The organism is Pseudophaeobacter sp. A-200-2 (assembly GCF_041008815.1).
Classification (GTDB): domain Bacteria; phylum Pseudomonadota; class Alphaproteobacteria; order Rhodobacterales; family Rhodobacteraceae; genus Phycobacter; species Phycobacter gallaeciensis_A.
The window spans coordinates 1-112159 of sequence record NZ_JAXGFU010000007.1; the positions used below are offsets into that span (position 1 = coordinate 1).

Sequence of the window (112159 nt, forward strand, 5' to 3'; positions counted from 1 at the left end):
CTCCAGCCGCATCAAAGGTCGAGGTCCGGAAGGAGATGACCTTCTTGGCGTCTTTAGACTTCACGGTCTGGATCGCGTTGCCCGCGTAGATCGGACGCTCGAAGGTGTCGGCGTCGACAACAGCGGTCACATCCGAGATCACCATCACGTCCAGCAGCGCCGCAACGCGCGGCAGCACGTTCTTGGCGTCGGTGGTCGCAGGCGCCACGATGTGGCTGTAGTCGCCAGCCAGCGATACGATCAGCGCTGCAGTCGGCTCGGCCAGGCGGTGACCCAGCGAGGCATCCTCGGCGACCAGCACCTTGGCCACGCCGTCGATCTTGGCAGCAGCGTCGCCTGCGGCAGCAGCCGATGCACCGGCACAAAGCACGGTCACATCGCCCAGGGCCTTGGAGGCGGAGACAGCCTTGGCGGTGGCGTCCATCGCCAGTTCGCCATTGTTCACTTCAGCAAGGAGAAGAACAGCCATTACACAGCCCCCGCTTCTTTGAGTTTCGCAACCAGTTCGTCAACCGAACCGACCATGATGCCAGCCGAGCGGGCCTGCGGTTCGGTGGTGGAGACGATCTCAAGACGCGGGGAGACGTCGACGCCGTAATCGGCAGCGGTTTTCTCGTCCAGCGGCTTTTTCTTGGCCTTCATGATGTTCGGCAGCGAGGCATAGCGCGGCTCGTTGAGGCGCAGGTCCACGGTGACGATGGCGGGCATCTTGACCGAGATGGTCTGCAGACCGCCGTCCACCTCGCGGGTGACCTTGGCGCTGTCGCCGTCGATGTCGACTTCGGAGGCAAAGGTGCCCTGCGACCAGCCCAGCAGTGCGGACAGCATCTGACCGGTGGCGTTCATGTCGTTGTCGATCGCCTGCTTGCCTGCGAGCACCAGACCGGGCTGCTCTTCCTCGACGACCTTGGCGAGGATCTTGGCCACGGCCAGCGGTTCGATATCGGTGTGCACGTCATCGGCGGCGACAACCAGGATGGCGCGGTCTGCGCCCATGGCCAGTGCGGTGCGCAGGGTTTCCTGTGCCTGTTTTACGCCGATCGAGACCGCAACGACCTCATCCGCCTTACCGGCTTCTTTCAGGCGAATGGCCTCTTCGACGGCGATTTCGTCAAAGGGGTTCATCGACATTTTGACGTTGGCGAGATCGACACCGCTTCCGTCCGCTTTGACGCGGACCTTCACGTTATAGTCAATCACGCGTTTGACAGGCACGAGTACCTTCATGTTCAGACTTCCTTTCGCTTTGGGCGGAGGGGTGGGATCAGGCAGTTGCGAGCGCCCCAAGAATGGCTCGCGCGCGCAGGCGGACGGGTTCATCGACCATGGCGCCATCGACGGTCGTCGCGCCGTCGCCAGAGGCAAGGACCCGTTTTGCCCAGTGGATTTCATTCGCCGAGGGGGCAAAGGCGCGCTGCACCTCACCGACCTGCCGCGGATGGATGCAGAGTTTACCAGACATGCCGAGGGCGCGCGCATGGGCGGCATCCGCCTGGGTTTCGGTCAGATCGTCCAGCCGCGCGGTAACCCCGTCGATGGGTGCGCAGATCCCGGCCAGACGGGCGGCAAGAACCAACTCGCTGCGGGCGGGCAGCAGCACCTCGCGCTGATGTGCAGCACCGATGTCGGCGCAGAAGTCGATCGAGCCGAACACCAGATGTGTCACGCCGGGCACCGCCGCGATGTCGCGGGCCGCCGCCAGCCCTGCGGCGCTTTCGATCAGGGCCAGCAGCGCCACATCAGGGCCGAGCGTTTCGGCCAGATCGGTAATCAAGGCGGGATCTTCGGATTTGGGCAGCATGAGACCAGCCACCGGCAAGGATGCGACGGCTGCGAGATCGGCCGCGTGCCAGGGGGTGCGGGGGGGATTGATGCGTACAATGACGGGCAGCTCGGTGAAATCGCATGTCAGAGCGGCACGGGCGGCCTCCTTGTTGTCGCGCGACACCGCATCTTCGAGATCGAGTATGATCGCGTCGGTTCCGGACCGGGGTGCCTTGGCGAAAATGTCCGGCCGGTCAGCCGGAACGAACAGCGGTGCGCGGATTGCGTCGGACATCACCATTGCGCCTGCGCCTCCATCGCGACAGGGCCACCGGGTGCGGCGGTCCACAGGCTGATCCCAGCCTCAGTCTCGGCGGCGCGCAGGCCAAGCCCTTGCGTGTCGTAGACAGGCGACAGGCTGCGGAAGCTGAAGCGGGCGGGCGCGGCGCCGCGCAGGTCGGCGGCGAATTGCGCCAGCAGGGTTGCCTGCATCGGGCCGTGTACTACCAGCCCGGGATAGCCTTCGTCCTCCTGGCAATAGGGGCGGTCGTAATGGATGCGATGGCCGTTGAAGGTCAGCGCCGAATAACGAAACAGCAATGTCGGCGTGGTGGCGATGTTGCGATTGTGGGGTGCTGCCGGGGCCGTCGCAGCGGGGGAGGGCGGCTTGGCTGTGCCGGTGGGGGCGCCGCGATAGACGATATCCTGTCGTTCCGTGATCAGATCGCCGCTATCGCTGTTGAAATGATGGCGCACGGTTACAAAGCACAGGTCTCCGCTGCGGCCTGTCTTCAAAGCAACATCTTCGATCACTGAACGGCGGGTGACAGTATCGCCGATGCAAAGTGGCGCGTGAAATGTCATCTCTCCGCCCGCCCACATGCGCCGGGGCAGGGGCACGGGTGGCAGAAAGCCGCCGCGTGCCGGATGCCCGTCGGGCCCGAGGGCTGCCGATGGGGCCACCGGCTGACACAGGCAGAGGTGGATCATAGGGGGGGCTTCGGCGCCTTCGTCAAGCGGTCCGTCGCGGTCAAAGGTGGCGTTGAAGCGTTCCACAAGGGTCGGCATCAGCACTTCGGAGCGGGTTTCCTCGTGGCCAATCCAACTGCGCAGGTGGTCAAGATCGATATTCATTTCAGGTCTCCTGTGGTCGGAGTGCGGGCACCGGACCATAATGCGGCGTCTCGCCATGCCAGATCGGGGCGGGCGCCGGGTAGGACACTACGCCGTTCGGAGTCTCGACCGAGATACGGCGCAGGTGCGGGTGGTTTGAGAGGCCTTCCATGTCGTTGACCGAAGCGAGGGCGACATCCGCCACGCGCAGGGCCTCGATGGCCTCGGCGCCAGTTCTGCGGGCGAATCCCCGGGCGACAAGGGCGTCGGTCTGATCCCGATTCGCCACCCGCGCCACATTGGTGGCAAAGCGGGGATCATCGGCCAGATCGGGCTGATCGAGAAAATCGATGCAGAGTTTCTTCCATTCCCGGTCGCTTTGGATCGAGAGCAGAATCTGCGCGCCGTCGCTGGCCGTGAAGACCCCGTAGGGCGCGATTGACGGATGCGCCATCCCGATCCGCTTGGGTGGTTTGCCGCCTTCGTGGTTCAGCAGCGGCACGGTCAGCCAATCAGCCATGACGTCGAACATCGACAGCGATATCCGTGCGCCCTTTCCGGTCTTGTAACGCCGCAAGACCGCTTCGAGAACGGCGGAATAGGCGGTTGCCCCGGTGGCAATATCGACGATGGAAATGCCGACACGGGAGGGAACTGATGGCCCGCCGGTGATCGAGCACAGCCCGGATTCCGCCTGGATCAGCAGATCGTAGGCCTTGCGCTCTGCCATCGGTCCAGCTTCCCCATAGCCGCTGATCGAACAGGTGATAAGACGCGGGAAGTCCTCGGCCAGCCGATCAGCGCCAAATCCCAGCCGCTCCAGCGCGCCTGTCTTGAGGTTCTGGATCAGCACATCGGCATCGATCAGCAACCGCTCCAGTTCCGCCTTGCCCTCGGGCGCGGCCAGATTCAGCGTTACCGAGGTCTTGCCGCGGTTGAGCCAGACAAAATAGCTCGATTGGCCCTTCGCGACATCGTCATAACCACGGGCGAAATCTCCCTCGGGGCGTTCGATCTTGATCACCTCGGCGCCCGCATCCGCAAGGCGCGCAGTGCAGAAGGGGGCGGCTACGGCCTGTTCGATGGCCACCACCTTCAATCCTTCCAACGGGCGGCTCATCAGAACGACCTCGGCAGGCCCAGCACGTGTTCTGCCACGTAGCTGAGGATGAGATTGGTCGAAATCGGCGCCACCTGATACAGGCGGGTTTCGCGGAATTTACGCTCGACATCGTATTCGCAGGCAAAGCCGAAACCACCGTGGAATTGCAGGCAGGCGTTCGCGGCCTCCCAGCTGGCCTTGGCGGCGAGGTATTTCGCCATGTTCGCTTCGGCGCCACAGGGCTGGCCTGCATCATAAAGCCGACATGCCTTCTGCCGCATCAGGTTGGCAGCTTCGATTTCGACATAAGCTTCGGCGATGGGGAATTGCACGCCCTGGTTCTGGCCGATGGGGCGGCCAAAGACCGTACGTTCAGAGACGTATTGCGTCACACGGTCGGTGAACCAGTAGCCGTCCCCGATGCATTCGGCGGCGATCAGCGTGCGTTCGGCATTGAGCCCGGTCAGGATGTATTTGAAGCCCTTGCCTTCTTCGCCGATCAGGTTCTCCTCGGGGATTTCCAGATTGTCGAAGAACAGCTCGTTGGTTTCGTGGTTGACCATGTTGGGGATCGGCCGGACGGTCATGCCCGACTGCATCGCTTCCTTGATGTCGACAAGAAAGATGGACAGGCCTTCGGATTTCTTCTTTACCTCGGACAGCGGCGTGGTGCGGGCAAGCAGGATCATCAGATCCGAATGCTGGACCCGGCTGATCCAGACCTTCTGGCCGTTCACAACGTATTTGTCGCCTTTCTTGACCGCGGTGGTCTTCAGCTGCGTCGTGTCGGTGCCGGTGGTGGGTTCGGTGACGCCCATGGATTGCAGACGCAATTCGCCGCTGGCCAGTTTTGGCAGGATGCGGCGCTTCTGATCCTCGGACCCATGCCGCACAAGGGTGTTCATATTATACATCTGCCCGTGGCAGGCGCCCGAATTGCCGCCGGCGCGGTTGATCTCTTCCATGATAATCGCCGCTTCGGTCAGGCCAAGGCCGGATCCGCCGTATTCTTCGGGGATGAGCGCCGCCATCCAGCCGGCACGGGTCAGGGCATCGACAAACTCTTCGGGGTAGGCGCGGGCCTCGTCGACTTTGCGGTGATATTCATCCGGGAACTCGGCGCATAGCGCGCGCACCGCATCGCGGATATCCTGAAATTCGTCGGTCTGCTGCTGGTACATTTGGGGTCTCCGGTTTGAGTCTTGCGAAGTCTTCGCCATTGCTCTGGATATGCCCGGCTTGCCCTGCATACATCAAATATCTATTAGTGCTTATAGGTATAACGTTTCTGTATATGGGGCGCGGATCGTGGATCTGAGACAGCTGCGATACTTTCTAGCCATCGTCGAAGAGGGTTCTTTTACTCGGGCAGCGCAGCGGGTGAATGTGGCGCAACCTGCCTTGTCCCTGCATGTGCGCAATATGGAAGAAGCCCTTGGAACGCCATTGTTGCTGCGCGCGCCACAGGGGGTTACCGCAACAGAGGCCGGAGAACTACTTGCCCGTCGCGCACGATCGCTTCTGATGGATCTGGAGCGCACCGAAGAAGATCTGCGCAGTCTGGGCCGGGAGCCGACAGGAACGGTACGTCTGGGGCTGCCGGGGACCATCAGCGGTATTCTGTCGGTGCCGCTGATCGCGCGGTGCCGCGCGCGCTATCCGAAGATTAAGATCGTCATCGCCGAAGCGATGAGCGGCTTTGTCCGCGAATGGCTGCTGGATGGCGGTGTCGATCTGGCGGTTCTATATGCTGAATTGCGGGAAGCCGGGGTGCGGTCCGAACCGCTGCTGGATGAAGAGCTGGTGATGCTGGCCCCGCCTGCGCAGGCCGGGGCAGGGCCGACCCCGCTTGACCACCTTGCGGATATTCCACTGATCCTGCCTAGCGGCGCGCATGGGCTGCGCGCCATGCTGGAGGAAAAGCTGCGCGTGAAAGGTATCTCGGTCGCACCCGATATCGAAGTCGACAGTTACAGCAATATCAAACGGTTGGTTGAGCAGGGCTATGGGTGTTCGGTGTTGCCGTTCCACGCGGTGGCGCAGGAGGCCTCCGCCGGGCGCTTGTCGGTTAGCCCGTTCGACGCACCGGGGCTGTGGCGCCGAACTTACCTAGCCCACACTACCGCGCGGCCGCTGACCCGCGCGGCATCGGCTGTCAGTGAAATCCTGACAACCGTTTCCGCAGAATTGATTGCTGATGGAACCTGGGCCGGGGCGCAACCAATTGCGACAAAGGCTGCGGATACCAATTCCTGACCGGGCAAGACCTTTTGGCAACTGGGGTGCGCTTCCTGCCTGATGGGGAGACCTGTGGGCATTCTTGAAGCTGATGAGAGATTGTCTTTCGAATTTCCCGGTTAATCTTCCGGGGGGATCTGCGGATTGTCTTGTCTTCCCTTAGAAACCGTCAGCGAGGCCCGCGATGTTCGCTTCTCCCCCTGCCATTTTACTCCTCCAATCGAACGGCAACCGCGCGCTGCCGCAGATCCGTCCGGACGCCGCTGATTGGCACATCGGGGGGATGTTCAAATGAGCAGGCCGATCAAGATCGAATTCTTCCACGACACGGTGTGCGCCTGGTGTTTCAATCTTTCATCCCGCCTGCGCACGGTAGCACAGGAAATCAAACTCGATATTCGTCACCGGACCTTCGTGCTGCAGGCCAGCCGCCAGGAAATGGCACAGCGTTGGGGCAGCCCTGAGGCGGCGCGGAGTACCATTCTGGATCATTGGCGCCATTGCCGTGCGGCCAGCGATCAGCCGGAACACATCAATATCAACGCGATGCGGGCGGCCCGTTTCGATTATCCCCATGGCATGAACGCGGCGCTCGCGTGCAAGGCGGCGGAAACTTTTGGTGGTCAGGCGCTGCACTGGGAGATGTTCGACCGGATCCAGCGGGCTCATCTGAGCGAAGCCCGCAATATCGCCGACCCGAAGGTGCTGGTGGATCTGGCGCAGGAACTGGGTCTGACCCCGGATCAGTTCAAGTGCCGCATGGAGGATCCGGCGGTGGCCCGGCAGGTCGACGCTGATCGGCATTTTGCCCGGGTGAACGGCGTGCAGGCAGTGCCGACCCTGATCATCGCTGCAACGGGCACGCGGTTGCTGACTGGTTCTGTCGATGAGTTGCGGTCGCATCTGCGTGTTGTCGCGCGGCAACTGGAACATCTCTGAGCAGGCTACGCCCGGAGTGGCACGCGGGCAAAGCGCTTTGCAGAGCTAGCGCATCGTGTTTTATTTCTGGGAAGCAACGGAGAGAGCCATGGACAAGTTTGGTGTCATGCGGGCCTTCTGCCGCATCGTCGACCGTGGCAGCATGGCGCGCGCGGCTGAGGATCTGGGCGTGTCGTCCAGCTTGCTCAGCCGCGATCTGAAGCTGCTAGAAGAAAGCCTCGGCTGCAGGCTGATCACGCGCACCACCCGCAGCATGTCCCTGACCGAACACGGTCGGCTATATTACGAGCAGGCCGACCGCATCCTGCAGGCCGTTGATCTGGCCGAGCAGCAGGTGCGGTCTGGGGCGCAGGTGATGCGGGGCGAGTTGCGGATCAATGCGCCGCATTCCTTTGGCACGACGGTTCTGGCGGATTTGTTGCCCCGGTTCGCCAGTCGCTATCCTGACGTGCAGCTGTCGCTTGTGTTTGACGACAACGTGCTGGATCTGGTTCAGGGCGGCTTTGATGTGGCGATCCGCATCCGTGCAAGCCTGCCGGATTCGGGGTTGATCGCGCGCAAAATTATGCCCGTGCATCAGGGTGTTTTCGCCAGCCCCGAATATCTTGCAGATTGCGGCCAGCCTGAGGCTCCGGAGGATCTGAAAAGACACAGAACACTGTCCTATAGCCTTGCTGAAACTCCGCTGACTTGGGAATTTAATGGGCCGCAAAGACGGGTTACGGTGCCGATTTCGCCCCAGCTGCGCCTTGGCAGCAGCATTGTCCTGCGTGACATGATCAAGGCCGACATGGGGATTGGCAGCTTGCCGAATTTCCTGTCAGCCCCGCTTGAGGCGACGGGCCGGATTGTCCGGGTTCTGCCAGACTGGCACCTGCCAGAACGCACGGTCTACACGCTTGCCGCGTCACGCCTAAGCGCGGATGCTAAGGTGATGGCTTTCAACGATTTCCTGGCTGCGGAATTGGCGGGTCGGCCCTGACAGCCAGCAAGGATGCAGTTGCGGCGCTCCTGGTCGGCGACCGGTCCAAATCCCGGGTTTCCGAATTGACCGTCACACTTCTCATCGTACCTAACGACAGGAGCGCCGCGTGACAGATAGCGGGGCCAAAGAGGGACTTGTGGCCCATAGAGTGACCTCTCGGCACATATTTCAAGTCCGATGCTCAACACCCAGCACCCTACATCCGAAGCGAGACGTTCCGGTCACAATTATCCCGGAAAAGGATGCGAGGGAGGCTTTGGAACGTCGCTGGCCGCCGGGATGCGCAGCCTGAGATTGCATCGATTGGCTGCAAATAGGCGATAATTCGCCGTATGCGCGAGTTATTTTGAACATTGGTCATCATTTGGCCGTAATCTCAACGTAGAGTTTTTCAGTTGCCCGTGGTCCGATGGGCGATTGAAGACCTTCGGCGTCCGTTAGCCATCACAAGGAACGAGGGAACGGGCAATGGAAGGAGGATGCGTATGTTTGCTTTGCCGCCAGACGTCAAAAGCGCCATAGCTACCCAGAACGATCTCGTCCGCGCGGATCTGCCATCCCGTTTCGCGTCGATTACGCTTGTCTCGCTCCTGTCCCTTTTCTTCGTGCCAATCCCAGTGGTGGCCACCATATATCTGGTCTATGGGCTGATCGAGATCATCGGTGTCTACGTCTACAAGAGGCTGAGCAAAGAGGTCACAATCGGCTCGGTCCTCCTGTTCGCCGGATCTGCCTTTGCCGGCGTCTGGGTCTTCAACGCGATCCCGCTGCTTCTGTTTCTTCAGTCAGAACCCTTTCCCAAGCTGATGGGCTCAATGCTGTTGATCATCGCGCTCAATCACAGTGTGGTGGCGCGCTCTGCCTGGATGTTCTTTGGTATCCTGACGGCGGTGCCGATCCTCTGTGTCTTTGGCTATATGATTGGTAGCTTCCTCTATAACTTCGCAAGCCCGGTAGAGATTGTGATCGCGACCATCGTGGTGGTTCTGGGGTCGGCCTATATGCTGCATGCCATGTGGGTGCAGCACCGGCTGACCGGCCGCCTGCGCGAGGCCTTGCGCGAAGCAGAGGCCGGAAGCCGGGCCAAGAGCCGGTTCCTTGCGGCGATGAGCCATGAGATCCGCACCCCTCTCAATGCAATTTGCGCCATGTCCGAATTGATCGAGGATGAACGCACCGACCGGCAGACGCTGCGTGAACGCACCCATCTGCTGCGTAAGTCTGCCCAGGCGCTGACCGGTATTCTGGACGATGTTCTGGATCATGCGAAAATTGAATCCGGACAGTTTGAGCTGAACCTGACAAATGCGGAGCCAAGGTCCGAAATCTCCAGCGCGGTTGAAATGTTCCGGGCGCCCGCCGATGAAAAGGGGCTGCAACTGATCGTCGATATCGAAGACAACGTGCCTGCCTATGCGGAATTCGACGCGCTGCGTGTCCGTCAGATCATCGGAAACTTGGTGTCCAATGCGGTCAAGTACACCGAGACTGGTCAGGTGCTGGTCGGGGCGCGCGGCGAACAGGTCGATGGTCAGACGGTTCTCACCGTTGAGGTGTCGGATACCGGACGCGGCATGACGCCGGATCAGACCGCACAGCTGTTCACGGAGTTCTACCGGGCAGAGGACAAGAACGCCCTCAGCGTGCCGGGCACGGGCCTTGGTCTGTCGATTGCGCGGCGCTTTGCGCATATGATGGAGGGTGAAATTACAGTCAGGAGCAGCCCTGGCCGCGGAAGCTGTTTCACCTTTACATGCCCGGTCAGGGTTCTTGAAAATTCGGAGATCGAGGCCCTGTCGCCGCAAACCCCGGATGAAGACCGAAGCGATCTTGGTGTTCGCTCGATCTTGCTGGTGGATGATACCGCGTCGAACCGGGTGGTGGTGCGTGCCTTCTTGAAAAACAGCGATGTTGAGATTGTCGAGGCAGGGAATGGTGTCGAAGCTCTGGCCTGTCTTGAGAAACGATCGGTGGATCTTGTGCTGCTCGACATGAAGATGCCGGTGATGGACGGGCGCGAAACCCTGGCGGAGCTGGCACGCCGTGGGGGTAGGATCGGCAATACGCCGGTGATCATGCTGACGGCCAACGCTGCGCCAGAGGACCAGGAGTTGTTCCTCAAGCTAGGGGCGGCTGGGTATCTGGCAAAACCGGTCAAGAAGTCCGTGCTGCTATCTGAAATCCGAAGGGTTGCAACCGAACGCTTCATCCGCGCCGCCTGATGGCGCCCCGCTGGCCATGGCGCGCCGGGCGTTGGTCAGAGGCTCCGATCCTGAACAATGTCATGGGGAATGATCTGGTTCCGGTACTGAGCGTGCCTGCTGCCTGATCGTTCCGCCACGGTATACAGGCCTGCTGGTAAAGTCTGCCCGCGTCCGACGGCGCTTTCATATTCTCTGAAATAGATCTGTCCGGTCGGACCTGTGCCGGTTTGTTACCTCGGCTTCGGCGGAACTGCGCCCATCCTTAAGCGGCCTTTAGAGAAAAGGCGCGTATAACGCGCACTTGCCCAAAAGTTGTGCGTGATGAGAGGGGTAACCCTCATCACGGTTAATTTAAAATTTACGATTTCTTGTGAAAGTTGATTCAAATTTGCTGAAAGTTTTCAGCACCACATTGAGATTATGGAAAAAGGCGGCGGGACAGCCCGATGCAGTCGACAGAAATATCGTTCGACAACTTAGGAGAGACCGGTGCTTTGTTCACCGAGCTCCTGCGCGCGCGTTATCATCATTTTATCGAGGCGCGCGGCTGGGACCTGCCCAACGTGCGCGGGCTTGAGTTTGATCAGTATGATACCCCGGAGAGCATCTATTGCGCGATTCATGATGGCATGACGATCCATGGCGGTTTCCGGGTGACGCCCACCACCGCAAAATGCGGCAGCGCCAGCTATATGCTGCGCGATGCGCAACTGGGCCTGTTGCCGGATCTTCCTGCGGACATTCTGGATGCGCCCGCGCCACAGGACCCGAAGATCTGGGAGGTCAGTAGGGTCTTCGTCGATGATACGCTCAGCAGCCGCGAACGCATGCGTGTGCGCGGACAGTTGGGGGTGAGCTTTGCCCGGCTGGCCAAGGACTGGAACATTGATGCGTTCCTTTGTCTGACCTCTGTTTCGGCTGCTTTGCTGACGCGTCAGGCGGGGATCAACATCACCCCGGCCGGATTGCGCTTCGAAATCGAAGGGGAAACCTGTCAGGCTTACCATCTCAAGGTCGATGCCAAGAGGCTGCGTCGCAGCCGAGCGGCGTGATCCACAGCGGCAGGACTATGCGTCAGGGGCAGGACACTCTGCGCTGACTGTCTGATAAAAGGTCCGCAGCGCAAACGAGACCGCAACGCAAAAGGGGGCCCTGATACGGGCTCCCTTTCCTTTTTTTCAAATGTGGGCGTTGTCTACGCCCGGGTTTCAGCGATCAGACCGCGCCAGATCGCCCAGCACATCAGGAGCAGCACCACGGTAAATGGCAGGCCTGTCGAGATGACCATCGCCTGCAGCGAAGCCAGTCCGCCGCCGATGAGCAGCGCAATCGCCACGGCGCCCTCGAAGACGCACCAGAACACACGCTGCGGGACCGGCGCATCGACCTTGCCGCCTGCGGTGATGGTATCGATCACCAGCGAACCGGAGTCCGAAGAGGTGACGAAGAACACGACCACCAGGATGATCCCAAGGAAGCTTGTGATCGAGGCCAGCGGCAGTTCGGCCAGCATCTTGAACAGTTTCAGCTCAAGCGGCGCTTCGGTCACGGTGGTGACGCCATCCTGAATGACCTGCTGGATGGCTGTGCCGCCAAAGACGCTCATCCACAGAACGCAGACCATCGAGGGGATCAGCAGTACGCAAATGATGAACTCACGCACGGTGCGGCCACGGCTGACGCGGGCGATGAACATGCCGACAAAGGGCGACCAGCTGATCCACCAGGCCCAGTAGAAGGCGGTCCAGCCTTGGCTGAAGTTGGTGTCTTCGCGGCCAATCGGGTTGGACAATGCGGGCAGATACTGGATGTAGGCAGCAAGGCTGTCCACGAAGCCGGTCAGGATCGCGATCGTGGGTCCGGCGATCAACACGAACAGCAAAAGCAGGGCCGCAAGCCCCATGTTGATTTCGGACAGCACTTTCACCCCGCCGTCGAGGCCGCGGATCACCGAGATCAGTGCGATTGCCGTAATGCCGGTGATCAAAACAACCTCGGTCGTCGATCCCACGGGGATGCCGAACAGCTCATTCAGACCTGCATTCGCCTGTGTCGCGCCAAAACCAAGCGAGGTTGCAAGGCCAAACAGGGTGGCGAAAACCGCCAGCACGTCGATGGTGTGCCCCGGCCAGCCCCAGACACGTTCGCCCAGGATCGGGTAGAAAGCCGAGCGAATGGTGAGCGGCAACCCCTTGTTGTAGGAAAACAGCGCCAGTGCCAGTGCGACAACCGCGTAGATCGCCCAGGGGTGCAGTCCCCAGTGGAAGATCGTTGCTGCCATGCCCAGGCGGACCGAGGCCGCCTGATCCCCGGCGGCTGCCCCCAGCGGTGCCCAATCGGTCCGCGCGCCATCCTCACCAGTGGCAATGCCACCCATTGAGGTCGAATAATGGCTCATCGGTTCGGAAACGCCATAGAACATCAGGCCGATGCCCATGCCGGCGGCGAACAGCATCGCGAACCAGCCGATATAGCTGTAATCGGGTGTCGCATCCGCACCGCCAAGCCGCACCTTGCCCAGAGGCAGCACGATCAGCAGCAGGCAGAATAGGACAAAAATGTTGGCAGCGCCCAGGAAGAACCAGTCAAAGGTGCTGGTCAGATAGGGGCGCAAGCTGCCGAAGATATCGGCGGATTGCTCTGGCAGGGCCAGCGCGTAGAAAACGAAGGCTACGATGGAAAGCCCGGAAATCAGGAAAACCGGGTTGTGAACATCGAGCCCGAACGGTCCAACTGTCGTTTCGATATTGTCCTGACCAATCGTGTAGTCGGTATCGATGATTTCTGCTGTCCCTTCGGGCTCGGGTATGCCCTGGTTGGTCGTTTCGTCGGCCATTTTGGAGGCCTCCCTTTATCAGATCTTACAAATGCTGTTCGCGGCTCTGTGGTCAGCCGCGCACGACAAACACCGAACATTTCGCATGCTCGGCAATTTTTCCGCCATTCGAGGGCCAGATATAGTCGAGCACATTGGGCAGATGGCTGGCCATCACTACCAGGTCTGCACCCGTGTCCTTGGTGGCTTTCAGCAGCGCATCGTCGACATCCGTGGTCGGATCGTGGCTGACCACCGGCACTGCCGATGCGGTGAACCCGTGCTCTGCCGCTTGTGCCTTGGCGAATTCATCGAGTTTGACGGCATATTCGGCCGGATTATGCGCAGTGGCGCTGGGCGTAGAGGCGGTCACCCCAACAAACACGACTTCTGCCCCGTAATGCTTTGCGAGATCTGACGTGCACTTTAGGGCCTTCTCAAGATGCCCTTGATGCGCCAAGTCCACCGGCGCCATGATTTTCTTGAACACTCGGTTGTCCTTTCTCTCAGTTTGAAAATTTCGGCGGCTCATGTGTCGCAGCCGACCCCGGCGGGGTTGAAAAACCGCCCATCACATATCGATCACTGGGGTGAAAGTGATTTTTGATCTGTCTCCTCCTTGAGGAGCGTAACATCAAATCTGAGCCGCAGACAAACGAGGCGTTGAACTTTTGGTAGGGAATGCGGACCTGACGCTTTGGAATTTGCGGACGTTTAACAAAAATATATTCTTGAAAAACAATGTTTTGTTCGAAGGTCACGGGCTGCTTCAGGGCAAGCCGGGCCGGTGAAACGATTTCCAGAGGCGCGCCATCAGGCGCCGCGATCTGACAAATGCAGCCCGTTCCAGTGGTCGAAATGAACGGGCTGCATTGGTTTTCTGCGGATGGGTTGGTCCGGAGTTCGGGGTGGCGAAGAGCGCCATCCCCATCCTGATCTGGCGCATCCGTGCCGCGGAGAGACCGCCGTCTCAGCCCATCGCGTCGAGCAGGCCCTCACCGGCAGAGAGTTCGCACTGGCCGGGGTTTTCCTCGCGGTTGAGGATCGTCACCTTGCCATCCTCGACCAGCATCGCATAGCGCAGCGAGCGACCGATCAGCCCGGCGGGCGGCGCATCAAAGCGCATGCCGATGGCATCGGTAAATTCGCTTTGGGCGTCGGCCAGCATGGTGATACCTGCTTTGTCCGCGCCGGTTGCTTCGCCCCAGGCCTTCATCACGAAGGGATCGTTTGCCGATATGCAGATGATCTCATCCACGCCCTTTGCATCGAACTGATCCTTGGTGCGGATAAAGCTGGGCACATGGGCGGAATGGCAGGTCGGGGTAAAGGCGCCCGGAACGGCAAAGATGGCAACCTTGCGGCCCTTGACCCTCTCGGCCATCTGCACCGGCTCGGGCCCTTCGGCCCCCATTTGCACCAGGGTGGCGTCCGGCAGGGTGTCTCCGACTGAAATCATCGCGCGTTCCTCTTCTGTCGTGATTGCGTTATCTATGGTCCCCCATATAGGGTCCGGTCAGACCGTGACCAGAACATGCGCAGGAGGCAAGAGGGGACATGAGCCACATCGTGGTAATCGGAGCAGGGCAGGCGGGATCGTCTCTTGTGGCCAAATTGCGCAAAGATGGATTTGACGGTGACATCACCCTGATCGGAGCCGAAACCGCGCTGCCCTATCAGCGGCCACCCCTGTCCAAGGCCTACCTGCTGGGTGAGATGGAGAAAGAGCGCCTGTTCCTGCGCCCCGAGAGTTTTTACGCCGACAATGACATCACCCTGAAACTGGGCGCCACCGTCACAGGGATTGATCCGGCGGCAAAGACGGTCAGCCTTGGGGATGAGGTGATCTTCTATGATCAGCTGGCCCTGACCACCGGTTCCGATCCGCGCCGCCTTCCGGCCGTCATCGGCGGCGATCTTGATGGGGTATTCGTTGTCCGTGGCTTGTCCGATGTGGACGCCATGGCGCCGCATGTGACGACAGGCAAGCGGGTGCTGATCGTGGGTGGTGGCTATATCGGGCTGGAGGCCGCAGCCGTCTGCGCCAAGCGTGGCTTGTCGGTGACCCTGGTCGAGATGGCAGATCGGATCCTGCAACGGGTGGCAGCGCCCGAGACCTCCGATTATTTCCGCGCCCTGCACAAGGGGCACGGTGTCGACATCCGCGAAGGCACGGGGCTGGAGCGGCTGGAAGGCGAAGACGGAAAGGTCGCGCGGGCGGTTCTGGGCGATGGTAGCACGCTGGACGTGGATTTCGTGGTGGTTGGTGTCGGTATCGCCCCGGCGACCACTCTGGCCGAGCAGGCCGGGCTGACGATTGAAAACGGCATCCGGGTCGATGCGCAGGGCCTCACCTCGGACCCTTCGGTCTGGGCGGCGGGCGATTGCGCCTCGTTCCCCTACAAGGGTGAACGTATCCGGCTGGAAAGCGTGCCCAATGCCATCGATCAGTCCGAAATCGTGGCGCAGAACATGCTGGGCGCAGGCAAGGATTACGTGGCACAGCCTTGGTTCTGGTCCGACCAATATGATGTGAAATTGCAGATTGCGGGCCTCAACAGCGGCTATGACAACGTGGTCACCCGTCAGGGCGAGGGGCAAAGCGTGTCCTTCTGGTATTACAAAGGTGATCAACTGGTGGCGGTCGACGCGATGAACGATCCGCGCGCCTACATGGTCGGAAAACGGCTGATCGATGCGGGTAAAACGGCGGACAAATCCGTGGTCGCCGATCCCGAAGCAGACCTGAAGCCGCTGCTGCGGGCATGAGGATCATCGCAGGTGAGTTTCGCGGCCGCGCGCTGGCGGCCGTGGGCAAGGGCGATGCGGGTGCGCATCTGCGCCCGACGACCGACCGGGTGCGCGAAAGCCTGTTCAACGTGCTGATGCACACCGGTGCCATCGACGGCGCCCGGGTGCTGGATCTCTTTGCCGGAACTGGCGCGCTGGGGCTTGAGGCGCTGTCGCGCGGCGCGGCTTTGGTCACATTTGTCGATGACGGACGCGTGGCGCAGGGGCTGATCCGCAAGAATGTCGGTATTTGCCGGGCCGAGGATCGCACGGCCCTGATCCGCCGCAGCGCCCTGAAGCTGGGGCAGAACCCCGATGCCCCCTATGACGTTATCTTCCTCGATCCGCCCTATGGCAAGGATCTGGGGCAAAAGGCGCTTGCCGTAGCCGATGCTGGCGGCTGGATCGCGCCTGGCGCCCTGATCGTGTGGGAGGAAAGTGCTCCGATGACGCCGCCCGAGGGGTATGAGGCGCAGGACAGCCGCAAATACGGCGATACCCATATCTCCCTGATGTGGCGAAGTGTTTCAGGTTGAAATGGGGTGGGCAGGAAATGGCCTGCGTTAGATTTGCTATGTGACGGTTCAGGCAGTAGCGCTTAGCGGTATTTGTTCAGGTTGCATTAAAGGAGCCTCAGATGCCCAAGACATTTCCCACGCCGCAATTGGTGATCTTTGACTGCGACGGGGTGCTGGTGGACAGCGAAACCGTGTCCAATCAGGCCATGGTGGACAATTTGGCGCGCCACGGCCTGTCGCTGACCCTGCCAGAGGCCATGGGGCATTTTGTCGGCGGCACCATGATGGGGGTGATGGACAAGGCGCGAAAGCTTGGCGCGGATCTGCCACAGGACTGGGTGGAGGAAATCTACGCCGAAACCTATGCGCGGCTGCGTGCAGGCGTCGGGCTGGTGCCGGGGATCCCGGATCTATTGGCGCGGCTCGATCAGCATAGCATTCCCACTTGCGTTGCCTCCAACGGCAGCGAAGAGAAGATGCGCATCACGCTCGGACAGAACGGGCTGTGGGAGCGGTTCCATCCGCAAGCGATGTTCTCGGCCCATGCGCTGGGCGTTGCGAAACCGGAACCGGGGTTGTTTCTGGCCGCGGCCAGCCATTTCGGGGTAGAGGCGCGCTCCTGTCTGGTGATCGAGGACAGTGCGACCGGTGCGCAGGCCGCATCCCGGGCCGGGATGCGCTGCCTTGGCTTTGCGCCGCACGGGCAGGGCGCGGCGCTGGCTGATCAGGGGGCAGAGGTGTTTACCGGTATGCAGGAGGTGCCAGCCCTGATTGGGCTAACCTGATCAGCCGTAGGTCGGGTGGAATTTGCCTGCAGGCGACAGGGTGAAGATATCGAACCCATCCGCGGTAACCCCGATCGAGTGTTCGAACTGTGCTGACAGCGATTTGTCGCGGGTGACGGCGGTCCATTCATCGGCGAGGATCTTAGTCTCGGCGCGGCCCAGGTTCACCATGGGTTCGATGGTGAAGAACATGCCTTCCTCTAGAACCGGACCGGTTCCGGGACGGCCATAGTGCAGCACGTTCGGCGGCGCGTGAAACACCTGTCCCAGACCGTGACCGCAGAAATCGCGCACCACGCTCATGCGCTGGGCTTCGACATAGGCCTGAATGGTGTGACCGATATCGCCAAAGGTGTTTCCGGGTTTCACCGCGTCGATCCCCTTCATCAGGGCGTCATGGGTGACCTGGATCAGCCGCTCGGCCTTGCGGGACAGCTTGCCTGCCACATACATGCGGCTGGTGTCGCCAAACCAGCCATCGACGATCACCGTCACATCGATGTTGAGGATATCGCCGTCCTTGAGCTTCTTGTCACCGGGAATGCCGTGGCAGACCACGTGGTTCACCGAAATGCAGCTGGCGTGCTGGTAGCCCTTGTAGCCGATGGTGGCGGATTTCGCGCCTGCATCCTCGACCATCTGGGTGATGATGCGGTCAATTTCGCCAGTGGTCTGGCCGGGAAAGACATGGGGGGCAATATCATCCAGAATGCGTGCGGCCAGAGCGCCTGCCGTGTGCATGCCCGCAAAATCGGCGGGTTCGTGAATGCGGATGCCGTCCTTGGTGGTGCGGCCGTCTTTCGATCTCATCGGGCGGAGCTCCCTCGGGTGTTGTTATCTTGCTATGTAAGCGGTCTTGGCCAAAAGGGCCAGAGGGGGCGGTGCAGTGACTAAAAGGCCGCTGCATCCCCTGCATATCAGGCAGGCAGGGGCGGACCTGCAGGTGCCGGTTTCGTGATTTGAAAACGCCATAGCTTTCCCCGAGCGTGCGACCGAATCTGAAATCAACGACAGGAAAACATAATGATCGGCTACGTCACGATTGGTGTCTCGGATATGGAGAACGCCAAAAATTTCTACACTGAACTCTTCGCGGCTGAAGGCGCCAAAGTCCTGATGGACGCAGGCCGGATCGCCTTTATCGGCAAGGACCGTACGGCGCCGATGCTGGCCGTCTGCACCCCGCATAACGGCGATGTCTGCACCAGCGGCAACGGCGGCATGCTGGCCTTTCCGGCCGGGGATAAGGACAACGTGCAGGTGATGTATGACAAGGCGATCAGCCTTGGCGCCACCGACGAAGGCGAACCGGGCGAGCGTGTGCCGGACTTCTTCTATGGTGCCTATGTGCGCGATCCGGACGGCAACAAGCTCTGCTTTTACGTCATGGGCTGAGCCCAGCCCTTTGCAATTTCTCAGGAGGGCAGCCTTTTGGCTGCCTCCACCCACACGCCATCGGGCGAAATCCGCGTGGTGCAGACCAGCCGTTCGACCCCGGTTGCCTGCGCGTCATCAAAGGCCGCGGCGTAGGCCGGGTCGATATCCGCTGCCAATTGGAAGTGGTCGCAATCGGTGCGCTGCACGAGGTAGAGCATCACCGCCCGGTGCCCTTCGGCCACCATATTGGCCAGCTCCCCCAGATGTTTGGTGCCGCGCGCGGTAACGCTGTCGGGAAATTCCGCCAGACCTGGCTGACGCGACAGCGTCACGCTTTTCACCTCGACATAGCAGTCGGGCAGACCTGGCTGGCTCAGCAGGAAATCGATACGGCTCTTCTCGCCGTATTTCACCTCGGCCCGCACGGTTTCATAGGCGGCAAGCTCGGCAATCTCGCGGGCCTCCAGCGCGGCTTTCAATGCGCGGTTCGGAACCGATGTGTCGACGCCCGTGAAATGGCCGTTTTCGTGATCGACCAGGCGCCAGCCATATTTCAGTTTCTTCTTCGGATCGTCGTTCGGCTCCAGCCAGATTTTCATCCCAGGTTCAGCCAGCCCCATCATCGATCCGGGGTTGGCGCAATGGGCAGTGATCTCGCGCCCATCCTCCAGCCGACAGTCGGCAAGGAAACGTTTGTAGCGGCGGATCAGCCGGGCGGGGATCAGAGGGGTTCCAAAGCGCATGTTCTTGGGCCTATACCTGCCTTAACACCGGATCAAGAGGAGAGGCGCCATGGGCAATCCAACCGCTGCAATGCTGGTTATCGGGGACGAAATCCTGTCGGGGCGCACGCGCGATTCGAACATGCATTTTCTGGCCGGAGAGTTGACCAAACACGGCATCGACCTGCGCGAAGTTCGCATGATCAGCGACGACGAGGTGGCGATCATCGCAGGTGTCACCGCGCTGTCAGAAACCCATGACCATGTCTTCACCAGTGGCGGTATCGGGCCAACCCATGATGACATCACCGCCGATTGCATCGCCAAGGCATTTGGCGCGCATCTGGATGTCCGGGATGACGCCCGCGCGATCCTGCAGGCCCATTACGACAAATCGGGAACCGAGCTGAATGAAGCACGCCTGCGCATGGCCCGCATTCCGGATGGCGCTGCGCTGATCGACAATCCGGTTTCGGCGGCGCCGGGCTTTACCCTCAACAACGTGCATGTGATGGCCGGGGTGCCATCGGTGTTCGAGGCGATGGTGGCCAGCGTCCTGCCCACCCTGACCGGCGGCAGCCCGCTGTTGTCACAGACCCTGCGCGTGATGCGCGGCGAGGGCGAGATCGCAGGCAATCTTTCGGCACTGGCAGCGGATTTCTCTGATTTGTCGATCGGCTGCTACCCGTTTCAGAAGGACGGGGCTTTTGGGGCCAATGTGGTTGTGCGCGGCGCCGATGGCGCCCGCGTCGATGCAGCGGTTACCCGACTTGCACGGGAGCTGGACCTGTGAGCACCGATCCCCTGTACTACGCTGTGGTCGATGGCACCTGGCCAGCAGCCTCCACGCGCGATCTTGGCCCGATCACCCTTCGTGAAGGCCAGGGCGGCGGCAGCCGGGTATCGGCGGCCACCACCAATGGTCCGGTCAATAAGGATCAGATTGCCGCTGCCGAAGAGGCCATGCGCGCCATGGGGCAGGAGCCCCTGTTCATGATCCGCGATGGCGATGATGTGCTGGATGCGCAGTTGGCGGCGCTGGAGTATGAGATCAAGGATCCGGTCAATATCTGGACCTGCCCACCGGCAAAGCTGACCGATGTGCCGATCCCGCGGGTCACCACCTTCTGCGTTTGGGAGCCGCTGGAAATCCAGCGCGAGATCTGGATCGCGGGTGGCATCGGGCCGGGGCGTATGGCGGTGATGGAGCGCGCACCGGGGCCGAAGACGGCGCTGCTTGGGCGGTTCAACGACAAACCCGCCGGGGCGGGGTTCGTGGCTATCCACGATGGGGTTGCCATGGTCCACGCGCTGGAAATCCTGCCGCATCAGCGGCGCAAGGGGATGGGCGCATGGATGGTGCGGCAGGCGGCCTTTTGGGCGGCTGAACAGGGCGCGCGCGAGTTGGCGCTGGTCTGTACCAGGGCGAACGCCGGGGCAAATGGTCTTTATGCCTCACTTGGAATGACCTGCAGCGGGCAGTACCACTACAGGCACAAACCTTGAGGGAGGAGAAAGAAGACCATGACCGATCAGCAAAACCCAACAGCGCTTGACCTGCCGCAGGTGGATCCGCTGCCGCCTGCGACGCAGAAGTATTTCGATATCTGTCAGGACAAACTGGGCATGGTGCCCAATGTGCTGCGGGCGCATGCCTTTGACATCGAAAAGCTGAACACATTCACCGCGCTTTATAACGATCTGATGCTGGGCGACAGCAACCTGAGTAAGCTGGAGCGGGAGATGATCGCGGTGGTGGTGTCTTCCTACAATCGCTGTTTCTACTGCCTTGCGGCACATGGCGCGGCGGTGCGTCAGTTGTCCGGGGATCCGAGGCTGGGTGAGATGCTGGTGATGAACTACCGGGTCGCGCCGCTGGACGCGCGGCAGCGGGCGATGCTTGATTTTGCCCTGCAACTGACCCGCGCCAGCGCCGAGGTCGAAGAGGCAGACCGGCAGGCCCTGCGTGATGTTGGTTTCAGCGATCGTGACATCTGGGACATTGCCAATGTGGCAGCCTTCTTCAACATGACAAACCGGGTGGCCAGCGGCACCGCTATGGTCCCGAACGACGATTACCACGCCCAGTACCGGTGATTGGGCGGTTTTTCATATCATTGGCGGCGGCCCTGTTTGTTGGGGCCGCGCTTTTTGTCTCGGCGCCTTTGGCCCGGGCTGAAATGTCCTTACCGGTCGGCGCCCAGGCGCTGGCACTGCGGGAAACCCCGCTGGGCACCTATGCCTTGCCAACCGGCCCTGTGGGCGCCGATGGGGTGCCGTCCCGCGCGATCGAAGGGCGGATTTTGCGCCGCACCTATCGGATCCGGGGCGAGGCGACCGTTTTGCAGGTTCTGGCGCCCTTGCGGGAGCAGTTGCTGGAGACAGGATACGAACTGCTCTTTCAATGCGAGGCGCGCCAGTGCGGCGGCTTTGATTTCCGATTCGGCATTGAGGTGGTTCCGGCCCCGGATATGGCCGTCAGCATTGGCGATTATCACTTCCTGTCCGCCGTGAAGGGGGAGAGCGCCGTGACTCTGCTGGCCTCGCGTAGTGGCACCTCGGCCTATCTTCAGATCATCGAGGTCTCACCGCCCGAAGCCGCGGCGCTGGAACTGGCCCCATCCATTCCGGCAGGGCAGGCCGAGACGGCAGAAGCTGTCGGAGCAGGCACCGAAAGCCTGCCAGATGCCGACCCTACCGATCTGGCGCAGGCATTGCTGGAGCAGGGCCGGGCGATCCTGCCGGGGCTTGATTTCGGGACCGGAGATGTGGCGCTGGGCCAGGAAAATTATGAAAGCCTGAAAGCACTTGCCGAGTTCCTAGCCGAATTTCCAGACTATTCCGTGGTTGTGGTTGGTCACACCGATACGGTTGGCGGGTTGCAGGACAATACCGACCTGTCGCGGCGCCGGGCCGAGGCCGTGAAGACCCATCTTGTGGAGAAGTCCGGGGTGGATGAAACCCGGATTGAGGTGGCCGGTGTCGGCTATCTGGTGCCGGTCGCAACGAACCTCACGGCCGAAGGGCGGGAGGCAAACCGCCGGGTCGAGGCGGTGTTGCTGCCACGGCCAAAACCCTGAGGCAGGGCCATCACTGGCCACCGGAAAAGGGCTTGACCGGCGCAAAAGCCTGCTCTACCCCAAGGGCAGGCCGCAGACGCCCGCCCCCCGCAGACGTGTACTCGTCGAGGTGAAGTTCTGTTTATTGCTATTGTTTCTGTCACCTTCTCCGCGTCTCGCGCGGGTGGTAACGCGGGTCCCATCCATTGAGCGAGATCGACGCATGAGGGCTTCAGAGCGATGCAAGATCCGACTCCCAATACATTTCTGACCGGGCGATTGCCGGTCATTTTCGCGAAAACCGCGATACCCATCATATTCGTCATGAGCATGAACGGCCTTCTGACGGTCGCCGATGCCCTGTTTCTGGGGCATTTCGTCGGCCCGCAGGCGCTGGCGGCGGTCACCGTGGTGTTCCCGTTCTACATGCTGATCGTGGCCTGCGCCACGCTGGTCTCCACCGGCATGTCGAGCCTTTTGGCCCGGCACCTTGGCGGCTCCCGCTTTGATGAGGCCGAGCGTATCTATGCCGCGGCGCATTGGCTGGCCCTTGTTGTGGGCGTCATCTTGATCCTGCTTTACCTCGGCTTTGGCGGGCAGCTGATCTGGCTGGTTACCGGCGGGGACAGTGCGCTTGCCGAATTGTCGGCCAGCTACCTGGGCATCCTGATCTTTGCCACGCCGTTGACCTTTGTGCTGGCGGTCAACTCCGATGCCCTGCGCAACGAAGGCCACGTGGGCATGATGGCGGCGATGAGCCTGTTGGTGTCGATAGGCAATATCGGTTTCAACTACCTGATGATCGCGGTGCTGGATCTTGGCGTTGCCGGTTCGGCCTACGGCACGGTCGAGGCGCAGCTGTTGGCGCTGGTCGTGATCACCGCCTATCGCCACAGCCGGGGCACCCTGCTGCATCCGGTCATGGTGCTGCGCAACGTGATCCTACAGGGCAGTGGCCGCATTCTGGCGCTGGGCGCTCCGCAAAGCCTTGGTTTTATTGGTATCGCGCTTGGCTCCTCGGCAATCCTGACGGCGCTGCAGATGGTCGGTAGCCCGGATTACGAGGTTACGGTCACAGCCTATGGGATCGTGACGCGGGTCGTCACCTTTGCCTTCCTGCCGCTCTTGGGCGTGTCGCAGGCGATGCAGACGATCACCGGCAACAACTTTGGCGCGGGGCTGTGGCGGCGCAGCGACAACAGTCTGCAAATCGCCATTTTCGTGGCACTGGGGTTCTGCCTGTCGGTGCAGGCGGTGTTTAGCCTTTTTGCCCCGCAGATCGCCGCGGCCTTTGTGACCGACCCTGCCGTGGTTGCAAAGGTGGCAGGGATCATGCCGGTAATGCTGGCCTTGTTTGTCCTGTCGGGACCTCTGATGATGCTGGCGGCCCATTTCCAGGCCATCGGAGACGCGCGCCGCGCCGCTGTGCTGAGCCTGTCAAAGCCATTCGCATTCGCCATTCCGCTGACCTTTGCCTTGCCGCTGTGGTTTGGTGAAATGGCGATATGGTGGGCGGGGCCAGCGGCTGAGGTTCTGCTGCTGCTGTTGGCGGTCTGGGTTCTGTGGACTCGGGCGCGCCGCACCCGGCTCAGCTGGGGCGTATTCACGACAACCGAGGAGGCGCGGTCATGAGCGCAACACTTCCGACACTGGTCGAGGCCAAAGCACAGGCCAAACGTCTGCGCACGGGGCTGGAGGCCGAAGGGCGCGAGATCAGCCACAGTCAGAGCCTTGAGCTGGTGGCACGTCAGCATGGGTTTCGCGACTGGAATACTTTCCACGCCGCGATGGGCAACCGGCCGCCAGAGGGATTTACCCCTGGCGGGCGGATTGAGGGGACCTATCTGTCGCAGCCCTTTGCGGCAACGGTTCTGGCCGTCGAAATGCTGCGGCCCGGCTGGTTTCGGCTGGAACTGGATCTGGACGAGGCGGTCGACGTGGTCACATTCGACAGTTTCTCGAACTTCCGTAAACGAATCCGGGGCACGGTCGGCCCCTCGGGCACCTCGCGGGAGCGGACCTCGGACGGGACGCCGCATCTGGTGATCGAGATCTGAGACCTTGTTCCCAAGACAAAAAAGCCCCCCGCAGTGTGCGGGGGGCAGTTTCACGAGGGAGGGTCGTGTGTTTCAGGGGCCAGTCACCACTTCACCGGGTCGCGGTCGGCAAAGGCATGGACAAGGAAATCAATGAAGGCGCGCACCTTGGGCTGGGTGAATTTCCCAGGCGGGTAGACGGCATAGATGCCCAGAGTTTCGACCGGCAGGTTGGGCATCACGTCTTCGATCAACCCTTCTGACATGGCTTCCGAGTAGAGGTAGCTGGGCAGGTAGGCGATGCCGAGGCCAGAGATGGCCGCATTCAGAAGCGATTGCCCGTCGTTCACCGACAGCCAGCCGGTCGTGCGAACCTGACGTTTCTCGCCAGAAGGGGCGGTGATCTTCCAGACATTGCCACTCGACTGGTTGGAATAATGCAGAAGCTTGTGGGTGTTCAGATCGTCGATCTTTTGCGGCCGCCCGTATTGCTCCAGGTAGGCGGGCGAGGCGATCATACGTTTGGTGGTTTCGGTCAGCTTGCGGGCTCTGAGAGAGCTGTCTTCCAGCTCGCCGATCCGCAGCGCCATATCAAAACCTTCCGAGATCAGTTCGACATAGCGGTTGTTCAGCACCATGTTGACGGTGATCTCGGGGAAATCGCGCAGGAATTCGGACAGGACCGGCGACAGGTGATTGACGCCGAAATCGGTGGCAACGGAGATCCGCAGCAGGCCCGAGGGCGCGGATTGCATCGAGGTCACCAGCGCATCGGCTTCGCCTGCGTCATTCAGGACGCGCCGCGCCCGGTCGTAATAGGCCAGCCCGATTTCGGTCGGCGATACCCGCCGGGTTGTGCGGTTCAGAAGACGTGCGCCAAGCCGGGCTTCGAGGCTGGAGACGTGTTTGGAGACAGCGGATTTGGAGATCCCCATCTTGCGCGCCGCATCGGTGAACCCGCCCTGGTCCACAACATTTGCGAAGGCCTCCATTTCGGTCAGTCGATCCATCGTTGCCCGTCCTCGTCCTGTTGTCTGACCTCAGGTTTTGACGGGCAATTCGGGCAAGAACGGGGCGAGCTTGGGATAATTGCGGGGTTTTTACTGCATCGTTTACGCTTGCGAAACGAAATCCTGAGGCGCGGGAGGGGCCGGGGGCTGGACAAGAGGCGATGCTTCGCTCCGCACCGAAGCCTTTGTCGGGCAGGGGGCGGTAAATCCCTGCCATCCAATCACGATCTCAAGAGGAGTTTCCCATGCTGACCTGCGTCATCCGTTATCACATCGATCCCACCCAGCACGATAATTTTGCGCAATACGCCCGCAATTGGGGGCAGGCGATCCCGCGCTGTGGCGCTGACCTGATCGGATATTTCGCACCGCACGAAGGGTCGTCAACGCTGGCCTACGGGATCTATAACGTGGACAGTCTTGCCGCCTATGAAGACTACCGCGCCCGTCTGGCAGAGGATCCTCTGGGGCGGGAGAACTACGCATTTGCCCAGCGGGAGAAATTCCTTGTCCGCGAGGACAGGACGTGGCTCAAACGGGTTTCTGAACCACATGGAGACAGCGCATGATCGCGGTAATTTTCGAAGTCACACCGGCAGCGGGTAAGAAGGAGCCTTATCTGCAGGTCGCAGCCCGGATGCGGGATCTGCTGGAGGATATGGAGGGGTTCATCTCGGTCGAACGGTTTCAGAGCCTGACAAACCCCGAAAAGCTGCTGTCGCTGTCCTTCTGGGAGGATGAAGAGGCGGTGGCGCGCTGGCGCGCACTGTCTGAACATCGGGGCGCACAGAAACAGGGACGCGACAATCTCTTTGCCGGGTATCGCCTGCGCGTGGCAGGGGTGATCCGGGACTATGGTATGGAAGAGCGCGATCAGGCGCCTGAAGACAGCCTCGAGGTGCACGGCTGAACAGGCCGTAGAATGCGCCTGTAGGACAGGATTTCCGATCCGCTTGAGGCTTGGGACAGGCGAACCATAGTAGCAACGAGAGGCGCGATTCTCCCGCCCGTCGTCTGATCTTTTGATAAAGACCAGCTCCCGTTGGACGTGGCACCGCGCATCGCGCGGTGCCACGTCCAAGGCCGCCAAGGGGGGGCCGTGCAATCGGGCTGCCTGCGGGCGCGGGAGAGCGCCGCTGCTGATCGCGGTCTGCCGGACCCGTCAGAGGGTGGCGGCGAGGCGGATGCCTTGATTGATCGCGCGTTTGGCATCCAGTTCCGCTGCGACATCGGCGCCACCGATCACGTGGGCGGTGATGCCTTTCGCCTCTAGCGCATCGGCCAGGGAGCGTTCCGAAAGCTGACCGGCGCAAAGCACGATGGTGTCGGCCGGGATCACAGTTGGGTTTTCCCGCGCCTCGCCAAAGCTGACGTGCAGGCCCGCATCATCGATCCGCTCATAGTTCACGCCACCGACGAATTCGACCTCCTTCATCTTCAGCGCGGCGCGGTGGATCCAGCCGGTGGTCTTGCCGAGCCTTTTGCCGTGACGCTCGGCCTTGCGTTGCAGCAGGGTGACGTGACGGGCCGGTGCCTCGGGCTGCGGCCCTTCGGGGGCGAGGCCTGAGCGATGCTCGGCCGGATCGGTGACGCCCCATTCCTTCATCCAGAGCGGCAGATCTTCGGTCGGGCTGGTGCCCTCGTGCAGCAGGTATTCGGAGACGTCAAAACCGATGCCGCCCGCGCCGATCACCGCGACGCGTTCGCCCACCGGGGCCTTGCCCCGCAGCACATCGATATAGCTCAGCACGTTGTCGCGGTCCTGCCCGGAAATGCCCGGATCGCGCGGGATGACGCCGGTTGCGATGACGACCTCGTCAAATCCGGTCAGATCCTCAGCTTGGACCTCGCGGCCCAGCTCCAGCGTGATGCCCGCGTCCGCCACCATGCTGCGGTACCAGTCCACCAGCCCCCAGAACTCTTCTTTTCCGGGCACCTGCTTGGCCATGTTGAGCTGGCCACCGATTTCATCCGCCTTGTCAAACAGCGTCACCTTGTGTCCGCGCTGGGCGGCGGTGAGGGCGGTAGACAGGCCCGCAGGACCAGCGCCAACGATGGCGACAGTTTTGGGCGTAGCGGCCTTTTCGATCACCAGTTCGGTCTCGTGACAGGCCTGCGGGTTCACCAGGCAGGAGGTCAGCTTGCCCCCGAACGTGTGATCCAGACAGGCCTGATTGCAGGCGATGCAGGGCGCGATATGGCTGGCTTGCCCGGCCTCGGCCTTGGCCACGAAATGCGCATCCGCCAGCAGCGGGCGGGCCATCGAGACCATATCGGCGCAGCCGGTTTCCAAGACGTCTTCGGCGACCTCGGGCGTGTTGATCCGGTTCGAGGTGATGACGGGGATGGAGACCTTGCCCATCAGTTTCTTGGTGACCCAGGCAAAGGCGGCGCGCGGCACCGATGTTGCGATGGTAGGGATGCGGGCCTCGTGCCAGCCGATGCCAGTGTTGATGATCGTAGCGCCCGCCTGCTCAATCTCCTGCGCCAGCTGCACCACTTCATCATGGGTCGAGCCATCGGGCACCAGATCGATCATCGACAGGCGGTAGATGATGATGAAATCGCTGCCGACGGCCGCGCGGGTGCGGCGCACCACCTCGATCGGCAGGCGCATGCGGTTTTCATAAGATCCGCCCCAGCGGTCGGTGCGTTTGTTGGTATGGGTGACCAGGAACTGGTTCAGAAAATACCCTTCGGAGCCCATGATCTCGACCCCGTCATAGCCAGCCTCTTTTGCCAGCCGGGCTGCATTCACGATGTCCGAGACCTGTTTCTCGATCCCGTCCTCGTCCAGCTCGGTCGGCGGGAAGGGGGAGATCGGCGATTTGATGGCGCTGGGCGCCACGCATTTTGGCCCATAGGCATAGCGCCCGGCGTGCAGGATTTGCATGGCGATCTTGCCGCCTGCGGTGTGCACGCGGTCCGTGACAATGCTGTGGTTCTTCACGTCCTCTTCGGTGGTCATCATCGCGGCCCCGGGCAGGACCGAGCCTTCGAGGTTGGGGCCGATGCCGCCGGTCACCATCAGGGCAACGCCGCCCCTTGCGCGTTCGGCGTAGAATTCCGCCACCCGGTTCCAGTCGCGGGTCTCCTCAAGGCCCGTATGCATGGACCCCATCAGCACGCGGTTTTTCAGCGTGGTAAAGCCAAGATCCAGCGGCGCCAGAAGGTTTGGGTACGCAGTCATGACACTCTCCCTATCGTTTGCCGGGCAGGATCGCGCCACGGCGGGCGTTTGTCACCTGTCAACGCGGCGTCACCCCCTTGCGTGCCCCGGCGGCAGCAGGTCTAATCGCCGGGAACAGACCCAGGGAATGCCTATGACACCGGAAGACATCGCCAAGCTGCCCTACCGCCGCAACGTCGGCGTTATGATGATAAACACCGAAGGGGCGGTCTTTGTCGGACAGCGCGCAGACCGCTACAAGGATGCCTGGCAGATGCCGCAGGGCGGGATCGACGAGGGTGAGGACCCGCGCACCGCGGCGCTGCGGGAGCTGGAGGAAGAAACCGGCGTTCTGCCCTCTCTGGTCGAGATCATCGCCGAATCGGAAGGCTGGCTGCCATATGATCTGCCACATGACGTGGTGCCCAGCTTCTGGGGTGGGCGTTATCGCGGGCAAGAGCAGAAATGGTACCTGATGCGGTTTCTGGGCAGTGACGATCAGGTCAGAATCGACACCGAACATCCGGAATTTTCCGCCTGGTGCTGGCAGCCGGTAGAGCATCTGGTGGAGAAGATCGTCCCCTTCAAGCGCGAGGTCTATGCGCGGGTGGTCGAGGAATTCGAAAGGTACTTATAGAATGGTACGACTTCCCAAGCTGGTTCGCCGGGCGGCGTCGTTGTTTGTATCCTGTGTGGCGCTCGGCGCTGCCACCTCTGCTTCCGCGCTCAGTTGTGTGCCCTGGGGCGTTCCGGACGCCTATCTTGCGGCGGCGAATTCCAACCGCTCCTACGCAATCCTGCAGGGGCGCCTGTCTTTTGATGAACGTCGCCTGCCACGACCGCCTGCCGGAAACCCCAATGCGGCCCCGCCGGTCACCCAGTTTCGCGGAAGTTTCAACGGGGACCTTCTGGGGGCACGGGATTTCGATCAAGCCGTGCGCGCCGATGTGGTGATCGAGGTGCAATGCATGGGGCCGTGGTGCGGCAAGGCCAAATCCGGTGTCGAGTATCTGATTTTTGCCGAACAGCGGGGCAGGGACCTGATCGTCCGTTTCGATCCCTGCGGCAGCTTTGCCTTTGGCGGCGATGTGCACAGCTTTCGCAAGCAGGTGCTGGACTGCCACCGCGGCAAGGCCTGTGTGCCTCTGGCGCCGCAGTAGCAGACGGGGTCACTCCGCAGGCGCGGGGCGCGGGCGTGCCGGTTTGGTTGCAGCCTGACCCAGCCAGACGCTGAACAGGGCGAAGATGGCGCCGGTCAGCTGGTAGATGCTGAGGGTTTCCTGCATCCAGAGCCAGCCCAGGATGACAGCCGTCAGCGGGCTGAGCACCCCCAGAAGCGATACGGCTGAGGGTTCGATGCGCGACAAGCCCCGGAACCACAGAATATAGGTCAGCGCGCCGCCGATCAGGCTCATATAGGCAAGGCCCAGGATGTTCTCTGCGGTGAAGACCGGCATCTCGGGCACTGCCCAAAGTGTGACGGGCATCAGTAGGATACCCCCTGCAGTCAGCTGCCAGGCGGTAAAGGTTAGGGGCGGCACCGGCGGCTGCCATTTGCGGGTCAGCACAACCCCGGCCGCCATCGACAGGGCGCCAGCAAGGCCTGCCAGAACTCCGACCATGTCCAGCTTTGCCGCGGGCGTCAGCACCAGCAGGGCAACCCCTGCGATGCTGAGCGCCGCCGCCAGGAGCGACGCAGGCCTGATGGGCGATTGCAGAACCAGCGCCGACAGGAAGACCACGACCAGCGGCTGTATCGCGCCCAGGGTCGCAGCCACCCCGCCGGGCAGGCGGTAGGCGGACAGGAACAGGAAGCTCCAGAACAGAGAGAAATTCAGCGCGCCAAGCACCATGAGCTTTGGCACCCAGTTGAGCGGTGGCAGCCTGCGCACGAAGAGGAGCAGCAACAGCCCCGCCGGCAAGGCGCGCAGTAGCGCCACGACAAAGGGCGAATGACCGGGCAAGAGGTTGGTCGTCACGATATAGCTGCTGCCCCAAATGGCAGGGGCCAGCGCGGTCAGAAAGAGGTCGCGGGACAGCATGGGGTCTTCTCCAAAATTATCTCGACATCGAAGTAATAATATTTAATCTTGACGTCAAGATGTCTCTCCGCAAAACAGGAAAGATGGATCATGTGGATTTTGTCACCCAGCAATGGGAACGGGAGCGGCCGGACCTTGATGTGTCCGCCATGGGAATAATCGGCCGGGTGGGACGCCTCTATTTGGCCTATCAGGCAGAGATGCAGAAGACGTTTCAACGTTTTGGTCTCAACGCCGCCAAATTCGACGTGCTGGCGACGCTGCGCCGGGCGGGCGCGCCACATGAATTGTCTCCGGGGGATCTCTTGAAGGCGACGATGGTGGCTTCGGGCACGATGACCAACCGGATTGACCGGCTGGAGGCAGACGGGCTGGTGCGCCGCAAGGTGAACCCGGCGGACAGCCGCAGTTTCCTGATTGCCTTGACCGAAAAGGGCGGTGCGCTGATCGACGAGGCCCTGGAGGCGCATGTGGCCACCCAGTCGGGGCTGCTTAAAGGTCTGAAGGCAGAGGAGCTGGACCAGTTCAAAGGCTTGCTGTCCAAGGCATTGATCTCGGCCGGAAGCGATTGAGGCCCTGCGCGGGCTAATGCCCTTGCGTTCTACGCCCGACGAAAGGGAGTGCCCCTTGGGGCATATTCGATGGGCGGGAGTTTTCCCGCCCACGGATTTGGCTCTGTGACTTAGAGCAGCCCTTCGGCCTGCAGCACCGCGCGCATGTCCTTTTCGGGACGCGGGCCGATATGGCTGATCACCTCGGCGGCGCAGATGTTGCCGATCTTGGCGCAGGTCTCCAGATCGCGGCCCGTTGCCAGACCGAAGAGGAACCCGGCCGCGAACTGATCGCCAGCACCGGTAGCATCGACGGGCACGACCTTGGTGACCGGAACATCGATGCGGGTCTCGCCCGCAATCACCGAAACCCCGTCGCCGGAGCGGGTGCAGACCACCAGCGGACAGATTGCGGCGGTCTTGGCCAGGGCCTCCTCCAGATCTTCGGTTTCAAACAGCGAGCGGATTTCGGCTTCGTTGCCGATCACGAATTCCAGTTCATTCTCGATCAGCGACAGGAAATCGGCGCGGTGGCGTTCGACGCAGAAGGGGTCTGAGATGGCGATGCCGGGCTTGCCGCCGCCTTTGCGGCAATCGCGCGCAGCTTCCATGAAGGCGGTCTTGCCCTTGTCCTTGTCAAAGAGATAGCCCTCAAGGAACATGATCTGGGTCTGACCGGCCACCTCGTTCGGCACATCTGCAGAGCTGAGTTCGGAGGAGATGCCAAGATAGGTGTTCATCGATCGCTCACCGTCCGGGGAGACAAAGATCATCGAGCGCGATGTCGGCAGCTCGCCACCCGGGACCGGCGGGTTGACGAAATCGACGCCATCTTCGTTCATCGCATCGGCGTAGAACCGGCCCAGAGCATCGTCATGCACGCGCCCGATAAAGGCCGCATCGATGCCAAGCGCACCTGCACCGGCAATGGTATTGGCGACCGAGCCACCGGGGGTTTGCACGCGGCCTTCCATCGCACCATAAAGCACTTCGCCGCGATCCCGTTCGATCAACTGCATGATGCCTTTCTCGATCCCCATGTGATCGAGAAAGCTGTCATCGCATTGGCTGATCACATCGACGACGGCATTGCCGATGCCGACAATCTGATAGGTCTTCATAGATTCTTGTCCTCATATTGGCACAGGTCGCGGATGATGCAGGTGCCGCACATCGGCTTGCGTGCCTTGCAGTGATAGCGGCCGTGCAGGATCAGCCAGTGATGGGCATGCTGCTGGAAATCGACCGGAATATTGTCTTCGATGGCGCGTTCGACCGCGTCCACATCCTTGCCCGGGCAGATGCCCGAGCGGTTGCCGACCCGAAAGATATGCGTATCCACTGCCTGTGCCGGGTAATGCCACCACATGTTCAGAACCACATTGGCGGTCTTACGGCCGACACCGGGCAGGGATTGCAATGCGGCGCGGGAATTGGGCACCTCGCCGCCGTAGTCGTCGACCAGAATGCGGGCCATCTTGATGACGTTCTTGGCCTTGTTGCGGTAAAGACCGATCGTCTTGATATGTTCGATCAGCCCCTCTTCGCCGAGGTCGAGCATCTTTTGCGGCGTATCGGCGATCTTGAACAGCTCATGCGTTGCCTTGTTGACGCCTGCATCCGTCGCCTGCGCCGACAGGGCGACGGCCACCACCAGCGTATAGGCGTTGACGTGATCCAGTTCGCCCTTGGGTTCCGGCTCGGCGGCCTGAAAACGCGAAAAGATTTCGCGCAGTGTATGATAGTCGAGTTGCTTGGCCATGCTGCTCCTTTTGCCGGTCTGCGGCGAAGGGCGCAAATGAAAAAACTCCAATGGTTTCATCGTGCCGCAGGCGCTGTTGTGCTTGCAACAGATCGCTCGGGCCCCCGCAATGCGCAAATTCCGGGTCGCCGGTCGCCGGTGTCCGCTCTACTGTGTTGCTGGACCCTTTGCAGGAGAACAGGGAAAGATGCGCGAAGCGGGTGAACAGAGCTATCACTATGGCGTCATTGGCCGGGCCATTGAGCTGATCGATGCAGGCGGAGAGGACCTGGGTCTTGCAGAGCTGGCCGCCCACATGAACATGAGCCCGGCGCATTTTCAGCGGGTGTTTTCGGCCTGGGTTGGTGTTTCGCCCAAACGCTATCAGCAGTATCTGCGGCTGGGCCACGCCAAGAGCCTGCTGCAAGAGCGGTTTTCAACCCTTGAAACGGCCCACGCGGTGGGGCTGTCCGGCTCCGGGCGGCTGCACGATCTGTTCCTGCGCTGGGAGGCGATGAGCCCCGGTGAATACGCCCGCAAAGGCGCGGGGCTGACAATCCGTTGGGGGTGGTTCGACAGTCCATTCGGTTTGGCGCTTGTCATGGGCACCGAGAAGGGGATCTGTGGTCTCGCTTTTGCGGCCGAAACCGGGGCTGAGCCGACCCTGGCCGATATGCGCGCGCGCTGGCCAAATGCCGATTATGTCGAAGACTCGATGATGCTGCGCCCCTTGGCCGAGGCGATCTTTGCCCAAAAAGGCGAGGCTGCGCTGCACATGATGGGCGCGCCGCTGCAGATCAAGGTCTGGGAGGCGCTACTGCGGATCCCGTCGGGCCATGTCACCACATACTCCGAACTCGCCCGTGCCATTGATAACCCACGCGCGGTGCGGGCCGTGGGGACGGCTGTGGGCAAGAACCCTATGAGCTGGCTCATTCCCTGCCACCGGGTCCTGCGCAAGGGCGGCGATATCGGTGGCTATCACTGGGGAGTGCCGGTAAAACGCGCGATGCTGGCTTTTGAGGCCGCGCGTGATGACAGCGCGCCGGAGAAAGAAGCGGACTTTCCGGCTGTGACAGGCGAAGCCGAAGAAACTGGGCGGCAAACCGCCTAGGTTTTGCACTCCGCGCTTGAGCAGCAGCGCCGCAGCGATGATATAATCAAATAAAATCAGCGGTGCGTGAGACCTCGCCGGGCAAGGACGAGCCAAGCCCGGACAGAGGCGCGCAAAACAGGCAAGAAGGTTGGCAAAATGACGATTTTGAAATTCTCGACGGTTGCGGCAGTGACGGTTGCGCTGGGCCTTGGCGCCTGCACCGATCCGGCGCTGCTGAACAGCGATGGTACGCCCAGCAAGGAAAAGCAGGGCCTGATTGCAGGCGGCATTCTGGGTGCGGGTATCGGTGCCCTCTCGAATTCCAGCAACAAGACAGGCGCCGTTCTGGGCGGCGCCGCGGTTGGGGCGATTGCGGGCGGGCTGATCGGCAGCCAACTGGACAAGCAGGAAGCCGAGTTGCGTCAGTCGATTTCGAGCGACGGCATCTCGATCGTTAACACCGGCGACAGGCTGGTGGTATCGCTGCCCAATGATCTGACCTTTGCCACCGACAGTTCCGCAATCAGCCCGTCGGTTCGTTCTGACCTGTTGAAAGTGGCGGACAGTCTGGTGCGCTATCCCAACAGTACCGTGCAGGTTATCGGCCATACTGACAGTGACGGCGATGCGGCCTATAATCAGGGCCTGTCCGAGCGTCGCGCCAATGCCGTGGCCGATCAGATCCAGGCGGGCGGTGTGCCCTACAACCGGATCCGCACCATCGGGCGCGGCGAAGAGCAGCCCGTGGCCAGCAATCTGACCGAAGCTGGCAAGGCGCAGAACCGGCGGGTGGAAATCGTCGTCATCCCCACCGGCGGTTGAACCTGGCAGGCCGGGTGATCTGCGCCAGGACGCGCGCTGGCTGTGCATTTCCGCGCCCCCGGGCGCGGGCTTTGCCAGTTGATGCACAACACTTGCGCGGTCATTCGGGTATGAGGCATCCCGGCCTTTGCTTAAGCTATTGGTAAGTCAGGCCTATGACAGGGCCTTGAGTGTCAATGTGTTAGTCAAGGAATGTTCTGATGTCCGATCCGCTACTTCTCACTCTCTCCGGATCCCTACGCGGGGCTGCAACCAATCGCATGCTGCTGAAAGAGGCGGTGCGTCTGTTCGGTGCCTGCTCCCACGTGGAGGGCGACCTGAACCTGCCGCTGTACGATGGCGATGACGAAGATCGCGATGGTGTGCCTGCCGGGGTGCAGCTCTTGGCTGATCAGATCGCTGCGGCGGATGCGGTGTTGATCTCGACCCCGGAGTATAACAAAGGCCCCTCTGGGGTTCTGAAGAACGCGCTGGATTGGGTCAGCCGTACCAAGGGCAAGCCCTGGGCGGGTAAACCCGTGGCCGTCATGTCGGCGGCGGGTGGCCGCTCGGGTGGTGAGCGGGCGCAGATGGTGCTGCGCGGTTTCATGGTGCCGTTTCAGCCGCGCCTTGTGTCCGGGCCCGAGGTGCATCTGGCCAATTCGTCGAAGGAGTTCGACGAGAGCGGCCAGCTGACAAGCGAGATCTACCGGGGCACGCTGGAAACGCTGATGCAGAACCTGCGCCGCGAAATCGAGCGCTGATCAAACCGCAAAGGGCAGGGGCGCGCCAGTGTTCCTCCCGGCCTTCGGCGGCTTGTCCTTTCCGAAGACGTGGCTAAGGTCACGGGATGAGCGAATTCAGTCCCACAAATCCCGCCCCCCGTACCGAACCTGGCCCCTATACCAGCTCTGAAATCCGGCAAACCGATGTCATGGACCCGGCCCGCGCCGCAGCCTTTCAGGTGGCGCTGGGGCAGGAAGCGGACATCACCGAGGGCAGCGTTCTGCCGCCGTTCTTTCATCAGCTGTACTTCTGGACCCCGCAGCCGCCCGAGGCGTTGGGCCGCGATGGTCATCCGCGGCTCGGCGGCACAGGCGGGCTGATCCCGGATCTGGGCCTGCCGCGGCGCATGTGGGCTGGCGGGCAGCTGCAGTTCGACGCGCCCCTGCGGGCGGGCAGTCCGGCAGAAAAACGCTCGGTTCTGGAAAAGGCCGAACATAAAAACGGGCGCAGCGGGCCGTTGGCATTCGTGACCCTGCGCCATGAGATCTGGCAGGAGGGACAACTGTGCCTCACCGAATGGCAGGATCTTGTTTATCGCGAGGATCCGGACCCACAGGGGCCAAAACCGGTGCCGCCCGAGGCGCGGACGGATGAGCATGATGCGCGGGAGGCGGCGTTTTCCTCGACGCTGCTGTTTCGTTATTCGGCGCTGACCTTCAACGGGCACCGGATCCACTATGATCTCGATTATGCACGCGATGTCGAAGGATATAACGGTCTGGTGGTGCATGGCCCGCTTTTGGCGCAGCATCTGATGTTTCTGGCCGAGGAGGTGGGGGGTGCCTTGCGCCGCTTTGCCTTCCGCGCGTCCTCGCCATTGATGCATTGTGAAACGGCTACGTTTTGCCGCAATGGCGCGGATCTGTGGGTCAGAGGCCCGGATGGACGACAATGCATGAGCGCCACGGCAGAGTTCGCATGAGGGAGAGGCTCCCGCCTGCCGGGCCATATTCTGCGAATAGGGCGCTGCCAGTTGGGCCCGGCGCCGCTGCGCGGCGTGAAAAAAACTGCTGAGAAGCTTTTTGAGGGGCAGATCTGCCCTCAAAAGCGCCTGTTCCAGTCTGGGATGTTCCGCCCCGCCTCAAGGGCAAGGCGCGCGATGCGCGCAGGCTGCGCCTCCCTTGACCCGGAGCGAAACTGCTGGGGATGACGGCGTCAGAGGTTGTCTTCGACGCGGAAGCCTGCAGGGATGGCATCGATCTGGTCCAGCAGCAGATCGGCCATGATTTCGGCGACCTTGGGGGCCATGCCGAAGCCGATCTTGAAGCCTCCGTTGGCGATGAAATGCCCGATGCGGCCCGGCCAGAGGCCGAGCATCGGCGCCCGGGATCTTGCGCGCGGGCGCACCCCGGCCCAGCGTTCGATGACCTCGGCGCCTTGGAGGATGGGTACCGCGGCGCGGGCGCGTGCAAGGATGTCGTCGAGCTGAGTGTCCGTCTCTGTGCCGTTTTCGAACTCCCGCTCGCTGGTGGAGCCGATGGCCACTGTGCCATCCGCATGCGGGATGATGTGCAGGCTGTCGGCATAAAGCTGGGGAACCTCTCCGGCATCATGGCGCAGCAGGGCGGCCTGTCCTTTGACACCGTTGCCGATGGTTTTGCCCACGGTTTTGCCGAGCGTTTGGTTCAGGTTCAGTAGCCCTGCATGGCCGGTGGCGTGAACAACCTGACCCTGATCGGTACCGTCTGCGCCTACAGCCACACCCTGTGCCTTCAACGCTGCGACGAGAGCACCACAGGCTCGGCGCGGATGCATGCGGGCGCTAAGCGTGTCGTGAATCACAAGGCCGGTGGCACTGGGTGGGGCCCACCCCCCAAACTCCTCTGCCGCGCAAACGCGCCATTCAGCCTGTTGCCCGGCATCGGTGCGCCAAAGCTGGGCAGCGGTGCTTTCGCGCTGGCGGGCCAAATCCAGCACTCGATCGTCATTGATGGGCTGCAGACGGCCGGTGCGGCCATAGCCGGGGGAGACGCCGCCCGCATGTTCCACATCGCGCCAGAAATCTTGTGCCATCAAAAGACTTTCGAACTGGAATTGTTTCTTGGCATTCCAGTTTTCCGGCACATGCGGGGCGAGGGCACCGACAAGGCCGCCGCTGGAACCGGCGCCGGGGCCGAAGGGGTCGATCACCTGAACCTTTGCGCCGCGCCGGGCGCAGATCCAGGCGATCGAAAGACCAAAAATGCCCGCGCCGCGCACCGTGATATCTGCCATTGCCATTCGCCCGCCCTTTCGCCAGTGTCGCGCCGTTCCGTGACATCACTTAGGGGAAAACAGCATGGCAGACCAGCAGGCCCGGCTCAGTTGGCGTGATGGCATCATTCCGGTGTCCGATCAGTTCGATGACCCCTATTTTTCGATTCACGACGGGCTGGCGGAGACGGGGCATGTGTTCCTGGCCGGGAATGATCTGCCTGCGCGGTTCCGCCCCGGTTTCCATATTGCCGAGCTGGGGTTCGGGACCGGTCTGAACCTGCTCGCCGCCTGGAAGCTCTGGGAGGAAAGCGGGCAGGTGGGCGCATTGCAATTCACCAGTTTCGAGGCCTTCCCAATGGTGCCTGCCGATATGGCCCGGGCGCTGGAGGCCTTTCCTGCGGTCGCGCCCTGGGCCGAAAGGTTCCTTGCGGTCTGGACGGGGCAGGGCAGCTGCGATCTGGGTACGCTTTGCTTCGAGATGATCACTGGCGACGCGCGCCTGTCGCTGCCAGAGTGGACGGGGCAGGCCGATGCCTGGTTTCTGGACGGGTTTTCCCCGGCCAAGAACCCGGAGCTGTGGGGTGAGGATCTGATGGCCGAAGTGGCCCGGCACACCGCTCCGGGAGGCAGCGCCGCGACCTATACGGCGGCGGGCTTCGTGCGCCGGGGACTGGAGGCGGCGGGCTTTGCCGTCACACGCATCCCCGGCTATGGGCGCAAACGGCATATGACAAAGGCGGAACTGGTATGAGCAGCGCAGAGGTCCACGAGGCAGGCAATAACACGCGGCTGGGCGTGATGCTGATGATTGGCGCCACCATCGTGTTTGCGCTTCAGGACGGGATCTCGCGACATCTGGCGGGGGAATACAACGTCTACATGGTGGTGATGATCCGCTATTGGTTCCTGTCTCTGTTTGTCGTCTCCATCGCTTTGCGGCAGCCGGGCGGTCTGAAAAAGGTGGCGCGGACCCGGCAGATCTGGCTACAGATTTTTCGCGGCTTTGTCTGCGCGGCGGAAATCTGCGTCATGGTTCTGGCCTTTACCCTCTTGGGGCTGGTGGAAAGCCACGCGGTCTTTGTCTCATACCCGCTGATGATCGCGGCTTTGTCCGGGCCGATCCTGGGGGAGAAGGTCGGGATCTGGCGGTGGAGCGCCATTCTTATCGGTTTCCTTGGGGTGTTGATCATCCTGGAGCCGGGGATCGGCGTGTTCCAGCCGGCTGCACTGGTACCGCTGCTGGCTGCACTGATGTTCGCTCTTTATGGGCTTCTGACGCGCTATGCCGCGCGCAAGGACAATTCGGCCACCAGTTTCTTTTACGTGGGCGTTGTCGGCGTTGTCTTTATGACGCCGATCGGCCTGTGGAACTGGGAGGCGATGAGCACGCCGGACTGGGGTTGGATGGGGCTATTGTGCCTGACCGGCGCTCTGGGGCACTACCTGCTGATCCGTTGCTATGAGGCGGCAGAGGCAAGCGCGGTTCAGCCCTTTGCCTATCTGCAGCTGCCCTGGGCGGCGATGCTGGGGCTTGTGATCTTTTCGGAAACCATCCGGTTCAACGTGGCGCTGGGCGCCGGGATCGTGGTGGCGGCGGGGCTGTTCACCCTATGGCGCGAACGCCGCCAGCGTTGATCCGGTCAACTCCCGCGAAAACGGCACCGGCAGCGGTGTCTGCCCCAGCCGTGCACGATAGACCGGCAGGCTTTCGGTGACGCGCATTACGTAGTTGCGGGTCTCGTTGAAGGGGATGTGCTCGATCCAGTCGATGATGTTCGGGGTGCCGTCGCGGGGGTCGCCATAGCGTTCCATCCAGGCCGCAGGGCGATGCGGGCCTGCGTTATAGCCAGCCGCCATCATCACCACGTTGCCACCGAACTCTTCGGCCAGACGGGCAAGATACTGCGCGCCAAGGGTTGCGTTATAGTCCCATTCAGCGGTCAGGCGGGCAGTCTCGTGCTCGGACAGGATGCCCAGTTCATTCGCCACCAGTTTTGCTGTGGCGGGCATCACCTGCATCAGCCCGCGTGCGCCTGCGTGGCTGATCACACCGGGGTCGAATTCGCTTTCGCGCCGGGCGATGGCCAGGGTCATCTCGGGCGCCATCGGCAGGTCCTTTTTCGCCACCGGGTGCAGCGGGTAATAGGCGCCCTTCAGCTCGATCCCGGATTGTGCCGCGCGTTTGCCGATCATCACTGCCAGGTGTGGCCGGTCCATTTCCACCGCCATCTGACCCAGCTGAAAGGCCTGCTCGGACGGCAGGCTTTCGGTCAGATGGGTGAGGAACCGTTCGGCCAGCACATCCTCTCCGGCGCGCAGCAGCAGCAGACCCGCTTCGGTGACCGAGGAATTGAGGTACGGGGCGCTGCGCCAGTCTGGCAGCGCAGGCGGATTGGCAAGATCCGGATCGAAGGGTCGACCAAGCGCCTCGGCGGCGAGGATCCCATAAAAGGAGGTTTGATAGGCGGCAGCCCGGGAATAGGCATCATGCGCCTTGTTCACTTCTCCCATCTCGGCATAGGCACGGCCCAACCAGTAGCCGCCGCGCCCGACCGAGATCGGGGTTTCGACCGAGGCGAGGAAGCGCTCGAAATGCTTTGCGGCCAGACCGGGATCGTTCAGCTTGCGCAGGGCGATATAGCCGGCCAGCCATTCGCAGTCAGAATAGCCATAGCCCGCCTCAGGGGGGGAAAAATGATGCGCGGCCAGTTGGTAGGCGCGTTCGTGGTTGCCGTCCCGCATGTCCTGCCGGGCCAGATCGCGGCGGCGGCGCAGCCATTTTTCTGGCACTCCCAGTTTGTCGGCGCTGGTGCTGCGATCCATCAGCATCTGGATGGCGTCCTCGCGGCGTCCTTTTTTGTCGCGCCAGTCGAACCGGTCGTAGGCCAGACCGGCATCATCCTGCAAATCCGCTGGGATCGCCGCGATCTTGGCATCGACGCCCGGGGCGCGCTGCTGCAGGGCCAGACGGGCCTCGGCCAGCTTGCGCGGACCGTCCGGCACCAGGTCCAGCATGCGCGGCGCGCTGACGTGGTGGCGGTCCCACAAGAGCCGGTTCAGCCGCGCCGTATGATGCGGTTTCAGCAGGGCGCTGAAATCGGCGAGATAGGCGTCCTGTACCTCGGACGTCATCGGCATGGTGCGCCAGGCCATGACGATTTCGGCCTCACCATCGCCCCGGCGCCCCGCCGCGATCAGCGCGCGGCCAAGGCTCAGCGCGCCTTCGGCTGTCTGGGGTCGGTTGCCAGAGTAGAATGACAGAATGGTCTTGCGGTCGGCCGTGGCCAGTGCCGCTTCGCTTTTTTCCCGCAGATAGGGCAGGCCGGGCCAGTCGGGGCGCCGCGCCAGAAAGGCCATGACATCGCGCGCCGAGCCTTCGCCCGCGCGCAGACGGTGCCATTCGATCACATCGCGGGCGACGGTGGCTTCGGGGCCGGCCATCTCTCCGGCGGCGTCCCATTGCTGCCCCCGGACCAGGTCCAGAGCGTCAGCAAGCCTGTCCGCCTGCGCTATCTGCGGGGTAAGCAGGGGCAGGAGTAGCAGAATGAAGGCCAGAATGCGTGTCATGTCTTGCATTTTCTCGTGAACCGGGGATAGAGGCTGTGACGATAATCCGTGACGTGCCGGTATCAACTCAAAACCCGGTCGTGTCCACCATTCCGGCGGCGCTTTGCCTGCCGACCATTCGCAACTAAGGGAGCGTGCCCATGTTCAAAGGCTCTATGCCAGCCCTCGTCACCCCGTTTCGCAACGGCGAGCTGGATCTGGATACGCTCAAACACTTGGTAGAATGGCATATCGAACAGGGGTCGACCGGTATCGTGCCCGTTGGCACCACCGGTGAAAGCCCGACGCTGAGCCATGAAGAACACGAAACCGTGATCGCCGAGGTGGTCAAGGCCGCAGCAGGCCGGGTCCCGGTCATCGCGGGCGCAGGGTCGAACAACACCGTCGAAGCGATTCGTTTTGTCGAGTTTGCGGCGCGTATCGGTGCCGATGCGGCGCTGGTTGTAACGCCCTATTACAACAAGCCGACCCAGCGCGGCATGGTGGCGCATTTCGAAGCCCTGCACGACTGCGCCGATATTCCGATCGTGATCTACAATATTCCGGGCCGCTCGGTCGTCGACATGACACCGGCGACCATGGGTGAGCTGTCCAAGCTGCCGCGTATCGTTGGCGTCAAGGATGCCACCGGCGATCTGGCCCGCGTTAGCCAGCAGCGAGGCTCCTGCGGTCCCGACTTCATCCAGCTGTCGGGTGAGGACGCAACCGCGCTTGGCTTCAATGCCCATGGCGGCGTTGGCTGCATCTCGGTCACCGCAAACGTGGCGCCGAAACTCTGCGCTGAGTTCCAGGCCGCGACCCTTGCAGGCGACTACAAGACCGCGCTGGACTATCAGGACCGCCTGATGCCCTTGCACGAGGCGATCTTTATTGAGCCGGGCCTTGTGGGCGCGAAATACGGCCTGTCCAAGCTGGGCCTGTGCAGCGAAGAGGTCCGCTGCCCGCTGACCACGCTGGAGGACAGCACCAAGGCAGCGATCGACGCGGCCATGAAGCACGCAGGTCTGATCTAAGGCCAACCGGTTTTCCGATTTAAGAAGGCGGCTCCTTTCGGGGCCGCCTTTTTCGTTGTTCAAATCAGATGCGTTCAGCGTTTGCCGTAGTAGAGGCCGACGACATGTTCAGCCTGGGCAAAGAACAGCCAGCGCAGGCAGGCAATCCCTGCGATATGCAGCAGCACCGCGACGCCTGCCATCAGGTGTTTCATCATCACGCTGTCAAACGGCATCACCATCAGGGCAATCGGCAATGCGAACCCCAGGCCAAAGCCGATGACGCGCAATCTCAAGGCGTGTTTGCGCCCCACCACATAAACGAACTCGCGCAGCAGGTAGTTGCTGCCGGTGTGGGGCGGCTCGAATGCGCGCACGCTGCCTTGATTGCCTAGCCCCGTGGCGGTGGCGATGTCGGTGCCGGAGTGCGCCAGCGCCTTGTCCGTCTTGGCCCAATAGGCCAGCTGGATCACGCCTGCGAGTGCTAGCAGCCATGGCGCAAGGCTCTCTTGTCCGGCCAGCAGCGCACCGCCCGCGATGGCGAAGCTGAGGAAGACCAGCGGCGTCAGCGGGCTGTGCCAGCGCGGGATTGTCTTTAGTTGCGTATAGATCATCGCGGTGGTGAAAACGGTGCCGATGCTGAGCGCAGCGCCCAGAAGGCCGAGGAGGCGCCAGTCAGCGTCCCAGAAAACAGCCCCAGCCGCATACAGCCCCATGACCAGCAGCGCGGCGACGGCAGTGCAGCCTTCGCGGCTGAGCCAGCTTGTGCGCCACTGGCTGAAGGCTTTCCAGGCGCGTTCGGGATGACCAAGGTGAAAGGTCGAGGCCAGAAGCCCGCCCACCGCCAGCGCATAGGCGATGAGGTAGAAGACAAAGGCGACCCAGCCGGTGACGGCGGGCATTCCGAGGCCAAGAAAGGCCAGCAGGCCAAAGCCGAGGCCGGAGAGGGTGGTGAAGATGATGACGGAAGGGGCCGGATGCATCAGCTGTCTCCTCCGGGCAGTTTATCAAGCGCCTTGTCGAGCCAGCCAAGGAAACCGCTGGGTTCCTCCGCGACCGGTGCCAGAAGCGGCGCCAGCACGTCGATCTGATCCTCGATCCGGTCCTTGGGGCGGGGCGGCAGGTATTTGTTCACAGGCTTCGTGCCCATTTCCGGCATCAGATCCATGCCGCCGCGCGCTGCGACCAGTTGCGACACTTCGCTGCCGGGATCGTTCAGATCGCCGAAATGCCGCGCACCGGCTGGGCAGGTGCGCACGCAGGACGGGACGCGGTCCTCTTCGGGCAGGTTGTCGTTATAGATACGGTCCACGCAAAGGGTGCATTTCTTCATGACGCCCTCGGCCAGATCCAATTCGCGCGCACCGTAAGGGCAGGACCATGCGCAAAGCCCGCAGCCGATACAGTCGCTTTCATTGACCAGCACAATGCCATCCTCGACCCGCTTGTAGCTGGCGCCGGTGGGGCAGACGGTGACGCAGGGTGCGTCTTCGCAATGCAGGCAGGATTTCGGGAAATGCACCAGCTGGGCATGTCCTTGCTCCGGCTGCACCTCATAGGAATGCACCCGATTGAGGAAGGTGCCCGAGGGATCGGCGCCATAGGGGTCCTGATCCGACAGCGGCGCGCCATAGTTTTCGGTGTTCCAGCCCTTGCAGGAAATCACGCAGGCATGGCAGCCGACGCAGGTGTCCAGATCGATCACCAGACCCATCTTGCGCATGGTCTGTGCAGGAAGCTCGGTCATTTCCCCACCTTCCATGTCAGTTTGCCCGGGCCGGTGCCCACCGGCGATGTGATCGGCTCGAACGCGGGCTGGCTTTCGGCGATGCCATCCGGCGGGGCGGCCTTTTCGATCTTCACCTTGAGGTCAAACCACGCGGCCTGTCCGGTGATCGGGTCCGAGTTTGCCCAGCGAAGACCATCGCCCTTGGGTGGCAAAAGCTCGTGGATCAGGTGATTGAGCAGGAAGCCCTTTGTCGCTTCCGGTGCGTTTTCATCCAGCGCCCAGGCGCCTTTGCGCTTGCCAATGGCGTTCCAGGTCCAGACGGTGTTTTCATTCAGCGCAGCCATCTCCATCACCGGCACGGTGATCTCTCCGTGCGGAGAAGTGACCCGCGCCCAGTCCCCATCCGACAAGCCGTTCTCACGCATCAGTTTCGTCGGCACGTAAAGGGGATTGCGCCCGTGCAATTGCCGCAGCCAGGCGTTCTGGCTGCCCCAGGAATGATACATCGCCATCGGGCGCTGGGTGAGGGCGTTGACGGTGAACCCTTCGTTGCCCTGCTGGTCTGTTTCGTACCAGATCGGCAGCGGATCCATGGTGGCCTTGATCCGCTTGCGCAGATGGTCTGGCGGCTGGCGCTCCCCATATCCTTCGGCGGCCAGCTGGAATTTCCGCATCTGCTCCACATACAGCTGGAACAGATAGGGTTCGGGCTTGTCATAGATCCCCATGCCCACGGCCCAGTCCTGATAGGCGCTGTTCCACGGTTTGTAATAGAGCGCCGCATCGGGGATATGACTGACGTGAAATCCGCCGTTCTCGATATAGCGGTCGAGTTGTTCGGGGTTCACAGCGCCGCGCCCAGACTGTTCGCCATCGCCGCGCCATCCCGCCAGCGGGCCGATGCCGGGCTTACGCTCGTGGTTGACGATATAGTCGGCGTAATCTTGATATTTCGCGCTGCCGTCCTCATTGGTGAAACCGGGCAGTTTCATCCGGTTCGCCAGCTGCACCAGCGCGGTCTGGAACCCGCGCACGTCCCGGTCCGGCTCCACCACCGGCCAGCGGATGGCATCGGCGGCGGCATCCGCCTCGCAGATCGGGCGGTCGAGCAGCGAGATACAATCGTGCCGCTCCAGATAGGTGGTGTCGGGCAGGATCAGGTCGGCATAGGCCACCATTTCGGATGAATAGGCGTCCGAGTAGATGATGCGCGGGATGACGTATTCGCCGTTGTCATCCCGGTCGGTCAGCATCTCGATCACCCCGCGGGTGTTCATCGAGGAGTTCCACGACATATTCGCCATATACATGAACAGCGTGTCGATCTTGTAAGGATCGCCTGCATGGGCGTTGGAGATCACCATATGCATCAACCCGTGGGCGCTCATCGGGTTTTCCCAGGTGAAGGCCTTGTCGATGCGGGCTGGGCTGCCGTCTTTGCAGAGGGCCAAGTCATCGGGGCCGTGCACAAACCCCAAGTGTGGGCCGTCCAGCGCGCAATCGGGTTTGACGCCGCAGTGCGGTTTGGGATGCGCGGTCGCGGGTTTGGGGTAGGGCGGTTTGAAGCGGAAACCACCGGGTACCTCGACCGTGCCCAGAAGGATCTGCAGGACGTGCAGCGCACGGCAGGTCTGGAACCCGTTGGCATGGGCCGAGACCCCGCGCATGGAGTGGAAGGATACCGGGCGCCCCAGCATCGTCTTGTGAGTCTCGCCGCGGAAATCGGTCCACTCCTGATCAAGCTCGAAGGCCTCGTCAAAGGCGACACGGGCAATTTCAGCGGCGATGGCGCGAATGCGACTGGCGGGGATACCGCATTGCTCGGCCACGGTTTCAGGGGCGTATTCGTCAGACAGGTATCGCTCGGCCATCAGGTGGAACACCGGCCTGTGGGTGACACCGGCATGGCGATAGGTGGCATGCAGGTCCGGGCGCACGCCTGGCTGGTCAAAGGGCGTCAGCTTGCCGGTATTGCGGTCGATCACCAACTCCTTGCCGGTCTCATCGCGCAGGAACAGGCCCTGTTCAGGTCCGTCGCTGGCGTTTACCAGCACCGGCGCATTGGTGTAGCGGCTGAGGTAATCTAGATCGATCTTACCGGCCTTTAGCAGCACGTGCACCATGGAGAGGATGAACAGCCCGTCGGTGCCCGGCGTGATGCCGACCCAGTCATCCGCCACCGCGTTATAGCCGGTGCGGATTGGGTTGACGCCGATCACCCGCGCGCCGCGCGCCTTGATCCGGCCAATGCCCATCTTGATCGGGTTGCTGTCGTGATCCTCGGCCACGCCGAACAGCATGAACAGTTTTGTATGATCCCAGTCGGGCTGACCGAATTCCCAGAAGGCGCCGCCCATGGTGTAGATGCCAGCCGTCGCCATATTGACCGAGCAGAAGCCGCCGTGCGCGGCATAGTTGGGGGTGCCGAAATTCTGCGCCCAGAAACTGGTGAAGCTCTGCGACTGATCGCGGCCGGTGAAAAACGCCAGCTTCTCTGGTGCATTCTTGCGCAGCGGCTCCATCCAGGAGGCCGCCAGATCCAGCGCTTCGTCCCAGGTGATTTCCTCGAACTGTCCTGACCCGCGCGGGCCGACCCGTTTCAGCGGCGCACGCAGCCGCGAGGGCGCGTTGTGCTGCATGATCCCGGCGCTGCCCTTGGCGCAAAGAACGCCCTTGTTCACCGGGTGATCGCGATTTCCCTCGATATAAGCGACCTGTTTCTTGCCATCGCTGCCGGTCTTCATATGAACGTTGATGCCGCAGCGGCAGGCGCACATGTAGCAGGTGGTCTGGCGGATCTCCTCGGAAACCGGGGGCGAGGTGTTGATCTGAGGCTGGTTGAAACCCATGGGTCATCCCTGTTCGTCGCGTCGGGGCAGGCTAGGTCGGATCAGTCTGCCGCGCGAGAGTTTTCTGTTTTTCCCGGCTTTTTCGGGAATCTGTTCTTTGAAATCGTATTGGTGGGGATCAGCGATCTGCAATCGGCACATAACCGCGCGGTTCCGGCCCGTTGTACAGCGTCAGCGGTCGGATAAGGATATTGCCGCGCTGTTGCTCGATGCATTGGATCACCCAGCCTGGCATGCGCCCAATGGCGAAGATCGGCACATAGAGGTCCATCGGGATGCCGTGCAGCTGGTAGATCACGCCGGAATAGAAATCGACGTTCACATTTAGCCCGTGGCGCGCATAGGGAGACATGGCCTCGACCACCGCCTGTAGGATTTCATACCACTCGGGGGCGCCCATTTCCTCGCCCAGCTTGCGCACGCCTTCGCGCATGTGGCGGGCGCGGGGGTCTTCCTTGCGGTAGACCCGGTGGCCAAAGCCGGTGACGGCTTCTTTCGCGGCACGCTTGGCCTTCACGTAGGCGGCGGCCTTGTCCGGGGTGCCGATCTCGTGGACCATTTTCATCACGTCCTCGGCGGCGCCGCCGTGGGCTGGACCTGCGAGGGTCGACAGCGCCGTGACGATGGCGCCATGAAGATTAGCCTCGGTACCCACTGTGACGCGGGCAGCAAAGCTGGAGGCGTTGGAGCCGTGTTCGGCGTGCAGAATGAAATCCACATCCGCCAGCCGCGCGGCATCCACGCTGGGTTTCTCTCCCTTCAGCATCCACAGCCAGTTGGCTGCATGACCCAGTGTCATGTCCGGCGCCACCGGATTGCGGCCGTTGCGGATTGCTTCATGCGCGGCGATGATCATCGGCACCTGGCTGGTCAGACGCACGCCATTGGCGAGGAAGGCCTCCTCGCCGACCTGCTGGCTGGCAGGCTCTAACGCTGCAAGGGCCGACACACAGGTGCGCAGCACATCCATCGGGTGGCCGTCCTTGCAGGCGCGGATGATTGCGTGGATCTCATCCGGCAGCACCCGTGCCGCTTTCAGATCGGCATCGAAATCCGCCAGTTGCCCTGCGGTTGGCAACTCGCCGTAGATCAGCAGGTAACAGACCTCTTCAAAGGTGGAATGGGTAGCCAGATCGTGGATGGAATAGCCGCGATAGCTCAACTCGCCCTTGGCCCCATCAATATCTGAAACGCCGGAGCGTTCAAAGTAGACGCCCTTCAGGCCGCGGTTGATCTTGACGTTTTCGCTCATTGCTGGCTCCTTCGTGTGGCAAGGGAGAATGATATGACTGTTCTGGAAAATGCATTTGAAGCGGCAAAGGCACGGCGGGCGCGGGTGGTTTTCCCGGAAATGGAAGACGCACGGGTGGCAGAGGCCACGCAGCGCCTGCGGGCCGAAGGCCTGTGCGAACCCTTGCCGCTGGCGGAGCCGTCCGAGGCCCATGTGGAGGCCTTGGTTACCGCGCGCGGTCTGAAAGAGGTGATCGCAAAACGCATGGTTTCCAAACCCTTGTACCGCGCCGCCGCGATGGTTGCGCTGGGCGAGGCAGATGCGATGGTCGCAGGCGCCGATGTTCCCACCCGCCGGGTGATCGAGGCCGCCAGCATCGGCATCGGGCTGGCCGACGGGGTGTCCTTGCCCTCGTCGTTCTTCCTGATGGTGTTCCCGGATGGGCGCGAACTGGTCTTTGCTGACTGCGCGGTAAATGTGGCACCCGATGCGGCGCAACTTGCCGATATCGCACGCGCTTCGGCGGCCTCCGCCAAGGCCCTGCTGGGCACGGCGCGGGTGGCGATGCTGTCCTTTTCCACCGGCACATCGGGTGACGGCGACAGCGTGGCGCGGGTGCGTGAAGCAGCCGAGCTTGCGGGTTTTGCTGGGCCGGTGCAGGCGGATGCGGCGCTGAACGATTCGATTGCCGCCAAGAAGGGGATCGAGGCGCTGGATGCAAATGTGCTGATCTTTCCCAGCTTGGATGCGGGCAATATCGGGTACAAGCTGTGCCAGGAACTGGCAGGTGCGCAGGCGCTGGGGCCGTTCCTGCAAGGCTTTGCCCGCCCGGTTTGCGATCTTAGCCGGGGCGCCAGCGTTGACGACATCGTCGCGGCAACGGTGCTGACCGCCGCGCAGGTCCGAGGGATATGCCGGACGCGGCTCATGTCTCCTCCGGCATCAGGGTAAGGGCGTCCATGGCCATCTGCCGCTCTTCATCGGCTGGGATCACCCAGATTTTCACCGCTGAAGACTGGCAATGCAGCGCCATCTGACGGGCCTCATTGGCATCGGGGTCCATACGCACACCAATCCATTCAAGGCCCCGCAGAACTCGCGCGCGGATGGCGGTGGCGTTCTCTCCGATGCCGCCGGTGAATGCGATGGCGTCGATGCCTTCGAGCGCGGCAATCAGACTGCCCGCATGACGCAGGGTCCAGTAGCAGAAGTGATCGATGGCAAAGGCGCTGTCGGCGCTGGGGTCCAGCATCAGTTTGCGCATGTCGGATTTGCCTCCCGAAAGACCCAGAAGCCCGCTTTCGTGGTTGAGGATCGCCTTGGTGCGCTCCAGCCCGTTGTCCTCCACGAGGCGCAGGACGGCATTCGCGTCGATGCCGCCCGACCGCGTACCCATGGTCAGCCCGTCCAGCGGTGAATAGCCCATGGTGGTGGCGATGGATTGCCCGCCCCGGATGGCACAAAGCGAGGCGCCATTGCCCAGATGAAAGGCCAGCAGCCGTGCGGGCAGTTTTTCCCCGGACAGGTCCGGCAGGCGCCGCACCAGTGCCGCGTAGGATAGCCCATGGAAGCCGTAGCGGCGGATGCCCTTGGTCTCGATCATGCGCGGGATGGCATAACGGGTCGCCACATCGGGATTGGTGGCGTGGAAGGAGGTGTCGAAACTGGCGAACTGCGGTAGGTCCGGGGCGAGTTCCCCCATGGTGTCGATGGCGGCCAGGCTGTGTGGATTGTGCAGCGGCGCCAGCGGGGTGCAATCGGCGATCTCGGCGCGGACCTCGGGCGTGATGCGGGTGGGGGCGGTCAGATTGCGCCCGCCATGCACCACCCGGTGGCCTATCGCCGTCAAGCTGCCTGCCGTGATGCCGCGATCCGCCAGCGCGTTCAGGATGGCCGAAAGCGCGGCCTTATGGTCGATAAAGGGGATTTCGGTCTCGACGCCGTCCACGATCAGCCGCGAGGCGCCGCCGATCCCGTCGGCAAGACCCTGCACCCGCTCTTCGAACGCGCTGTCGAAGACCGCGAATTTGATGGAAGAAGATCCGGCATTGAGGATCAGAACCCGTGCATCGGCCATCAGAGCACCCGCACGATGTTCAGCACCGAAAGAACGGTCAGCAACAGCACGATACCACGGCGGAAATTCTTCTGGTCGGCGCTGGCAAAGCGCTGGCTGCCGGTCCAGATCCCGGCGCCAAGGATGGGAAAGGCAAGCAGCACCCCGTAAAGCGTGTCGACCCCGGTCAGCCCGTTTGCCGCCATCACCGGCAGGGCCATCATGTCGATACCGGTCAGAAACACGATCATGGTGGCGCGGAATATGGCAGGGGGGATCGGCTGAGCGGTCAGAAACGCGGCAGCGGGCAGGCCGCCGACACCGGCGCTGTTGGCAATGCCGGCCACAAGACCGACGCCGAGGTTGCCTTTGCCCCCGATGGGGCGGCGCAGCTGCCAGCCGCTGAGCAGGATGAGGCTTAGCATCAGCACAAGTGCCGATATGGCAAGCCGGGCCTGATCTTCGCCCAGGCGGGACATGATGGCGATGGCGGGGACCGTGGCAATGGCGGCCCCGCCCAGCAGCAACAGTGCCCGCTGCCAGTCGATATGAGGCCGGATGCCGCGCGCCTGAAAGGCGGTCATCGTGATTTCACAAGCAAAGACCACCGGGATCAGCGGCAGTGGGTTGGTCACCAGCGCTGCTAGAATGATGAAGATCGCGGAAAACCCAAATCCCGAATAGCCACGGATAAAGGCCGCCACAAACAATGCGGCGGCCAGATAGGCGCCCTGACCTCCATTCAGATCAAATGGCAGATCAAAGGGCAGCATCATTGCGTTCAGCCGACCTGCTGCGGACGCATGTCGTCGGCAGAGATGCCGGCGACCTCGACCGGGTTCTTCATGGCGTCGCGGCGGAAGGGTTCACCCAGTTCCTGGTTGATCATCGCCTCGATGAGGGTGGTGATGCCGTTCTTCTGGTCCTCGACCGCCTGTGCCAACGCAGCGGTCAGCTCTTCCATGGTACGGGCGACGACGCCTTTCAGGCCGCAGGCATTGGCGATCCCGGCATAGGAGACCTGCTGATCCAGCTCGGTGCCGACAAAGTTGTCGTCGAACCACAGGGTCGAATTCCGTTTCTCCGCGCCCCACTGGTAGTTGCGGAACACCACCTGGGTGACTGCAGGCCATTCATCGCGGCCAATCGCGGTCAGCTCGTTCACGGCGATGCCAAAGGCACCGTCGCCGGAGAAGCCCACGACCGGCACGTCTGGGCAGCCGATCTTGGCGCCGACCACGGCAGGCAGGCCGTATCCGCAGGGGCCGAACAGGCCCGGCGCTAGATATTTTCGGCCCTCGTCAAAGGACGGATAAGCGTTGCCGATGGCGCAGTTGTTGCCGATGTCCGAGGAGATGATCGCCTCGCGGGGCAGCGCCGACTGGATCGCGCGCCAGGCCATGCGGGGGCTCATCCAGTCCGGTTTGTCGGCGCGGGCGCGTTCGTTCCAGGTGGTGCCGGGATCGTCATCCTCGTGATCCATCGAGCTGAGCTGCTGCGCCCAGCGGGATTTGGCTTCGGCGATCCGCGCCTTGCGATCCGCGCGGCCTTCGTCGCCAGCGCTGTCGCTCAACTGGTTCAGGATCGTCGTGGCCACCTTGGCCGCATCGCCAACGATGCCAACCGTCACCGGTTTGGTCAGGCCGATCCGGTCCGGGTTGATGTCGACCTGAATGATCTTGGCCTCGGTGGGCCAGTATTCCATGCCGTAGCCCGGCAGGGTCGAGAAGGGGTTGAGCCGGGTGCCAAGGCAGAGCACCACATCGGCGTCCTTTATCAGTTCCATACCGGCCTTGGAGCCGTTGTAGCCAAGCGGACCTGCGAACAGCGGATGCGATCCGGGGAAGGCGTCATTGTGCTGGTAGCCAACGCAAACGGGGGCATCCAGACGTTCGGCCAGCGCCTTGGAGGCGGCGATGCCACCCTTGGACAGCACCACACCGGCACCGTTCAGGATCACCGGGTTCTTGGCGTTCGACAGCAGCTCAGCCGCCTGCGTTAGTGCGGTTTCGCCCCCGGTGGGGCGTTCGAATTCGACGATGGCGGGCAGGGCCACATCGATGACCTGGGTCCACATATCGCGCGGGATGTTCAGCTGCGCCGGGGCCGAGGCGCGTTTGGCCTGCATGATCACCCGGTTCAGAACTTCGGCCACGCGGGAGGGATCGCGCACCTCTTCCTGATAGGCGACCATGTCCTCGAACAGTTTCATCTGCTCGACTTCCTGGAAACCGCCCTGACCGATGGTCTTGTTCGCTGCCTGCGGGGTGACCAGCAGCAGCGGGGTGTGGTTCCAGTAGGCGGTTTTGACGGCGGTGACAAAGTTGGTGATGCCAGGGCCGTTCTGGGCGATCATCATCGACATCTTGCCGGTGGCGCGGGTGTAGCCATCGGCCATCATGCCGGCGCTTCCTTCATGCGCGCAGTCCCAGAAGGTGATGCCTGCCTTGGGAAACAGGTCCGAAATCGGCATCATCGCCGAGCCGATAATCCCGAAAGCATGTTCAATCCCATGCATTTGCAGGGTTTTAACAAAGGCTTCCTCGGTGGTCATTTTCATGGTGTGTTCTCCTGATGAGACGCTGACAGGGCCGGGCCGGCGCCGGGCGTTACATCCGGTTTAGGCTGTCGGAAGGGGAGGGGTTAGGGCCAGATACCTGTCCGGATTAGGGCCAGATATGGCGCGGCCTGATGGGGGTGTATCACGGCTGCAGAAAACGCATGCGCGCCTGTGGCCGGGGCTGCCTCAGAACGGTTTCAGCGCCTCGGCCAGCAGCGCCAGCCCCGGTTCGATACGGCTTGCCGGGATCGAGGAATAGCCCAGCCGGTAATAGTTCTGCTTGCGGTGTTGGGGCGCAAAGAAGGGCGCGCCGGGTTCGATGATGACGCTCTTTTCCCTCAGGCGCTCTGCTGCGGCGGCGGTATCGACGCCCTCCGGCGCGCGCATCCAGAGGGATGAGCCACCGTAGACGCCAACACCCGAGATCGACAGCCCATGCGCGGCGATGGCCTCTTCGATGACCAGGCGGCGGTTGTGCAGTTCCTTGGCGGTGCGACGGATCTGGGAATCGTAGTGACCGAGGGAGAGGAAATAGGCGACAGTGCGCTGAATGTGCCCAGGCGGGTGGCGCAGCACGCTGGCGCGCAGGGCGCGGGCCTGACGGATGAAGCTTTCAGAGCCTACCAGATAGCCCAGTCGCAGCCCCGGAAACAGCGATTTGGAAAAGCTGCCGGCATAGACCACGCGCCCGTCGGTATCCAGGGATTTGAGCGCCGGGGAGGGGGCGCCGAGGAAGGACATCTCGAACTCGTAGTCGTCCTCGACAATCACCGCATCGATCTCGCGGGCGCGCTCCAGCAGTTGCTTGCGCCGGGCCATGGGCATGGTGGCGGTGGTCGGGCTTTGGTGGCTGGGGGTGCAAAAGATCACGTCGGTGTCTTCCGCGATCTGCTCCGGCGGCAGACCGTCGGCATCCACCGGAATACAATCCATCTGGCAGCGCACATGGGTCAGCTGATCGCGCAGGGTGTAATAGGTCGGATCCTCGATCGCCGCTTTACGCCCCCGGTTCAGCAAAAGCTGGATCACCAGCCACAGGGCATTCTGCGCCCCGAGGGTGATCAGGATCTGCTCGGGGCGGGCGGTGACACCACGGCGTGGCAGGGTGTGGCGGGCGATATATTCGATCAGCAGGGGATCATCCTGATCGAAATAGTCGTTGGTCAGCGCGGCAAAGTCTTTCTGCCCCAGCGCCCGCAGCGCGCAAAGCCGCCAGTTGGCATGATCAAACAGCGAGGCATCGGCCTGACCATAGATGAAAGGATAGCGGTAGTTGCGCCAGTCCCGCGGTTTGCGGGGCGTATCGCCACCGGTAAAGGTGCGGGCAATGGCCTGCGACCAGTCTACCGCGTCATCAGAGCGTTGCGGCGGCGTGTAACTGGGCGGCACCGGCGCGTTTTCCGAGACGTAATACCCAGACCGCCCGCGCGACGTCAGATAGTCATTGGCCAGAAGTTCCGTATAGGCCAGCGTCACGGTGATGCGGCTAATGCCAAGGTGGCTGGCCAGTTTGCGCGAGGATGGCAGCTTCTCTCCGACCCGGAAACGGCCCGACAGAACGCCTTCGGCGATCATCTCCTGGATCTGCGCCTGAAGCGTGCCCTGCGCATCCGGGTTGAGAAAGAATGTGTCGACGGAAATGGCCATTCCGGGACAGTAGGCTGGCCTTAGGGCGAGCGCAATCTGGACTTACCATCCCGGATGATTTTTTGAGCTTGATTTTGAGTGTCAAATCGAAGTAACTAGTTTTATGGTTTTATTGGAGCATGTCATGCAGTGGGAAGAAGCGGCAGGTGGTTTTGCGGCCATGGGGTCAGAGGCGCGTCTAAAGGTCCTGCGCTGTCTGGTCCGGGCAGGGCGCGATGGATTGCGGGTTCAGGACATTCAGACCCGCACGGGCATCGCGCCCTCGACGCTGGCGCATCATTTGAAATTTCTTTCGGGCGCCGGTGTCGTGGTGCAGGAGAAGGTGGGACGCGCGACGATTAGCCGGGCCGATTTCGACCGGCTGCGGGCGCTGGCGGACTTCATTCTCTGTGAATGCTGCTCGGATCAAATGCAGGAGGCTGCAAACGATGGCTGATCTCACTCAAAATCTCGGGGCCTCGCAGGCGCTGCTGCGCTGGCTCAAAACGCCCTGGGCCGTGATCGTGGCGCTGCTGGTTTCTGTTGCGGTGCTGGATATGGGAAATTTCCAGACCATTGTGATCTTTGCGCTGAATGCGCTGGCCCATACCGGTCGTTACATCCTGTTTGCTGTGCTGCTACTGGCGTATCTGAAGGCAACCGGCGCCGAAGCTCTGGTGGCGCGGGCCTTTGAGGGGCGCGAGGTGCGGATGATCTTTCTTGCGGCGGTGTTTGGCGGACTGGCGCCCTTCTGTTCCTGCGAGGTCATTCCCTTTATCGCCGGGCTGCTGGCTTTGGGCGCGCCGTTGTCGGCTGTCATGGCATTCTGGCTGTCCTCACCGCTGATCGATCCGCCGACGTTGTTGATCACCGCCGGGGCGCTGGGCTGGCCCTTTGCCATCGGCAAGGCGGTTGCTGCCGTGGCGCTGGGGCTGTTCGGGGGCTTCGCGATCAAGGCGCTGATGGGCCACGGTGTCTTCGCAAACCCGCTGAAGCAGGTGCAGAAAACCAGCTGTTGCGGATGCGGTGCGCCAAAGGCCGATGCAAAGCCGGTCTGGGCCTTCTGGTCCGACCCTGAGCGTCGGCAACGGTTCCGTAGCGAATTTGTCGCCAACGGTCTGTTCCTGCTGAAGTGGCTGGCGCTGGCCTATGTGCTGGAGGCGCTGCTGGTGTCCTATGTCCCGGCGGATGTCATTGCGGGTCTGGTCGGCGGTGAAGGCGTGGTGCCGATTGCCGTGGCCGCGCTGGTGGGTATGCCGGCCTACCTCAACTCCTACGTGGCGCCGCCGCTGCTGGCGGGACTGATAGAGCAGGGGATGAGCGCTGGGGCGGCGATGGCCTTTTTGATTGCCGGCGCGGTGAGTTCGATCCCGGCCATGGCTGCGGTCTGGTCGCTGGTGAAGCCGCAGGTCTTTGCCGCCTATCTGGGGCTGGGGGTCAGCGGTGCAATCCTGTCCGGCATTCTGTTTCAGATGCTGTGAGGGGGCGCGGGCGGGGCGCTCCCGCCCGGATCGCGGCAATCGAAGATTGCTCCTCTCCCGTTGGGCCAAGCGCCGCGCTGACGCGCGGCGCTTTTTCTTGCTGAGATAGCCCTTACGGGGCAGGTCTGCCCCGTAAGGGCCGTTTCCGAGTGTCTTAAGATTTGCGCGTCAAGGACAAGCCGCCTGACGGCGGGGCCTTGCGGCCTACTTGACCCGCGGGGGGATCACCTTTGGGTCATGAATTCCAGGTTTGCGCGGACCGCGGGCCAATCGGCGGCGGTGATGGAGTAGACAGCGGAATCACGCAGGCTGCCGTCGGGCATGATCATGTGCGCCCGCAGGATACCGTCCAGCTGGGCGCCGAGCCGTTCGATTGCGGCGCGGCTTTGCCGGTTGAGGCGGTGGGTGCGGAATTCCACCGCGATGGCATCGCGGTCTTCGAATGCGTGGCGCAGCATCATGAGCTTGCAGGCGGTGTTGATCCCGGTGCGCTGTACCGATTTGCGGTACCAGGTGGAGCCGATTTCGACGCGGCGGTTGCCGTGGTCGATATTCATGTAGGTAGTCATGCCCAGGGCGCGGCCCTGTGGGTCGAGGATGGCGAAAGGCACCATGGATCCTGCCTCCTGAAGCGCGAGGCGGCGGTCGATTTCTGCCGGGACCCGGTCCGGTGTGGGGACCGTAGTGTACCAGAGCCGGTGCAGGGCGCCATCGTCCGCAGCCTCTGCCAGATCCGGGGTGTTATCCCGTGTGAGCGGTGCCAGTGTCACCTTGTCCGAGGTCAGGGTGGATGCTGTCATCCAGAGAGGGCCGGGCATGGCGGGCTTCCTTGTGCTGTGTCGCCCCGCCAGAAAAGAGGAAAGGCGGCCCGGTGCAAAGGGCCGCCTTTCAAAAATCTAAGTAGTCCAATTGGCCTGATCAGCCAAAGACCTTGGTCAGGGCCACGTCCACCGCATCGGTGATGGCGTCGATATCCTCGGCCGTTGCGATCAGTGCCGGGCTGAAGCAGAGGGTGTTGTTCTTGCCGGGGATCGAACGGTTGGTGACGCCAATGATAACGCCCTGGGCGCCGACCTCGGCCACTACGGCCTGTGCCTGTTTCTCGTCCACCGGTTCCTTGCTTTCGCGGTCGGTGACCAGTTCGGCGCCGAGGAACAGACCCTTACCGCGCACATCGCCGATCACGGGGTGTTTTTCCTGCAGCGCCTTGAGGTTGTTCATCATCCGCTCGCCCATGGCGGTGCAGTTGTCGAGCAGGCCCTCGTCTTCGATGATCTGCATGTTGGCCAGCGCGGCAGCGGGACCAGCGGTGCAGCCGCCGAAGGTGGAGATGTCACGGAAATAGTTCATCGGATCGTCCGCGTCGTCCTTGAACATCTCGAAGATTTCTTCGGTGGTGACCATGCAGGCGATCGCAGCATAGCCCGAGGCGACGCCTTTGGCCATGGTGACGAAATCGGGCTGGATGCCGTAGTGCTGGTAGCCGAACCAGGTGCCGGTACGACCGATCCCGCAAACCACCTCGTCGATGTGCAGCAGGATGTCATATTTCTTGCAGATCTCCTGCACCCGCGGCCAATAGCCTTCGGGGGCCTCGATCACGCCGCCACCAGCAGTGACGGGTTCCAGGCAGAGGGCGCCGATGGTGTCGGGGCCTTCGCGCAGGATAACCTCTTCGATCAGGTTGGCGGCCGCCATGCCGAATTCCTCGCCCGACAGATGCTCAAGACCCAACTCGTGCTTGCGGTATTCCATGCAGTGGGGCACGCGCACGAAACCGGGGGCAAAGGGGCCGTATTGGGCGTTGCGCTCATCCTGGCCGCCCGCCGACATCGCCGCCAGAGTGGAGCCGTGGTAATCGCGGTCGCGGTAGAGAATCTTGTGCTTCTTGCCGCCGTATTTCTTGTGCGCGATCTGGCGCACCATTTTAAAGGCTTTCTCGTTCGCCTCGGAGCCGGAGTTGTTGTAGTAGACGCGGCTCATGCCGGGCATCTTCTCGATCAGCTTTTCGGCAAAGAGCGAGCCGGGAATAGAACCTGCGGACTGCGCGAAATAGCAAAGCTTCATCAGCTGATCATAGACCGCTTTGCAGATTTCCTCACGGCCATAGCCGACGTTCACCGTCCAGACCCCACCGGAGACCGCGTCCAGCCATTCCTTGCCGTTCTGGTCCCAGACCCGCATGCCTTTGCCTTCGACGATGATCCGGGGGTCGCTGGTCTCAAAAGGTTTGTGCTGGATCAGGTGGTGCCAGACATGCGCCTTGTCGGCGTCAATCACCCGGCTGAGGTCGTTTTCGTTGAACGTGCCGTCCATGACATGTCCTTCCCTAAATAGTGGTGTTCTGGTCCGGCGCGCAAAACACCCAGCCGGACTTTTCTGAGTTTGACGAAACGCCAAATCTGCCGCTTGCACTAGGTCCAGATGGTGATGAGCTTTGTGGCCAGTGCAGCGCGTTTCCTGCGCCGCCCGTATCAGGCCCCTGTTTTTAAGGGCAGAACTTACGTTCTTTGCCTTGGGTGCGCCGCTATGCTCCAGCGGTTTTCCGCATGTGGCCCGCCAGGTTGCCCGAAAATCGGGCGTGGCAGTGTTCCGGGGCGGGTGATCCGGGGATAAACGCGGGTTTTCCCAGTATATCGCGATCCGGTGCAGATCAAAAGAACGTGTGTTCTTTCGTGTGTTAATTGAGAGCGTGCATTTTTCCCATCATGGTCGGGCGCAGCATTGGCCAGCGGAGAATGGGCGTGGCGGAGTTCACAGTGATGGTTGCCCCGAGTGGGGCACGGCGTGGCAAGCGGGATCATTTGAACCTGCCGGTGACACCAGAGGAAATCGCGCAGACGGCCGCGGACTGTTATGTGGCCGGGGCAGGGGCGCTGCACCTGCATGTGCGGGATGAGGAGGGCCAGCATTCGCTGGACGCCGGGCGCTATCGCACGGCGATGGAAGCGGTGCAGGAGGCGGCGCCCGGCATGAAGGTGCAGATCACCACCGAAAGCGCGGGTCTCTTCTCTCCCAAGGACCAGTTACATTGCCTGATGCAGCTGCGCCCGGCGGCGGCCTCGGTCTCGGTCCGGGAAATGGCGCGGGATCTGGCAGTAGCCGCGCGGGCCTATGCATTTAGTGCTGAGGTCGGAACGCGGGTTCAGCATATCCTGTATGGGTCGTCCTGTATCGCGCAGCTGAAGGAATGGTACGGCGATGGCACGGTGCCGCCCTCGATGCGCGATGCGATCTTTGTCCTCGGAAGCTACGCACCGCCGGTGTTGGGGCAGCCGGAGGATCTGGCCGGGTTTCTGTCGGCGGCAGCGGATCTGAGACTCAACTGGACCGCCTGCGCCTTTGGCCGCAACGAACGGGCCTGCCTGCTGGCGGCGATTGCTGCCGGAGGGGATGCGCGAATCGGATTTGAGAATAATATTGAAACGCCGGAGGGCGAGATGCTGCAGGACAATGCAGCCTCGGTAGCGGCGCTGGTCAGGGCCGCACAGGATGCCGGTCACAGCCTCAAGGAGGGCTGAAAATGTCTCATGTATTTCCCCGTCATACCAAGGCGAACCTGCCCACTGCCGTGGGGGGCGATGGCTGTTATCTGATTGATTCGACAGGAAAGCGGTATTTCGACGGATCGGGCGGCGCGGCGGTGTCCTGCCTTGGCCATTCCGATGCGGCGGTCATCGCGGCGGTGCAGCAGCAGGTGGGACAGCTGGCTTTTGCCCATACCGGGTTCATGACCTCGGAACCGGCCGAGGCGCTCGCCGATCTGCTGATAGCCAATGCGCCGGGCGATCTGGACCGGGTCTATTTTGTCTCTGGCGGATCCGAGGCGACCGAGGCGGCGATCAAGCTGGCACGACAGTATTTCCTGGAAAAGGGGGAGCCGGAGCGGCGGCACCTGATTGCCCGGCGGCAAAGCTATCACGGCAACACGCTTGGCGCCTTGGCGGCGGGGGGCAATGCCTGGCGGCGGCAGCAATTCGATCCGCTGCTGATCGGCGTGTCCCATATCGCGCCTTGTTATGAATATGTGGACCGGGCCGAGGGCGAGAGCAGTTTTGACTATGGCCAGCGCGCCGCGGATGAACTGGAGGCGGAGATCCTGCGTCTTGGCCCGGAAACCGTGATGGCCTTTATGGCCGAGCCGGTAGTGGGGGCCACATCCGGGGCGGTACCTGCGGTCGAAGGCTATTTCAAACGCATCCGCGAGATCTGCGACAAATATGGCGTGCTGCTGATCCTGGATGAGGTCATGTGCGGTATGGGGCGCACCGGTCATCTGTTTGCCTGTGACGCCGACGGTGTCGCGCCCGACATCCTGTGTATCGCAAAGGGGCTGGGCGCCGGTTATCAGCCGATCGGGGCGATGCTGTGCTCCCGCCAGATCTATGCTGCCATCGAAGGTGGCAGCGGCTTTTTCCAACACGGGCATACTTATATCGGCCATCCGGTGGCCACAGCCGCCGGGCTGGCGGTGGTGAGCCAGATGCTGGAGCGGGATCTGGTGACCCGCTGTGCGGCAATGGGCGATCGCCTGCAATCTGCCCTGCAGGAGCGGTTCGGCCAGCATCCCAATGTCGGCGACATTCGCGGGCGTGGTCTGTTCCGGGGCATCGAGTTGGTCCGTGACCGCGACAGCAAGACGCCCTTTGACCCGTCACTGGGATTGGCCGCGAAGATCAAGAAGGCCGCTTTTGAAGCCGGGCTGATCTGCTATCCGATGTCGGGCACACGCGATGGCCGCAACGGCGATCACATTCTTCTGGCGCCGCCCTTTATCATTTCGGGGGATCAGATCACCGAGGTGGTCGACAAGCTGGACGTGGCGATAACACAGTCCCTGCCTCAAGGCTGACAGGGGTCATTGTCTTGAAGCGGACGATGGCCTTAGACTTGTCTCGTGCCCATTAACGAGCAGGGGAGGGCCATCGTCATGATCATCGCCATCGTCAGAATTCCGCTGGAAGGACCGAAACGGGATACGGATCTGGTTGCCCGCCAATCCGTTGAGGCGACAAAGATTTTCCACGACGTCAAGGGTTTGAGGCGCAAGTATTTCCTCAACAGCGACGCAGGTGGTGGCGGAATTTACGAGTTCGATACCCGTGCGGATGCCGAAGCCTGGTTCAATGAAGGATGGCCGGACTGGATGGAGGGGCGCTTTGGTGTGCGCCCGACGCTGGAGATCTACGACAATCCTGTCGTGCTCGACAATGAGCAGGATGAGGTGCGGGTGAACGGTGACCGGATTGAGCCGCCTTGGATTGACGCAGGCTGAGCATCCCTGATTTGCCCATAGGTCGAAAGCGGGAGACACGCAAAATGCATGCCCAGAGGATTGATTAGTTTGCAATGTCTGGGGGTGAATGGTGGAGCCTAGGGGAGTCGAACCCCTGACCTCTTGCATGCCATGCAAGCGCTCTCCCAACTGAGCTAAGGCCCCATTCACATCCGGCTTGGCTGTTGCCTCATCCGGTGTGAGTGGTCGTTTAAGGGACGATGGAGCAGGCTGCAAGTGCAAAATGCACCATCATTCAGAGTTTTTTTGTGGCCCATCCGGGCCCGGGTGAAGCGGGGCCGAAACTGCCCCGGTCAATCCGCCATTTGGCGGCATCCGGGCCCATACGCGGGCCTTGGATCAGGACTCGTCGTCCTCGGATGCGACGTCGGCAATCTCGTCGAGCGAGACATTGTCGTCATCGTCATCATCGTCCAGAACGTCATCGCCCAGATCCAGATCGACGTCTTCGTCATCTTCCAGAACTGCGTCGTCCCCGTCCATGTTCTCTTTGGCCTTCATCGACGCAGCGTCTTCCGAGTCGGCTTCGATCATGCGGCTCTTGCCGGTGTCGAGGGCAACGACCTCGCCCGTGTAGGGGCTGACGATCGGGTCCTTGTTCAGGTCATAAAAGCGTTTTCCGGTGGTCGGGCAAACGCGCTTTACACCCCATTCTTCCTTGGGCATGTGGATCCCCTTGATTTACTGGTGAGTCGTATCGACGATTCAGGTGCCTTGCCATATGAGGATGGTACTGTCAAAGCCTTTGCCTGCAAGGGAGAGCCGATGAGCGCCCATCATCTGCCGGGGGACCCTCCGGTGCCACTGCTTCTGCGTCGCTCCGCTCGTGCGCGTCGGATCAGCCTGCGGATTTCGGCGCTCGATGGCCGGGTCACGCTGACATTGCCGAAATCCCTGCCTGAACGCGCCGCCCTGGAATTTGCTGCCGAGAAGGAAGATTGGATCCGCGGGCATCTGGCGCGTCATCCCGGACAGGTCGCGGTGACATTTGGAACGGTGCTGCCGGTGGCTGGGCGCGACTTGCGGGTCGTGCGCGGGCAGGCGCGGGGCGTGCGGGTCGCCGGGGATGAGATCGCGGTCTCTGGCGACAGGCCGGCCCGGTCGCTGGAACGCTACCTGCGGGAATTGGCCCGAGATCGGCTGGCCGCGGCGTCAGATGCCTATTCGGCGCAGCTGGGCCGTCCGTTTCACAAGCTGGTTCTGCGCGACACGCGCTCGCGCTGGGGGTCCTGTTCCTCGGCCGGGGCGCTGATGTATTCTTGGCGTCTGATCCTCGCCCCGCCAGAGGTCCTTCGTTATGTGGCTGCGCATGAGGTGGCGCATTTGCAGGAAATGAACCACTCGGCAGATTTCTGGGCCGTGGTTCAGGACCTTTTCGGCGATCATGAGGCGCCGCGCAGATGGCTGAGGGAGAATGGCAGTCAGTTGCACCGCTACCGGTTCACGGACTGACCAAGGTGGTGCCATCAAGGATGTGCGCGCGTGGCGCATTGACCTTGGTTTCATTTGTGATCACAACAGGCCATGACCTTGTCCACCCGCTCCACATCCGACGGGCTGTCGTCAGCCCATGATCGCGTCTACCGGGCGCTGCGCACGCGTATCATGCACGGAGAGATCGCGCCGGGCGAGGCGCTGACCCTGCGCGGGATTGGGCGTGAGTTCGATGTTTCCATGACCCCGGCCCGGGAATCGGTGCGCCGCCTGGTGGCCGAGGGGGCCTTGTTCCTGTCCTCCTCGGGGCGGGTGTCGACACCCGAGCTGAGCAACGAACGGATCGAGGAGCTTGCAGCGCTGCGGTCGCTGCTGGAGGTGGAATTGTCGAGCCGGGCGTTGCCGCGGGCCCACATGGCGCTGATCGACAGGCTGCAGGCGATCAATGTCACCGTGGCCGAAATGGTGTCGAAACGCGATGCGGTGGGATACATCCGCGCCAATCTGGAATTTCACCGCACGCTGTACCTGCGGGCGCAGGCGCCTGCGATGCTGGCGATGGCGGAAACGGTTTGGTTGCAGCTGGGGCCGACCATGCGGGCGCTTTATGGCCGTCTTCGCCGGACCGAACCGCCGCATAATCACAAGCTGATCATCGCGGCATTGAAGGCAGGGGATGAGCCGGGATTGCGGCTGGCGGTGCGGTCGGATGTGACGCAGGGTCTGCGCCTGCTGGCGGGCTAGGGCGCCGGAAAATCAATCCAGGTGTGATTGTGAATGGTGGGGCGGGGCGCTCCCGCCCGGCCTTGGTGTTTCTGCGAAACTCCGCGGCCCGTTGGGCCGGGCGCCGCTGGCAGCGGCGCCGCGGTCAGGTCACATCAGGCCGCGAGGCCCTTGGAGCCGATATCGAGGAATTTCTGGCGGCGGTCCTTGATCAGGGCAGCGCCGTCCTTGTCCTTCAGCTCATCCAGCATCGCTGTGATCGCTGCGCCGACCGAGGCAATGGTGCCGGAGGCATCCCGATGGGCACCGCCCAGCGGTTCGGCGATGATCCGGTCGATGACGGCCAGTTCCAGAAGGTTCTGCGCGGTCAGGCGCAGCGCCTCGGCGGCTTCGCGCATCTTCTCGGCATCCTTCCACAGGATCGAGGCGCAGCCTTCGGGGCTGATCACCGAATAGACCGCATGTTCCAGCATGGCGACCCGGTTGGCGGTGGCAAAGGCGACGGCGCCGCCGGATCCTCCTTCACCGATGATGACCGACACAACCGGCACGCCGATCTGCAGGCTCATTTCAGTGGAACGGGCGATGGCTTCAGACTGGCCGCGTTCCTCGGCGCCCTTGCCGGGGTAGGCGCCGGTGGTGTCCACCAGCGTAATGACCGGCAGGCCGAAGCGCCCGGCCATCTCCATCAGGCGCACGGCCTTGCGGTAGCCTTCGGGGCGGGCCATGCCAAAGTTATGCGCGATGCGGGTCTTGGTATCGGCGCCCTTTTCGTGGCCGATCACCATCACCGGCTGATCGTTGAAACGAGCAAGACCGCCCATGACCGCCAGATCGTCGGCAAAGTTCCGGTCGCCGGCCAGCGGCGTGTATTCGGTGAAAAGCGCATCGATATAGTCGCGGCAATGCGGACGCTCGGGATGGCGCGCGACCTGGCATTTGCGCCAGGGCGTCAGGTCCTTGTAGAGATCCTTCAGCAGCTGTTCGGCCTTGGCATCCAGCGCGGCGGCCTCATCGGCCACGTCCATCTCTTCGTTGGTGCGGGCCAGGGCGCGCAGTTCTTCTGCTTTGCCTTCGATCTCGGCCAGCGGTTTTTCAAATTCCAGATACTGGGTCATGTCGCCTCACTGAGCGCCTTACGGTGCGCGGTTTGTGCGATATATGGCCTTGTCGGGCGCCGGATGCAACTCGCCACACGCATCTGTCTTGTCCCCGGTGGCTCGCGGCGGCGCAGGCCGGTGGCGTTACGCGGGCCAGATCACCGGGTAAAGCGATGCGACCAGCAGCGCCGCCATGGCCCAGTTGAACAGCATCAGGCGGCGTGGATTGGTCAGCACCCGCGCCATTTGCTGCCCCAGCAGGGTCCAGGAACTGACCGAGGGCAGGTTGACCGCCCCAAACAGCGCCGCCACCAGAAGGATCGCCCAAAGGGTCTGATCCGGGGCATAAACGCTGATCGCGGTCAGGGCCATCGCCCAGGCCTTTGGGTTGACCCATTGAAAGGCGGCGGCCTGCAGGAAGGTCATCGGGTTGCCCTTGCCTTCGCCGGTTTCTGCAGGTCCTGCGTTGGCGATCTTCCAGGCCAGATACAGAAGATAGGCCACAGAGGCGACCTTCAGCACGGTATAGCTGACGGGGAAGGCTTCGAAGATCCCGACCAGACCGGCGCCGACCAGAACGACCATGAAGACGAACCCCAACGCCACCCCCAGCATATGCGGGATGGTGCGGCGAAAGCCGAAATTTGCGCCTGAGGCCATCAGCATCAGGTTGTTCGGTCCCGGCGTGATCGACGAGACAAAGGCGAAGAGCGCAAGCGCGAGGAGAAGATCGTATGTCATGGAGAGAATTTGACGCGTCAATGCCCGAATGAAATTGCGTTTTGCTGCGCTGGGTGCGAAAAGTTGCAATTAATGGCTAAAAATGATCGCATAAATCAGCAGATATTGCAGGAGCTGTCCCGCGACGGGCGGATCAGCAACCTAGAGCTGGCTGAGCGTGTGGGCCTGTCCCCCTCGGCTTGTTTGCGGCGGGTGCAGGATCTGGAGCGCGCCGGAGTCATCACCGGGTACAAGGCCGTGCTGAACCGCGAGGCGATGGGGGTGGGCTTTGTCACCTATATCGGTGTCGGCCTGGGCGAACACACGAAGGAGGCGCAAGAGGCGTTTGAGCGCGCCATGCAGGCCGCGCCCGAAGTGGTGGAATGCCACAATATCACCGGCACCATCGAATATCTGTTGCGGGTCGAATGCGCGGATCTGCCCAGCTACAAACGGTTTCACACCGATATTCTGGGCACCTCGCCCTATGTCACCGGGATCACAACCTATGTGGTCATGGGATCGCCCAAGGATATGCGCGCCTAACCCTGTCCCAGAAGGGCCGCCATGGCGGTCTTGGGCGAGGTCAGCACCGGCACATCGCTGTCGATCAGAGGAGCGGCCCCGGCCATCGACGCCTGCGCCAGAACCACGCAAGAGGTGCCAGATGTGAGCGCAAGGCTTGTCCCCACCCAAGCGGCGACTTGTTTGTGGAACTCCTCGGTGTCCCCATTGGTGAAATGGTGCCAAAGGCCGGTCAGAGGCAGGGCGCGGATGTCGGGCGCGCGGCCCTGTTCCGTGAAGGCGCGTTCCAGCAGGGCGGTGGAGGGAAGGCGGGTGCTGTCCAGACAATAGACCAGCATCACCGGGCCACCGGTGCCCGCGGCCTGTTGCATCATCGGCCAGTCAATTCGCGTGGCGCCTGCTTCTTCAGCCACTGCGCCGATGGTGGTGCAGGTGCACAAGGAGGGCCCCTCTGTCGCGCGGATCGCTTCGGCAATTTCCTGACGGAGAGCGGCATCGACGCCGGTCTGGGCCCGTTCAAGCCAGTCGGTACGCACCACATGCGTCAGATCGGCCTCGGGTGCCAGGGCATCGAATGTCGCCACATGCACGTCGGCCGTGTGGAATAAGGTCAGATCTGTCATGTCGGCCCCGCGTTTCTGTCAATTAGTCGCGGAATAGGGCGCCAAAGGCAACGGGGCCGACCCAAAGAATGATCTGGGATTATTGTTTCTGCGCCATGGCCACGACCTGTGCGAACTGCTCCGGGGACAGAACCGTGCGCCAGTGGTCCGCGCAGTTGGAGCGCATGGTCACCAGCTTGACCTCATACTCCCCGACCTTGGCTGCAAGGCTGGCGCGCTCCTCTGCCGGGGCACCGTCCAGAATGGCGGTGCGCAGGGCGGCGCGGGCTGCGATTGCCTCGGCTTCCAGAGCCTTGCGTTTGGGCGGGCTGGCCGCCAGCCAGTTCTGCAGATCAGCGCGTTGCTCTGCCGTGAGGCCAAGCGCGGAGGCATTCTGTTTGATCAGCGGCGTCAGGCGCACGATGGGCGCCGAGAGCTCGCTCCGGTTCTTGCCTTGCTGGGCGGGGAGGGCGGTCGCAGTCGCCAGAACAAGTGCTGCGGAAAGAAGGGCTTTTTTCATGTCGTCACCAGTGGTTGCCGATTCTGTCGGTTTCGTTCTGCGGCAACATTCCAGCACTGGAGGGTTCTTGAGTTGATATGTATCAAAAAAATTGAATGTGTTTGGCGAATGCGGAATAAAAATGGGGCGCCCGGATTCCGGACGCCCCATGGTCAACTGCGTTCAAAGGTCAGCCTTTTGCGATCAACTCTGACTGTGCGACGATCACTTCGGCCTGTTTAATCGAAGCGATGTCGACCAGGCGGCCCTTGTATACTGTGGCGCCTTCGCCGTTGGCCTTGGCCTGTTCCATGGCGGCCAGGATCTCTCGCGCTTCGGCGACGGCTTCTTCCGAGGGGGTGAAGACCTCGTTTGCCAGGGCGATCTGTTTCGGATGGATGGCCCATTTGCCGACCATGCCCAGCGTGGCCGAGCGTTTGGCCTGTGCGATATAGCCGTCGTCATCCGAGAAATCACCGAAGGGGCCATCGACCGGCAGAACGCCATGGGTGCGGCAGGCCGCGACGATTGCGGTCTGGGCCCAGTGCCACGGATCGGAATAGTGCCGCGTGTCGCCATGCAGCATGTAGTAGTTTTCCTGAGTGCCGCCGATGCCGGTGGTCTGCATGCCCATGGAGGCGGCGAAGTCGGCGGCGCCAAGGCTCATCGCCTGCAGGCGCGGAGAGGAGGCGGCGATCTCTTCCACATGTGCGATGCCCGCAGCGGATTCGATGATCACCTCAAAGGAAATCGGTTTGGTACGGCCCTTGGCGTTCTCGATGGCGGTGACCAGCGCATCGACAGCATAGACGTCTGCGGCGCAGCCGACCTTGGGGATCATGATCTGGTCCAGACGGTCGCCGGCCTGTTCCAGCAGATCGACCACGTCGCGGTACCAATAGGGCGTGTCCAGACCGTTGATGCGGACAGACATATACTTGTTGCCCCAGTCCACGGTGTTCAGCGCCTCGATGACATTGGCGCGGGCAATGTCCTTGTCGGTGGGGGCGACGGAATCTTCCAGATCCAGATTGATCACATCCGCAGCCGAGGCGGCCATCTTGGCAAAGAGTTTGGTGTTGGAGCCGGGGCCGAACAACTGGCAGCGGTTGGGACGGGCCGGGGCGGCGGGCTGGATGCGGAAGCTCATGTGGGCGCTCCTTGCTGGGAAAGGAAATTACGATTTGACTGGTCATTGTGGTATGAAATTGCGCAACCCCATGCAAGAGGGACTTTGCAGGCGCAGCATCAACTATGCTGCAATCGCAATGAATTCCCGTGTTGCCGCATAATAGTGAGCGAGTAATGCGCCATTGTTGGAATTTTCTTCGATGAAAATGTATTTTTGTAGAAGAAACTTCGATCATGCCTTTCCTGCAAATGCAAAAATGGGACCGCTTCGCAAGGCGGCTCGATTATCGTTCGCGGTGAATCACGTTTAACGGAGGCCCCGAGATGATCGAGACACCCTATCTGCTGTTCCTGGGCGATGCGCCCGATATGCTTGCGGCAAAGGTTGCCATCGGCATCCGCGACTGGCGCCCGGACCACGCGGTCGGGCAGATCTCTCTGCCGGGCTGCGGCGCCGATCTGGGACTGACCGAAATGTCGCTCGAAGAGGCCAAGGCCGCCGGTGCAAAGACGCTGGTGATTGGTGTCGCCAACCGCGGCGGGATCATCTCCCCCGCCTGGAAGGAAGTGCTGATCAAGGCGCTTGAAATGGGTTATGACATCGCGTCCGGCCTACACAACCTGCTGCGCGACGAAGGCGATCTTGTCGCTGCAGCCCAGACCCACGGCGGCACACTGCATGACGTGCGTGTGCCTTCGGTCGGCTACCCGATTGCAAATGGCGTGAAGCGCAAAGGCAAGCGCTGTCTTGCCGTTGGCACCGACTGCTCGGTGGGCAAGATGTACACTGCGTTGGCGATGGACGCCGAGATGCAAAAACGCGGTATGAAATCCACCTTCCGCGCCACCGGCCAGACCGGCATTCTGATCACTGGCCACGGTGTGCCGCTGGACGCTGTGATTGCCGACTTCATGGCAGGCTCCATCGAATATCTGACCCCGGACAACGATGAAGACCACTGGGACATGATCGAAGGGCAGGGCTCCCTGTTCCACATTTCCTATTCCGGTGTGACCATGGCGCTGGTGCATGGCGGTCAGCCCGATGCGCTGATCCTGTGCCACGAGCCGACCCGTGAACATATGCGCGGTCTGCCGGGCTATTCCCTGCCCAGCCTCGAAGAGCTGCGCGATACCGCGCTGCCGCTGGCGCGCAAGGGCAACCCGGATTGTCAGGTTGTCGGTATCTCGGTGAACACTCAGCACCTGAACGAGGAAGAGGCGGTTGCCTACCTTGAGGAAGTGGAAAAGCGCATGGGGTTGCCCGCGGTGGATCCTTACCGCCATGGCGCCGACCGCTTGGTAGACGCGCTCGCCGCAATCTGATTGTTATAAGGGGGCGTCTGGCAGCAGGCGCCCTTTTTATGTGAATTCAGGCGTCTGTGGAGTGCGGCCCTACCCATTCCCAGAAGCCGAACAAAGACCCCGAAAGGATCGAACATGAAAGTCACCGTGACGCCGGATGTATTCAAACTGGCGCGGGCCTTTACCATCTCCCGCGGCTCGCGGACTGAGGCGAAGGTGCTGACCGTCAGGATCGAAAAAGACGGGGCTGTGGGGTGGGGCGAATGTGTGCCTTATGCCCGCTATGATGAAACGCTGGACAGCGTGACCGCCGAAATTACCGGCCTGCCCGACAGCTTTACCCGCGAAGAGCTGCAGGACCTGCTGCCTGCCGGTGCGGCTCGCAACGCGGTGGATTGCGCGCTTTGGGATCTTGAGGCGAAACTGGCGGGCAAACGGGTCTGGGAACTGGCCGGTCTGCCGAAACCCGGCCCCGAAATTACCGCCTATACTCTGTCGCTCGACACGCCCGAGGTGATGCAGGAGCAGGCCGCCGAGAATGCTCATCGCCCGCTTTTGAAGATCAAGCTGGGCACCGCCGATGACATGCCGCGACTGGAAGCCGTGCGCGCCGGGGCACCGGACTCGGATATCATTATCGACGCCAACGAAGGCTGGAGCGCCGAGGTCTATGCCGAGCTTGCGCCGCATTTGGTGCGTCTGGGCGTGTCGCTGGTCGAACAGCCCTTGCCTGCCGGTGAAGATGACGCGCTCATTGGCATGGAGCGTCCGGTGCCGGTGTGCGCGGACGAAAGCTGCCATGACCGCGCCAGCCTGCCGAAACTCAAAGGCAAATACGATGTTGTCAACATCAAGCTGGACAAGACCGGCGGCTTGACCGAGGCGCTGAAACTGCGCGAAGCGGCGCTGGCCGAAGGTTACCGCGTGATGGTCGGCTGCATGATGGGCTCGTCTCTGGCGATGGCGCCTGCGGTGCTGCTGGCGCAGGGGGCGATGGTGACGGACCTTGACGGGCCGCTGCTTCTGTCCGAAGACCGCGAAACGACAATGGAATACGATGCTGCCGGTGTGCATCCGCCCAAGGCAGAACTCTGGGGCTGAGGAGATGACAATGACCCGTACTGTTTATGTGAATGGCGAATACCTGCCGGAAGACGAAGCGAAGGTCTCGATCTTCGATCGCGGCTTCCTGATGGCTGATGCGGTATACGAGGTGACCTCGGTTCTGGGCGGCAAGCTGATTGATTTCGAAGGCCACGCGGTGCGCCTGAAACGTTCGCTGGATGAGCTGGACATGCAGGAACCCTGCACCAAGGACGAACTGCTGGAGATCCACCGCAAGCTGGTGGAACTGAACGGCATCGACGAAGGTCTGGTTTATCTTCAGGTTACCCGCGGGTCCGATGGCGACCGCGATTTCGTCTTCCCCGATCCCGAGACCACCAAGCCGTCGATTGTTCTGTTCACCCAGAACAAGCCGGGACTGGCCGATAGCCCCGCCGCCAAGAAAGGCGCCAAGATCATCTCGATCGAGGACATCCGCTGGGGCCGCCGCGATATCAAGACGGTGCAGCTGCTGTACCCCTCGATGGGCAAGATGATGGCCAAGAAGGCCGGAGCCGATGACGCCTGGATGGTCGAAGACGGCTACGTGACCGAGGGCACTTCGAACAACGCCTATTTCGTCAAGGACGGCGTGATCGTCACCCGGCCGCTGTCCAATGACATCCTGCACGGCATCACCCGCAAGGCCGTGTTGCGCATGGCAGAAGAAGCGCAGCTGAAAATCGAAGAGCGTCTCTTTACCATCGATGAAGCGAAAGAGGCGGATGAGGCCTTTACCACCTCTGCCAGCGCATTCGTGATGCCGGTCGTGGAGATTGATGGCACCGCGCTGGGTGACGGCACGCCGGGGCCGATCGCCAAGCGTCTGCGCGAGATCTATCTGGATGAATCGGTGAAGGCCGCGATCTGATCGCTGCGGGTATCCGTCTCAACAATGAAGGCCGCTCCTGACGGGGCGGCCTTCATTGTTGTTTCAGTGGCAGTGCACTCTGCCTGTGCTCGTCTGCATATGGCAGCATTTGCCCGGCGGAGAGCTTTTGCGGCAGCCTCCACCATGCTGAACCACAGTATCGGCCTGCAGGCCCGCATGCGAGAATGAGGCCCCAAAACTGATGGTCGGTATAGCAGTGGCGAGCGCAATATGTGCGGCCAGTGACAAGGCTTTCATGGAATAAATCTTCCTTCGATTGCATCAACGTAAACGTCTCGCAACTCTATCGTGACATACTTGCCAGAATGCAACCATAAGCTGCGTTTGTCCGAGCGGTCTTGAGGCTACCCGCAAACGAGGCGTTACCCAAACCGGAAGCTAGAGGCTGTGACGCCGCCAAAGATGTCCTTCTGGTGGTAGACCTGCGTTGCTGCTTCCTCTTCTGCCGCGCCAAGGGCCGTAAAGAGCGGCACAAGGTGATCCTCCTGCGCGTGGCAGGCGCGGGCATAGGGGGCCTGTTCCCAGTTGAGCAGTGCCTCGGTCCGCGCGGCGGCTGGCTGTTGCAACACCGCATTCAGCCATGTGTCGAACTCTTCCGAGGGCACCTTCGCCCGGGGGCCGAATTCCCGCAGATTGTGGTAGCTGAGACCGGAGCCAACGATCAGCACGTCCTCGTCACGCAGGGGGGCAAGCGCGCGGCCAAGGGCGAAATGCTCTTCTGGACTGTAGCCATGGCGCATGGAGACCTGAAATAGCGGCACATCGGCCTCCGGGTACATCAGGGCCATGGGCACGAAGGTGCCGTGGTCGTATCCCTGTTCCGCGTCCATCGAGACCGGCAATCCCGCCGCTGCGATCAGATCCGCAGTGTGCTGGGCCAGTTCTGGCGCGCCGGGCGCCGGGTATTGGATTTCGTAGGTCTCTGGCGGGAAGTTGTAATAGTCATAGACCATCGGCGGTTTTGCAGCACTCATCACTGCAAATGTGTCCTTTTCCCAGTGGCCGGAAATCATCAGAACCGCCGAGGGACGGCGCCCGATTTCCTGCGGCATACGGGCAAGCGCATCTGCCAGCGGTGCCAGCGCCTCCCGCATGTTCGGGATCCAGGGCCACGGTCCGCCGCCGTGGGAAATGAAATAGCTTGGCATCCTTGAACGCATCCGAACCTCCATCACACATACTGTTGGTTCAGATGTTAAGGGATCCGGGCCGCCGTGGTTATACCCAGTGGCGAACACCCCCTGTGCGCCGATGGCGACAGGGGGGGCAATCCGCCAGGGATCAGGCCTTGTCTGTGACGTTTTCCTTGAAGGCGACTTCGAACTCGGCCTGTTTTTCCGGGCTGGCCTCGGTCTGGTACTTGGACTTCCACTCATCCATGGTCATGCCATAGTAGATTTCGCGGGCTTCATTCTTGTCCATCTCGATGCCGCGTTCGTTTGCTGCTTCCTGATACCAGCGGCTGAGGCAGTTGCGGCAGAACCCGGCCATGTTCATCAGGTCGATGTTCTGCACATCGGTGCGGTCTTCCATCAGATGCTTTTGCAGGCGGCGGAATGCGGCGGCCTGAAGTTCGATCTCGGTTTGCTGGTCCATGGGGATCCTCCCGGTTGTCTTGCGTTCCGTAATATGTGGGTGCCACTGTCCAGAGGCAAGCGCTGCTACAGGCCCGAGTTCGCAAGGGCCCGGGGCAGGAGCTTGGCGAGTCGTTCGGCCCACTGCCGCTGTCCTGCCGCATCAGCGATTAGATCGTTGCGCAGTTCGATCAGCGTGTTAGGGCGACCATGGGCTGTGCCGTGGGTGTCGATGGCATCGCCGGGCAGGTAGCCGGTGTAGGGCTCGTTGATCCCGACACAAAGGTCAGGCTCGGCCTGCAATGTGTCGATCAGCACCGGGGAAAACCGCTCACCTTCGGGGAAGAGCACGCCGATTTGCCAGGGGCGTGGGGGACGTCCCCGCAATTGTCGGGTGAAGGAATGCATCGAGACGATGACCGTGTCCGGGCGCGCGGCAAGGCGGCTCACTTCTGCGTGATAGGGGCGGTAGCAGGCCTCAAGCCGCGCCGCGCGCTCTGTCGCATCGGCGTGACGGTTGGCGGGAATGATGGTCCCGTCATAAAGCTTCATCAGCAGAGTTGGATCATCTTCGCCCCGGTTGGGGTCGATCACCAGCCGTGAGAAATTGGAGGCCACAACCGGCGCGTCCAGCAGCTCACCCAGATGGCGGGCGACGGCATAGGCCCCCACATCATAAGCGATATGACGCTCCATATCCTCATGCGGCAGGCCAAGGTCACCGCCGTTGACGAAGGGAGGTACGCGGTTGGTGGCATGGTCGCAGGTGATCAGCCAGCGGGCAGGGCGGTCGGCCCCGTGAACAAAGAAGGGAGTATATGTCATGCGCCTGTCATCGATTGTTGACGATACCTTTAGGGGAGTTGCGGCAAAATGGAAATTGCGCGATAAGCACCGCAAGATATGTTTGCGGTAACACCGCCTATTGCTGAGCTGACACCAGAAGGACCCACCCCATGAAACGTTCCCGCAGTGTGAAGATTGTTGCCACCCTGGGACCGGCGTCCGAAACCTATGAAACGATCCGCGCCCTGCACGAGGCCGGCGCCGACGTGTTCCGCCTGAATATGTCGCACGGGACCCATGCAGAGATCACCCAAAAGCACGAGATCATCCGCAAGGTGGAAAAGGATCTGGACAGCTCGATCGGTATTCTGGCCGACCTTCAGGGTCCCAAGTTGCGCGTGGGCGTCTTTGCAAATGGTTCCGAGGAACTGGAAGAGGGCGCGTCTTTCCGGCTGGATCTGGATCCCACCGATGGTGATGCCACGCGGGTCTGCCTGCCGCATCCCGAGATTTTTCAGGCGCTGGAGCCCGGCGCGCATCTCTTGGTGAATGATGGCAAGATCCGCCTCCGGGTGGAGCGCTGCGGCGCCGATTTTGCCGATTGCAGCGTCGTGACCGGCGGCACCATCTCCAACCGCAAGGGCGTGAACGTGCCCGATGTGGTGCTGCCCCTGGCGGCTCTGTCGGACAAGGACCGTGATGATCTGGAGTTTGCCTGCACCCTGGGTGTGGACTGGATCGCGCTGTCCTTTGTGCAGAGGGCCAAGGATGTGTTTGAGGCCAAAGGCCTGGTCGATGGCCGCGCTGCGGTGCTGTCCAAGATCGAGAAACCTTCCGCCGTGGAGCAGTTCGAGGAAATCCTCGATGCCTCGGACGGGATCATGGTGGCGCGCGGCGATCTGGGCGTCGAACTGCCGGTGTCTGCCGTGCCGCCGATCCAGAAACGGCTGGTGCGCAAATGCCGCGCGGCGGCCAAACCGGTGATCGTCGCCACCCAGATGCTGGAAAGCATGATCGAAAGCCCGATGCCCACGCGCGCCGAGGTCTCGGACGTGGCGACCGCGATCTATGAGGGCACCGATGCCATCATGCTGAGCGCTGAATCCGCTGCCGGGCAATATCCGGTCGAAGCGGTGCGAACCATGGACAACGTCGCCGCCGAGGTGGAGACCGACCCCACCTATGCGCAGATCATCGCCTCTTCGCGCTCCTCCAAGGGCAACACGATTGCGGATGCCATCGTTGCTGCCGCCCGCGAAATTGCCGAGAAGACGGATATCAAGGCGATCTGCTGCTTCACACAGAGCGGCACAACTGCGCTGCTGACCGCGCGGGAACGTCCCGGTGTTCCGATCATCGCGTTGACCCCGCTGGAAGGCACCGCCCGGCGTCTGGCGCTCAGCTGGGGATGCCACTGCGTGGTGACCAGCGGACAGGACCGGTTCAAGGGGGCGGTGGTCAACGCAGCCCGCGCCGCCCGCGCCGGCGGGTTCGCCTCCGAGACGGATCAGATCGTCGTGACCGCAGGCGTGCCGTTCAACGTGCCCGGCACCACCAACATCCTGCGCGTTGCCCCCTGTGATGAACGTTTGATTTACAGCACCGACCCGGAATAAGCTTTCCTCCAGCCCGGCGTCGGGCTGCGGTTGGAGGGATGTTGCGTGAACAGTGACCTGTTTCTGGTGCTTGGCCTTCTGCTTGCATGGCTGGCGATACCGTCCATGTTATCGGCCTATAGCGACAAGCGGCGCCCACAGGTCTCTGTCTTCCTGCTGCTGGGCAGTGCGGGCCTGATCGCCTATGCATTTCTGACGCAGCCGGGCGGTTATCGTCTGCGCGACGTGCCAGATGCGTTTTTCAATGTGATTGGCCAGGTTTTTTAGAAGAAACCGCTTGCCCTTGTGATCCGGTTTTCGTACATGGCGGCCCTGTTCACGTGGCCGGCCAGAGTGGCATGCCGAGTCGCGTATCTACCGAACTCGCATTGAAGGAGACGGAAATGCCCAAAATGAAGACGAAATCGAGCGCCAAAAAGCGCTTCAAGGTGACCGCCACCGGTAAGGTGATGGCAGGTCAGGCTGGCAAGCGCCACGGCATGATCAAACGTCACAAGAAATTCATCCGTGATGCCCGCGGCACCACGACCCTGTCCGCCCCCGACGCCAAGATCGTCAAGGGCTTCATGCCCTACGACCGCTAAGAGGAGATTTGACACATGTCCCGCGTTAAAGGTGGTACCACAACTCACGCCCGTCACAAGAAGGTCATCAAGGCAGCCAAAGGTTACTATGGCCGCCGCAAGAATACCTTCAAGGTCGCCCGTCAGGCCGTCGACAAGGCAAACCAGTACGCAACCCGTGACCGTAAGGCGCGCAAGCGTAACTTCCGCGCCCTGTGGATCCAGCGTATCAACGCTGCCGTCCGCAGCCACGACGAATCGCTGACATACTCGCGCTTCATCAACGGTCTGAACCTGGCCGGTATCGAAGTTGACCGTAAGGTCCTGGCCGATCTGGCCGTGCACGAGCCCGAAGCCTTCGGTGCGATCGTCAAGCAGGCACAGTCCGCACTGGCAGCCTGAAGCGTTCCACGCTGAGATTTAAGAAAGCCGCCCCTCAGGGGCGGCTTTTTTGCGCTTTGGCCAGGGAAACGGATCCCTAAGCTGGGGAAGGCTGGTCCGTCGGGCCTTGCTTTCAGCGGCTGCTGTGGTAGCACGAGCCAAGCAAAATTCAGGGGACCGTCATGGACGATCTTAAGGCAAAATATCTGGGGCAGATCGCCGATGCCCACGACGAGGACGCGCTGGAGGCGATCCGCCTCGCCGCCGTCGGGAAAAAGGGCGAGGTGGCCCTGAAGATGCGGGAATTGGGCAAGATGACGCCCGAGGAGCGCCAGACCGTGGGTCCGGCGCTGAACGCACTCAAGGATGAAATCAACTCTGCCCTGGCCGCCAAGAAGGCCGCGCTGGCCGATGCGGCGCTGGACGAGCGTCTGCGCACGGAATGGCTGGACGTCACGCTGCCCACGCGCCCGCAGCGCCGCGGCAGCCTGCACCCGATCAGCCAGGCCAGCGAAGAGCTGACCGCGATCTTTGCCGAACTTGGCTTCTCGGTCGCCGAAGGCTCGCGTGTTGAAACCGACTGGTACAACTTCGATGCGCTGAACATTCCGGGCCACCACCCCGCCCGCGCCGAGATGGATACTTTCTACATGCACCGGGCCGAAGGCGACGACCGCCCGCCGCATGTGCTGCGCACCCACACCTCGCCGGTACAGATCCAGTCGATGGAGAAGATGGGCGCCCCGCTGCGCGTCATCTGCCCGGGCGGTGTTTACCGCGCCGACTACGATCAGACCCACACCCCGATGTTCCACCAGGTCGAAGGCCTGGCGCTCGACAAGGACATCTCGATGGCGAACCTCAAGTGGGTGCTGGAGGAATTCGTCAAATCCTTCTTCGAGGTGGACGATGTTGAGCTGCGCTTCCGCGCCTCCCACTTCCCCTTCACCGAGCCTTCGGCCGAGGTGGATATCCGCTGCTCCTGGGACAATGGCCAGCTGAAGATCGGCGAAGGCGACGACTGGATGGAAATCCTCGGCTCTGGCATGGTGCACCCCAAGGTAATCGCCGCCGGCGGGATCGATCCGGAAGTCTATCAGGGCTTTGCCTTTGGCATCGGAATCGACCGTCTGGCGATGCTGAAATACGGCATCCCCGATTTGCGTGCCTTCTTTGACAGCGATCTGCGCTGGTTGCGCCATTATGGCTTCAGCTGCCTGGACGTTCCAACACTGCATGGCGGGTTGAGCCGATAACGCTTGAACCGCAGGGCCCTAGCCCTGCGACGCGCCCGACCCGCCCCATGGGCGGGCGCGTTCCGCACCCACCCCGGGCCGGGCGCGCTGCCAGAAATGGAGCGCCGGGCCGCCAGTCAACCGATTTGCCAAAAGGGCGCTGAGATATGAAATTCACTCTCTCCTGGCTGAAAGACCACCTTGATACCGATGCCTCCGTTGCGGAGATCACCGAGGCCCTGACCGACCTGGGACTGGAAGTCGAAGAGGTCTCGAACCCCGCCGACCGGCTCAAGGATTTTACCCTGGGCTATGTGAAACACGCGGAGAAGCATCCTGATGCGGATAAGCTGCGTGTCTGCAAGGTGGACACCGACGAAGGTGAGATGCAGATCGTCTGCGGCGCGCCCAATGCTCGGGAGGGCATCACCGTGGTGGTCTGCAAACCGGGCATGTATGTGCCGGGTCTGGATATCACCATCGGCGTCGGCAAGATCCGCGGTGTCGAATCCTTCGGCATGATGGCCTCCGAGCGGGAGCTGGAACTGTCCGATGAGCACGACGGCATCATCGAGCTGCCTTCGGGCGCGGTCGGCGACCGCTTTATTGACTGGCTGGCAGAGAACGATCCGGCCAAGGTTGATCCGGTGATCGAGATCGCCATTACTCCGAACCGCCCCGATGCGCTGGGTATCTTTGGCATTGCCCGCGATCTGGCGGCGCGCGGGATCGGCACACTGAAAACCCACGACTACGAGGCGGTCCCGGGTGATTTCGAAAGCCCGGTCAAAGTGACCATCGACGAAGACACGCTGGATGGCTGCCCGCTGTTCACTGGCCGGGTAATCAAGGGCGTCAAGAACGGCCCCAGCCCGCAGTGGCTGCAGGACCGGCTGACAGCCATCGGTCTGCGCCCGATTTCGGCGCTGGTGGATATCACCAACTTCTTCACCTTCGATCAGAACCGTCCGCTGCACGTCTTTGACGTGGCCAAGGTGCAGGGCGATCTGCGGGTGCATCGCGCCAAGGGCGGCGAGACGCTGCTGGCGCTGGATGAGAAGGAATACACCCTTGGCGCAGGCCATATGGTGATTTCCGATGAAAATGGCCCCGAAAGCATCGCCGGTATCATGGGCGGTGAGGAGACCGGCTGTACCGACGAGACGGTTGATGTCTTCCTCGAAAGCGCATTTTGGGATCATGTGCAGATCGCGACCACCGGCCGCGCGCTCAAGATCAATTCGGACGCGCGTTACCGCTTTGAACGCGGCGTTGACCCGGAATTCACCCTCGAAGGGCTGCACCGTGCCACTCAGATGATCCTGGATCTCTGTGGCGGCGAGCCGTCCGAAGTGGTGATCGCAGGCGATGTGCCGGATCATTCGCGCGCCTACAAGCTGGATCCGGAGCGGGTGCAGTCGCTGGTCGGTATGGACATCCCCGAAAGCGATCAGCGTCAGACCCTGACCCGCCTTGGCTTCCGGCTGGAGGGCAACCTGGCCCATGTGCCCAGCTGGCGCCCCGACGTGCAGGGTGAGGCCGATCTGGTGGAAGAGGTCGCGCGTATCGCTTCGCTGACCAAGCTGCAGGGCAAGCCGCTGGCGCGCCTGACGCCGGGTATCCCGAAGCCGGTGATGACGCCGCAACAGCGCCGCCAGCAGATGGCGCGGCGCACGGCGGCCAGCCTCGGCTATAATGAAATCGTCAGCTACACCTTCATCGACAAGGCCTCGGCCACGCTGTTCGGCGGTGGCGATGATGCGACCATGCTGGCCAATCCGATTTCCTCGGAAATGTCCCATATGCGGCCGGATCTGCTGGCCGGTCTGTTGCAGGCCGCTGCACGCAATCAGGCGCGGGGCTTCATGGATCTGGCCCTGTTCGAGGCGGGTCCCGTTTTCCACGGCGGAGAGCCGGGCGAGCAGCGCGAACAGATCTCGGGTCTCTTGGTCGGCCGCACTGGCCCCAAGGATGTGCATGGCGCGGCGCGCCCGGTCGATACCTTTGATGCCAAGGCCGACGTCGAGGCGGTTCTGGCCGCTATCGGCGCGCCGGCCAAGGCGCAGGTGCTGCGCGGCGGCGACGCCTGGTGGCATCCGGGCCGTCACGGAAAGATCTGCCTTGGCCCGAAAAAGGTACTCGGCGTCTTTGGTGAGTTGCACCCCAAGGCGCTGAGCGAAATGGGCGTCAAAGGGCCTGCCGTGGCCTTTACCATCTGGCCGGACGAGGTGCCGCTGCCGCGTAAATCCGGTGCCACCCGCGCGGCGCTGGACATCAGCGACCTGCAGGCGGTCGAGCGTGACTTTGCCTTTGTGGTGGATGAGAGCGTCGAGGCGCTGACGCTGGTCAATGCCGCTGCCGGTGCTGACAAGGCACTGATCGAGGACGTGCGCGTCTTTGATGAATTCATCGGTGGCAGCCTGGGCGAGGGTAAGAAATCCCTGGCCATCACCGTGCGCCTGCAGCCGACTGACAAGACGCTGAAGGAAAAAGACATCGAAGCGGTGAGCGAGAAGATCATCGCCAAGGTGAGCAAGGCCACCGGAGGCATTCTGCGGGGCTGATCTGTTGAGCGGAATGGTTGGAATTTCAGGCCGTGCCCGATCCGGGCGCGGCCTTATTTTTGAAAAAAGTGCTCTGCCAGCAGATCGAACACCAGGCGGATCTTGCGGCTGGTGTGCAGCTCCCGGTGGGTGGTCAGCCAGACGGGGAACCGGATCGGCTCCATCTGCGGCAGGAGCCGCTCGACCTCGGGTGTTTGCCGGGCGATGCGATCTGACATGGGGGCGATGCCGAACCCCCGTTTGACCAGTTCCCACGCGACCAGCCCGCTTTGCGTTTCATATCGAAAATTGCGCTTTGTCAGGGGAAACCCCAAGGGCGTGAGATGACCGACCATCCCTTCTGCATCGCCGAAGCTGATGAAGTCATGGCTGCTCAGATCCCGGACGTCTTCGGGGCGCCCGGCCTTTGCCAGATATTGCGGCGCGGCATAAAAGCGGGCGGTTTCCTCGTGGATAAGACGGGCGATCAGCTCGGGCTGTTCGGGGCGCACGTGGCGGATGGCGATATCCGCCTCGCGGCGCATCAGATCGCGGATGTCGTTGGAGGCGATGATGTCGATGTGCAGATCCGGCGCCAACTGGCGCAACCGCCGCAGCACATCCGGCAGCAGGTAAGCAGAATAAACATCGCTGGCGGTAATCCGGACGGTGCCGGTGATGGATTCCGATTGTCCCAGCGCCGCAAGGGCGATCCGGTCCGCGGCCAGACCCATGGGGCGGGTATGTTCCAGCAGTTCGACCCCGGCTTGCGTCAGCTGCAGAGATTTGCCGATCCGCTCGAACAGCATCAAGCCAAGGCTTTCCTCCAGCGCAGCCACCTGACGGCTCAGCGTGGGTTGTGTCAGGTTCAGACGCCGGGCCGCCGCAGAGAGAGAGCCCGTCTCGGCGGTGGCGAGAAAGGCGCGGATGTGGTTCCAGTCGAAGGCGTTTGGGGTTCTGGTCATACATTACCGTATATCGTGCCTGCATATTTCGGCAATTCCTGCATGTATGGCTTTCTCGTAGTTTCCTCGCAAAGGAGACAAAACCATGCAGACCTCAATTCAGTTCTGGGACGGAATTGCCGAAAAATATGCCCGCAGTCAGATCCGGGATCCGGCCGCTTATGACTATACGTTGGAACGTACTCAGGCCTATCTGAAACCGGGCGACCGGGTTCTGGAACTGGGCTGCGGCACCGGAACCACCGCGCTGCGCCTCAGGAAGGCGGTCGCCTGTTATACTGCCACCGATCTGGCGCCTTCGATGATCGCCATCGCGCAGCGCAAGAAGGATGAGGCAGGCGTCACCAATCTGCGGTTCGTCGTCTCTGACATTGCAAATGCACCCGTGGGACCCTTTGACGCGGTGATGGCATTCAACCTGTTCCACCTGATAGGGGATCTGGATGGCGCCTTGGCGCATATCTACCGGACCATTCGCCCTGGTGGCACCTTCATCTCGAAAACGCCCTGCCTGGCCGATAGCAAAAGCGCGGTACAGCGTTTGATGATGCGAGTCGCGATTCCGGTGATGCGGCTTGTTGGCAAGGCGCCGCCCTCGGTGGTGCATTTCCTGTCAGTGGCCGATTGGCAGGCACGGCTGGAGGCTGCGGGTTTCGAGATCATCGAGACCGGAAACTACCCGGCCGATCCGCCCAACCGGTTTCTGGTTGCACGCCGCAAGTGATCGGTCGGGGGCGGGGCTGGTCCGTTCGGGCGATCCGGTCTAAGCATGGCGGAACAGCGAATGGAGGGTGCGATGACTTTGAACGTATATCTTTCGGGTGAAATTCACACGGACTGGCGCGAGCAGATCGTGACTGGCGCGGCGGACCTGGACGTGGCTTTCAACAGCCCGGTCACTGACCACGGGGCCAGCGATGATTGCGGTGTGGCCATTCTGGGCGCCGAAGAGAACAAATACTGGCACGATCACAAAGGGGCCATGGTCAACGCGATCCGTACCCGCAAGGGGATCGAGGATGCCGATGTGGTCGTCGTGCGCTTTGGTGACAAGTACAAGCAGTGGAATGCCGCCTTTGACGCAGGCTATGCGGTGGCGCTGGGCAAATCGATCATCGTGCTGAGCCAGCCGGACCATCAGCACGCGCTGAAAGAAGTGCACGCCGCCGCGCTGGCGGTGGCTGAAGAGCCGCGGCAGGTGGTGGAAATCCTGACCTATGTGCTGACCGGCAAGCTGCCCGGGTGAGCGAGGTCATCCTTGAAACCGACCGGCTAATCCTGCGTCCGCACCGGACTGAGGATTTCCCCGATGTGGCCGCGCTTTGGGGTGATCCCGAGGTGGTGAAATACATCGGCGGCGTTCCCTCTGACCCAGAAGCCTCGTGGGCGCGGCTCTTGCGGAACATGGGGCACTGGCAGGCGATGGGCTTTGGCTATTGGGCGGTCACGGATCTCACCGATGGCCGGTTCCTGGGCGAGGTCGGGTTTTCCGATTTCAAACGCGACATCGTTCCGCCGTTGAACGGTGTGCCCGAGGCAGGATGGGTGCTGGCGCCCCACGCCCATGGGCGGGGTATCGCGACCGAGGCGGTGCGCTCTATCCACGACTGGGCGGATCGCTGTATGGACTGGCCAGAAACGGTCTGCCTGTTCGATCCCGCGCACCTTGTATCGCAGAATGTTGCCCGGAAACTGGGTTACGAGATCCGCGAGCAGAAGGCTGTGTATCAGGGCAATCCCACCATCGTGATGGCCCGGGAGGCCCACAGCTGATCTGTTCCTGAGATTGGGCGCGCAGGGAGCCGCAGAAACAACAACGCCCCGCCAAAGGCGGGGCGCCGGGCCCAACGGGCAGAGGGTCACCAGACCCGATAACGGGCGGGAGGCTTACCCCTCCTTTTTCTGGATTTCCACGCTGTGCGGGTAGGGGATCGAAATGCCTTCGGCGTCAAAGGCTTCCTTCACCGCCTGGGTCATGGCGAATTTCAGCTCCCAGTAATCCGATGCCTTGCACCACAGGCGCGCGGTCAGATCGACCGAGCTGTCACCAAGGTTGGTCACGCGAACCCAGGGTTCGGGATCAGTCATGACCCGTGCATCGGCGGCAGCCTGTCGTAGAATGATCGCCTTGGCCTTGTCGGCGCTGTCGCCATAATCGATGCCAAAGACCAGGTCCACTCGGCGGGTGTCATGGGCCGAGAAGTTGGTGATGATCGATCCCCAGGCCTGACCATTGGGGATGATGATCTGCACGTTGTCCGCGGTGGCCAGTTCGGTCACAAAAAGGTTCAGATCCTTGACCGTCCCGGCGGTGCCGCCGATGTCGACGTATTGACCCAGCTTGTAAGGACGGAACAGGATCAGCATGAAACCGGCTGCCAGATCGCTCAGCGTGCCTTGCAGAGCCAGACCGATGGCCAGCGTGGCAGCGCCCAGCATGGCGACAAGACTGGTGGCTTCGATGCCGAAGATGCCGAGAACCGCAACCAGCACCACAGCCAGCAGCGCCCAACGGATCATGCTGGCGGCAAAATTGCCTAGCGTCGGATCGATCTGAGGGGTCTTGTTAATGCGGCGGCGCACCATGTTGCTGATCATTCCCGCTGCCACCCAGCCAAGGACAAGAACAACAAGCGCCTTGGCAGCGCTCAGTGCCAGCGGCCAGAGGGCTCCGGCCTGTTCAATCATCTCTTCCATACCAATAGGTCCTCTTTCAATCCTGTCATCCGGCGCGGACCTGCTTTGGTCGACGTCGGATTCTCCGACTCAGCCTTATTGTTACTATCAAGATTGTTTGAATTGACAGGGAATTTCTTGGCCACGTTTGCATTTAGCAACTCGGCACAGGGTCGCCTGGCTGGTGGTGGCGGAATACGGGAAGACAAAAATCCCCGCCAGTGCGCAGGCGCTGGCGGGGAGGAGGTAGCAGGGTAATCCGTAATGATCAGTCAGGTTCGCGGACCGGAACTCAGGATTTGATCGCCAGTGCTGGGGAAACGACATCGATCCCCAGCGCCTTGCCGACGGCATAGTAGGTCAGCTGCCCCGCATGGACGTTCAGCCCGTTCAGAAGATGCGGATCATCGGCGCAGGCCTGTTTCCAGCCTTTGTCCGCCAATGCCAGCAGGAAGGGGAGGGTTGCATTGCCCAGAGCCTGGGTCGAGGTGCGGGCAACGGCGCCTGGCATGTTCGCTACGCAGTAATGCATCACGCCATCGACCTCGTAGATCGGGTCGGCGTGGGTGGTGGCTTTCGAGGTTTCGAAACAGCCCCCCTGATCGATCGCGACATCGACCAGGACAGCCCCCGGCTTCATCTCGCTGAGTTGCGCGCGGGAGACCAGTTTCGGTGCCGCTGCGCCGGGCACCAGCACTGCGCCAACAACCAGATCGGCCTCGCGGACGAGTTCGGCGGTGGCGGCAGCGGTGGAATAGCGGGTGCGGAAGTCTCGACCAAATACATCATCGAGGTATTTCAGGCGATGCAGGGAGCGGTCCAGAACGGTGACATCGCCGCCCATGCCCGAGGCGATGCGGGCCGCATGGGTGCCGACCACACCACCGCCGATCACCACCACCTTTGCCGGAGGGACGCCGGGTACGCCGCCCATCAGGACGCCGCGGCCGCCATTTGCTTTTTGCAGGGTCCATGCACCGACCTGCGGTGCCAGCCGCCCGGCCACTTCGGACATCGGCGCCAGCAGCGGCAGGCCACCAAAGCTGTCGGTGACGGTTTCATAAGCAATCGCGGTGCAGCCTGAGGCAAGGAGGTCGCGGGTCTGTTCGGGGTCGGGGGCCAGGTGCAGGTAGGTGAACAGCAACTGTCCTTCGCGCAGCATCTTGCGCTCACCGGCTTGCGGTTCCTTGACCTTGACGATCATGTCTGCGGTGGCAAAGATTTCTTCGGCCGTCTCCAGCAGCGTCGCACCGGCGGCGGCATAGTCGGCATCGGTGTATCCGGCACCGGCCCCGGCGCCGGTCTGGATGAAAACGTCATGGCCATGTGCGATGGCTTCGTGGGCCGCGTCGGGGGTCATGCCGACGCGAAATTCCTGCGGTTTGATTTCAGTCGGGCATCCGATTTTCATGTAGCTTCCTCCCTGCTATACTTGAACTCTAGGTTCGCGCCTGGGAAATGTGCTGCTTTTTTGGGCGAAATAAAAAGATGCGTGTCGAAGATTATTCGAATAGATGCGGGATATGAGCAAAGTACTACGTAATTATGTCTCTTGATTCGACGGATCGTCGTATTCTGGAGGTCCTGCAACGGCAGGGCCGCATTTCCAACGCGGATCTGAGCGAGCGGGTAAACCTCTCTGCGTCTGCTTGCCACCGCCGGGTGCAGCGTTTGGAGGCTGAAGGCTATATCAAGGGTTACGTCGCCCTGCTGGACGCGCGCAAGCTGAGCGTTCCAACAACCGTCTTCGTGGAGATTACCCTGCAGGGGCAGGCGGATGAGCTGTTGGATGCTTTTGAACGTGCGGTGGCGCGGATCCCGGATGTGCTGGAGTGCCACCTGATGGCAGGATCGGCGGATTATATCCTGAAGGTCGTGGCCGAAAATACCGATGATTTTGCCCGCATCCATCGCCAGCATCTGACCCGGCTTCCGGGGGTGGCGCAGATGCAATCGAGTTTCGCTCTGCGCACGGTGTTCAAGACAACGGCGCTGCCCGTCTGAGCTTTCTCTTCGTAGCGCTCCCGCCCGTCGGCGGTCTTTAGAAAAAGACCTCCTCCTGTTGAGCGTGGCAGCGCGCGGGCGCGCTGCCACGCCCAAAGCTGCCAAGGGGTGCGGACGCAGTCGGCGCCCCTGTGGGCGCGGGAGGGCCTCTTGCTTGGCTGTTTTGGCCGGACAGCTGGGTGCTTTGAATGCAGATCGGCGCGTAGAAGGCTTATTTGTCTTACATTTCGCTCCTGCTTCTGGTTCAACAGGAGGACGAGGGAAAGACGGGGGAGCAGATCATGCAGTTCGACTACATCATCGTGGGTGCCGGCAGTGCGGGTTGCGTTCTGGCCAAGCGGCTGAGCGAAGCAGGCAAACGGGTGCTGCTGTTGGAAGCGGGCGGGCGTGACAATTATCACTGGGTGCATATCCCGATGGGGTATCTCTACTGTATCAACAACCCGCGCACCGACTGGATGTATCGCACAGAGGCCGACCCGGGGCTGAATGGTCGGGCGCTGATCTATCCGCGCGGCAAGGTGCTGGGAGGCTGCTCGTCCATCAACGGCATGCTGTATCTGCGTGGGCAGGCAGCGGATTATGATGGTTGGCGCCAGCGCGGCCTCGCGGGCTGGGGCTGGGACGATGTGCTGCCCTATTTCAAGAAATCCGAGGATTACGTCGAAGGCCCATCCGAGATGCATGGCGCGGGCGGCGAATGGCGGGTCGAAAACCAGCGCCTGCACTGGGATGTGCTGGATGACTGGATGGAGGCCGCCGCGGCCTGGGGCCTGCCCAAGGTCACGGATTTCAACACCGGCAACAACGAAGGCGTCGGCTATTTCCGGGTCAATCAGCGTGCGGGCTGGCGGATGAACACCGCCAAGGCATTCCTGCGTACGGCGACGGGGCAGGGGCTGAAGGTGGAAACCCAGGCCCATACCCGCCGCATCTTGATCGAAGAGGGCCGCGCGACGGGCGTCGAGTATCAAAAGGGCGGCGAGGTGCATGTCGCCCATGCCGCCGCCGAGGTGATCCTGTCAGCAGGGGCGATCAACAGCCCACAGATCCTGCAGCTGTCCGGGCTGGGGCCGGGCGCCTTGCTGCAGCAGCACGGGATCGAGGTTCTGCGGGACATGCCGCAGGTCGGTGCAAATCTGCAGGATCATTTGCAGCTGCGCTGCGCCTGGCGGCTTGAGGGGGCGCATACGCTCAACACGCTGGCGAATTCCATGATCGGCAAAACCAAAATCGGTCTGGAATACGCGCTGAAACGCTCTGGTCCGATGTCGATGGCGCCAAGCCAGCTGGGCGCATTCTCCCGCTCACGCCCGGATCTGGAAACGCCCGATCTGGAGTATCACGTGCAGCCGCTGACGCTGGAGGCGTTCGGCAAGCCTCTGCATGATTTCCCGGGGCTGACTGCCAGCGTCTGCAACCTGCGCCCCGAAAGCCGGGGACGGGTCGAGATCGCCTCGGCCGATCCAATGGCCGCGCCGAGTATCCAGCCGAACTACCTGTCTACAGAAGGCGACCGTCAGGTGGCCGTGGCGGCGATCCGGCAGGCGCGGGCGATCATGGGGCAGGCCAAGATGCAGGCCTACAGCCCCGAGGAGATCAAGCCGGGGATCGCATCTGATAACGAGGCCGATCTGATGCAGGCCGCCGGGGATATCGGTACGACGATCTTCCACCCCACCTGCACCGTGCATATGGGCAGCGACGAACGCGCGCCGCTGGACCCCGAATTGCGCTTGCGCGGGGTATCGGGGCTGCGGGTGGTGGATGCCAGCGTGATGCCCACGATCACCAGCGGCAACACCAATGCGCCGACAATCATGATCGCGGAAAAGGCATCTGACATGATCATTGCAGCTGCGCGCGGCTGAATTTGGCAGAAAGCCGGAAGCCGGTGCTTTTGCGCTTGCACCCGGTCGGGATTTTCGTTTGCCTTTGACCCGGGCGCATTAACGCCCTTTGTGACAGTTCCGGTCAGGCCGGACCGGAACTGCCTATTTCAGGCCATTCGGGCAGCGGGTGCTGCTGTGACATCAAACAATCACATCCGTGCGTTAGAGCGGCCGAAACAGACGAGTAACAACAAGGAGCCGCGCCGTGACCAGCGATACAACCCCTGATTCATTTGACTGGCTGGATGCCGAGCTTCAGGACACGCTGGACGAGGATTTCGAGATTGAATTTGCCGAGCCCATGCTGTCGATGGAGCTGCGCAAGATCTACCGCTCGCAGCATCCCGAAATGCTGGATCGCAAGGTCTATTTCAGAAACCTGTTGCGGCTGCAGGCGGAATTGATCCGGCTTCAGGATTGGGTGCAGCACAGCGGCGCCAAGGTGTGCATCCTGTTCGAAGGGCGCGACAGCGCTGGCAAGGGCGGAGTGATCAAGCGGATCACCCAGCGTCTGAACCCGCGTGTTGCCCGCGTCGTGGCCCTGCCCGCACCGTCGCGCCGAGAGCAGAGCCAATGGTATTTCCAGCGCTACGTGCCGCATCTGCCGGCTGCGGGGGAAATCGTGCTGTTTGACCGGTCCTGGTACAACCGCGCCGGGGTTGAACGGGTAATGGGCTTTGCCAGTGAGGATCAGGTCGAACAGTTCTTTCAGGACGTTCCAGAATTTGAACGGATGCTGGTGCGGTCGGGGATCATCCTGCTGAAATACTGGTTCTCGATTACGGATGAGGAACAGCAGCTGCGGTTCATGATGCGGATCCATGATCCGATGAAGCAGTGGAAGCTGTCGCCGATGGATCTGGAAAGCCGTATCCGCTGGGAACAATATACCAAGGCAAAGGAGGATATGTTCGAGCGCACCAATATCCCCGAAGCGCCCTGGTATATCGTCGAGGGCAACGACAAGAAGCGCGAGCGTCTGAACTGCATCGAGCACCTGCTGACCAAAGTGCCCTATGAAGAGGTGCCGCAGGAGAAGGTGTCCTTGCCGGACCGGGAATATAATCCCGACTATGAACGCAGGGTTCTGCCGGACGAGCTGTACGTGCCAAAGATCTACTGAGCGACCTCTGTGCAAAGACGGATGGGGGTGGCCCTCCCGCCGGTTCCGGCACAGCCTGCGGACTGTGCTGCCGCCGTTGGGCGCGGCGCCGCGCCGGGGCGCGGCGTGCGCCTGTTTCAGGCTGCCTGCCTCAAGGCCGTTGTGATCTTTATTCGGGCGTGTCCGCCTGATCTGCCATATTGTCGAGAAACCGTTGCAGATACCCGGTGAAGGCGGTGAGCTCCTCGGGGGAGAAACCTTTGAGCAGGTCGCGCTGCCGCTCCAGCGCGCGCGGCAACATCTGGGCGTGCAGGGCATGCCCCGCCTCGGTCAGGAACCAGGATTTGCGCCGCTCATCTCCGCCCCGTACCTCGGCCCGGACGAGACCGGTCTTTTCCATGCGCTGCAGTGCGCGGCTGACGGCGGCCTTGTCGATACCGGTGAGGTTCGCAGCCTGACCGACGGAACAGCCCGGATCGCGCGTCAGCACGACCAGCATGCGCCAGTCCATGACACCGATGCCGAATTCCTTTTGGTAGGCGCGCGCAGCGTTCCGGGTCAGCCGGTTGCCTGCGAATGTCACCGTGACCACCGGGTTGCGGCTGTAGTCCAGTGTCGGGGCGGCGGGGCTGTCCTCACTGCCATCCGGCAGGATCAGGAACAGATCGTCGGGTAAATCGCTCATCCGGGCAGCTTAGGTCAGGCGAGTTGACAAGACAACGGTTGCCGCGCAGTCTTCCCTGAAGCTGACAATCGGGGGGAGGGGCTGCGATGGAAAGGCCAGTTTACAACATCGATCCGCAGGCGTTTTGGCAGGATCCCTATCCGGATCTGGCCCGTATGCGCGCCGAGGCGCCGGTGGCCTATGTGCCACAACTGGATGCGGTTCTGATCACCCGCCGTGACGATATTTTCCGGGAGGAAAAGCGGATCGAGGTGTTTTCCTCGGACCAGCCTGAGGGGCTGATGACCCAGCTGATGGGGCGGAACATGATGCGCAAGGACGGCGCCGCCCATATGGGAGAGCGCAAGGCGATCTTTCCGGCGGTCTCTCCCAAGACGGTGAAACAGCATTGGCTGACGCAGTTCCGTTCCGCGACGGCGCGGATACTTGACGACCTGGCGCCCCGGGGGGGCTGCGATCTGGTGCGTGACTTCGCCATGCCAGTCTCGGCAGAGGCGCTGAAGGCAGTCACCGGTCTGACCCGCATGCGCGCCGAAGAGATGGACGCGGTGAGCCAGGGCATGATCGATGGCTGTGCCAATTATGCAGGTGATCCGGAGGTTGAAGCGCGCTGCAATGACAGCACCCGGCTGATCGACCAGCACATTACCGAGATGTGGCGGAGTGATTCTGGCGCGGATGACTATTCCCTGTTGCGGGTTCAACAGGCTGCGGGCCTGCCGGAGGATCAGATCAGGGCCAATATCAAGCTGGCGATCTCCGGCGGGCAGAACGAGCCACGCGATGCGATTGCCGGGACCGTCTGGGCCTTGCTGCGCCATCCGGAGCAACTGGAAGATGTCCGCGCGGGCCGTGCCAGCTGGCTGAAGGCGTTCGAGGAATATGCCCGCTGGATGTCCCCCATCGGAATGTCACCGCGCCGGGTGGCGCAGCCTTATGTCCTGCACGAGGTGGCGCTGAAGCCTGAGGACCGGGTGTTTCTGATGTTCGGTTCTGGGAACCGGGACGAGCAGGTGTTTGCACGCCCCGATGCCTTTGACATCCATCAGGATATCAGCGCGGCCATTTCATTTGGCGCCGGTCCACATTTTTGCGCCGGGGCCTGGATATCAAGGGCGCTGATCGCCGAAGCGGCGCTACCGATGCTGTTTGAGCGGCTGCCGGATCTATCCCTTGCGGGGGAGGCACGGTTCGGCGGATGGGCTTTCCGCGGTCCGCTTGAAATGCCGGTGACCTGGGACAAAGGGGAGAGGAGCCGGTAAGTGCGGAGAGCGTCGGGAGGCAGGCACAGATCAGACCAATAAGGGGCTCAAGAGGAAGTCACCCGGAGGGGCAGGCGCCTTGGTGCAGGGAGCAAGGCTATCGCCAGGTTTGGGGGGGAGCGATGTGCCTCCTCCGGGAAATGCCGACCGTTCCAACTTCGGCAACAGGGCCGTCCGCCTTGGGAAACGTGAGGTTTCGGTGCCCTGCTACTAATGATAGCAAAGATGGACTTCGAATACACGTATAAGTTTAACTATTTAGCCGCAGAACCGATATTCCGCCGTAAAATATGTATCTTAGAAACGACAAACCCCCGGGGCGGGCCACGGGGGTCGTCAAAAGCGTCCAGAAAAAACCGGAGGAAGATCTTAGAGGAGACCTTCGCGCTGTGCTTTCTTACGTGCCAGTTTACGGGCACGACGAATCGCTTCAGCTTTCTCGCGCGCTTTTTTCTCGGAGGGTTTCTCGAAATGTTGCTTGAGCTTCATTTCGCGGAACACGCCTTCGCGCTGCAGCTTTTTCTTCAGGGCACGGAGCGCCTGATCGACATTGTTGTCACGAACACTAACCTGCATGTGGTTTTCACCACCTTTCTAAGTTGGGTTGCAAGGATTTGCAGGAGGTGGCCGTATAGCAAAGCCGGTCTAACTTGTCTAGTACTGAGCAAAAGGGCAGATCGCGCAGCGACGCAGGCCCTTAAAGGCGCATTTGTTGACGAGGAGATGCATCATGACTGAGCAAACAGCCACAGAGCAACTGGCCGCCGACACCGGATCGATCGACGCGCTTCTGGATGCGGCGCTCATTCATGTCGCCTTTGACGGCTGGACCGAAGCCACCTTTGCTGCTGCAGTCGAGGATTGCGGTATGGACCCGGTTCTGGCACGCGCCCTGTGTCCGCGCGGGGCAGTGGATCTGGCGCTGGCCTATCACCGGCGCGGCGATGCGCAGATGCTGGAACGGTTGAAGACGGCGGATCTGACGGGGCTGCGGTTCCGGGACAAGATCGCCGCCGCCGTCCGTTTCCGCCTTGAAGCCTCTGACGACAAGGAAGCGGTGCGCCGGGGCGTGACGCTGTTCTCGCTGCCGGTCTATGCCGCCGACGGGGCCAAGGCGATCTGGGGCACGGTGGATGCGATCTGGACCGCGCTGGGCGATACCTCCGAAGATATCAATTGGTACAGCAAACGGGCCACGTTGTCCGGGGTTTATTCCTCGACCGTTTTGTTCTGGCTGGGGGACGACAGCCCGGGCCATCAGGCCACATGGGACTTTCTGGATCGGCGCATCGACAACGTGATGCAGTTCGAAAAGCTGAAGGCCGATGTGCAGAAGAACCCTTTGCTGAAGCCCCTTCTGGCCGGCCCGTCCTGGCTGGCGGATCAGATCCGGCGCCCGTCGACACCCACGGATCTGCCAGGCCGTAGGACTGGCCGCTGATCAAACGCCACGTCCATTCGCCGTTTCAGTACATCCGGACGCAATGCAAACCACCTGCCGGGGTTTGTGCCCCGCACCCAAGGTGATATTCAAAGCGTTAAAACGCACCACGCAAGGGAAAGGATCTTTGCATGACGGAGACATTGCCGGAAACGATGCGCGCGATTGAAATCTCGCAACCCGGAGGCCCCGAGGTTCTGACGCTGACAGACCGGCCCGTTCCGCAGCCAGGCCATGGCCAGCTGCTGCTGAAGGTCGCCTATGCGGGCGTCAACCGGCCGGACGCGTTGCAGCGTGCGGGGGCCTATGATCCGCCTGCCGGTGCCAGCGATCTGCCGGGGCTCGAGGCTTCGGGCGAGGTGGTCGCCATCGGTGCGGGCGTCACCGAATACGCGGTGGGGGACAAGGTCTGTGGCTTGCTGCCCGGCGGTGGCTATGCCGAATACGTGGTCACACCGGCCGCCCATTGTCTGCCCATTCCCAAGGGCATGTCGCTGAAACGCGCGGCCTGCCTGCCGGAAACCTGTTTCACGGTCTGGTCAAACGTCTTTACCCGGGGAGGGCTGAAGGCGGGCGAACGTTTTCTGGTGCACGGCGGCTCATCCGGGATCGGAACGACAGCGATTCAGCTGGCCTCGGCCTTGGGCGCGCGGGTGTTCACCACCGCCGGGTCCGATGCCAAATGTCAGGCCTGTCTCGATCTGGGGGCCGAGCGTGCGATCAACTACCGCGACGAGGATTTCGTGAAAGTTCTTCGCGCTGAGGGCGGCGCCGATCTCATCCTCGACATGGTGGGCGGCGACTATATTCCTCGCAATATCAGGGCGCTGGCCGATGATGGCCGTCTGGTACATATCGCCTTTCTCTCTGGCCCCAAGGCCGAGCTGAACTTTGCCCAGATCATGGCGCGCCGCCTGACGGTGACGGGATCGACCCTGCGCCCGCAAAGCGATCTGGCTAAGGCCCGCATTGCGCAGGACCTGGCCGAGGCGGTCTGGCCGCTGGTCGAGGCAGGCAAGATGGCGCCGGTGATGGACAGCGAATTTGCGCTGGAGGAGGCGGCAGCCGCACACGCGCGGATGGAAAGTTCCGGCCATATTGGCAAGATCGTTCTGAAGGTGGGCTAAGGCCGCTTGCCTGCACGCAAGAAGGGCCGACAGTTGCGTCGGCCCTTTTCTGTGTGCTTCGCTCTATTTCACCGCGCGCCGGTACAGGTGCCAGGTGGCGTGCCCCAGCACCGGCACCACGATGATCAGCCCGGCCAGGAACGGGATCGCACCGATTACCAGCATGCTGCCGACGATCACGCCCCAGGTAATGCAGATCACCGGGTTCTTGCGCAGCACCTTGATCGAGGTGGCCACCGCCACCGGCAGGCCCACGTGGCGGTCCAGCAGCAGCGGGAAAGAGACCAGGCTCATCGCCAGCGCGGCAAAGGCAAAGACGGCCCCTAACGCGCCGCCTGCAATTGCCATGATCCAGCCTTCGCGGGTGGTCACTACAGCGGTGGCGAAGCCGAGCATCGAGGTCGGCGGCTCTGGTCCCAGGGTGCGGATATAGATCATGTCCGCCGCGACCAACCAGATGATGAACAGTGCTGCCAGATAAAAACCCAGCACCAGAATGGCGCCGAAGGCAGGCGAGCGGATAACACCAAAGGCATCCATCCAGCGCGGCTTAAACCCGGCTTCGCGGCGCGAGGACATTTCATACAGCCCGACCGCCGCAACAGGCCCGAGGATCGCAAACCCCATGATCATTGGCACGATCAGCGGCAGCAGATTCATCGACAGGCTCATCACGATCAACGCGATGCCAATCACCGGATAGAACAGCACCAGGAACATCGCATCGCTGCGGCAGGCGGCAAAATCTTCAAGACCTGCGGCCAGTGATTGGATAAGGTCGTCCATCGAAAGCCTGCGCGCCTGAGGCAGCTCCGTGACGTCGCTGCTGCCCATTTCTCCCACCGTCTTGCCGAAATGCTGTCCGGTGGTTTCTGCCCCCTGCAAGAGCCAACTGAGCGGATTACCGATTGTCTTTGCCATGCGCTTGTTCCTCCTCTTCCTCCTCGCGGATTTAAATGGAAGTGCCGTTTAGGCAGGGCCGTGCGCGGCACGTGGAACAATACTAGCACAAAATCGGCCAAAATGCGCTGCACAAGCCAATCAATGTCGCGTGAGGGAAAGCTGCCCAGTGGCGCCTGCCTCCTCTTTTCGCGGCCAAGCCGCCTGTCGGGCGGTGTGGCAGGGGGAGTTTGGGGAGATGGAGGAGGAAGCCAAGCCTCCATAAGGTTCAGCGCACCGGGGCAAATAGTGCATCCTTCAGAGTGCAGTCGCGGATCACGTCCCGGCCGCAGGGCACCGGATCAAGGCTGCGCGACAGGCAGATGCGGGCCTCTTGGATGTGACCATCGCGGCAGGTGATGGTCAGGCTGTCCCGGCTCAGCTGTGGATTTTCCTTCAGAAAGGCTTCCTCGACCAGCGATGCGGGCAGTTTCACCAGTTTGTCCAGCTTGCGGAAGATAGCCGGACGGGTGATCTGTCCATAAGCCTCGCGCGAGAGGGAAAAATACTGGGCAGGGGACAGGCCGGAACAGCTGCCGTGTTTCTTCCATTGATGCCAAGCCAGGCCCGGAGACCCCATGATATCGGCCATCTCGGCGGTCTGGCGGCGGCTTGGCGGGGCCTCGGCGGTGTTGCAGAAATCCGGCCAGCCCCGGTGATACTGCGGCCACAGCCCATGCAGGGTCCAGCCGTGATCATGGCGGCTGTCGCATTGAGCCGATCCCCTGGCATCGCCTTCGATGGCGCACCAGTTCGGTGACCAGCTGAGGCTGAGGACGTAGTAATCGAATTCGCCCGCGACCTCCCGCGACCGGTCGCTGTCGGCGTAACCGGGCAGCGACGCCAGCCCGGAAATCACGGTTGCAATTGCCAGCAAGAACCTGCGCATCGCCTCTTTCCTTATGAAAACAAGGCGACTATATAGGACTGAAGTTCCCCGACAACGGAAACCCGCCCCAGACCTCGGGGCAGCCTAATTCAGGCGACGGGAAAGATGTACGTAGATGTTCGTGGGGCAAACGTGTTTTAAGGAGATAAGCGCATGGCAAAACCGTTGATGACCAAAGCGACCGCCGTGTGGCTGGTGGACAATACCACGATCAGCTTCAAGCAGATCGCCGATTTCGTTGGCATGCACGAGCTGGAGATCCAGGGCATTGCCGACGGTGACGTCGCCGCCGGCGTCAAAGGCTTTGATCCGGTTGCAAACAACCAGCTGACGCAGGATGAGATCGACAAGGCCGAGGCCAATCCGCTGCACAAGCTGAAGCTCAAGTTCAACCCGGCCGCTGCTGGCGAGGAAAAACGCCGCGGACCGCGCTACACACCGCTGTCCAAGCGTCAGGACCGTCCGAACTCGATCCTGTGGCTGGTGAAGTTCCACCCGGAACTCTCCGATGGTCAGATCGCCAAACTGGTAGGCACCACCAAGCCGACGATCCAGTCGATCCGCGAGCGGACCCACTGGAACATTGCCAACATGCAGCCGATCGACCCGGTTGCGCTGGGCCTGTGCAAACAGTCCGAACTGGACTCTGCCGTGCAAAAAGCCGCCGCAAAACGGGCTGCCGAAGGCGGCGTGATGAGCGACGACGAACGCCGCAAGCTGGTGTCGACCGAGCAATCGCTGGAGATGGATGCCGAGCCGAAGATCCCCTCGGCCATCGAAGGGCTGGAAACCTTCACTCTGGGTGGTGGCTCTGCCGAAAGCACCCCGTCCGAAGAGCCGCTGCCCGATGCGGACAGCTTCTTCAACCTGCCCTCGGGCGGTGATGAGGACGACGAGGACGAAGACGGAACCGATCCCCGCTTCTGAAGCGTTCAGACATCAGGGCCGACACGGTCCAACGAATAGGAAAGCCACGTCCGGATCCGGGCGTGGTTTTTTCTTTGTGGCGGTCCTACCAGGCGTCGGCGTAGCGGGGGCCGGGGGGCGCGTGGCCTGCGCTCTCCAACGCGCGGTGCAGCGCGGCGCGGGTCTCTGCCGGGTCGATGACCGCGTCGAATTCCAGCAGGCTGGCAGCATTCAGTGCCTTTCCGCGCTCATACAGGGCATCGACGAGGCGTTGATATTCCGCTTCCCGCTCTGCCGGGTCCTCAATCGCGTTCAGATGGTCGCGGTGGCCCAGCCTGACTGCGCCCTCCAACCCCATGGCGCCGACCTCTCCGGTGGGCCAGGCACAGCAGAAATGCGGACGATCCAACCCGCCGCCCGCCATCGCCATCGCGCCCAGACCATAGGCCTTGCGCAGGATTAGCGTCACCAGCGGTTGGCTGAAATGGGCTCCGGCCAGAAACAGCCGCGAGATATGCGCCACCTGTCCGGTTTTCTCGACCTCGGGGCCGACCATGAAGCCGGGCGTGTCGCATAGGGTGACGACGGGCAGGCCCCAGGCATCACACAGCTGCAGGAAACGCGCGCCCTTGTCACCGGCCTCGGCATCGATGGCGCCGCCAAGGTGCAGCGGGTTGTTCGCCAGCAGCCCCACCGCGCGACCTCTGATCCGGGCAAAGCCGGTGATCATGCCCGCGCCAAACCCGCGGCGCAGCTCCTGAAACGTGTCACTGTCGGCCAGCCCGTCGATGGCTGCGCGCATGTCATAGGCGCGGGTGCGGTCCACAGGCACGACATTGCGCAGGTCCGGGGTTTCCTCTGGGTCATCGGCGGGTGGTGTCTGTGCGGCCTCAAGGCCCAGCAGCCGTTTCGCAGCCACCACAGCCTCGGCTTCGTCTTCGGTCAGAATATCGATCAGCCCGGTGCCTGCCTGCACGTCACTGGGGCCGATCTCCTTCGGGGCGACGACACCCAGCCCGCCGCCTTCTATCATCGCCGGGCCGCCCATGCCGATCCAGCTATTGCGGGTGGCGATCCGGAGGTCGCAGACCCCGTAAAGGGCCGCGTTTCCGGCGAAACAATAGCCCGACACGATGCCGATTTTCGGCCCTTTGTAGGCGGCGAAATGGCGGAAGGAGGTGACATTCAACCAAGCGGCCATGATCAGGGCGGTGTCGCCGTCGTTGGGTCTTCCGCCGCCGCCTTCGGCAAAGAGGACGATGGGCAGCCGGTCGCGGCTGGCGACCTCGATCAGGCGGTCCATCTTACGGTGGTGGTTGAAACCCTGTGTGCCTGCCAGAACCATGTAATCTACCGCCATGGCAGCCACCGTACGCCCAGAAACCGTGCCGATTCCGCAGATGATACCGTCGCCCTGCGTGCGCGCCTGCAGATCGGGCAGCGCCCGCTTGCCGCGTTGGGCCGCCACAGCAAGGGCGCCATATTCGGTGAAACTGCCCGCATCGAACAGATCGTTGATGTTCTCCCTTGCGGTGCGGCCTCCCAGCGCGTGACGTTTGGCGACGGCCTCGGGACGGGCGGCATCGTCCAGCAGCGCCATGCGGGCCGCATATTCCTCCAGATCAGGACGGGCGGTATCGTCGGTTGCGACCTCCTCAACGGACACGCTGCCGGGTTCCAATGTAATCAGCGTTTCACCGCCCTGCAACTCTTGTCCGGCGGTCACATGAACGGCAGTGACAATCCCGCTCTGCTCGGCGCGGATTTCATGGCGCATTTTCATCAGTTCGGTGGCCAGCAACACCGTGCCTGCGGCCACTTCCTGACCCGGAGCGACATGGACTTCGGCGACGATTGCGGCGCTTTCGGCCTTTATGAGTGTCACCAGTACCCCTCCCTGATCGCTGATGTTGTTCTCAGTCAAGCGTTCGCCGGGGGCAGCTGTCAATTTGACCGTGGGGTCACTTTTCCGGATCAGGGCTGGGGCGGGACACAGAAGGTTGTTATCTACCCGCGACTTGGGGGTTTTCGTGCCGACCTCTTGCGGCTAGCGTTGCGCAAAATCGACTGGAGAGATCATCATGAGCCAATATGCAGGAATGACGCAGACCGAAACCGGTGCAGGGGTGCTGTGCGATCTGCGCAGCGACACGGTCACCCGCCCCGACGACGCGATGCGTCAGGCCATGGCGGCGGCCGAGGTGGGCGATGATGTCTATGGCGAGGATCCGCAGGTCAACCAGTTGGAGGCCACCCTGGCCGAGCGTCTGGGCAAGGAAGCGGGCCTGTTCCTGCCCACCGGCACCCAGAGCAACCTGACCGCGCTCCTGTCCCATTGCGGGCGTGGAGAGGAAATCATCACCGGCCGCGACTACCACGTCTTCAAATACGAGGCGGCCGGCGCTTCGGTGCTGGGCGGCAGCGCGCTCTACCCGCTGGAGGTGCAGCCCGGCGGTGGACTTGATCCCGCAGCGATCGCGGCAGCGGTCAAACCGGATGATTCCCATATGCCGATCAGCCGCCTGCTGTCCTTGGAGAACACCCACAACGGACAGGCCATTTCGCTGGAGGACATGCGCGCGATGACCGATGCGGGCCGGGCTGCGGGCCTGTCGCTGCATCTGGACGGGGCGCGTTTTTTCAACGCTATCACCGAGCTGGGCTGCTCTGCACCGCATCTGGCGGTTCTGTTCGATACCGTGTCGATCTGCCTGTCCAAGGGGTTGGGCACGCCTGCGGGATCGGTTCTGGTCGGTCCGTCCGATCTGATTGCCCGCGCCCGGCGCTGGCGCAAGATGCTGGGCGGCGGCATGCGCCAGTCCGGGGTGTTGGCTGCGGCAGGTCTGATGGCGCTGGAGCAGAACGTCGACCGTCTGTCAGAGGATCACGCCCGGGCCGCTACGCTGGCAGATGCCTTGCGCGCTCTGGGCGCGGGAGAAGTCACGCAAGCCACGAACATGGTGTTCTTCACCCCGGCAGAGGTGCAGAACGCAGCCCTGCAGGCGCATCTGGCCAAGGCGGGCGTGGTGATTGGGGCAGGGGACAGCGGCCCGATCCGGCTGGTGCTGCACAAGGATGTCACCGATGAGGGCCTCAACGGCGCGATTGCCGCGTTCCAGGCCTTCTTCAGCTAAGGCGTTTCGCGACGGGTTATCCGTTGCACAAACGGGATCAGGGTAAATGCGATTTGCCCTGCCAACCCGATCGCCCCGGCAGGGGTGGCCCAGTGGCTGAAGTAGCTGCTGGGGCGCGCGCCCATCAGGTTGGTGGCGAGTACATATTCCGCGACCATCAGCAGCCCGAAGGCCCAGATCCCCATCCACAGGCGCGCGGCGGCAGGATGCAGATCCTTGCGATTCCGGGTCAGGTGCCGGGCGATCAGCCAGCTGAGGGTGAGCATGATGGGCAGTTCAAGGCAGACCGCCCAGAGTTCATCCATCAGGGGCAGCAGCACGAAGATCCGCAGGCTGCCCAGAACAAATCCGCAGAAGAACACGGCCGCAAAATAAAATATGGCGGCTCTCAGAACCGGGCGGTGCAGGGCGGTTGGCATGGCTGTCCTTCCCCTCTCACCGTCAGAGTTCCTTGCGGGCCTTCAGCGCGGCGCTGATGGTGCCGTCGTCGAGGTAATCCAGCTCGCCGCCGATCGGAACACCCTGCGCCAGTGAGGTAAGTTTGACCTGACCGCTCAGCTGGTCGGCGATGTAATGGGCCGTGGTCTGCCCGTCGATGGTGGCATTCAGCGCCAGGATCACCTCGCTCACCGCTTCGCTGCCGACCCGGTCGACCAGGCGGGGAATGCGCAGATCCTCGGGGCCGATGGCGTCCAGCGCCGAGAGGGTGCCGCCGAGTACGTGATAGCGCCCCTTGAAAACGCCTGCGCGCTCCATCGCCCAGAGATCCGAGACGCTTTCGACGACGCAGATCTCGCCATTGGCGCGGGCCTCACTGTCGCAGATCTCGCAGATGTCCTCGGTCCCCACGTTGCCGCAGTTGAGGCATTCGCGGGCGGTGGTGGCGACGCGGGTCATCATGTCCGACAGCGGTGTCAGCAAAAGCGCGCGTTTGCGGATCAGGTGCAACACTGCCCGCCGGGCCGAACGCGGCCCCATGCCGGGCAGTTTTGCCATCAGATCGATGAGGGTTTCGATGTCGCTGGTAGAGCGGTCTTGCATGGAGGCGGCCTTTGGAGTGTTAGCCCATATAGACGCATCACGGCGGGCAATGGCAAGGGCGGCGCGATGGATGTTCAGGGTTTGTCTGGGCGGTGCCTGCGCGTCAGATCGGGCAAAGGGCGTATGCCCGTGAGACATGAAAAAGGCGGCCAAGGCCGCCTTTTCGGAACTTTTCAGTCGCGCCTCCGGATCAGAAGGGCAGCTTGATGTCCTTGGGAAGGCCCATGCTTTCCGTGAGGTTGGTCATCTCTTCCTGCGCTTTTTCGGCTGCCTTGGACTGTGCGTCCTTGATGGCGGCCAGGATCAGGTCCTCGACCATTTCCTTGTCATCGCCGTTGAAGATGGACGGGTCGATATCCAGCGCCTTGAGGTCGCCCTTGGCCGAGGCGGTGGCCTTGACCAGGCCCGCGCCTGCTTCGCCGGTAACCATGACGTTGTGCAGGTCTTCCTGCATCTGCGCCATCTTGGTTTGCAGTTCCTGTGCCGATTTCATCATCTTGGCCATATCGCCAAGACCGCCGAGGCCTTTGAGCATGGTGTTTCTCCTAAGTGCGGGGGCGCAGGGCGCCGTAAGTCATCCCCGAACATATCGCAATTGCAAGCGCGATGAACAAGTGGGGGGAGGCGGTGCAGTCTTCGATTATGCCCAAGGCACTCTTATCATCAAAGAAAAGCTCATGATTATCGACGGCAATTGCGGCCGCGAGCATGCCCCAAAGAAAGCCTGCGATTGCAAAGGAGGCGCGCTTTCTGCTGTACAGCGCGAATCCGGCAAGAGCGAAGAGGGCCAAGACAGCAGGCTTGGCCGACAACCGCCAAAGCACATCCCACGCGCTATCGGATAGATCGCCGGTGGCAAAGCAGGTTTTGGCGAAGGCGGTTGTTGGCAGGGTGAACAAGAGGACCGTCAGGCCAGTCGCTACCCGTCTTCGAACGGATCCCATTCGTCTTCTACCTCGGGCAGGGCTTCGGCCTCGACCTCGGCGGCCATTTCCTCGGCGGTACGGATACGGGTGATCCGGGCCTTGGGGAAACTGTCGATCACCGCCTGTACCAGCGGGTGTTCGCTGGCCTTCGTCCGCAATGCGTTTTCGGCGGCATCGCGGATTTCGGCGATCGTCGGGGCCTCGCCGTCGGGTGCGATGGTGACGACCCAGCGGCTGCCGGTCCAGTTTTGCAAGGCGGTGCCGAGGCGCGCAGCAAGGTCTCGGGGCGCATTCGCATGCGGTGTGAATTCGATCCGGCCCGGCTGGTAAGCGACGAGGCGCACGCCTGTTTCCACCTCGACCAGCAGTTTCACATCACGGTTGGTGCGGATCAGTTCCACCACATGTTCGAAGGTCGGGTAGCGGGCGAGGGCCTTTTCCGCGGCCGGTGCCAGCGCAGTGGCTTGTCCCTGCCCTTGGCTGTGCGACATGGTCATGCCGCCGGACGGTCCACCGCCCGGTGCGCCTTGCGGCGAGGCCGTGGTGATAGCCGATGCCCCGCCCGCGGCAGGCGCGCCCATGCTTTGCATGGGCATTCCGCCACCACCGCCGGGCGGCGGGGGCGGCATATCCTGCAGCTTGCGGATCAACTCCTCGGGACTGGGCAGATCGGCCACGTGCGTCAGGCGGATCACCGCCATCTCGGCAGCCATCATGGCGTTGGGGGCGGCGGCGACCTCTTCCAGCGCCTTGAGCAGCATCTGCCACATGCGGGTCAACACCCGCATCGGCAGCGCTTCGGCCATCTGTTGACCGCGGGCGCGCTCATCCGGGCTGATGGTCGGATCCTCCGCCGCGTCTGGCGTAATCTTTACCACCGACACCCAATGGGTGATTTCGGCCAGATCGCGCAGAACAGCCAGCGGATCGGCGCCTTCGGCATATTGCGAGGAGAGCTCGCTGAGCGCCGCAGCCGCATCGCCGCGCAGGATCATATCCATCAGATCCAGCACCCGGCCCCGGTCGGCAAGGCCCAGCATGGCGCGGACCTGATCGGCGGTGGTCTCGCCCGCGCCGTGGGAAATCGCCTGATCCAGCAGCGAGGTTGCATCGCGGGCCGAACCTTCGGCGGCGCGGGTGATGAGGGCGAGCGCATCCTCGGCAATCTGGGCGTTTTCGGCAGTTGCGATCTTGCGCAGGAGGGCGATCATCACCTCGGGCTCAATCCGGCGCAGATCGAACCGCTGGCAGCGCGACAGCACCGTCACCGGAACCTTGCGGATCTCGGTGGTGGCGAAGATAAACTTCACATGGGCGGGGGGTTCCTCCAGCGTTTTCAGCAGCGCGTTGAACGCGCTGGTCGACAGCATGTGAACCTCGTCGATGATGTAAATCTTATAGCGGGCCGAGGCCGCGCGGTATTGCACCGAATCGATGATTTCGCGGATGTCGCCGACGCCGGTGCGGCTGGCGGCGTCCATCTCCATCACGTCCACGTGGCGGCCTTCCATGATCGCGAGGCAATGCTCGCACTGACCGCAGGGTTCGGTGGTGGGGCCGCCGTTGCCATCGGTGCCGATACAGTTCATCCCCTTGGCAATGATCCGGGCGGTGGTGGTCTTACCCGTGCCGCGAATACCGGTCATGATGAAAGCCTGGGCGATCCGGTTCGCGGCAAAGGCGTTTTTCAGCGTACGCACCATGGCGTCCTGGCCAACCAGATCCGCAAATGTCTCGGGCCGGTACTTGCGGGCGAGGACCTGATACTGGCCGGACGGCTGCTCCGCGTGCTGAACCTCAGCGGTTAGGGTTTCAGGATCGGATGTTGGAGTGTCGCTCATGCTGTCTCGTGCCGGATTCGGAATGGGATTGGGACCGCCTCATAGGGTAGGGAAGCCCGCGGGCTTCGTCCACCGCTGTTGACCGCCCGGCAGGGCAGGTGGCAGAGTTTTTCCCTGTATGTGGTGGAGAGTGTGTGATGACTGGGATGAGTTCCGACGGGGCGGGCGCGCAGGCCCGGCAGCCCTTTACGATCTACGCGGTGTCCGCCGCCAATGGCATTCTTGCTATCTGCCCGCTGCCCGGTGCCGGGGGCGACTACAAGGGGGACCTTGAGCTGATCCACGACTGGCAGCCCGGTCTGGTCATTTCCATGACCACCGAAGCCGAGCATGTCTCCGTCGGGGCCGCGACGCTGGGGGTTGATCTGCAGAGCATGGGAAGCCGCTGGGTGCATCTGCCGGTGGCGGATTTTGGTGTGCCCGGCCCGGAGGTGAACGAGGCCTGGCCCGGGGTCAGCGCCTCGGCGCGCCAGGCGCTGAACGGTGGCGGCCGCGTTCTAGTGCATTGCCGGGGCGGCTGCGGGCGCTCCGGCATGGTGGTGCTGCGCCTGTTGATCGAATGCGGTGTTGCGCCAGAGGCGGCGCTGAACCGGTTGCGCATGTCTCGCCCCTGCGCGGTCGAGACCGAGGCACAGATGGCCTGGGCCCGCAGCCGCTGAGCCAGAGGCAGCCCGCCGGAGCGGGCTCGACTGTCATCCCGCTTTCTTCTTCACGGGGCGCGGCATTCACCGAATAAGACCGACGCCCCTCCTGTGGGTTCTCGGGGTCTGCCGCTACGCTGCGTTGAGCGGGATGGCTTCTCCGAAGGAGCAGGGGCGATGCGGCAGGTGATCTGCGGGCTGCGCTTGTGGATCGCTGGACAGTAGCGCGTCGGCAAAACGGTCCAGACCGCTGCGCTCTGCTGCGGTGTCCACTTCGCAGAACACCCGGATCCTGTCGTGCGAGGCAAAAAAGCGCGCCGGGCAATGGCGGGTGCAGCCATCGAGCAGGCTGTCGCCGGTGATTTCAAAATCCTCTTCGGTCATATCCCGCGCGGTATCGAGCGCCCCGCACAGGGCCACCAGCATCCGTTCCAGTGCCGGGCAGCTTGCCCCGGTGTGTTGACAGGTTGTTGCCGCAAGTTCATGCGTTTTTGTCGTCCAGATCATCGCGCCCTCCGCGCTGGGGCAGGGGCATAAAGAGGGGGGAGAGACATGTGGCCGGACGCTTGTCGGCCAGAATGGGCCGCGCGACAGGAACCATCTCACCCGCTCCGGACACCCCGCCCGGTTTCGAGTTGTGCGATGGCAGGTCTCCTGACTTGCGGGTCATAGCTTCTCCGGTCCTTCCCGGCCGCAGGTCTGTACCTTGCGTCCAGTGGATCTTCCGGGGTCGCTCTCCGCCTACAGTTGCGGGGGCAGTCGTGGAATTGTTCTGGCCGAGAGAGGCCGGATCGCACCACGTTCCCTTTTCATCCCGGACCCGCCAAAAGCGGATCGCGGAAACCATCTGTGAAATGGGTAGCGGGTCGAAGGGCGAGTCGTCAATTCGCTTGTGTGAAAGTCGGAGAAATCCGCGCCAACGCCAGCAAGCCAGGTAAGCTTGCTGAATTGTGCAGGCGGATGCGGTGCCCTCAGGCCGTGCGGTTCAATCGTTCTTCGGTCAGCCGGGCGAAATCTGCCGCGCGCGCCTTGAATTTTTTATTGAGCGAACCGCGCGCCAGTTTGAAGGATTGCAGCAGCAACCGCCCCGACAGGGTCTTGGCCGTCAGGTTTAGTGAAATTGTTACACGGGTGCGCCGCGGCGACAGCGCCATCAGTTCGATCTCGGTTTCGCCGTTCAGCCCGCTGCTGTCGCCGGACAGCAGAATGCGGGTGACGGGATCATAGGATTTGAGAGCAATGCGCAGCTCGCGCGCCTTGCCGCGAAAGTTGAATTTGGCATCCCAGGCGAGGCCGTTTTCAGGCGTGCTGATATCGCCGATCCGTTGCACGTCGATGCCGCGCCGGATGGCCGAGCGTTCAAAGCTTTCAAAGTCCGACAGGGCTTCAAACACGTCGGCGATCGGTGAATCGATATCTTCTTTACTCGTGAAATCCATGACTCTGACGCCTGCTTGCCTGTTTTGATTGATCAATTCTCAGCGTGGCCGCGATATTCCCTTTAATCCAGCGTATCCGCAAGCCAGTTCTGCAACAGAAAATGTGCAATTGCTCCTTTTCGGGCAGGCTTCAGGATCGGGTGCTCTCCGGCAAAGGCGCTCATCATGTCCTGCTTGCTGACCCAGATCGCGTCCTCGATTTCATGTGGGTCGATGGTCAGCTCGCGATCCAGCGCGATCCCGTGGCAGCCGAACATCAGCGACATTGGAAAGGGCCAGGGCTGGCTGGACAGGTACTCCACCTCTCCGACCTTCACGCCGGATTCTTCCAGTACTTCACGCCGCACGGCGGCCTCCAGCGTTTCGCCGGGTTCAACGAAACCGGCCAGCAGGGAGTACATACCTTCCGGCCAGCCGGGTGAGCGGCCCATCAGGACCTCGTCCCCATGGGTGATCAGCATGATCACAACCGGATCGGTGCGGGGAAAATGGCTCGCCTTGCAGCTGGGGCAATTTCTTTGCCAGCCTGCCTGAACCATATCACTGGGGTGGCCACAGCGGGCACAGAACCCATGCGAGCCATGCCAGGAAAACAGCGCCTTGGCGGTGGCGGCCAGCTCGGCCTCCAGCGGGGTCAGCCGGGTCATCACCCTGCGCAGCTCGGCGAAAGCATAACCAGAGGGCAGGTCCGGGTGCTGTTGCTCCGTTACATCGGCAAAACTGGCCAGCGCCATCTCGTCCAGCGCATCGGGCTGCCAACTGCTGATGTCGCAGGCGAAGGCCGGGCTTTGATCTGGCAGGAGGCCGAGAAACAGAGCGGCGTCGCGGAACTCTGCTGCCACCGGATGCGTGGTGGAGATCCAGGCAAGAGCGTCCGGTCCGCGCTCTGGAACTGACCGCTGGCACAGGGGTTTGCCGCGCCACATCATCAGCACCTGTGCATTCTGTGCCCCCCAGGCAGCGTCTAGCGCTTCGGCATCCGCACGCAGATGCGCGCTGCGGTCCAGGCCACCCTTGCCGCCAAATGTCACCTCTTCGGCCCGTTTCATATCGTTGTCCTTCTTTTGGCAGGGGATCCGGCGTTAAGGCCCGATTTCCTGCATTGATGGCGGCAAAACCGCGCAATGACCAGCCTGTTCGGGTAGCGCGGTCGATGCATTTTTATGGTTGTCAGCGGATGTTTAACGCCGGGTCACCGGTCTGCCGCTGGATATTGGCGTTAGACCGGTCAAATTTTCGGCATCAGCGCCACAATCGTTAACATCCTCAAAAATGGTGACTTTGCAAATCAAGGAAACGCTGTTTCAAAGGGTTAACGCGTTCGTGTCAGAACGTGAGAAAAAACGAAGATCGGAAGACGCCGTGCAGGCTGCGGGTAGAGCAATATGACAGGACCGGATCAATCCTTGCCATTGGGGAAGGGGGTGCTGCGCTTGTTGGCAACCACCGATCTGCACAGCAATCTGCTCAGCTACGACTATTATGCCGACCGGCCGGACCCCAGCATCGGCCTGTCCCGCGTCGCGTCCCTGATCGCGGAGGCGCGGCAAGAGGTCCGGGAGGCAGGGGGCACGGTGCTGCTCTTGGACAATGGTGATGGGCTGCAAGGGGCGCCGATTGGTGAGATTTCCTCTGACGACCCGATCGTGCCGCATCCACTGATGCAGGCCTTCAACGTGTTGCAATACGATGCCATCGGGCTTGGAAATCACGACTTCAACTTCGGTCTGGAGACGCTTGAGCAGGTGCTGGAGCAGGCACCCTGTCCGGTGATTTGCTCGAATATGACAGCCGTGGAGGAGGGACGGGAGCTACCTTTCGCCCGCACCACCATTCTGGAGCGGGAGGTGCCCGCCTGCGCTGGTGCGCCGCCGCTGCGGATCGGGATCCTGTCGGTGTTGCCGCCGCAGACGGTAACATGGGACGCGCATCTTCTGGAAGGTCAGGTCGTGGTTGCGGACATGGTGCAGGCGGCTGCCGCTGCTGCCAGCGCGCTGCGGCGGGAAGGATGCGATATCGTGATCGCATTGGCGCATACCGGTGTCGGAGGGCTGGAGCGGGTGCCGGGCATGGAGAATGCCTTGCTTCCCATCGCGGCCACGGCGGGAATCGATGCGGTGATCGGCGGGCACACCCACAAGATCCTTCCAGATCCCGAGCACAGTTTCACCAAGCCGGTGGTCATGCCGGGCGCGCATGGATCACACCTGGGGCAGATCGATCTGCAGGTGTCGCACGGCCCGGAGGGGTGGCGGCTGGAAAATTGGGACGCCCGCCTCAAACCCATCTGCAGCAGGGCAGAGAATGGCGATCTGATGTCTCTGGTCGAGGAGGACGCTGAACTGACCCGTGCGCTTGGCCCCGCGCATGATTCAACGCGCGAACGGATGCGTCAGCCGGTTGGCTTCAGTGACGTGCCTTTGCACTCCTTCTTTACTTTCTTTGGGCCTGATCTTGGGCTGGAACTTGCAGCAGCAGCGCAGGCGGCAGCGGTCAGGCCGCTGCTGGAAGGCACTGAGGTTGGCAAACTGCCGCTCTTGTCCGCGGCGGCGCCGGGTAAATTCGGTGGCCGCTCCGGGCCGGGGCATTATACCGACATCGGGCGTGGCGATCTGTGTATGCGCAACGTCGCTGATCTTCACATCTTCCCGAATGAGCTTAGGCTGGTTGTTGCGACCGGCGCGCAAGTGCTGGACTGGCTGGAAATGTCCGCGGGTGTGTTCAAACAAGTCCGGCCCGGCAGTACCGAACAGGAACTGGTTGATCCCAGCCGTGCCGGGCATAATTTCGACGTTCTTTTTGGCCTGCAATACGAAATAGACCTGTCGGTCCCGCCGCGGTTTTCCTCCTCTGGCGTGCGGATCAACCCGGCGGCAGGGCGCATTCGACGTCTTCGCGTGCATGGGCGGCCCGTGGCCCCTGCACAGCGTTTCGCCGTTGTGGTCAACAGTTACAGGGTCAGCGGTGGTGGTAATTTCCAGATGGTCAAAGACGCCGAGAGCATCCCGCTGCCGCCGGTGCGAATCCGGGATGTGATCCGGGACTACGTTGCGGGCCGCCTGCCTGAGGATCCACTGGCGCAGGAAGAGTATCCGTGGCGGTTTGCCGAGCTCAACAACGCCGAGGCTGCCGCCTATACCAGCCCGGAGGCGGTGCAGTATCTGGATGAATTGCCGGAGGGGCAGGTGCGCAACTGCGGCATGACACCAAAAGGCTTTCTGAAACTGATGCTTGCCCTCTGAACTGCGGAGCGGTGGATCGGGGAGGCCCCCTTGTCATTGCTGCGGCAGCCGCCTATATCGGGATTCGAGAGGTTGGCGCGGGCAAGCGCCTCGCCAACCTGGTCAGGTCCGGAAGGAAGCAGCCACAACGAGCCCCGCTTGGGTCGATGTCCAACCTCTCACCTTTCCCCAAAATACAGGTCCAGCCCGCCGAAAGGCGTGGGCTGTCTTAATGCCCGCAGAATTACAGGTTAGTAGCGGCCATTGTCAGCGGGATAGACGCCCAGGATCTCGACGTTGGTGGTAAAATAGGCCAGCTCGTCCATTGCCAGCTGCACGTTCTCATCCTCGGGATGGCCTTCGATATCGGCATAGAACTGTGTCGCCGTGAAGGAGCCGTCGACCATATAGCTTTCCAGCTTGGTCATGTTGATTCCATTGGTGGCAAAGCCACCCATCGCCTTGTAGAGCGCGGCGGGGATGTTGCGCACCTGGAACACGAAACTTGTGATCATGCCATGGGCACCGCGACGGCTGTAATCTGGCTCGCGCGACATGATCAGGAACCGCGTGGTGTTGTCGCCGTTGTCTTCGATATGGCGGGCCAGCACATCCAAACCGTAGATCTCTCCGGCCAGCTCGCTGGCGAGGGCGGCAACGTGTTTGTCGCCAGCCTCCGCCACATCGCGGGCGGCCCGTGCGTTGTCGGGGCTGACCCGGCCGGTGATGTCATGTTTACGCAGGAACTGTCCGCATTGCGGTAGAAGAACCAGATGCGATTTCGCCTCGCGGATATCTTCCAGCCGGGCACCGGGCACGCCCAGAAGATTGATATGCACCCGCACAAATGCCTCGTCGACAATATGCAAGCCGCTGTGCGGCAGCAGACGGTGAATATCGGCCACCCGACCATAGGTCGAATTCTCCACCGGCAGCATGGCGAGGTCCGCCTGACCGCTTGTCACTGCTGCGATCGTGTCCTCGAAATTGCGGCAGGGTAGCACTTCCATGTCGTGCCGCGCGTTGCGGCAGGCTTCGTGGCTGTAAGAGCCAAGCTCCCCCTGAATGGCGATTTTTCCGGTCATGAGTGCGACTTTCCTGCAAAACTTGGACAATCGGGCGTTTCGTCGCGCTGTCTACACCTTGCCACTTGAGAGGGGAAGCCTTAGACACCCTCCCAGACAGCTGAAATGGACTCGCGATCATGTTTGACACGATGACCCTTACCAAAGCGACTGCAGGCTTCTGCGGCGCGTTCCTCGTGTTCCTCCTGGGCAAATGGGCCGCAGAGGAACTGTATCATGTGGAGGCCCATGGCGAGGCTTCTTACGTGATTGAAGTGGCAGAGGCAGGTGGTGCAGAAGAAGAAGTGGAAGAAGTCAGCTTTGAAGAGCTGATGGCCTCCGCTGACGTTGGCAAAGGCGCCAAAGTCTTCAAGAAATGCTCCGCGTGCCACAAGCTTGAGGCTGGCGCCAATGCGACCGGTCCTTATCTCTACGGTGTGGTTGACCGTCCCAAGGCAAGCGCCGAAGGATTTGGTTACTCCGGTGCCCTGTCCGGTATGGAAGGCGCATGGACCGCTGAGAACCTCAATGAATTCCTGACCAAACCGTCCGACTACGCACCGGGCACCACGATGAGCTTCTCTGGCCTGAAAAAGGTCAAGGACCGCGTGAACCTGATCGCCTATCTGGACAGCCTCGACGACTAAACCGTCGCTCCGGCTGGTACAGAACCGGATTTGAGTTTTGAAAGGCCGCTGATCCTCAGCGGCCTTTCGCTTTTTGTGGGGCCTGTCGGAGAATATGTGCCGCAAAAGGATGGGAAATTGCCCTGGCCCAACCCGAAAGTGACCGCATCACAACTTGAATGTTGCGCCTGCCTGCCATTAGCTTGAAATACGGTAGAAATCCGGATCGCTTGAACACCGGACAGCGGAGGTTAAGGCAGATGAGATCACAACAGATGACAGCCCGAACGCAGACCATGCGCGGGGGGCTGCCAGCGCAGCTTGGTTTTCTGATGCAGAGCGTGCTGGTGCTGGGCGCGACGATGCTGGCACTGGTTACCGTGCTGGCAGGAACGGCCCGCGCCGAAGAGACAATCATCAAAAGCCATGGGTTCGCGGAATTCGGTGAACTGAAATACCCCGAAGGATTCGCGCATTTCGACTATGTGAACCCGGAGGCGCCGAAGGGCGGGGAACTGTCCTTTTCCGCCGTCGGTACCTTCGACAGCATGAACCCCTTTACCCGCAAGGGGCGGGGCGGGGCGCTGTCCTCCTACCATCTGGAAAGCCTGTTGATCGAATCCTATGACGAACCGGGCTCCTATTACGGGCTGATTGCGGAAAGTCTGGAATACCCCGAAAGCCAGGATTGGGTGATCTTCAACCTGCGCCCCGAAGCGCGGTTTTCGGATGGATCGCCTGTGACCGCCGATGACGTGGTCTTTTCCCATAACATCCTGCTGGATCAGGGGCTGCAATCCTATGCCGAGGCAGTGCGCAAACGCATCCCCAAGGCCGAGGCGCTTGGCCCGCACCGGGTCAAATTCTACTTCTCGCCCGATTTCCCGCGCCGCGCGATGATTTCGCAGGTCGCAGGCACGCCCGTCTTTTCCAAGGCCTGGTTCGAAGCCGATCCCGAAAACCGCCGTCTTGATGAGCCGCGTCTGGATCCGGGAATCGGGTCGGGGCCATATGTTCTCGACAGCTTCGACATCAATCAGCGTATCGTCTACCGCCGCAATCCGGATTACTGGGGCGCCGATCTCAATGTGAATGTTGGCCGCCACAACTACGACAGCATCCGGATCGAATATTTCGGCGATGCCATCGCGGCGATGGAAGGGTTCAAGGCCGGTGTCTACACCCTGCGTCCCGAGAACAGTTCCAAAAGCTGGGCGACCGCCTATGAGTTTGACGCGGTTGCGCGCGGCGATGTCATCAAGGACGAAATCCCCGACGGTAACGTGCCTGCTGCCAATGGTTTTGTTATGAACCTGCTGCGTCCCGTGTTCCAGGACATCCGCGTGCGTGAGGCAGTGCAACTGGCCTTCAACTTCGAATGGACCAACGAAAGCTTGCAATACGGGTTGTTCCGGCACCGCTCCTCCTTCTGGCAGGACAGTGCGCTGGAGGCCAAGGGACTGCCAGAAGGGCGCGAAAAAGAAGTGCTCGAGGCGCTGGGCGACCAGATCGACCCCACCATCCTGACCACTGAACCGGTGATGGCGCATGCTTCGAAACCGGGGCGTCCATCGGACCGCCGCAATCTGCGCCGGGCGATGAAACTTCTGGATGAGGCAGGCTGGGCCGTTGGCGATGACGGGGTGCGCCGCAATGCGGCGGGCGAGGTCATGCAGATCGAGTTCCTGCTCGATAGTCCGACGCTGGAACGCATCGTACAGCCCTATGTCGCGAACCTCATCACCATGGGGATCGATGCCAAGCTGAACCGGGTGGATTTCGCGCAATACACCAGTCGCCGCCGGGAAAAGGATTTCGATATGGTGAGCTTTGCCTATCCGAAGTCGCTGGAACCTTCGACGGGTCTTTATCAGCAATTCGGATCGGAGGCGCATCAATATTCGGTATTCAATCCCGCAGGGCTGGCCGATCCGGCGGTGGACGCGCTGATCGACAATATCGTCAAAGCCACCACCGAGGAAGAACTCCACGCCAGCGCCCGCGCGCTGGACCGGGTGCTGCGGGCCAAACGGTTCATGGTTCCCACTTGGTATCTGGACGTGAACTGGATCGCCTACTGGAGCATGTATGAATACCCCGAGAACCTGCCGCCCTATGCGCCGGGCACGATGGATCTGTGGTGGGTGAACGCCGAAAAGGAGGCCGCTCTCAAGGCCTCTGGCGCGTTGCGGTAGGCCCGTCCCATGGCAGCCTATATTCTGCGGCGTTTCCTGCTGGTGATCCCGACCCTGTTCGGGATCATGGTGATCAACTTTGCCCTGGTGCAATTTGTGCCGGGCGGGCCGGTGGAACAGATAATTGCCCAGATGCAGGGCAGTGGTGATGTGTTCGAAGGCTTTGCTGGTGGTGGCGGAGATG

At 62.0% G+C, this 112159-nt stretch carries 115 protein-coding genes, 1 tRNA gene, 1 other RNA gene, 1 pseudogene and 1 riboswitch (1 of these 119 cut by a window edge); of the genes and pseudogenes, 62 read left to right on the forward strand and 56 right to left on the reverse strand.

Translation table 11 applies throughout. The features are described 5' to 3' along the window. The 6 genes and pseudogenes from SM766_RS11510 to SM766_RS11535 all read right to left on the reverse strand — a co-directional run. Positions 1-469: pseudogene (locus SM766_RS11510) on the reverse strand (electron transfer flavoprotein subunit alpha/FixB family protein); the annotation flags it as partial. Next, positions 469-1227 carry an electron transfer flavoprotein subunit beta/FixA family protein gene (locus tag SM766_RS11515; protein WP_065271505.1) on the reverse strand — a complete coding sequence of 253 codons (759 nt, stop codon included), beginning with the start codon at positions 1225-1227 and terminating at the stop codon, positions 469-471. The gene SM766_RS11515 and the pseudogene SM766_RS11510, both read right to left, overlap by 1 nt. A gap of 37 nt (positions 1228-1264) precedes the next feature. Next, positions 1265-2059, reverse strand: coding sequence for an HpcH/HpaI aldolase/citrate lyase family protein (locus SM766_RS11520; protein WP_368947872.1), 795 nt, complete (start codon positions 2057-2059; stop codon positions 1265-1267). Then, positions 2059-2898, reverse strand: coding sequence for an HTD2 family dehydratase (locus SM766_RS11525; protein WP_368947873.1), 840 nt, complete (start codon positions 2896-2898; stop codon positions 2059-2061). Before SM766_RS11525 ends, SM766_RS11520 begins: the two co-directional genes overlap by 1 nt. Position 2899: 1 nt before the next feature. Further along, positions 2900-3997, reverse strand: a complete 1098-nt coding sequence (locus tag SM766_RS11530) for a CaiB/BaiF CoA transferase family protein (RefSeq protein WP_368947874.1) — start codon at positions 3995-3997, stop codon at positions 2900-2902. Next, positions 3997-5160 carry an acyl-CoA dehydrogenase family protein gene (locus SM766_RS11535; RefSeq protein WP_274829801.1) on the reverse strand — a complete coding sequence of 388 codons (1164 nt, stop codon included), beginning with the start codon at positions 5158-5160 and terminating at the stop codon, positions 3997-3999. The genes SM766_RS11530 and SM766_RS11535 overlap by 1 nt, the downstream gene beginning before the upstream one ends. A gap of 127 nt (positions 5161-5287) precedes the next feature. Here SM766_RS11535 and SM766_RS11540 point away from each other — a divergent pair, with 127 nt between their 5' ends. From SM766_RS11540 to SM766_RS11560, 5 genes are all read left to right on the forward strand, one after another. Beyond that, entirely contained in the window at positions 5288-6235 is a 948-nt protein-coding gene (locus tag SM766_RS11540; RefSeq protein ID WP_368947875.1) for a LysR family transcriptional regulator, read from the forward strand. 273 nt (positions 6236-6508) lie between these two features. Then, positions 6509-7156, forward strand: coding sequence for a DsbA family oxidoreductase (locus SM766_RS11545; protein WP_368947876.1), 648 nt, complete (start codon positions 6509-6511; stop codon positions 7154-7156). 88 nt (positions 7157-7244) lie between these two features. Then, positions 7245-8138, forward strand: coding sequence for a LysR family transcriptional regulator (locus tag SM766_RS11550; RefSeq protein ID WP_065271385.1), 894 nt, complete (start codon positions 7245-7247; stop codon positions 8136-8138). A gap of 488 nt (positions 8139-8626) precedes the next feature. Continuing rightward, positions 8627-10363: an ATP-binding protein gene (locus SM766_RS11555; RefSeq protein ID WP_368947877.1), complete on the forward strand. Its 1737-nt coding sequence runs from the start codon at positions 8627-8629 to the stop codon at positions 10361-10363. A 428-nt stretch (positions 10364-10791) separates the two neighbouring features. After that, a complete protein-coding gene (locus SM766_RS11560; RefSeq protein ID WP_065271384.1) occupies positions 10792-11397 on the forward strand; it encodes an acyl-homoserine-lactone synthase in 606 nt (201 codons plus the stop codon). A 143-nt stretch (positions 11398-11540) separates the two neighbouring features. Here the strand turns inward: SM766_RS11560 and SM766_RS11565 are convergent, their stop codons facing one another. The 4 genes from SM766_RS11565 to SM766_RS11580 form a co-directional block, all read right to left on the reverse strand. After that, entirely contained in the window at positions 11541-13181 is a 1641-nt protein-coding gene (locus tag SM766_RS11565) for a BCCT family transporter (protein ID WP_065271383.1), read from the reverse strand. A gap of 52 nt (positions 13182-13233) precedes the next feature. Beyond that, positions 13234-13650, reverse strand: a complete 417-nt coding sequence (locus SM766_RS11570; RefSeq protein ID WP_065271382.1) for a universal stress protein — start codon at positions 13648-13650, stop codon at positions 13234-13236. 16 nt (positions 13651-13666) lie between these two features. Continuing rightward, entirely contained in the window at positions 13667-13921 is a 255-nt protein-coding gene (locus tag SM766_RS11575) for a hypothetical protein (RefSeq protein WP_133245361.1), read from the reverse strand. Between the two features lie 209 nt (positions 13922-14130). Beyond that, positions 14131-14619: a peroxiredoxin gene (locus tag SM766_RS11580; RefSeq protein WP_065271381.1), complete on the reverse strand. Its 489-nt coding sequence runs from the start codon at positions 14617-14619 to the stop codon at positions 14131-14133. Positions 14620-14717: 98 nt separating this feature from the next. On the opposite strand from SM766_RS11580, the gene SM766_RS11585 reads away from it, so the two are divergent. From SM766_RS11585 to SM766_RS11595, 3 genes are all read left to right on the forward strand, one after another. Beyond that, the gene (locus SM766_RS11585) at positions 14718-15929 is read left to right on the forward strand and encodes an NAD(P)/FAD-dependent oxidoreductase (RefSeq protein WP_368947878.1); all 1212 of its coding nucleotides are present in this window, start codon (positions 14718-14720) and stop codon (positions 15927-15929) included. Then, the gene (gene rsmD, locus SM766_RS11590; RefSeq protein ID WP_368947879.1) at positions 15926-16486 is read left to right on the forward strand and encodes a 16S rRNA (guanine(966)-N(2))-methyltransferase RsmD; all 561 of its coding nucleotides are present in this window, start codon (positions 15926-15928) and stop codon (positions 16484-16486) included. Before SM766_RS11585 ends, rsmD begins: the two co-directional genes overlap by 4 nt. Positions 16487-16587: 101 nt before the next feature. Further along, positions 16588-17253 carry an HAD family hydrolase gene (locus tag SM766_RS11595; RefSeq protein ID WP_368947880.1) on the forward strand — a complete coding sequence of 222 codons (666 nt, stop codon included), beginning with the start codon at positions 16588-16590 and terminating at the stop codon, positions 17251-17253. Here the strand turns inward: SM766_RS11595 and map are convergent, their stop codons facing one another. Then, complete coding sequence (gene map / locus SM766_RS11600) at positions 17254-18063, reverse strand: type I methionyl aminopeptidase (protein WP_368947881.1); 810 nt, start codon at positions 18061-18063, stop codon at positions 17254-17256. It lies immediately after the preceding gene. Between the two features lie 213 nt (positions 18064-18276). On the opposite strand from map, the gene SM766_RS11605 reads away from it, so the two are divergent. Continuing rightward, on the forward strand, positions 18277-18648 hold the full coding sequence (locus SM766_RS11605) for a VOC family protein (RefSeq protein WP_274832622.1): 372 nt from the start codon (positions 18277-18279) through the stop codon (positions 18646-18648). A gap of 20 nt (positions 18649-18668) precedes the next feature. Here the strand turns inward: SM766_RS11605 and sfsA are convergent, their stop codons facing one another. Continuing rightward, a complete protein-coding gene (gene sfsA / locus SM766_RS11610; RefSeq protein WP_368947882.1) occupies positions 18669-19373 on the reverse strand; it encodes a DNA/RNA nuclease SfsA in 705 nt (234 codons plus the stop codon). Positions 19374-19422: 49 nt separating this feature from the next. Here sfsA and SM766_RS11615 point away from each other — a divergent pair, with 49 nt between their 5' ends. The 6 genes from SM766_RS11615 (at position 19423) to SM766_RS11640 (ending at position 24468) form a co-directional block, all read left to right on the forward strand. Next, a complete protein-coding gene (locus SM766_RS11615; protein WP_368947883.1) occupies positions 19423-20145 on the forward strand; it encodes a competence/damage-inducible protein A in 723 nt (240 codons plus the stop codon). Then, positions 20142-20858, forward strand: a complete 717-nt coding sequence (locus SM766_RS11620; protein ID WP_368947884.1) for a GNAT family N-acetyltransferase — start codon at positions 20142-20144, stop codon at positions 20856-20858. The genes SM766_RS11615 and SM766_RS11620 overlap by 4 nt, the downstream gene beginning before the upstream one ends. Positions 20859-20876: 18 nt before the next feature. Continuing rightward, on the forward strand, positions 20877-21449 hold the full coding sequence (locus SM766_RS11625; protein WP_368947885.1) for a peroxidase-related enzyme: 573 nt from the start codon (positions 20877-20879) through the stop codon (positions 21447-21449). A gap of 83 nt (positions 21450-21532) precedes the next feature. Further along, positions 21533-22432, forward strand: coding sequence for an OmpA family protein (locus tag SM766_RS11630; protein ID WP_368947886.1), 900 nt, complete (start codon positions 21533-21535; stop codon positions 22430-22432). A gap of 219 nt (positions 22433-22651) precedes the next feature. Next, positions 22652-24043 (forward strand): MATE family efflux transporter, encoded by a 1392-nt coding sequence (locus SM766_RS11635; protein WP_368947887.1) that lies wholly within the window; start codon positions 22652-22654, stop codon positions 24041-24043. After that, a complete protein-coding gene (locus SM766_RS11640; RefSeq protein WP_274834931.1) occupies positions 24040-24468 on the forward strand; it encodes a glyoxalase superfamily protein in 429 nt (142 codons plus the stop codon). The genes SM766_RS11635 and SM766_RS11640 overlap by 4 nt, the downstream gene beginning before the upstream one ends. A gap of 83 nt (positions 24469-24551) precedes the next feature. On the opposite strand, the gene SM766_RS11645 is transcribed toward SM766_RS11640, so the two are convergent. Next, entirely contained in the window at positions 24552-25457 is a 906-nt protein-coding gene (locus SM766_RS11645; RefSeq protein ID WP_065271369.1) for a LysR family transcriptional regulator, read from the reverse strand. 245 nt (positions 25458-25702) lie between these two features. Here SM766_RS11645 and SM766_RS11650 point away from each other — a divergent pair, with 245 nt between their 5' ends. Both SM766_RS11650 and SM766_RS11655 read left to right on the forward strand, forming a co-directional pair. After that, entirely contained in the window at positions 25703-26026 is a 324-nt protein-coding gene (locus tag SM766_RS11650) for an NIPSNAP family protein (protein ID WP_368947888.1), read from the forward strand. After that, positions 26023-26367, forward strand: a complete 345-nt coding sequence (locus SM766_RS11655; RefSeq protein ID WP_065271367.1) for an antibiotic biosynthesis monooxygenase family protein — start codon at positions 26023-26025, stop codon at positions 26365-26367. Before SM766_RS11650 ends, SM766_RS11655 begins: the two co-directional genes overlap by 4 nt. Before the next feature lie 252 nt (positions 26368-26619). Here the strand turns inward: SM766_RS11655 and SM766_RS11660 are convergent, their stop codons facing one another. Then, entirely contained in the window at positions 26620-28647 is a 2028-nt protein-coding gene (locus SM766_RS11660; RefSeq protein ID WP_368947889.1) for an FAD-dependent oxidoreductase, read from the reverse strand. Positions 28648-28780: 133 nt separating this feature from the next. On the opposite strand from SM766_RS11660, the gene SM766_RS11665 reads away from it, so the two are divergent. After that, on the forward strand, positions 28781-29263 hold the full coding sequence (locus tag SM766_RS11665) for an RNA pyrophosphohydrolase (RefSeq protein WP_368947890.1): 483 nt from the start codon (positions 28781-28783) through the stop codon (positions 29261-29263). 1 nt (position 29264) lies between these two features. Further along, positions 29265-29786, forward strand: coding sequence for a hypothetical protein (locus SM766_RS11670; RefSeq protein WP_274829782.1), 522 nt, complete (start codon positions 29265-29267; stop codon positions 29784-29786). A gap of 9 nt (positions 29787-29795) precedes the next feature. Here SM766_RS11670 and SM766_RS11675 read toward each other — a convergent pair whose 3' ends face one another. Further along, complete coding sequence (locus tag SM766_RS11675; protein ID WP_274829781.1) at positions 29796-30668, reverse strand: EamA family transporter; 873 nt, start codon at positions 30666-30668, stop codon at positions 29796-29798. 83 nt (positions 30669-30751) lie between these two features. Here SM766_RS11675 and SM766_RS11680 point away from each other — a divergent pair, with 83 nt between their 5' ends. Continuing rightward, positions 30752-31240 (forward strand): MarR family winged helix-turn-helix transcriptional regulator, encoded by a 489-nt coding sequence (locus SM766_RS11680; protein ID WP_274834924.1) that lies wholly within the window; start codon positions 30752-30754, stop codon positions 31238-31240. A 110-nt stretch (positions 31241-31350) separates the two neighbouring features. Here the strand turns inward: SM766_RS11680 and SM766_RS11685 are convergent, their stop codons facing one another. After that, positions 31351-32340: an adenosine kinase gene (locus tag SM766_RS11685; RefSeq protein WP_065271362.1), complete on the reverse strand. Its 990-nt coding sequence runs from the start codon at positions 32338-32340 to the stop codon at positions 31351-31353. Beyond that, complete coding sequence (gene nth / locus SM766_RS11690) at positions 32337-32981, reverse strand: endonuclease III (RefSeq protein ID WP_065271361.1); 645 nt, start codon at positions 32979-32981, stop codon at positions 32337-32339. Before nth ends, SM766_RS11685 begins: the two co-directional genes overlap by 4 nt. Before the next feature lie 187 nt (positions 32982-33168). Between nth and SM766_RS11695 the strand changes: the two genes are divergently transcribed. The 4 genes from SM766_RS11695 (at position 33169) to SM766_RS11710 (ending at position 36565) form a co-directional block, all read left to right on the forward strand. After that, a complete protein-coding gene (locus tag SM766_RS11695) occupies positions 33169-34074 on the forward strand; it encodes a methylated-DNA--[protein]-cysteine S-methyltransferase (RefSeq protein WP_368947891.1) in 906 nt (301 codons plus the stop codon). A gap of 138 nt (positions 34075-34212) precedes the next feature. Further along, positions 34213-34878, forward strand: a complete 666-nt coding sequence (locus SM766_RS11700) for a YiaD family glycine zipper/OmpA-like lipoprotein (protein ID WP_065271359.1) — start codon at positions 34213-34215, stop codon at positions 34876-34878. Positions 34879-35078: 200 nt separating this feature from the next. Next, positions 35079-35621 carry an NADPH-dependent FMN reductase gene (locus SM766_RS11705; RefSeq protein ID WP_368947892.1) on the forward strand — a complete coding sequence of 181 codons (543 nt, stop codon included), beginning with the start codon at positions 35079-35081 and terminating at the stop codon, positions 35619-35621. An 86-nt stretch (positions 35622-35707) separates the two neighbouring features. Further along, the gene (locus SM766_RS11710; protein WP_490363356.1) at positions 35708-36565 is read left to right on the forward strand and encodes an HTD2 family dehydratase; all 858 of its coding nucleotides are present in this window, start codon (positions 35708-35710) and stop codon (positions 36563-36565) included. Positions 36566-36798: 233 nt separating this feature from the next. On the opposite strand, the gene SM766_RS11715 is transcribed toward SM766_RS11710, so the two are convergent. Beyond that, entirely contained in the window at positions 36799-37863 is a 1065-nt protein-coding gene (locus tag SM766_RS11715) for an NAD(P)/FAD-dependent oxidoreductase (RefSeq protein WP_368947893.1), read from the reverse strand. Positions 37864-37921: 58 nt separating this feature from the next. Between SM766_RS11715 and mnmC2 the strand changes: the two genes are divergently transcribed. Together mnmC2 and SM766_RS11725 are read left to right on the forward strand one after the other, a co-directional pair. After that, entirely contained in the window at positions 37922-38590 is a 669-nt protein-coding gene (gene mnmC2, locus SM766_RS11720) for a tRNA (5-methylaminomethyl-2-thiouridine)(34)-methyltransferase MnmC2 (RefSeq protein ID WP_274832639.1), read from the forward strand. Further along, entirely contained in the window at positions 38587-39474 is an 888-nt protein-coding gene (locus SM766_RS11725) for a DMT family transporter (protein ID WP_274834918.1), read from the forward strand. Before mnmC2 ends, SM766_RS11725 begins: the two co-directional genes overlap by 4 nt. Here the strand turns inward: SM766_RS11725 and SM766_RS11730 are convergent. Then, positions 39448-41406: a lytic transglycosylase domain-containing protein gene (locus SM766_RS11730; RefSeq protein WP_368947894.1), complete on the reverse strand. Its 1959-nt coding sequence runs from the start codon at positions 41404-41406 to the stop codon at positions 39448-39450. The genes SM766_RS11725 and SM766_RS11730 overlap by 27 nt on opposite strands. A 140-nt stretch (positions 41407-41546) precedes the next feature. Here SM766_RS11730 and dapA point away from each other — a divergent pair, with 140 nt between their 5' ends. Beyond that, positions 41547-42419, forward strand: coding sequence for a 4-hydroxy-tetrahydrodipicolinate synthase (dapA, locus tag SM766_RS11735; RefSeq protein WP_368947895.1), 873 nt, complete (start codon positions 41547-41549; stop codon positions 42417-42419). A gap of 74 nt (positions 42420-42493) precedes the next feature. On the opposite strand, the gene SM766_RS11740 is transcribed toward dapA, so the two are convergent. The 4 genes from SM766_RS11740 to SM766_RS11755 all read right to left on the reverse strand — a co-directional run bounded on the left by SM766_RS11740 (position 42494) and on the right by SM766_RS11755 (position 48228). Beyond that, positions 42494-43381, reverse strand: a complete 888-nt coding sequence (locus SM766_RS11740; protein WP_368947896.1) for a dimethyl sulfoxide reductase anchor subunit family protein — start codon at positions 43379-43381, stop codon at positions 42494-42496. Beyond that, positions 43381-44145, reverse strand: a complete 765-nt coding sequence (locus tag SM766_RS11745) for a 4Fe-4S dicluster domain-containing protein (RefSeq protein ID WP_368947897.1) — start codon at positions 44143-44145, stop codon at positions 43381-43383. Before SM766_RS11745 ends, SM766_RS11740 begins: the two co-directional genes overlap by 1 nt. Continuing rightward, entirely contained in the window at positions 44142-46976 is a 2835-nt protein-coding gene (locus SM766_RS11750; protein ID WP_368947898.1) for a molybdopterin oxidoreductase family protein, read from the reverse strand. The genes SM766_RS11745 and SM766_RS11750 overlap by 4 nt, the downstream gene beginning before the upstream one ends. A gap of 118 nt (positions 46977-47094) precedes the next feature. Continuing rightward, positions 47095-48228, reverse strand: a complete 1134-nt coding sequence (locus SM766_RS11755; RefSeq protein WP_368947899.1) for a citrate/2-methylcitrate synthase — start codon at positions 48226-48228, stop codon at positions 47095-47097. 33 nt (positions 48229-48261) lie between these two features. On the opposite strand from SM766_RS11755, the gene SM766_RS11760 reads away from it, so the two are divergent. Next, complete coding sequence (locus SM766_RS11760; RefSeq protein ID WP_368947900.1) at positions 48262-49158, forward strand: phosphate acyltransferase; 897 nt, start codon at positions 48262-48264, stop codon at positions 49156-49158. Here SM766_RS11760 and SM766_RS11765 read toward each other — a convergent pair. The 4 genes from SM766_RS11765 to pdxR all read right to left on the reverse strand — a co-directional run bounded on the left by SM766_RS11765 (position 49133) and on the right by pdxR (position 54470). Continuing rightward, positions 49133-50284: an acetate/propionate family kinase gene (locus SM766_RS11765; RefSeq protein WP_368947901.1), complete on the reverse strand. Its 1152-nt coding sequence runs from the start codon at positions 50282-50284 to the stop codon at positions 49133-49135. The genes SM766_RS11760 and SM766_RS11765 overlap by 26 nt on opposite strands. After that, positions 50284-51039 carry a TSUP family transporter gene (locus SM766_RS11770; RefSeq protein WP_368947902.1) on the reverse strand — a complete coding sequence of 252 codons (756 nt, stop codon included), beginning with the start codon at positions 51037-51039 and terminating at the stop codon, positions 50284-50286. The genes SM766_RS11765 and SM766_RS11770 overlap by 1 nt, the downstream gene beginning before the upstream one ends. 5 nt (positions 51040-51044) lie before the next feature. Then, positions 51045-52823, reverse strand: a complete 1779-nt coding sequence (gene xsc / locus SM766_RS11775; RefSeq protein ID WP_368947903.1) for a sulfoacetaldehyde acetyltransferase — start codon at positions 52821-52823, stop codon at positions 51045-51047. Positions 52824-53009: 186 nt separating this feature from the next. Next, the gene (gene pdxR / locus SM766_RS11780; protein ID WP_368947904.1) at positions 53010-54470 is read right to left on the reverse strand and encodes a MocR-like pyridoxine biosynthesis transcription factor PdxR; all 1461 of its coding nucleotides are present in this window, start codon (positions 54468-54470) and stop codon (positions 53010-53012) included. Between the two features lie 124 nt (positions 54471-54594). Between pdxR and SM766_RS11785 the strand changes: the two genes are divergently transcribed. Together SM766_RS11785 and SM766_RS11790 are read left to right on the forward strand one after the other, a co-directional pair. Continuing rightward, positions 54595-54906, forward strand: coding sequence for an ArsR/SmtB family transcription factor (locus SM766_RS11785; RefSeq protein WP_274832649.1), 312 nt, complete (start codon positions 54595-54597; stop codon positions 54904-54906). Then, positions 54899-55930 carry a permease gene (locus tag SM766_RS11790; protein ID WP_368947905.1) on the forward strand — a complete coding sequence of 344 codons (1032 nt, stop codon included), beginning with the start codon at positions 54899-54901 and terminating at the stop codon, positions 55928-55930. Before SM766_RS11785 ends, SM766_RS11790 begins: the two co-directional genes overlap by 8 nt. A gap of 224 nt (positions 55931-56154) precedes the next feature. On the opposite strand, the gene SM766_RS11795 is transcribed toward SM766_RS11790, so the two are convergent. Beyond that, the gene (locus SM766_RS11795; RefSeq protein ID WP_368947906.1) at positions 56155-56748 is read right to left on the reverse strand and encodes a GNAT family N-acetyltransferase; all 594 of its coding nucleotides are present in this window, start codon (positions 56746-56748) and stop codon (positions 56155-56157) included. Positions 56749-56848: 100 nt separating this feature from the next. Further along, complete coding sequence (locus SM766_RS11800; protein ID WP_368947907.1) at positions 56849-58246, reverse strand: aminotransferase family protein; 1398 nt, start codon at positions 58244-58246, stop codon at positions 56849-56851. Between the two features lie 428 nt (positions 58247-58674). Here SM766_RS11800 and SM766_RS11805 point away from each other — a divergent pair, with 428 nt between their 5' ends. From SM766_RS11805 to SM766_RS11815, 3 genes are all read left to right on the forward strand, one after another. Then, positions 58675-59451 carry a beta-keto acid cleavage family enzyme gene (locus SM766_RS11805; RefSeq protein WP_237028436.1) on the forward strand — a complete coding sequence of 259 codons (777 nt, stop codon included), beginning with the start codon at positions 58675-58677 and terminating at the stop codon, positions 59449-59451. 2 nt (positions 59452-59453) lie between these two features. Beyond that, positions 59454-60782 (forward strand): aspartate aminotransferase family protein, encoded by a 1329-nt coding sequence (locus tag SM766_RS11810; RefSeq protein WP_368947908.1) that lies wholly within the window; start codon positions 59454-59456, stop codon positions 60780-60782. 78 nt (positions 60783-60860) lie between these two features. Further along, entirely contained in the window at positions 60861-61205 is a 345-nt protein-coding gene (locus SM766_RS11815) for a hypothetical protein (RefSeq protein WP_274831139.1), read from the forward strand. A gap of 89 nt (positions 61206-61294) precedes the next feature. On the opposite strand, the gene SM766_RS11820 is transcribed toward SM766_RS11815, so the two are convergent. Together SM766_RS11820 and SM766_RS11825 are read right to left on the reverse strand one after the other, a co-directional pair. After that, a tRNA-Ala gene (locus SM766_RS11820) sits at positions 61295-61370 on the reverse strand. A gap of 195 nt (positions 61371-61565) precedes the next feature. After that, entirely contained in the window at positions 61566-61892 is a 327-nt protein-coding gene (locus SM766_RS11825; RefSeq protein WP_065271339.1) for a TIGR02300 family protein, read from the reverse strand. Positions 61893-61991: 99 nt separating this feature from the next. Between SM766_RS11825 and SM766_RS11830 the strand changes: the two genes are divergently transcribed. Continuing rightward, on the forward strand, positions 61992-62678 hold the full coding sequence (locus tag SM766_RS11830; protein ID WP_274832656.1) for a M48 family metallopeptidase: 687 nt from the start codon (positions 61992-61994) through the stop codon (positions 62676-62678). 72 nt (positions 62679-62750) lie between these two features. Further along, positions 62751-63404, forward strand: coding sequence for a GntR family transcriptional regulator (locus SM766_RS11835; protein WP_274829754.1), 654 nt, complete (start codon positions 62751-62753; stop codon positions 63402-63404). 134 nt (positions 63405-63538) lie between these two features. Here SM766_RS11835 and SM766_RS11840 read toward each other — a convergent pair whose 3' ends face one another. Beyond that, complete coding sequence (locus tag SM766_RS11840; RefSeq protein ID WP_065271336.1) at positions 63539-64501, reverse strand: acetyl-CoA carboxylase carboxyltransferase subunit alpha; 963 nt, start codon at positions 64499-64501, stop codon at positions 63539-63541. A gap of 126 nt (positions 64502-64627) precedes the next feature. After that, complete coding sequence (locus SM766_RS11845; RefSeq protein WP_065271335.1) at positions 64628-65224, reverse strand: LysE family translocator; 597 nt, start codon at positions 65222-65224, stop codon at positions 64628-64630. Between the two features lie 72 nt (positions 65225-65296). On the opposite strand from SM766_RS11845, the gene SM766_RS11850 reads away from it, so the two are divergent. Continuing rightward, positions 65297-65749 carry an Lrp/AsnC family transcriptional regulator gene (locus SM766_RS11850; RefSeq protein ID WP_065271334.1) on the forward strand — a complete coding sequence of 151 codons (453 nt, stop codon included), beginning with the start codon at positions 65297-65299 and terminating at the stop codon, positions 65747-65749. Here SM766_RS11850 and SM766_RS11855 read toward each other — a convergent pair. From SM766_RS11855 to SM766_RS11865, 3 genes are all read right to left on the reverse strand, one after another. Then, on the reverse strand, positions 65746-66351 hold the full coding sequence (locus SM766_RS11855; RefSeq protein ID WP_368947909.1) for a hypothetical protein: 606 nt from the start codon (positions 66349-66351) through the stop codon (positions 65746-65748). The two genes, SM766_RS11850 and SM766_RS11855, sit on opposite strands and share 4 nt — an antisense overlap. Before the next feature lie 79 nt (positions 66352-66430). Continuing rightward, on the reverse strand, positions 66431-66850 hold the full coding sequence (locus SM766_RS11860) for a Spy/CpxP family protein refolding chaperone (RefSeq protein ID WP_368947910.1): 420 nt from the start codon (positions 66848-66850) through the stop codon (positions 66431-66433). Positions 66851-67019: 169 nt separating this feature from the next. Continuing rightward, on the reverse strand, positions 67020-67979 hold the full coding sequence (locus tag SM766_RS11865; RefSeq protein WP_065271331.1) for an L-malyl-CoA/beta-methylmalyl-CoA lyase: 960 nt from the start codon (positions 67977-67979) through the stop codon (positions 67020-67022). Positions 67980-68284: 305 nt separating this feature from the next. On the opposite strand from SM766_RS11865, the gene dgcN reads away from it, so the two are divergent. From dgcN to SM766_RS11880, 3 genes are all read left to right on the forward strand, one after another. Further along, positions 68285-69286, forward strand: coding sequence for an N-acetyltransferase DgcN (gene dgcN / locus SM766_RS11870; RefSeq protein WP_274839897.1), 1002 nt, complete (start codon positions 68285-68287; stop codon positions 69284-69286). Positions 69287-69400: 114 nt separating this feature from the next. Continuing rightward, the gene (dgcA, locus tag SM766_RS11875; protein ID WP_065271329.1) at positions 69401-70366 is read left to right on the forward strand and encodes an N-acetyl-D-Glu racemase DgcA; all 966 of its coding nucleotides are present in this window, start codon (positions 69401-69403) and stop codon (positions 70364-70366) included. Between the two features lie 10 nt (positions 70367-70376). Then, positions 70377-71240, forward strand: a complete 864-nt coding sequence (locus SM766_RS11880; RefSeq protein ID WP_065271328.1) for a D-amino-acid transaminase — start codon at positions 70377-70379, stop codon at positions 71238-71240. A 383-nt stretch (positions 71241-71623) separates the two neighbouring features. Here SM766_RS11880 and SM766_RS11885 read toward each other — a convergent pair whose 3' ends face one another. The 3 genes from SM766_RS11885 to SM766_RS11895 all read right to left on the reverse strand — a co-directional run bounded on the left by SM766_RS11885 (position 71624) and on the right by SM766_RS11895 (position 73660). Then, positions 71624-72421, reverse strand: a complete 798-nt coding sequence (locus SM766_RS11885; RefSeq protein ID WP_368947911.1) for a DODA-type extradiol aromatic ring-opening family dioxygenase — start codon at positions 72419-72421, stop codon at positions 71624-71626. Positions 72422-72542: 121 nt separating this feature from the next. After that, entirely contained in the window at positions 72543-72857 is a 315-nt protein-coding gene (locus tag SM766_RS11890; RefSeq protein WP_065271326.1) for a DUF1244 domain-containing protein, read from the reverse strand. 65 nt (positions 72858-72922) lie between these two features. After that, complete coding sequence (locus SM766_RS11895; protein WP_368947912.1) at positions 72923-73660, reverse strand: N-formylglutamate amidohydrolase; 738 nt, start codon at positions 73658-73660, stop codon at positions 72923-72925. 131 nt (positions 73661-73791) lie between these two features. Here SM766_RS11895 and pyk point away from each other — a divergent pair, with 131 nt between their 5' ends. The 6 genes from pyk to pheT all read left to right on the forward strand — a co-directional run bounded on the left by pyk (position 73792) and on the right by pheT (position 79980). Further along, positions 73792-75237: a pyruvate kinase gene (gene pyk, locus SM766_RS11900; RefSeq protein ID WP_065271324.1), complete on the forward strand. Its 1446-nt coding sequence runs from the start codon at positions 73792-73794 to the stop codon at positions 75235-75237. A gap of 45 nt (positions 75238-75282) precedes the next feature. Beyond that, positions 75283-75504 (forward strand): hypothetical protein, encoded by a 222-nt coding sequence (locus SM766_RS11905; RefSeq protein ID WP_065271323.1) that lies wholly within the window; start codon positions 75283-75285, stop codon positions 75502-75504. Positions 75505-75620: 116 nt separating this feature from the next. After that, positions 75621-75821 (forward strand): 50S ribosomal protein L35, encoded by a 201-nt coding sequence (gene rpmI / locus SM766_RS11910; RefSeq protein ID WP_009178285.1) that lies wholly within the window; start codon positions 75621-75623, stop codon positions 75819-75821. 15 nt (positions 75822-75836) lie between these two features. Then, entirely contained in the window at positions 75837-76202 is a 366-nt protein-coding gene (rplT, locus tag SM766_RS11915; protein WP_065271322.1) for a 50S ribosomal protein L20, read from the forward strand. A 161-nt stretch (positions 76203-76363) separates the two neighbouring features. Beyond that, complete coding sequence (gene pheS / locus SM766_RS11920) at positions 76364-77437, forward strand: phenylalanine--tRNA ligase subunit alpha (protein ID WP_065271321.1); 1074 nt, start codon at positions 76364-76366, stop codon at positions 77435-77437. 146 nt (positions 77438-77583) lie between these two features. Further along, complete coding sequence (pheT, locus tag SM766_RS11925; RefSeq protein WP_368947913.1) at positions 77584-79980, forward strand: phenylalanine--tRNA ligase subunit beta; 2397 nt, start codon at positions 77584-77586, stop codon at positions 79978-79980. 53 nt (positions 79981-80033) lie between these two features. Here the strand turns inward: pheT and SM766_RS11930 are convergent, their stop codons facing one another. After that, positions 80034-80924, reverse strand: coding sequence for a LysR family transcriptional regulator (locus SM766_RS11930; protein ID WP_368947914.1), 891 nt, complete (start codon positions 80922-80924; stop codon positions 80034-80036). Between the two features lie 85 nt (positions 80925-81009). On the opposite strand from SM766_RS11930, the gene SM766_RS11935 reads away from it, so the two are divergent. From SM766_RS11935 to SM766_RS11945, 3 genes are all read left to right on the forward strand, one after another. Next, positions 81010-81648, forward strand: coding sequence for a class I SAM-dependent methyltransferase (locus tag SM766_RS11935; protein ID WP_368947915.1), 639 nt, complete (start codon positions 81010-81012; stop codon positions 81646-81648). A 72-nt stretch (positions 81649-81720) separates the two neighbouring features. Then, on the forward strand, positions 81721-82170 hold the full coding sequence (locus SM766_RS11940) for a YtoQ family protein (RefSeq protein WP_368947916.1): 450 nt from the start codon (positions 81721-81723) through the stop codon (positions 82168-82170). Beyond that, positions 82167-82697 carry a GNAT family N-acetyltransferase gene (locus SM766_RS11945; protein ID WP_368947917.1) on the forward strand — a complete coding sequence of 177 codons (531 nt, stop codon included), beginning with the start codon at positions 82167-82169 and terminating at the stop codon, positions 82695-82697. Before SM766_RS11940 ends, SM766_RS11945 begins: the two co-directional genes overlap by 4 nt. A 114-nt stretch (positions 82698-82811) precedes the next feature. On the opposite strand, the gene SM766_RS11950 is transcribed toward SM766_RS11945, so the two are convergent. Then, a complete protein-coding gene (locus SM766_RS11950) occupies positions 82812-83621 on the reverse strand; it encodes a mechanosensitive ion channel family protein (protein WP_368947918.1) in 810 nt (269 codons plus the stop codon). 271 nt (positions 83622-83892) lie between these two features. After that, positions 83893-85011 carry an alanine dehydrogenase gene (gene ald, locus SM766_RS11955; protein WP_065271315.1) on the reverse strand — a complete coding sequence of 373 codons (1119 nt, stop codon included), beginning with the start codon at positions 85009-85011 and terminating at the stop codon, positions 83893-83895. Positions 85012-85145: 134 nt separating this feature from the next. Between ald and SM766_RS11960 the strand changes: the two genes are divergently transcribed. From SM766_RS11960 to ppk2, 3 genes are all read left to right on the forward strand, one after another. Next, positions 85146-85604 carry an Lrp/AsnC family transcriptional regulator gene (locus tag SM766_RS11960; RefSeq protein ID WP_368947919.1) on the forward strand — a complete coding sequence of 153 codons (459 nt, stop codon included), beginning with the start codon at positions 85146-85148 and terminating at the stop codon, positions 85602-85604. 281 nt (positions 85605-85885) lie between these two features. Next, on the forward strand, positions 85886-87475 hold the full coding sequence (locus SM766_RS11965; protein ID WP_368947920.1) for a GMC family oxidoreductase: 1590 nt from the start codon (positions 85886-85888) through the stop codon (positions 87473-87475). A gap of 226 nt (positions 87476-87701) precedes the next feature. Continuing rightward, positions 87702-88619 carry a polyphosphate kinase 2 gene (gene ppk2 / locus SM766_RS11970; RefSeq protein ID WP_065271313.1) on the forward strand — a complete coding sequence of 306 codons (918 nt, stop codon included), beginning with the start codon at positions 87702-87704 and terminating at the stop codon, positions 88617-88619. Between the two features lie 148 nt (positions 88620-88767). Here the strand turns inward: ppk2 and SM766_RS11975 are convergent, their stop codons facing one another. Further along, positions 88768-89283: a MarR family winged helix-turn-helix transcriptional regulator gene (locus SM766_RS11975; RefSeq protein WP_368947921.1), complete on the reverse strand. Its 516-nt coding sequence runs from the start codon at positions 89281-89283 to the stop codon at positions 88768-88770. Between the two features lie 86 nt (positions 89284-89369). Between SM766_RS11975 and SM766_RS11980 the strand changes: the two genes are divergently transcribed. After that, on the forward strand, positions 89370-90545 hold the full coding sequence (locus SM766_RS11980) for a cytochrome P450 (RefSeq protein ID WP_368947922.1): 1176 nt from the start codon (positions 89370-89372) through the stop codon (positions 90543-90545). Positions 90546-90914: 369 nt separating this feature from the next. On the opposite strand, the gene rpsU is transcribed toward SM766_RS11980, so the two are convergent. Continuing rightward, the gene (gene rpsU, locus SM766_RS11985; protein ID WP_005614280.1) at positions 90915-91121 is read right to left on the reverse strand and encodes a 30S ribosomal protein S21; all 207 of its coding nucleotides are present in this window, start codon (positions 91119-91121) and stop codon (positions 90915-90917) included. 154 nt (positions 91122-91275) lie between these two features. Here rpsU and SM766_RS11990 point away from each other — a divergent pair, with 154 nt between their 5' ends. Together SM766_RS11990 and SM766_RS11995 are read left to right on the forward strand one after the other, a co-directional pair. Continuing rightward, positions 91276-91986: a COQ9 family protein gene (locus tag SM766_RS11990; RefSeq protein ID WP_368947923.1), complete on the forward strand. Its 711-nt coding sequence runs from the start codon at positions 91276-91278 to the stop codon at positions 91984-91986. 143 nt (positions 91987-92129) lie between these two features. Beyond that, complete coding sequence (locus tag SM766_RS11995) at positions 92130-93113, forward strand: NAD(P)H-quinone oxidoreductase (protein ID WP_065273574.1); 984 nt, start codon at positions 92130-92132, stop codon at positions 93111-93113. A 63-nt stretch (positions 93114-93176) separates the two neighbouring features. Here the strand turns inward: SM766_RS11995 and SM766_RS12000 are convergent, their stop codons facing one another. Further along, the gene (locus SM766_RS12000) at positions 93177-94034 is read right to left on the reverse strand and encodes a DUF2189 domain-containing protein (protein ID WP_368947924.1); all 858 of its coding nucleotides are present in this window, start codon (positions 94032-94034) and stop codon (positions 93177-93179) included. Positions 94035-94281: 247 nt separating this feature from the next. Further along, the gene (locus tag SM766_RS12005) at positions 94282-94941 is read right to left on the reverse strand and encodes a ribonuclease T2 family protein (RefSeq protein WP_368947925.1); all 660 of its coding nucleotides are present in this window, start codon (positions 94939-94941) and stop codon (positions 94282-94284) included. Positions 94942-95094: 153 nt separating this feature from the next. Between SM766_RS12005 and SM766_RS12010 the strand changes: the two genes are divergently transcribed. After that, positions 95095-95868: a DUF1013 domain-containing protein gene (locus SM766_RS12010; RefSeq protein WP_274829733.1), complete on the forward strand. Its 774-nt coding sequence runs from the start codon at positions 95095-95097 to the stop codon at positions 95866-95868. Positions 95869-95953: 85 nt separating this feature from the next. Here the strand turns inward: SM766_RS12010 and SM766_RS12015 are convergent, their stop codons facing one another. Then, a complete protein-coding gene (locus tag SM766_RS12015; protein ID WP_368947926.1) occupies positions 95954-97732 on the reverse strand; it encodes a carboxyl transferase domain-containing protein in 1779 nt (592 codons plus the stop codon). A gap of 196 nt (positions 97733-97928) precedes the next feature. Here SM766_RS12015 and ltaE point away from each other — a divergent pair, with 196 nt between their 5' ends. Further along, positions 97929-98981 carry a low-specificity L-threonine aldolase gene (gene ltaE / locus SM766_RS12020; RefSeq protein ID WP_274837301.1) on the forward strand — a complete coding sequence of 351 codons (1053 nt, stop codon included), beginning with the start codon at positions 97929-97931 and terminating at the stop codon, positions 98979-98981. On the opposite strand, the gene SM766_RS12025 is transcribed toward ltaE, so the two are convergent. The 5 genes from SM766_RS12025 to SM766_RS12045 form a co-directional block, all read right to left on the reverse strand. Next, a complete protein-coding gene (locus tag SM766_RS12025; protein WP_368947927.1) occupies positions 98978-99400 on the reverse strand; it encodes a hypothetical protein in 423 nt (140 codons plus the stop codon). The two genes, ltaE and SM766_RS12025, sit on opposite strands and share 4 nt — an antisense overlap. 22 nt (positions 99401-99422) lie before the next feature. Next, a complete protein-coding gene (recR, locus tag SM766_RS12030; protein WP_065271302.1) occupies positions 99423-100022 on the reverse strand; it encodes a recombination mediator RecR in 600 nt (199 codons plus the stop codon). 190 nt (positions 100023-100212) lie between these two features. Continuing rightward, positions 100213-100557: a YbaB/EbfC family nucleoid-associated protein gene (locus tag SM766_RS12035; protein ID WP_065271301.1), complete on the reverse strand. Its 345-nt coding sequence runs from the start codon at positions 100555-100557 to the stop codon at positions 100213-100215. A 10-nt stretch (positions 100558-100567) separates the two neighbouring features. Beyond that, a complete protein-coding gene (locus SM766_RS12040) occupies positions 100568-100921 on the reverse strand; it encodes a hypothetical protein (RefSeq protein ID WP_368947928.1) in 354 nt (117 codons plus the stop codon). Between the two features lie 20 nt (positions 100922-100941). Further along, entirely contained in the window at positions 100942-102789 is a 1848-nt protein-coding gene (locus SM766_RS12045) for a DNA polymerase III subunit gamma/tau (RefSeq protein WP_368947929.1), read from the reverse strand. A gap of 137 nt (positions 102790-102926) precedes the next feature. Between SM766_RS12045 and SM766_RS12050 the strand changes: the two genes are divergently transcribed. After that, complete coding sequence (locus tag SM766_RS12050) at positions 102927-103448, forward strand: protein-tyrosine phosphatase family protein (RefSeq protein WP_368947930.1); 522 nt, start codon at positions 102927-102929, stop codon at positions 103446-103448. 114 nt (positions 103449-103562) lie between these two features. Here the strand turns inward: SM766_RS12050 and SM766_RS12055 are convergent, their stop codons facing one another. The 3 genes from SM766_RS12055 to nudC all read right to left on the reverse strand — a co-directional run bounded on the left by SM766_RS12055 (position 103563) and on the right by nudC (position 105918). Continuing rightward, positions 103563-103937 carry a hypothetical protein gene (locus SM766_RS12055; protein ID WP_368947931.1) on the reverse strand — a complete coding sequence of 125 codons (375 nt, stop codon included), beginning with the start codon at positions 103935-103937 and terminating at the stop codon, positions 103563-103565. A 120-nt stretch (positions 103938-104057) separates the two neighbouring features. Beyond that, positions 104058-104293, reverse strand: a riboswitch (cobalamin riboswitch). A gap of 108 nt (positions 104294-104401) precedes the next feature. Further along, entirely contained in the window at positions 104402-104869 is a 468-nt protein-coding gene (locus tag SM766_RS12060) for an SRPBCC family protein (protein ID WP_274829725.1), read from the reverse strand. Positions 104870-104931: 62 nt separating this feature from the next. Continuing rightward, positions 104932-105918, reverse strand: coding sequence for an NAD(+) diphosphatase (nudC, locus tag SM766_RS12065; RefSeq protein ID WP_368947932.1), 987 nt, complete (start codon positions 105916-105918; stop codon positions 104932-104934). Between the two features lie 336 nt (positions 105919-106254). Between nudC and SM766_RS12070 the strand changes: the two genes are divergently transcribed. Next, positions 106255-108111 (forward strand): 5'-nucleotidase C-terminal domain-containing protein, encoded by a 1857-nt coding sequence (locus SM766_RS12070; RefSeq protein ID WP_368947933.1) that lies wholly within the window; start codon positions 106255-106257, stop codon positions 108109-108111. 65 nt (positions 108112-108176) lie between these two features. Further along, positions 108177-108275: signal recognition particle sRNA small type (gene ffs, locus SM766_RS12075), an RNA gene on the forward strand. Between the two features lie 66 nt (positions 108276-108341). On the opposite strand, the gene SM766_RS12080 is transcribed toward ffs, so the two are convergent. After that, complete coding sequence (locus tag SM766_RS12080; protein ID WP_065271293.1) at positions 108342-109175, reverse strand: prephenate dehydratase; 834 nt, start codon at positions 109173-109175, stop codon at positions 108342-108344. Positions 109176-109294: 119 nt separating this feature from the next. On the opposite strand from SM766_RS12080, the gene SM766_RS12085 reads away from it, so the two are divergent. The 3 genes from SM766_RS12085 to SM766_RS12095 all read left to right on the forward strand — a co-directional run. Then, complete coding sequence (locus tag SM766_RS12085; RefSeq protein ID WP_368947934.1) at positions 109295-109801, forward strand: c-type cytochrome; 507 nt, start codon at positions 109295-109297, stop codon at positions 109799-109801. A 311-nt stretch (positions 109802-110112) separates the two neighbouring features. Next, positions 110113-111975 carry an extracellular solute-binding protein gene (locus tag SM766_RS12090; protein WP_490363357.1) on the forward strand — a complete coding sequence of 621 codons (1863 nt, stop codon included), beginning with the start codon at positions 110113-110115 and terminating at the stop codon, positions 111973-111975. Positions 111976-111984: 9 nt separating this feature from the next. Beyond that, on the forward strand, positions 111985-112159 hold the start of the coding sequence (locus SM766_RS12095; RefSeq protein WP_065271290.1) for a microcin C ABC transporter permease YejB. Its footprint extends 914 nt past the window's final position; the window shows 175 of its 1089 coding nt (coding positions 1-175); it begins with the start codon at positions 111985-111987; the stop codon falls past the right edge of the window.

Coding starts and splice junctions, on each gene's coding strand:
- SM766_RS11605 (WP_274832622.1), top strand. CDS start 18,277: ATGATCGGCTACGTCACGATTGGTGTCTCGGATATGGAGAACGCCAAA.
- SM766_RS11670 (WP_274829782.1), top strand. CDS start 29,265: ATGGTACGACTTCCCAAGCTGGTTCGCCGGGCGGCGTCGTTGTTTGTA.
- SM766_RS12000 (WP_368947924.1), bottom strand. CDS start 94,034: ATGGCAAAGACAATCGGTAATCCGCTCAGTTGGCTCTTGCAGGGGGCA.
- ltaE (WP_274837301.1), top strand. CDS start 97,929: ATGAGCCAATATGCAGGAATGACGCAGACCGAAACCGGTGCAGGGGTG.
- SM766_RS11765 (WP_368947901.1), bottom strand. CDS start 50,284: ATGGCCGATGCACGGGTTCTGATCCTCAATGCCGGATCTTCTTCCATC.
- SM766_RS11890 (WP_065271326.1), bottom strand. CDS start 72,857: ATGGACCAGCAAACCGAGATCGAACTTCAGGCCGCCGCATTCCGCCGC.
- SM766_RS12035 (WP_065271301.1), bottom strand. CDS start 100,557: ATGCTCAAAGGCCTCGGCGGTCTTGGCGATATGGCCAAGATGATGAAA.
- SM766_RS11825 (WP_065271339.1), bottom strand. CDS start 61,892: ATGCCCAAGGAAGAATGGGGTGTAAAGCGCGTTTGCCCGACCACCGGA.
- SM766_RS11715 (WP_368947893.1), bottom strand. CDS start 37,863: ATGGCAATGGCAGATATCACGGTGCGCGGCGCGGGCATTTTTGGTCTT.
- SM766_RS11950 (WP_368947918.1), bottom strand. CDS start 83,621: ATGGAAGAGATGATTGAACAGGCCGGAGCCCTCTGGCCGCTGGCACTG.
- dapA (WP_368947895.1), top strand. CDS start 41,547: ATGTTCAAAGGCTCTATGCCAGCCCTCGTCACCCCGTTTCGCAACGGC.
- SM766_RS11880 (WP_065271328.1), top strand. CDS start 70,377: ATGACCCGTACTGTTTATGTGAATGGCGAATACCTGCCGGAAGACGAA.
- SM766_RS11725 (WP_274834918.1), top strand. CDS start 38,587: ATGAGCAGCGCAGAGGTCCACGAGGCAGGCAATAACACGCGGCTGGGC.
- SM766_RS11650 (WP_368947888.1), top strand. CDS start 25,703: ATGCTGACCTGCGTCATCCGTTATCACATCGATCCCACCCAGCACGAT.
- rsmD (WP_368947879.1), top strand. CDS start 15,926: ATGAGGATCATCGCAGGTGAGTTTCGCGGCCGCGCGCTGGCGGCCGTG.
- SM766_RS11615 (WP_368947883.1), top strand. CDS start 19,423: ATGGGCAATCCAACCGCTGCAATGCTGGTTATCGGGGACGAAATCCTG.
- xsc (WP_368947903.1), bottom strand. CDS start 52,823: ATGAAAATGACCACCGAGGAAGCCTTTGTTAAAACCCTGCAAATGCAT.
- SM766_RS11750 (WP_368947898.1), bottom strand. CDS start 46,976: ATGGGTTTCAACCAGCCTCAGATCAACACCTCGCCCCCGGTTTCCGAG.
- SM766_RS11665 (WP_368947890.1), top strand. CDS start 28,781: ATGACACCGGAAGACATCGCCAAGCTGCCCTACCGCCGCAACGTCGGC.
- SM766_RS11745 (WP_368947897.1), bottom strand. CDS start 44,145: ATGACCGAGCTTCCTGCACAGACCATGCGCAAGATGGGTCTGGTGATC.
- SM766_RS11695 (WP_368947891.1), top strand. CDS start 33,169: ATGCGCGAAGCGGGTGAACAGAGCTATCACTATGGCGTCATTGGCCGG.
- SM766_RS11655 (WP_065271367.1), top strand. CDS start 26,023: ATGATCGCGGTAATTTTCGAAGTCACACCGGCAGCGGGTAAGAAGGAG.
- SM766_RS11860 (WP_368947910.1), bottom strand. CDS start 66,850: ATGAAAAAAGCCCTTCTTTCCGCAGCACTTGTTCTGGCGACTGCGACC.
- SM766_RS11815 (WP_274831139.1), top strand. CDS start 60,861: ATGATCATCGCCATCGTCAGAATTCCGCTGGAAGGACCGAAACGGGAT.
- SM766_RS11705 (WP_368947892.1), top strand. CDS start 35,079: ATGTCCGATCCGCTACTTCTCACTCTCTCCGGATCCCTACGCGGGGCT.
- SM766_RS12060 (WP_274829725.1), bottom strand. CDS start 104,869: ATGGATTTCACGAGTAAAGAAGATATCGATTCACCGATCGCCGACGTG.
- SM766_RS12090 (WP_490363357.1), top strand. CDS start 110,113: ATGCAGAGCGTGCTGGTGCTGGGCGCGACGATGCTGGCACTGGTTACC.
- mnmC2 (WP_274832639.1), top strand. CDS start 37,922: ATGGCAGACCAGCAGGCCCGGCTCAGTTGGCGTGATGGCATCATTCCG.
- SM766_RS11595 (WP_368947880.1), top strand. CDS start 16,588: ATGCCCAAGACATTTCCCACGCCGCAATTGGTGATCTTTGACTGCGAC.
- SM766_RS11800 (WP_368947907.1), bottom strand. CDS start 58,246: ATGGACGGCACGTTCAACGAAAACGACCTCAGCCGGGTGATTGACGCC.
- dgcN (WP_274839897.1), top strand. CDS start 68,285: ATGATCGAGACACCCTATCTGCTGTTCCTGGGCGATGCGCCCGATATG.
- pheT (WP_368947913.1), top strand. CDS start 77,584: ATGAAATTCACTCTCTCCTGGCTGAAAGACCACCTTGATACCGATGCC.
- SM766_RS11555 (WP_368947877.1), top strand. CDS start 8,627: ATGTTTGCTTTGCCGCCAGACGTCAAAAGCGCCATAGCTACCCAGAAC.
- SM766_RS11700 (WP_065271359.1), top strand. CDS start 34,213: ATGACGATTTTGAAATTCTCGACGGTTGCGGCAGTGACGGTTGCGCTG.
- dgcA (WP_065271329.1), top strand. CDS start 69,401: ATGAAAGTCACCGTGACGCCGGATGTATTCAAACTGGCGCGGGCCTTT.
- rplT (WP_065271322.1), top strand. CDS start 75,837: ATGTCCCGCGTTAAAGGTGGTACCACAACTCACGCCCGTCACAAGAAG.
- SM766_RS11535 (WP_274829801.1), bottom strand. CDS start 5,160: ATGTACCAGCAGCAGACCGACGAATTTCAGGATATCCGCGATGCGGTG.
- nudC (WP_368947932.1), bottom strand. CDS start 105,918: ATGAAACGGGCCGAAGAGGTGACATTTGGCGGCAAGGGTGGCCTGGAC.
- SM766_RS11960 (WP_368947919.1), top strand. CDS start 85,146: ATGTCTCTTGATTCGACGGATCGTCGTATTCTGGAGGTCCTGCAACGG.
- SM766_RS11515 (WP_065271505.1), bottom strand. CDS start 1,227: ATGAAGGTACTCGTGCCTGTCAAACGCGTGATTGACTATAACGTGAAG.
- SM766_RS11585 (WP_368947878.1), top strand. CDS start 14,718: ATGAGCCACATCGTGGTAATCGGAGCAGGGCAGGCGGGATCGTCTCTT.
- SM766_RS11710 (WP_490363356.1), top strand. CDS start 35,708: ATGAGCGAATTCAGTCCCACAAATCCCGCCCCCCGTACCGAACCTGGC.
- SM766_RS11855 (WP_368947909.1), bottom strand. CDS start 66,351: ATGACAGATCTGACCTTATTCCACACGGCCGACGTGCATGTGGCGACA.
- SM766_RS11935 (WP_368947915.1), top strand. CDS start 81,010: ATGCAGACCTCAATTCAGTTCTGGGACGGAATTGCCGAAAAATATGCC.
- SM766_RS11520 (WP_368947872.1), bottom strand. CDS start 2,059: ATGTCCGACGCAATCCGCGCACCGCTGTTCGTTCCGGCTGACCGGCCG.
- SM766_RS11530 (WP_368947874.1), bottom strand. CDS start 3,997: ATGAGCCGCCCGTTGGAAGGATTGAAGGTGGTGGCCATCGAACAGGCC.
- pyk (WP_065271324.1), top strand. CDS start 73,792: ATGAAACGTTCCCGCAGTGTGAAGATTGTTGCCACCCTGGGACCGGCG.
- SM766_RS11790 (WP_368947905.1), top strand. CDS start 54,899: ATGGCTGATCTCACTCAAAATCTCGGGGCCTCGCAGGCGCTGCTGCGC.
- SM766_RS11730 (WP_368947894.1), bottom strand. CDS start 41,406: ATGACACGCATTCTGGCCTTCATTCTGCTACTCCTGCCCCTGCTTACC.
- SM766_RS11840 (WP_065271336.1), bottom strand. CDS start 64,501: ATGACCCAGTATCTGGAATTTGAAAAACCGCTGGCCGAGATCGAAGGC.
- rpmI (WP_009178285.1), top strand. CDS start 75,621: ATGCCCAAAATGAAGACGAAATCGAGCGCCAAAAAGCGCTTCAAGGTG.
- SM766_RS12045 (WP_368947929.1), bottom strand. CDS start 102,789: ATGAGCGACACTCCAACATCCGATCCTGAAACCCTAACCGCTGAGGTT.
- SM766_RS11930 (WP_368947914.1), bottom strand. CDS start 80,924: ATGACCAGAACCCCAAACGCCTTCGACTGGAACCACATCCGCGCCTTT.
- SM766_RS11685 (WP_065271362.1), bottom strand. CDS start 32,340: ATGAAGACCTATCAGATTGTCGGCATCGGCAATGCCGTCGTCGATGTG.
- SM766_RS11965 (WP_368947920.1), top strand. CDS start 85,886: ATGCAGTTCGACTACATCATCGTGGGTGCCGGCAGTGCGGGTTGCGTT.
- SM766_RS12025 (WP_368947927.1), bottom strand. CDS start 99,400: ATGCCAACCGCCCTGCACCGCCCGGTTCTGAGAGCCGCCATATTTTAT.
- SM766_RS11660 (WP_368947889.1), bottom strand. CDS start 28,647: ATGACTGCGTACCCAAACCTTCTGGCGCCGCTGGATCTTGGCTTTACC.
- SM766_RS11975 (WP_368947921.1), bottom strand. CDS start 89,283: ATGAGCGATTTACCCGACGATCTGTTCCTGATCCTGCCGGATGGCAGT.
- SM766_RS11835 (WP_274829754.1), top strand. CDS start 62,751: ATGACCTTGTCCACCCGCTCCACATCCGACGGGCTGTCGTCAGCCCAT.
- SM766_RS11630 (WP_368947886.1), top strand. CDS start 21,533: ATGTCCTTACCGGTCGGCGCCCAGGCGCTGGCACTGCGGGAAACCCCG.
- rpsU (WP_005614280.1), bottom strand. CDS start 91,121: ATGCAGGTTAGTGTTCGTGACAACAATGTCGATCAGGCGCTCCGTGCC.
- SM766_RS11545 (WP_368947876.1), top strand. CDS start 6,509: ATGAGCAGGCCGATCAAGATCGAATTCTTCCACGACACGGTGTGCGCC.
- SM766_RS11865 (WP_065271331.1), bottom strand. CDS start 67,979: ATGAGCTTCCGCATCCAGCCCGCCGCCCCGGCCCGTCCCAACCGCTGC.
- recR (WP_065271302.1), bottom strand. CDS start 100,022: ATGCAAGACCGCTCTACCAGCGACATCGAAACCCTCATCGATCTGATG.
- SM766_RS12050 (WP_368947930.1), top strand. CDS start 102,927: ATGACTGGGATGAGTTCCGACGGGGCGGGCGCGCAGGCCCGGCAGCCC.
- SM766_RS11940 (WP_368947916.1), top strand. CDS start 81,721: ATGACTTTGAACGTATATCTTTCGGGTGAAATTCACACGGACTGGCGC.
- SM766_RS11640 (WP_274834931.1), top strand. CDS start 24,040: ATGAGCGCAACACTTCCGACACTGGTCGAGGCCAAAGCACAGGCCAAA.
- SM766_RS11770 (WP_368947902.1), bottom strand. CDS start 51,039: ATGATGCTGCCCTTTGATCTGCCATTTGATCTGAATGGAGGTCAGGGC.
- sfsA (WP_368947882.1), bottom strand. CDS start 19,373: ATGCGCTTTGGAACCCCTCTGATCCCCGCCCGGCTGATCCGCCGCTAC.
- SM766_RS11635 (WP_368947887.1), top strand. CDS start 22,652: ATGCAAGATCCGACTCCCAATACATTTCTGACCGGGCGATTGCCGGTC.
- nth (WP_065271361.1), bottom strand. CDS start 32,981: ATGGCCAAGCAACTCGACTATCATACACTGCGCGAAATCTTTTCGCGT.
- SM766_RS11990 (WP_368947923.1), top strand. CDS start 91,276: ATGACTGAGCAAACAGCCACAGAGCAACTGGCCGCCGACACCGGATCG.
- SM766_RS11850 (WP_065271334.1), top strand. CDS start 65,297: ATGGCTAAAAATGATCGCATAAATCAGCAGATATTGCAGGAGCTGTCC.
- SM766_RS11845 (WP_065271335.1), bottom strand. CDS start 65,224: ATGACATACGATCTTCTCCTCGCGCTTGCGCTCTTCGCCTTTGTCTCG.
- SM766_RS11810 (WP_368947908.1), top strand. CDS start 59,454: ATGTCTCATGTATTTCCCCGTCATACCAAGGCGAACCTGCCCACTGCC.
- SM766_RS11885 (WP_368947911.1), bottom strand. CDS start 72,421: ATGCGTTCAAGGATGCCAAGCTATTTCATTTCCCACGGCGGCGGACCG.
- SM766_RS12010 (WP_274829733.1), top strand. CDS start 95,095: ATGGCAAAACCGTTGATGACCAAAGCGACCGCCGTGTGGCTGGTGGAC.
- SM766_RS11895 (WP_368947912.1), bottom strand. CDS start 73,660: ATGACATATACTCCCTTCTTTGTTCACGGGGCCGACCGCCCTGCCCGC.
- ald (WP_065271315.1), bottom strand. CDS start 85,011: ATGAAAATCGGATGCCCGACTGAAATCAAACCGCAGGAATTTCGCGTC.
- SM766_RS11795 (WP_368947906.1), bottom strand. CDS start 56,748: ATGCCCGGCCCTCTCTGGATGACAGCATCCACCCTGACCTCGGACAAG.
- SM766_RS11755 (WP_368947899.1), bottom strand. CDS start 48,228: ATGAGCGAAAACGTCAAGATCAACCGCGGCCTGAAGGGCGTCTACTTT.
- SM766_RS11760 (WP_368947900.1), top strand. CDS start 48,262: ATGACTGTTCTGGAAAATGCATTTGAAGCGGCAAAGGCACGGCGGGCG.
- map (WP_368947881.1), bottom strand. CDS start 18,063: ATGAGATCGAAAGACGGCCGCACCACCAAGGACGGCATCCGCATTCAC.
- pheS (WP_065271321.1), top strand. CDS start 76,364: ATGGACGATCTTAAGGCAAAATATCTGGGGCAGATCGCCGATGCCCAC.
- SM766_RS11560 (WP_065271384.1), top strand. CDS start 10,792: ATGCAGTCGACAGAAATATCGTTCGACAACTTAGGAGAGACCGGTGCT.
- SM766_RS12070 (WP_368947933.1), top strand. CDS start 106,255: ATGACAGGACCGGATCAATCCTTGCCATTGGGGAAGGGGGTGCTGCGC.
- SM766_RS11565 (WP_065271383.1), bottom strand. CDS start 13,181: ATGGCCGACGAAACGACCAACCAGGGCATACCCGAGCCCGAAGGGACA.
- SM766_RS11785 (WP_274832649.1), top strand. CDS start 54,595: ATGCAGTGGGAAGAAGCGGCAGGTGGTTTTGCGGCCATGGGGTCAGAG.
- SM766_RS11675 (WP_274829781.1), bottom strand. CDS start 30,668: ATGCTGTCCCGCGACCTCTTTCTGACCGCGCTGGCCCCTGCCATTTGG.
- SM766_RS11580 (WP_065271381.1), bottom strand. CDS start 14,619: ATGATTTCAGTCGGAGACACCCTGCCGGACGCCACCCTGGTGCAAATG.
- SM766_RS11550 (WP_065271385.1), top strand. CDS start 7,245: ATGGACAAGTTTGGTGTCATGCGGGCCTTCTGCCGCATCGTCGACCGT.
- SM766_RS11525 (WP_368947873.1), bottom strand. CDS start 2,898: ATGAATATCGATCTTGACCACCTGCGCAGTTGGATTGGCCACGAGGAA.
- SM766_RS12085 (WP_368947934.1), top strand. CDS start 109,295: ATGTTTGACACGATGACCCTTACCAAAGCGACTGCAGGCTTCTGCGGC.
- SM766_RS11625 (WP_368947885.1), top strand. CDS start 20,877: ATGACCGATCAGCAAAACCCAACAGCGCTTGACCTGCCGCAGGTGGAT.
- SM766_RS11830 (WP_274832656.1), top strand. CDS start 61,992: ATGAGCGCCCATCATCTGCCGGGGGACCCTCCGGTGCCACTGCTTCTG.
- SM766_RS11645 (WP_065271369.1), bottom strand. CDS start 25,457: ATGGATCGACTGACCGAAATGGAGGCCTTCGCAAATGTTGTGGACCAG.
- SM766_RS11680 (WP_274834924.1), top strand. CDS start 30,752: ATGGATCATGTGGATTTTGTCACCCAGCAATGGGAACGGGAGCGGCCG.
- SM766_RS11980 (WP_368947922.1), top strand. CDS start 89,370: ATGGAAAGGCCAGTTTACAACATCGATCCGCAGGCGTTTTGGCAGGAT.
- SM766_RS11740 (WP_368947896.1), bottom strand. CDS start 43,381: ATGCATCCGGCCCCTTCCGTCATCATCTTCACCACCCTCTCCGGCCTC.
- SM766_RS12055 (WP_368947931.1), bottom strand. CDS start 103,937: ATGATCTGGACGACAAAAACGCATGAACTTGCGGCAACAACCTGTCAA.
- SM766_RS12080 (WP_065271293.1), bottom strand. CDS start 109,175: ATGACCGGAAAAATCGCCATTCAGGGGGAGCTTGGCTCTTACAGCCAC.
- SM766_RS12005 (WP_368947925.1), bottom strand. CDS start 94,941: ATGCGCAGGTTCTTGCTGGCAATTGCAACCGTGATTTCCGGGCTGGCG.
- pdxR (WP_368947904.1), bottom strand. CDS start 54,470: ATGGCCATTTCCGTCGACACATTCTTTCTCAACCCGGATGCGCAGGGC.